This is a genomic window from Paenibacillus nicotianae (assembly GCF_042681745.1).
GTDB lineage: Bacteria > Bacillota > Bacilli > Paenibacillales > Paenibacillaceae > Saccharibacillus > Saccharibacillus nicotianae.
In genome coordinates, this window is the sequence record NZ_JBHUGF010000011.1 from 703,318 (window position 1) to 805,151 (window position 101,834).

Below are 101,834 nucleotides of genomic sequence, written 5' to 3' on the forward strand. Positions count from 1 at the left end.
CAATAATGATTATCAATCACAATATTCCAGCTTTAAATACACAACGTAACATGGGTATGAACAGCGTGGCAGCAAGCAAAAACATGGAAAAACTATCTTCAGGACTACGGATCAACCGTGCGGCTGATGATGCAGCAGGACTATCCATCTCTGAAAAAATGCGTGGACAGATTCGTGGACTTGAGCAAGCACAACGTAACGTACAAGATGGTATCTCTTATGCTCAAACGGCTGAGGGTGCAATGAACGAAGTGAGTTCAATGCTTGGACGTATGAAAGAACTGAATGTTCAGAAAGAAAACGGAACATACAGCTCTGGCGATAAATCCAATATCAACGCTGAGTTGAATCAATTGGGTAAACAAGTAGATAGTATTCTTAGTAATACTACATTTAACGGAATTAGTATTGTTGGTAGCGGCGTTAAGATCCAAGCGGATGATAAAGCTTTCAGTATTACTGTTTCTGGTATCAAAACGAGTGGTTTTAAAGGTTTGTCTGCGGGTACTAAATTATCTGCAATCAGTACAGCAATTGAAAAAGTAGCAACACAACGTGCGAACTTGGGTGCTGTGCAAAACCGTTTGGAATACACTTCTAATAACTTAGGAACAACAGTAGAAAACTTAACAGCATCTGAATCACGTATCCGTGATACAGATATGGCTAAGGAAATGGTAGCATTGTCCAAAAACAATATTTTGGTACAGGCTTCTCAATCGATGTTGTCCCAAGCAAACTCTTCACCACAGGGCGTATTGTCCTTACTGCGTTAATACGAAAAACAAGTACTCAAGACTCTGCCTTTGGCAGGGTCTTTTTACTTATTTATGTGATATACCTTAAACAATTGCTTGTAAAGACCGATATAGATAGTAACAGACTAAACAGACCACGAATAGAATAAATGACAACTTACACATAATCATATTGAATAAGGAGGTTCTGCATGGATCCAATTACATCTTCAGGAAATATGGGAAGTACTATACCAACTCAGCCTACCATAGTTAAAAAAGAAGTAAGTAATGAGCCTAAACCTAATGTGGCGATTGAACAAGCTATTATAGCTGCTTCTCAACCTACACAAGCGACCAAATTACAAAATCAGGAACAAGCTATCAAAGATTTGCAAAAAACAATTGATGCTATTCAAGGCCCACAAAAAGCATTTGAAATCTCAGTACATCAAGAAACACATGCGATTATGATCAAAGTGAAAAATAAAGAAACAGGCGATCTGATCCGGGAAGTTCCTTCCGAAAAAGTATTGGATGCTTTAGCAAAATTAATGGAAGTTACAGGGCTTATTGTCGATAAAAAGGTGTAGGAGGAAAACGATATGGTTACAAGAATTACTGGTTTGGCCAGCGGAATGGATATTGATGCAACAGTTAAAAAGTTAATGACAGCCGAAAAAGCTCCTCTTACTAAATTAACTCAACAAAAGCAATTGGTTGAATGGAAGCGCGAAGGCTATCGTGATGTTAGTACTAAACTTGTTTCTTTTTTAAATGATAAATTAAGTAATTTGAGTCTGAGTAGTTCTATTAATGCTCAGAAAGCAACAATCACAGGGAACACAACGGCTGTTTCTGCTACAGCGACTGGTGCTGCTAGTGGGGGGGTATTAAATGTATCTGTACAAGGATTAGCTACTGCTACCAATGTGAAATCAACTACTGGAGCAGGCGCTCATGCAAGTACAGATGCTTTATCCACAGTCTATAGTGGAAGTGAAACTTCGATTACGCTAAATGGTACTTCGATTTCATTTAGTCCTTCAGATTCTATTGATTCATTTATGCAAAAAATAAACTCTAACAAAGACGCTGGAGTAACAGCAGTATTCGATCCTTCAAGTGGCAAAATGTCACTGACGAATAAATCTACTGGTAATACTGATCTTAACTTTAGCGGTGGTGCACTAGCGGCATTTGGATTAGATAGTACAGCTACAGTAGCTCAAGGTGCAGATGCACAACTAACTGTAAATGGGTTGTCTGTTACACAGAAATCAAACACTTTCTCAATGAATGGTGTCACAATGACATTAAATTCAACAACACCTGCCGGACAATCTACACAAATTAGTGTCTCAGCAGATACAGATAAGCTAGTAGCAACTGTGCAATCTTTTGTAGATGCATATAATGATGTTTTATCTACTTTGAACACTAAGGTAGGCGAAGAGCGTTATCCAAAGTATGCTCCATTAACAGATGATCAGAAAAAAGATTTGAGTGATGACGAACAGACTCTTTGGAATAAAAAAGCAAAAAGCGGTATGCTTAAAAACGATGATATGTTGCAAAACACTATTTCTAGTATGCGTTCTGCAATGATTCAAGGTGTTACTTTGAGTGATGGTAATAAAGTAAGCTTTGCTCAACTAGGTATTACAACAGGAACATATGAAACACGTGGTAAACTTACACTAGATACAGATAAGTTGAAAACTGCTTTAGAAAAAGACCCTAATATTATAAATAACTTTTTTGGTTCACAAGATAGCAATGCTCTTAATACCAATAAATATACAGATCAAGATGGTATCTTGGCTAGAATGAAAAAAGTAGCTAAATCTTCTTTAGAAAGCTTGGCTAGTACTGCAGGTACATCTAAAGTAAGTAGTGATGCTAACTCTACTTTTCTCGTTAATAGTTTAATGGGAACACAGTTAACTGGTATGGACAGACGTATCTCTGATTGGAACAGTCGTCTAAATACGATTGAAACTAATTATTACAAGAAATTTACTGCAATGGAAACTGCTATCAGTAAATACAATAGTCAGTCGACAAGTCTTTCGAGTCTTTAACTAAGGAGGTGATAGAGTGATTAAATCACCCTATCAAAAATATCAACAAGCTCAGGCACAGACGGCTTCAAAACCTAAACTTCTCATTATGTTATATGATGGTGCAATTCGATTCGTTAAAGCTGGTGTTGAAGGAATTAATGAGAGAAATTATGAAAAAGCAAATAATAATTTGTGCAAAGCACAAGCTATTGTACATGAATTAATATCATCATTAAACTTTGATTTTGCAATTGCTAATGAATTAATCGTCATTTATGAATATATGCTTCACTGTCTGATTGAGGCAAATGTGAAGAAAAATGTTGATCTTGCAGAGGAAGTATTGACTCACCTTTCAGATTTACGTGAAACATGGTTAGAAGCAAGTAGACTTCCAGAAGCTGCAAATGGTGTGTGATAATGAATAGTGTACAGAATCTGAAAGAGAGTTTAAATCAGCTGGATCAATTAACACAAGATATAATTAGTCGTCTTCAATTTATTACTGAAGAAGAAATATTAGATTTTGTAGATAAGCGTGAAGCTATCGTAGAACAACTACAAAGTTATCGCGATGTTGTTACAGATCAAGATAGAGTAGACATCCAGAAGATTTTAGACTGTGATTCGTTGATTATGAACAAATTGAATTCTTTTAAAGATCAAGCTGGTAATTGGTTGGAAAAGCAAGGAAGTATTCGTAACCAGCATACTGCTTATCATCAAAGTTATGTGACAGATAGTTTTTTTATCGATCATCTTAAATAAATGTCATAAAAATCCACCTTTGTCTATGCTGACAAGGTGGATTTTTGTATGTAAATGTTCACTTCAATCTCTGTAATTCCGATATACTACATATAGAAAGTAAATACACAAGCGAATGGTGGTATGATAGTGTCTAATTTGGAACTGAATATGGAAGTGCTACATCAACGTTTTAAACACGTAGCTCAAAAGATGCTTGTGATTGAATCGGAAGATATAACAGATAAACATTTTGTTCAAGAACCTTGGGATAAAGATGAGAATTGGTTAGAAGCTGTAAAAGGTTCTGTTGGAGATTTGAATATTATTTTTGTCTATGGCTTTGGACAGGGATTAGGGATAGCAGATCTGTTGGAAATGTATCCTAATCGTTGGTTGTTTGTATATGAACCGGATGAACAAGCCTTCTTAAATACGATGAGCAACTATGACTTTCGAGATTTATTAAGTCATCCTAATTTACAATGGGTTTCTGTTGGAGAAACACAGTTAAATATGTTGTTTTATTTAGTCTGTAGCTATATGAATCAGGAAATGGCGTTTGTTGCTTTGCGACATTATTTAGATAACGATATGGATATACTACGTGAAGTTAAAGAAGAATTTAAAGAATACAATATTACGTTTAATTCCAATAAACAAACACAACAATTTTTCCAAGAAGATTGGCTTCGTAACGGTTTATATCAAATGGCAAGTATGTTTTCTACACCTTCAATCGAAGAATTGCAAGAACAAGTTAAAGGCACTACAGCAGTTATTATCTCATCCGGGCCATCTTTGCAAAAAGATATAGAGTGGGTTCAGCGCTTGAAGCCACATGCACTAATTATTGCAGCTGGATCAAGTATCCAAGCTTTGGTTAAAAATGGTATAAGACCTCATTTAACAGTCGTGATGGATGGCGGTGTTATCAATAATAAAGTTTTTGAAGATCCTAGAACTTTAGAATCTCCATTGTTGCACACTTCATCTGCTTATTATGAAATATCTGCACGCAAACCAAATCATTTAATTCATAGCATTATGAAAAATGATGTGGCTTCTCAATACTTTATGGGATTGCCTGAAGAAGAAGTTATTATTTCTTCTACCCCGACCGTAGCTGGTACTGCAATGCAAGCAGCTATACGTTTAGGCGCAAAGCGTATTATTATGATGGGGCAAGATTTATCTTTTCCTGGAAACAAATATTATGCTGATGGTGTCAGTCATATGAATAATGAAAAGATACAATCTGATGTAGACACAGCAAAAACCGAGGTTCTTAATGTAAATGGTACGTATAATACAACCAACCAAAGTTTTATGTTTATGAAAGATTCTTTAGAAGATTTGGTTACAGCTTTTGCTGATGTTGAATTTATTAATTCGACGCGAAATGGTGCATCTATTGAAGGAACGGTCTGGATGCCTATTGAAGAAGTGTATGACTTGATTAAAAACGAGCAAATAGATCAGGAATGTATTATTAAAATGAGTGATAAAGCTAATTATGTAATAGATAAACAAAAAGTCACAAATGTAACTAATAAAATTAAAGCTACTACAGACGATATGATGATGATGAAAAATGAAATTAAAGATATTCAAAAATTGCTAAGTAAAGTTCAAGAGCTTAGTCGTACTAAACCTGTTAAAGGTCAAAGAACGATGGAAAGTATAGAAATTGCTTGGGGTAAGCTGGTTCATCGCGAATGGTTTGATCCTATTTTAGAAACAGTATTGCCTACTTCTATAAAAGTATTTGATCAACAATTGCCTATTATTGTTAATGAAAAGAATTTGGTTTTGAAATCGGATCTTATTTATAAACATTTAGGAAAAGTACTGAAAGATATTATTGAGAAGATTCCAAGTCTTATCGAACTATTTACAGAATCTATTCGTCGTATTGATGAAATTAATGGACAAAGGATCGGTGCAAATGGAAAAACGGATGTATCATAATAAAAAGATTTTGGTGACAGGTGGTACTGGAACGATTGGAATTACCTTAATTAAAAAGCTATTAGAAGAAGATCCGCAAGTGATTCGGATTTTTAGTCGAGATGAATATAAGCAATATGAAATGAGTATAGCTTTACAAGAACACGCGTCTAAACTGCGTTTTTTGATCGGAGATGTTCGTGATCAACAGCGGTTAGTACGTGCTATGGAAGATATTGATTATGTATTTCATTTAGCAGCTATGAAACATGTTCCTTTCTGTGAATATAATCCATTTGAAGCTGTTCAGACAAATGTGATTGGTACACAAAATATTATCCAAGCCGCAGTAGCAAATGGTGTACAAAAAGTATTATTTACAAGTACAGATAAAGCTATCTCTCCTACAAACACGTATGGAGCGACCAAACTTACAGCAGAACGTTTAATTTCAGCAGCGGAATATCAAAAGGGTCCTAAATCAACAGTATTTTCATCTGTTCGTTTTGGTAATGTAATGGGTTCTCGTGGATCGGTTATTCCATTGTTCAAGCAACAAATCTTAGATAAACAAAAAATTACGATTACAGATCCAGATATGCTTCGGTATATGATGACACCTACTCAAGCAATTGAATTGATTATGAAAGCTAATGAAATTGCTGAAGGTGGCGAAGTATTTGTTTTGAAAATGCCTACTATTCGAATCGGAGATTTAGCAGAAGTATTAGTAGAAACGGTATCTCAAAAATATAATGTACAAGAAAGTGTTGAAATACAATCAATAGGACTTCGTCCAGGAGAAAAACGTTTTGAAGAGTTAATGACTATGGATGAGCATTTGATTGCTAGTGAAACAGAAGAAATGTTTATTATTCCGGCTGGATTTAATACGAAACCGGCTACCTTAAAAAATGAGATCACTAGCCTTGATATGACACCTATTAATAAGGAAACAATTAAAGAATGGATACTGAAAGAAGAATTAGTATAACTTGTTCTATACAATATTTTATATATAAAGGAGGAGAATTATAAATAAAGTTGTTCTATTTTAATATTTTGATTTGAGTAACACCTATTTTGATTTCAACGTAGAAAGGAACCCATTATATGAAAAATATTATTATTATCCAAGCCAGAATGGGGTCTTCACGTCTTCCAGGAAAAATATTGTTACCTTTAGGAAAAAGTACAGTTTTAGAATATGTAGTATCAAGATGTCAAAAGATTAGTGATGTCCAACATGTAATTGTTGCTACATCAACATTACAGCAGGATGATCAAATTGAAGCATGGTGTCAAGAAAAACATGTGGACTGTTATCGAGGATCAGAAACAGATGTACTATCTCGGTATTATGAATGCGCTATTCAGTATCAACCTGATTATGTTATTAGAGTCACATCAGATTGTCCTTTTGTAGATTTTGAAACGGCCGCACTCGCTATTGATGCTATGAAGAAAGAACCTTCAGACATCCTTATTAATCGACAACAATCTGAGGCGACTCGTGGATTGATTGTTGAAATGATTAGCTTTAAAGCATTGGAGAAAATTTATCATATTTCTACTGAACAGAGACATCGAGAACATGTCACTTATTATGCTTATGAGTATGCTGAAGAATTTAAACAAACTATTTTAGATTTACCTTCATTTATGTTACATCCAGAATTACGATTAACTGTAGATACAGAAGAAGATTATAACTTATGCACAACACTAACCGATCATTTTGGAGATCGTACAGATATTTCTTCGTCAGAATATATTCACTATTTATTACAGCATCCTGAGATTGCTAAGCTGAATGCACATATTGAACAAAAGCCGGTAATATAAAATGAAAAAGACAGTAATGATACGCGCGGATGCTTCTGAAATAATTGGCTCTGGTCATATTATGAGATGTCTTGTTTTGGCAGATGAATTACAGAATCATGGAGTAGAAGTTATTTTTATATGCAGAACTTTACAAGGTGATTTATCAGAATATATTACAAAACGTGGGTTTCGAGTTTTGAGCATATCAACGCAAGAGCATCTATCAATAAGTAATCAAGATATAGAGATTGATTTTATTATTGATCAAATTCAGAACTTACATCTTGATCCATCTTGGCTAATTGTAGATCATTACGAAATCGATGAATCATGGGAATTAGCATTAAGAAAATATGTTAAACGCATTCTAGTTATTGATGATCTTGCTAATCGCAAACATAATGCTGATATTTTGATGGACCAGAATTTGATTGAAAATGGTGAAGCTCGCTATCACAACCTTGTTCCTAGCACATGTGAATTGTATGTAGGACCTCAATACTTATTGTTGAGATCTTCGTTTTATAAACAACGAAAAGTAGTAAAAAAACGATCGGGAAAAGTAAAAGAAGTATTGTTATTTTTCGGCGGAAGTGATCCAACCAACGAAACGCAAAAAATTATGGATTCTATTCAAAATGATATCTTTTCTAATCTGCATTTTAATCTTATTATAGGAAATTCTTATGCTTATCAAACAAGCATAGTACAACAATGTGCTACTTTAGCACATGTTCAGTTATATATTCAAACAGAAAACATGGCTGAGATTATTGCTACATCTGATTTTTGCATAGGTGCAGGAGGAAGTGCAATGTGGGAACGTTGTTTTTTAGGATTGCCTTCTGCTGTAACCATAGTAGCTAACAATCAATATCCGTCTGTTTCTATGGCAGAACGTCTAGGTATAATATGGAATTTGGGAAATCATGAGCAAATAAATTCTTCTCATTATACCGATATCTTATTGAGAGCAATGTCTTCACCACTAGATCTTATAAATATGAGTAAGCATGCCTTAGAAGTATTAGAAAATGAAACATCATCAGAACAAAATATTATAACTAGTATTATACTGAAAAAAATGGATCAAATTTGATTAGACTGTAAAGTAATTCTAGATAGGATTCATCAATGAATAGGAGGAATAAATTATATATGGAATTTCAGATAGGATCGCATTGGATTGGTAAAAATCATAAACCTTTTATTATTGCTGAGATGTCAGGCAATCATAATCAATCCCTAGAACGTGCTTTAAGTATTGTAGAAGCTGCTGCAAAAGCAGGAGCTGATGCGTTGAAGCTACAGACATATACAGCAGATACCATGACATTGGATATTCATGATGCTGAATTTTTTATAGAGGATGAGAACAGTCTTTGGAAAGGAAATTCATTATATAAATTGTATCAAGAAGCCTATACACCTTGGGAATGGCACAAACCTATTTTTGATCGTTGTGCTGAATTGGGTATGCTAGCTTTTAGTACGCCATTTGATGAAAGTGCAGTTGATTTTTTGGAGTCTTTAAATGTACCTGCTTATAAGATTGCTTCTTTTGAGAATACTGATATTCAATTAATTCGCAAAGTAGCTGCTACAGGTAAGCCTATGATTATTTCAACAGGAATGGCATCTATTGCTGAAATTGATGAATCAGTGCGGGAAGCTAGATTAGCTGGTTGTAAAAATCTAGTCTTACTGAAATGTACAAGTACGTATCCTGCCACTCCTTCAAATACAAATATAGTAACTTTACCTCATATGGAACAGCTCTTTAATTGTTTAGTAGGTATGTCTGATCATACGATGGGTGTAGGTGTATCAGTTGCAAGTATAGCTTTAGGAGCAACAGTGATTGAAAAGCACTTTACATTACGTCGTGCAGATGGTGGTGTAGATTCTGCATTTTCATTAGAACCAGAAGAATTACAATCTCTAGTGATTGAAACAGAACGAGCATGGCAATCGCTTGGACAAATTACGTATGGAGCGACTGAACGTGAACAGCCATCACTTAAATTACGTCGTTCATTATACATTTCTCAAGATTTGCATGCTGGCGATATATTAACAAAAGATAATGTAAAAGCGATTCGTCCAGGTTTGGGACTTCCGACAAAATATATGGATCATTTATTAGGACGTACTGTTGCAAAAGATGTAGCTAAAGGAACACCACTGACTTGGGAGGTTTTTTAAATGTTGAATAAGAATATTTTATTAACTGGTGGTGCTGGATTTATAGGGCGCTGGGTAGCTAAAAAGTTGTTAGATGATGGATACCAATTATGGATTTTAGATGACTTATCTAATGGACAAGAATCTAATTTGAGTGAATTTCGAGATCACCCTAATTTAAAAGCATTTATTAAAGGTACTATTTTAGATGAAGCATTACTTAATGAGTTGTTTGAACAAAATCGTTTTGCTGTTTGTTATCATCTAGGAGCTTCTATTAATGTACAGGATTCTATTGATGATCCTCGTACTACTTTTAACAATGATACCATTGGAACGTTTTATATTTTAGAACAATGTCGTAAATACAATACAAAAGTCGTATTTATGAGCACTTGTATGGTGTATGATCGTTGCAGTGATATTAAGGGAATCGACGAACTTCATCCTACGAAGCCAGCTTCTCCCTATGCGGGTGCTAAAGTAGCTGCTGAGAATATGGTTCTTTCTTATTATTACGCTTATAAACTACCTACGGTGGTGATTCGTCCATTTAATACGTATGGTCCTTTTCAGAAAACAGGTGGTGAGGGCGGCGTAGTAGCCATTTTCCTTAAAAATGATTTGGATGGAAAAGATCTGAATATTTACGGTGATGGAACTCAGACTCGTGATCTTCTTTATGTTGAAGACTGTGCACGTTTTGTAGTAGTCGCAGGTTTTAATAGTAAAGTAGATGGAGAAATTGTGAATGCTGGCTTAGGTCGTGACATTACAGTCAATGATCTAGCTTTAACAATCACAGGTGATTCCTCAAGAATTAAACATGTTGAACATATTCATCCGCAAAGTGAAATTCCTAAACTGCTTTGTAATTCAACTAAAGCAGGAGAATTAATGGAATGGAAAGCAGAAGTGTCTTTAGAAGAAGGAATCGCTCGTACAAGAGAATGGATTAAGCAAGGCGGTTTGAATTAAACATCATCTGATCCACACTGAGGGGAGTTATGACTGGATGACATCAAATAATGATATACAACATGCTACAAGAACAACAATGCTACCTTATGGGCAACAATGGTTAGATGATGAAGATATTGCAGCTGTTGTTAAAGTATTAAAAGGTGATTTTATAACACAAGGCCCCGCTATCCAAGAGTTTGAGAACAAAATAGCAACGTATGTAGGAGCTAAATATAGTGTTGCCTTTACCAATGGTACGGCTGCTCTTCATGCAGCTTGTTTTGCTGCTGGTATTGGGCAAGGCGATGAAGTTATTACAACGCCTATTACTTTTTTGGCAAGTAGTAATTGTGTTCTCTATCAAGATGCTACTCCTGTTTTTGTAGATATTGATGCTAACACATATAATATTGATCCTAGCCAAATAGAAGAAAAGATTAACGCTGATACAAGAGCTATTATTGCTGTAGATTTTACAGGTCAACCTGTAGAAATTGAACGGATTGCAAAAATAGCAAAACAGCATAATTTGGTACTTATTCAAGATGCTGCTCATTCATTAGGAGCTGATTATGCTGGTCGTAAGATTGGTGCATGGGCTGATATGACAATGTTCAGCTTTCATCCAGTGAAGCATGTAACTACAGGAGAAGGTGGAGTGATTGTTACAGATAATGAACAATATTATCGTAAACTCATTCAATTTCGTAGTCATGGAATGACTAAAGATCCTAACGAGTTACTGAAAGATGAGGGACCCTGGTATTATGAGATGCAATCCCTTGGTTATAACTATAGAATGACAGATATGCAAGCTGCTCTTGGAGCTTCTCAAATGGATAAGCTTGATAGCTTTGTTAATAGACGCAGAGAAATTGTCGGGAAATATAATCAAGCATTTGCAGATCTACCGGGCTTAGTACTTCCGTATCAACATCCAGATGCGCATTCTAGTTGGCACCTCTACGTTACGCGGTGGCTTCCAGAATATTTTGATGGAACACGTAAAGAAATTTTCGAAGAGTTAAGAGATTTAAATATCGGTGTTCATGTTCACTATATTCCTGTCTACTTGCAACCTTATTATCAAGAGCTAGGATATGCCAAAGGATTATGTCCAATAGCAGAACAGTATTATAGTTCCGCTATTACATTACCTGTATTTCCAAAAATGACAGATGAAGATATCGATGATGTGATTACTGCTGTAAAAAGTGTATATTCTCATCGGATTAAAAAGGAAATATAAGATGAGTGAAATAGAAGTTAACTTTAGAGAAGTCATATATGAGGATATATGGCTTCTTTATAATTGGTCTAATGACCCTTTAAGCAGACAAATGTCATTTAGTTCAGAACCAATTCTTAAAGAAGAACATGAGAAATGGTTTGCACATGTTATGGAAAATCCTAATATTGTTCTTCTCATTGCAGAAGTTAATAATGAACCTATTGGTTTTGTAAGATTTAATATTTCAAATGACGAGGCTGTTATTAGTATAGCTATAAACCGTTCTCAAAGAGGTAAAGGTTTAGCAGTCCTTATGATTAATGAGAGTATTAAATACATCAAAAAAATAAAATATATTGAGCATATTTATGCTTATATAAAAGAAGAAAACGCCCCTTCTATTCGTACATTTTTGAAAGCAAATTTCTTGTTGGTAGAGAAAGAAAAAAAGGAAGATTACTTTTATTTGAAATTCAGATACTCTTAATCATTTGCATAGATAGAATACTTTTTAAATAAGTTAAAGGTTTTATAATTACACTACTGTTCGAATTGAAAAGAAACGAGATGACCTTATATGAGAACGTATCCTATTAAAAGAAACATTAAAAAACTAGCGTCATTACATCAAGCGATTAAAGCTTCTTTTCAAAATAATGATCCTGTTACATTAGATAGCAATATAAAAAATTACGAAGATATAAATTCAGATGCGAATCTGATATCTATTAAAAGTAATTATTTTTTCCAAAAAGGGGATTATGATTCAGCAGAAGCTTTGATTAAACATGGACTTAAAGTATATCCGTTTCATTTTGATCTTCACCTTAATTTAGGAATAGTCTATGAACTGAAATATCAAATGGCTGATAGTTACTACCAGTATATAAGAGCACTAAAATTTGCTTTTACAGATCAAGATCGTGAATTGATTGAAACGTATATCAATCGAATGAATTTATTATTAGAAGAAATTTATCAAGAACATCCACAAGAACTTATTGATATTTTAAAATATAGTGGTCGTATATTAGATGAAAGAGATCATCGTGAATTTCCTTTAGATTCTTATTTTGAAAGTACGATTCGTTCTCCTAAAGCTGTAGGAACAAAAGACGAATATATGACTAATATGTATAGAACAATCACAATAGCTGATGTAGGACTTCAGACTTCACAAGCGTATATAACAGAAAGTTTAAAAGGAAAAGTTTATGATTCGGAGCATCAAATTGTTTTGAGTCAAGCTTCAATCTTACCGATATCTACTTTGAGAAGTGATACTTATATTGATTTTGAATTAAATAACAAAACATATTCTTTTTCTAGTAATGATCTAAAATATAATTCTTTTCAATACTTACGATTCAATGAACCCGGAACTCTTACTATTGATATGAACAATCCTTTATTTATAGGTAAACCTATCTCGATCAAAGGGGAGTCGGATAAAAAAAGATTAGTTTTCAATATTTTTATAGATGGAGTTTCAGAAGTCTTTTTACAAGAAAATAATATGGAAACATTAATGCCATATACTCATCAATTTTTTGAGAACGGTTTGTATGCTAAAAATTGTTATGCTACCAGTGAATGGACATTGCCTAGTATCGCAAGCATATATACGGGGAAATATACAACAAACCATCATTTGTATCATCCTGAATTTAATTATGATTTTGCAGATTATAGTAAAATGATTCAGGAACATTTTGAAGAAGCTGGTTATATGACTACTCAAATTAGTGGAGATTGGCGTGTGACTCCAGCACACGGATACCATAAAGGATTTGATCGTACTTTATATCAAAATTTTACGGGTGGAATGGATTGTCGACAAGTAGTTATGGAATCTATGGAACAACTTGAAGCATTTAAAGATCAGAATAATTTTTTGAGTATTTCATTGAGCGATTTGCATCATGTTCCAGATGAGATTAATCATAATCTAGCTATTCAGACCAAAGTCGATATCAGTCAACGTTTAAATATGAACAAAAAAGGCAGTACTACTGTTTTAACACCTTATGATCAGAACAAACATAATAAATATGGACTTGAGCTTACACGTCTTGATTTCTATTTAAATATTTTATACACCTATATCAATGAGAACTTTAATAATGAGGATATTCTTGTTGTATTATATTCAGACCATGGACAATCCTTTTTGAGCGAAGATCCATTTTTACTTAACGAAAGTAGACGCAAAGTTCCATTAATGATCAAAGGTGGATCTACACCAGTCGGAACATCTAATGAATTGATGGCTACAATAGATATTTTACCAACGCTGCTTCATCTGGCTAACTTACCGGTTGCTACAGAGATTGATGGTCAATTGCCTGTCGTATTCGGTGGCGATAGTGCTAGAACATTTACTTATACAGAAGCGATTCATCCGAATCAGACCTATAAAGCAGCTTTGACCGATGATACGCATCATGTTTATTTTGAGAACGGAACTGCTATTGAAAATGATGGCTTAATTGATCTTAATCAGTACACTCTTAGACTGATTAACAAAGTGACAGGGGAAGATGAAACAGAATCACTTGCAGATCGAGCAGATTATTATGAACAGATCATATGGGAACATATTCAGAGCAATGCCAAATTTTAATGCAATCATGTTTGAGAAAACACTAACTTAAAGACAAGGATGAAATAAAGATGAAAAAAACGCAAATGCTCAAACAGATGATTACTAGCTCTGAACTTGATTTTATTATGGAAGCTCATAACGGGATATCTGCCAAAATTGTAGAAGAAGCTGGATTTAAAGGGATCTGGGGCAGTGGACTGACGATTTCAGCTTCATTAGGTGTACGGGACAATAACGAAGCTTCATGGACACAAGTACTTGATGTGATGGAATATATGAATGATGCTACTACTCTTCCTATTTTATTAGATGGAGATACGGGTTATGGTAACTTTAACAATATGCGCAGATTGGTGCGTAAGTTAGAACAACGCGGTGTAGCCGGTGTATGTATCGAAGATAAATTATTCCCTAAAACCAACTCATTTATCTCAGGAGAAACGCAACCTCTAGCTGATATTGAAGAATTTTGTGGCAAAATTCAAGCGGCAAAAGAAACACAATTGGATGATGATTTTTGTGTAGTTGCACGCTTGGAATCATTTATTGCTGGTTGGGGATTGGATGAAGCTTTACGGCGTGCGGAAGCCTATCGGTTAGCAGGAGCAGATGCTATCTTAGTGCATAGTAAAAAAGCAGATAGTTCAGACATTGAAGCCTTTATGAAAGAATGGGGCAATCGTCATCCTATCGTCATCGTGCCGACCAAATATTATTCTACACCTACAGATCAATTTAGAGATATGGGCATCAATATGGTGATCTGGGCAAACCATACGCTTCGTTCTGCTATTCAATCGATGCAACAAACCGTACAACAGATTTATCGTGATCAATCGCTGATCAATGTTGAAGGCAAAATTACGACTGTTTCTGAAGTGTTCAGTTTGCAAGGAGCAGATGAATTAAAAGAAGCAGAAAAACGATACTTGCCAACATCCGGTAAAAAAATTAATGCTGTTATTTTGGCAGCGAGTCAAGGTAGTCTGGGTGAACTGACTCAAGATACTCCTAAAACGATGCTAAAAGTGAACGGTAAGCCGATACTAAGCAGACAAATTGATGATCTTAACAAAGTAGGGATCAAAGATATTGCTGTTGTGCGTGGATTTGCAAAAGAACAAATCGCTTTGAATAATATCGCAACAATAGATAATGATCAATATGCTTCTACACAAGAGTTGAGTTCTTTATACCTTGCGAAAGACAACTTAGCGGGTAGTGCTACTCTAATTAGTTACGGAGATATTATCTACAAAAATTACATTTTAAATGATCTATTGAATGATGAAAATGATATTACGATTGTAGTCGATGCTGATCCTGAATTGTCTGGTAAGCCTCAAGATTTTATAGTGTCTGAAAAGCCTTACTCACGCAATATGTATTCAACCGCAGTAAAGCTTGTTAGCATTAGTGAATCTAACGATTATACTTCATTTAATGGAGAGTTTATCGGCTTATGGAAAGTCTCACAACAAGGTGCTGAAGCTGTAAAAGCCATATTGGAAAAATTAGCACAGCAATCAAACTTTAACCAATTAACAGTAGTGGATCTTTTTAATGAATTAGTTAAAGAGTACCCTATAGCTATTAAATTTATTAAAGGGGATTGGCTGAATATCGATAGTATTGTTGATTTACAAAAAGCAGGTGAACTGCTGTGATCGAAACAAAAGCTTTTGGTACAGAACTGAAGCGTTTGGGGTTCGACTTTTTCACAGGAGTGCCTTGTTCTTTTTTGAAAGATTTAATTAATTATGCGATTAATGAATGTGATTATGTAGGAGCTGCTAATGAAGGAGATGCTGTGGCTATTGCTAGTGGAGCTTATCTGGGAGGACGCAAAGCTGTCGTATTGATGCAGAATTCAGGCTTAACTAATGCAGTGTCGCCACTTACGTCATTAAATTATACATTTAAATTGCCTGTGCTTGGATTTGTGAGTCTGCGTGGAGAAGCAGGAGTAGCAGATGAACCTCAACATGAATTGATGGGACAGATTACAACTCAAATGCTAGATCTTATGCAAGTAAAATGGGCGTATCTTGCTGATGAATGGGAAGAAGCACAAGCTCAATTACAACAAGCAGATGAATATATTGCTCAAAACCAGACGTTCTTTTTTGTAGTTAAAAAAGGAACGTTTAATAAAGAAGCATTACAACAATCTACTCATGATTTAGCGCATCAACCGAGTACTATCAATCGCCCTACTGATACTGGCTCTTCACTGCTAACTAGATTTCAAGTATTGGATACTATTAATCGGTTAAAAGATTCCAGTTCGATTCTATTAGCGACAACTGGATTTACAGGTAGAGAGTTGTATGAAGTGGAAGATTCCGCTCAAAATTTGTATATGGTCGGTTCTATGGGTTGTATAAGTTCACTTGGATTGGGAGTATCATTAGCACAGCCTTCCAAAAAAGTGATTGCAATCGATGGAGATGGCGCTTTATTAATGAGAATGGGTAATCTAGCAACTAATGGACAATACGGGCCTTCCAATTTGCTACACATTGTATTAGATAATCAGTGTCACGATTCTACAGGTGGTCAAGATACGGTATCAGCGACTATTGATTTTGCTACAATCGCTGCTGGATGCGGATATCGTCGTATTGAAGTGGTCTATACAGCCGAACAATTAGAAGCGGCGATTACATTATGGCAACAACAGCCACAACTTACATTCATCTATATACCAACGACCAAAGGAGCGAAAGATAATTTGAGTCGTCCGAGTATTAAGCCTTATGAAGTGAAAGAAAGGCTGGTGAAGTATATCAATGGCTGATTGGAAAGAGATTTGGTCACGTACCCGACAACTTCCAGCAGAAAAACAAGATTTACAATTTTTAATTGAAGCAGATGGTTTCAACTCAGGTGCAGGCAAAATTGCTGCGCCTGATTGGTTAGCTTATAGCTCATACGTTACTCAATTAGCACAAATTTCTTCCAATGATTCTATTTATGAAATTGGTTGTGGTAGCGGAGCATTTTTGTATCCTTTTTATCAACAAGGACATGCTGTAGGTGGAATCGATTATTCTGCTAATTTGATCGAAATTGCTAATATGGTGATGCCAACGATGAATTTTGATGTTCAAGAAGCTTTACAATTGGATGTATCTGATTCTTATGATGTTGTTATCGCTAATAGCGTTTTTCAGTATTTTCCTTCTTTAACGTATGCTACAGAAGTGATTGAACGTATGTATGAAAAAGCTAATAAAAAAGTGATTTTACTGGATCTCAATGATATTGCTTTTGAAGAGGAAGCACTAGCTATTCGTAAAGGCGCTCTATCTGAAGGCGAATATGAAGAGAAGTATAAAGGTTTGGATCATTTGTTTTACGATCGGAATTTTGTAGAACAGCTTATGCAAGGCAAACAGGCTAGCGTTCAATCCAGTGATCAACAGATTCAAAATTACGGTAATAACAAATTTCGATTTAATGTGGTGATTGAGAAATGGTAAATACAGCCGTTATTGTAGCAGCAGGATTAGGTAGCCGATTAAAAGAACGTACAACTCATCAACCTAAAGGATTTGTTGAAATCGATGGGCTTGCTATAGTCGAACGTTCTATCCAACAAATAATCGCTTCAGGAATAGAGAAAATTGTTATCGGAACAGGATACCTTTCGGTATTTTATGAAGCATTGTCTGAGAAATATCCTCAAATCACTTGTGTGCATAACAAAGATTATCAGGATAGCGGTAGCATGTATACGTTATATCAGATGCGAGAGACGTTAACATCAGATTTTTTATTGTTAGAGTCTGATTTGTTATATGATCCGTCAGGATTAAACTATTTATTGGATGATTCTGCGAAAGACCTTATTCTAGCTAGTGGTACTACGCATTCCAACGATGAAGTCTATATTGAATATGATCATAACCATTTCCTTATCAATATGTCTAAACAGTTATCTGCATTAAAAAGTGCTGATGCTGAACTTGTAGGGATATGCAAAATTTCAATAGATACGTATAAGCGTATGTGTCAATGGTCAGCAAAAGTATTTGCCGAGCACTGGAAATGGGATTACGAACAAGCATTAGTGGCTGTCAGTCAGGAGAAACCATTGCTAGTTCAAAAAATAGAGCATTATGTATGGTGTGAAATTGATACAGAAGAACATCTAGTACGTGCAAAGCAAGACATTTACCCTAAATTACAACGTTCAACAGAGCCATCTTTTCCTATTCGGCGAAATATTTTACTCAATCCAGGACCAGCAACTACAACAGATACTGTAAAACTAGCTCAAGTGATCCCTGATATTTGTCCGCGTGAAACCGAATTTGGTCAGTTGATGAAATGGACAGCAGATCAATTGACTTCTTTTGTCGCACCTACAGATGAATTTACGACTGTATTATTTGGCGGATCTGGAACGGCTGCGGTAGAAGCTGTGCTGAGTTCTGTTGTAGGTGAAGGCAAACTGTTGATTATTAGTAATGGTGCTTATGGTGAACGTATGGCTGAGATTGTAGGCGCTTATGGAATCGATCATGAGGTGTTCTCTAGCTCTCCTATTATGCCGTTAGCTCTTGATGAGATTGAACAGGTTTTGCAACAACAAAAAGAATTTACCCATGTTGCTGTTGTACATCATGAGACGACCAGTGGACTGTTGAATGATATTGATCGTCTAGGTCAACTATGTGCACGTTACAATGTAGATCTTATTGTAGATGCGATGAGCTCATATGGAGCGATTCCTATAGATATGCCACAGAGTCATATCTCCTTTCTAATATCTAGTTCTAACAAAAATATTCAAGGTATGGCGGGGATTAGCTTTGTTATCGCTAACCGTGACAAGCTTCAAGCACTACAACATTATCAGCCTAAAAATTATTATCTGAATTTGTATAAGCAATATGCCTATTTTGAAAAAACAGGTCAGATGCGTTTTACTCCACCTGTGCAGACCTTTTATGCATTGAAGCAAGCTATTATCGAGACACAACAAGAAGGTATAGCAGAGCGATATCAACGGTATACACGTTCATGGGAAACGTTAATCGTAGGCTTAGATCAATTAGAACTTCAATATTTAGTGCCATTAGAGCATCATTCCAAAATTATTACTACTATTCAAGAGCCAACAATAGATGGATATGATTTTGATCAAATGCACGATTATTTATATCGCTATGGGATTACAATCTATCCGGGCAAAATTGGCAAATTGTCTTCTTTCCGTATTGCTAACATTGGCGAGATCGATCATCAAGATATCACTTATTTCCTCGAAAAGTTAAGCGATTATTTGAATACTATTCGGTAAAATAAAGGGTTTGCGCAATAGAACTATTTACGAATAATAAGCAATCATGTATATTCAAATTATAAAAATTCGTAAATAACAATCAAATCAATAAAAATGTAATATAATACCATGAAAGTATTTACTTTACCAATTGACATTTACCCACCAAATTTGGTATATTTAGAGACGTAGGCAATGTCTTACTCTACTTATTTGATAACGAAGGGAATGTTATTGCATGAATGGTAAAGTAAAATGGTTTAACGCAGAAAAAGGATATGGTTTTATTGAGACTGAAGAAGGCGGAGACGTATTTGTACACTTTTCTGCGATTCAAACTGAAGGTTTCAAAACGTTAGAAGAAGGTCAATCCGTAGAATTCGACATCGTTGAAGGCGCGCGTGGACCACAAGCAGCTAACGTTATCAAATTATAATCATCCTTTGGCATTTGCCGACCTACATAGGTATTATTGATGGTTACACATTTGAATAATCAGCTAAGGCTCCGGTACTCCGGGGCCTTTTTCTATTCTATGACAACAATATGAATATCTTACTTAGTTACTCAATCATAAGTTTCAGATATCTGTCACAGAGTAAACGATTTAACATGCAATAGATTGGTTAATGGAACACAAGGGCGGCATAATAGATGAACTATTTTCGACTATGCATTTCATAGGTAGAAGAGAGTAGTTTTGAGGATTTTGCAAGCGTTTGACAGTATTCTATTTATATTTGTAAGGCTAAAATATAAAGTCAGACGCGGGTACTCTGACGGCTAGATTTGACAATGTAATGTCACTGCTAATTTGCACCAGTATCCTTTTTACATGCCGTTAACATCTATGTTATAATTCCCTAAAGGAGGAGTGCCTTATGAACTTTGTTATACGTGGTCAACAAATCGATGTTACAGATGCTATGAAAGATTATGTGGACAAAAAGTTAGGCAGACTTGAAAGATATTTTGATTCACCTCCCGTTTCTGACGGAACGGTTACACTTAGTGTTAATCGTGGACAGCACACAGTAGAGGTTACTATTCCTCTCCCTGGACTTATTTTACGCGCAGAAGATCGCAGTGAAGATATGTATTCTTCAATCGACTCTGTAGTGGATAAGTTAGAACGTCAGATTCGCAAACATAAAACTAAATTAAATCGTAAATTCCGCCAAGAAGGTAGCTTGAAATCCTTCTTCGTAGAAGATCCTACGGCTGCTGCACTTGCTGTTGCTGAGGATGCGGATATTGAAAATGAATTAGATGAATTGGAAGTTGTACGTAACAAACGCTTCCTCCTAAAACCGATGGATGTAGAAGAAGCCATCTTGCAAATGAATATGATTGGACATACATTCTTTGTATTCTCCAACGTAGACACTCAAGAAGTAAACGTTGTTTATCGTCGTGATGATGGTAAATACGGATTGATTGAACAAGAATAAGTGGTTATTGATATACAATCAGAGCCTTATCCTTCGGGATAGGCTCTTTTTACTTGCAAAAATTGTACAATCCGCTCTACAGTGCGGTATAATAAGACTTGAATGATTTAAGAAACATTTTGTGTTCTTTTGCGTAATAAGGTAGAAGAGTTCTCAAAAAACGATGACGAACATCATATGGATATAGTCAGGCACGGGATATAGTCATCTTGTGTCCTATTGAAATTTTATCATATACCAAAAGTGTATAGGAAATGCGCTGTTTTGTTGCGGCTTTTCCCTGAAACTGGTACAATTTATTGCAACTGAGGTTATTGAATAATCCCCCATAAGCGTTACGGTAATTGCATTATTCAATAATCTATCTCTGTTTTGCGCGAAAGGGGTAAACCATGCTAGGACTTGTGAAGAAAATTTTTGGCGATACCAATGAACGTGATGTTAAACGTCTATTGAAAACCGTCGAGATCATTAATAAAATGGAACCGGAATTTGAGGCATTGTCTCATGAGGAAGTACAAGCCAAAACGGCTGAATTCCGCGAACGTCTGGAAAAAGGAGAAACACTGGATCAACTATTGCCAGAAGCATTCTGTACTGTACGTGAAGCTTCCAAACGTGTGCTAGGCATGCGTCATTTTGACGTACAATTGATCGGTGGTGTCGCTCTGCATGAAGGAAGAATCGCAGAGATGAAAACAGGTGAAGGTAAAACACTTGTAGGAACACTTCCTGTATATCTAAATGCACTTGCTGGCAAAGGTGTGCATGTCGTTACGGTTAATGATTATTTGGCTCAACGTGATAGTCTACAAATGGGTCGCATTTATAACTTCTTGGGCATGACTGTAGGGGTTAACCTGAACGGTATGCAACATGACGAGAAGCAAGCGGCTTATGCTTGTGATATCACTTATGGTACAAATAATGAATTCGGATTTGACTACTTGCGTGACAATATGGTGCTGTACAAAGAACAAATGGTACAACGTCCATTGTACTTCTGTATTATTGATGAAGTGGATTCGATCTTGATCGATGAAGCTCGTACACCATTGATTATTTCAGGGCAAGCGCAGAAATCAACTGAATTATATTTTGCAGCTGATCGCTTTGTAAAAACATTGAAAATCGAAGATGATTTCAATGTCGATATCAAAGTAAAATCGGTAGCTTTGACTGAAAAAGGTGTAGAAAAAGCTGAGAATTTCTTCGGCTTAGAAAACCTATATGACAACAAAAATGTAACGATCAATCACCATGTAGTACAAGCGCTGAAAGCCAACACGATTATGCGTCGTGATGTGGATTATGTTGTTGCTGATGGCGAAGTATTGATTGTAGATGAATTTACAGGTCGCTTAATGGCGGGTCGTCGTTATAGCGATGGTCTACACCAAGCGATTGAATCGAAAGAATCTTTGAAAGTACAAAATGAAAGTATGACACTGGCAACAATTACGTTCCAGAACTACTTCCGTATGTACAAAAAGCTTGCCGGTATGACTGGTACAGCAAAAACAGAAGAAGAAGAATTCAAAAAGATCTACGGTCTAGAAGTACTTCAAGTACCGACGAACCGTGTGAATCAACGTGAAGACTTTGCTGATGTTGTTTATAAGAGCGAAGAAAGTAAATTCCGCGCTGTTGTGGACGAAATCGTTGTACGTCATGAGAAAAACCAACCGATTCTTGTAGGTACAGTATCGATTGAGAACTCTGAACGTCTTTCTGAAATGCTAAAACGCAAAGGTATCAAGCATCAGGTTCTGAATGCGAAATACCATGCAGAAGAAGCAGAAATTATTGCACGTTCCGGTCAACCAGGTACAGTAACAATCGCTACTAACATGGCTGGACGTGGTACAGATATTTTACTTGGTGAAGGTGTACAAGAGTCAGGTGGCTTGCATATTATTGGTACAGAGCGTCATGAATCTCGCCGTATTGATAATCAGCTTCGTGGTCGTGCAGGTCGTCAAGGTGATCCAGGTTCTACACAGTTCTACCTTTCTCTAGGCGATGAACTCATGAAACGTTTTGGTGCAGACAATGTTATGAATATGATGGAAAAATTGGGCTTTGAAGAAGACCAACCGATTGAAAGTCGTATGATTACACGTGCTGTAGAATCTGCTCAAAAACGCGTTGAAGGTAGTAACTTTGATATGCGTAAAATCGTTCTACAATATGATGATGTGATGAACAAGCAACGTGAAATCATTTACAAACAACGTCGTGAAGTATTGGAATCTGAAAATATCCGCGAAGTTGTATTGCAAATGATCAAGCCTTGTATTGAGCGCATTGTAGAAGTACATTGTAATGACGATATCCCTGAGAACTGGGAACTTCAAGCGATTGCAGATTATGTGAACAACAACTTCTTGCAAGAAGGTACGGTTACAGAACAAGAACTACACGAGCAAGAAAAAGAAGAGATGGTTAATTATCTGTTCGAGCGTGTAGAACTACGTTACTTGCAACGTGAAAAAGAAATTGGCGAAGAAATGGTTCGCGAATTTGAAAAAGTCGTTGTTCTTCGTGCAGTTGACCGTAAATGGATGGATCATATTGATGCGATGGAACAATTGCGTCAAGGTATTCATCTTCGTGCTTACGGTGGTACAGATCCTTTGCGTGAGTACCAATTCGAAGGCTTCGAAATGTTTAACCAAATGATCGCTGAAATTCAAGAAGAAGTAGCTACTTATGTAATGAGAGCACAAATTGCAAGTAACCAGGAACGTGAAGCGGTCGTGGATGAAAGCAAAATGAGCACAAGTGGTGGCGAAACTGCTGAAAAACGTCCGTCTCGCGAAGAACGTCGTCGTAGACGTAAATAATACGTAAATGATTTGAAATGAATATGCAGATTTGTTGTATCCCAAGAGACACTCACCATTATCGTGGGTGTCTCTTGTTGGATCAATCATCTTGTATCGGGTCTAACGCATAGTTATATATGTGAATGGTTGAAGTTGTGAGAAAGATTTTGCCAAGCAAAGTATCTATTTATTATGAAGAGGTGAGCGTAACAATGATCGATCCTAGTATAAAACATGATTTACGCGAAATGGCTACCAAATTATCTAACCTTAGGGGGTCTCTTTGACTTAGACCTCAAGCGTGAATTGATTGCTAACTTTGAAGAAAAAATGTCTGCTCCTGGATTCTGGGATGACAATGAAGCTGCTCAAGAAGTCATTTCTGAAATGAATGCTGTCAAAGGTGCAGTAGATGATTATCTTGAACTTCAACAAGAACATGATGATGCAAGTCTTATGGCTGAGTTAGCAGATGAAGAAGACGATGATTCGCTAGCAAAAGAAGTAACCGAAAGTGTGAAAAAGCTTGTGCGCAAAATCGAAGCTTTTGAACTACAGTTATTGTTAGACGAGCCGTATGATAGTTTGAATGCTATTTTGGAACTTCACCCGGGTGCAGGCGGAACCGAGTCACAAGACTGGGGCGAGATGTTGCTTCGTATGTACAGACGTTGGGCAGAGAAAAGTGGCTTTAAAGTAGAAGTGATGGATTATCTAGCTGGTGATGAAGCAGGGATCAAAAGTGTTACGTTGTTAATCAAAGGGCATAATGCTTATGGTTACCTCAAAGCTGAAAAAGGAGTACATCGCCTTGTACGGATTTCTCCTTTTGATTCCTCAGGTCGCCGTCATACTTCGTTCGTTTCTTGTGATGTTGTACCTGAGATTACGAATGATTCTACGATTGAAATTCGTACAGAAGATTTGAAAATTGATACGTATCGTGCTAGTGGAGCCGGTGGTCAGCATATCAATACAACCGATTCTGCGGTTCGGATTACGCATTTACCTTCTGGTGTTGTTGTAACCTGTCAAAGTGAACGTTCTCAGATCAAAAACAGAGAACATGCGATGACAATGTTACGTTCCAAATTGGTAGAACGTAAAATAGAAGAAGAGCAGAAACAATTGGATGAGATTCGCGGAGAGCAATCGGATATTGCCTGGGGCAGCCAGATTCGTTCGTATGTATTCCATCCTTACAGTATGGTTAAAGATCACCGTACTTCTGTAGAAACAGGGAATATCGGTGCAGTTATGGATGGAGAATTAGATCCATTTATCGATGGCTATTTACGTAGTAAACTCAAAATCGAAGTTGAATAATAATATATCTTCTAAAGTCTGGTATGAAAGTTATCTTTCATATCAGGCTTTTTTTGTTTTGTAATTGCGATAATAGATTTACTTTTAGCCTATAACGATCGAAGTGTTACTTTATTTCATCACAAAGATTGGTGTGAAGCAAAACATCTCTGCTATACTACGGTGCTGTATGTTCTTTTCAAATAAATAGGGTTGCGTTAGAATAAGAAAGCTATGAGAATTTATGCAAAATAATGAGTACAGGAGAATCTAGAAATGATGATGCAACCTCGTACAGGGCAACGTAGACGCAAACCGCCAATGATTCCGTTAACAGGACCTCTTCGCAATAGCTGGGATATTTTGTTGATCATCGTAGGCGCTTTTATTATGGCACTGACGTTTAACCTGTTTTTATTACCTAATCATATCGCTTCAGGAGGGGTCTCCGGGATATCGATTATTGTCAATCAATTACTAGGCATTGAACCGGCGTATATTCAGTGGTTACTTAATATTCCTTTGTTTATCGCAGGTGTGATATTACTGGGTAGACAATATGGCATGCGTTCATTGGTTGGTACGATTGTATTACCTTTATTTGTTTACCTGACCAGTAGCTTTCCTGTGCCTACAACGAATGCTTTATTAGCAGCATTGTATGGAGGAATTGGAGTAGGATTAGGGCTAGGAATCGTTTTTCGCGGACGTGGTTCGACCGGTGGATTATCCATATTAGCGCAAATTATTCAAAAGTATACGGGATTCAGCATGTCATTTTGCGTGATTTTGACAGACGGTAGTGTTATTGTATTCGCAGGCTTATTACTGAAGCCAGAACAGGCATTGTATGCGTTAATCAGTCTGTATATTACCAGTAAAGTGATCGATGCTGTTGAGCTTGGATTCAGTAATTCCAAAGTTGCGTATATTATTACCAATGATATTGAAAAAATGCAGGCAGCGATTCTAAACGATCTCGATCGTGGATTAACAAAGCTTAATGGTGAAGGCGGATATACAGGTGATGAACGAACGGTATTAATGGTGGTCATCGGGCAAAATGAAGCCAGCCGTCTCAAAACGATTGTACGTTCTGTTGATCCAGATGCTTTTGTTATTATTAGTAATGCGCAAGAAGTATTAGGTAAAGGATTCAAAATGACTGGGTAATATAATAAGTTAACGTATAAAAAATCCTCTAAGCAGTATCAGCTAGAACTCATGATGTGTGAGTTGGAAGCTGAGAAGCAAGAGGATTTTTATATATTGTATTGGATGATAATACGTCTTAAATGCTCGGTTGGGTATATATCTAATCATTTTTAACGATATAAGCTAAATCTACTTTTGTTGTATGTATTAGTTGGGTTTTCTTTTCAAAAGATAAATGACGGTATAACCAATTGCTAAAATAGCTACACTGGCTAGACAAGCAAGTACAAGCGAAATAGTAATAGTTCCAATTAATAAGTAACCGATAAGCAATCCGGTGAGAAAAGCAGAAATTAAATTAATCGCTATATTCCTCATCCATCCAATCCTTTCCCTTTATCAAATATAGATCAATAGTAAAATGAAATGGTAAATAATGGTCTATAGATATCGTAGCATGAAACAGATGCAAAATAAAGAGAATAGATGAGTAAGTTAAGCCGACTGATATAATTAGCAATATCAGTAAAAAGTATAAAATAAAAGTAAAAAAGACCTTTTCTGAAATTTAATCAGATAAAGGTCTTTTATTCGTATATAATACAGCTAAAATAGATAACAGAGAGTATCGATGCATAAAAGGAATAAATTTATTCATAAAGTTGTATTTATATTAACATGGATGTATAATAATACACATCTTATTTATTCGGACTGAAATGGAAATTGTCGTCATCGAAATAGAAAATAGCTTATACATGGATACATTAGATTTATGATCTTATTTGAGTACAGGAGGAGTTCAGCTTGAATCCAACTAAACAAAGAGTAGCTATTGTAGGTTCCACCGGCTATGGCGGGGTGGAACTGATTCGTTTTTTACAGCATCATCCGCATGTCGAGATCACTTCGGTTATTTCTGCATCTAGCAGTGGAGCACCGATGTCAGATCAATTTCCTCATTTAGATAGCATTATTGATATGGAGTTAGATGGAGTCGATGCAGCGGCAACGGCTGTCAAAGCAGATATTGTATTTACGGCTACCCCTTCAGGAGTGAGTAGCACTTTAGTTCCACAATACTTAGAAGCAGGCTTAAAAGTGATTGATTTATCCGGTGACTTTCGCCTCAAAGATAGCAGTACTTATGAACAATGGTATAAACATGACGCGCCTGAAGCTGATTATTTGGCAGAAGCAGTGTACGGATTATGTGAGCAAAAGGGTAATGATGTACAAGATCAGCGTCTGATCTCGAATCCGGGTTGTTATCCTACCGCTACATTGCTCGGATTAATGCCTGGTGTCGAAGCAGGTTGGATCGATCATAGCTCAATTATTATCGATGCGAAGTCTGGTGTATCCGGTGCAGGGCGCGGAACCAGTCTAACCAGTCATTATGCAGAAATGAATGAGAATTTTAAAGCATACAAATTAAATAAGCATCAGCATATTCCAGAAATAGAACAAGTATTGTCCGGTGTAGCAGGTGAGCCTGTGATGGTGACATTCAGTACTCAATTAGTACCGATGACACGCGGGATTATGTCTACAATGTATGCAACGATAAAAGGGCAACATAGTGAGAAAGATTGGATCGATCTTTATCGTCAGTATTACAGCGATCGCCCTTTTGTACGTATTCGCAAACAAGGCAATTGGCCTTCGACCAAAGAAGTAGCAGGTTCCAATTATTGCGATATCGGATTCGCCGTAGACGAGCGCACAGGACGCATTACAATTGTGTCTGTGATTGACAATCTCGTCAAAGGCGCCGCAGGACAAGCGATTCAAAACCTAAATCGTATGATGGGTTGGGAAGAAACACTAGGTCTAAAAATGATCCCTGTTTATCCATAACGCTTGGCAGTACAAGCGTTAAACAGTTTAATTAAGAAAAAGATTTTGCAAAGCAAATTATCTATTCAATATATAGTATCTATAGTAGTCATTGTCGATCAGGAAGTGAGAGGAGATATCATGGCAGATCAGGGATTCAAAGTAGTTGAGGGAGGTTCTATTGTAACTCCTCAAGGATTTCAGGTAGGTGGATTGCATTGTGGTCTCAAAAAAACAGAGCGTAATGATCTGGGTGTAATCGTCTGTGATGTACTGGCAAATGCAGCAGCAGTCTATACAACGAATCTTTTTCAAGCAGCACCACTGCAAGTGACTCGTGAAAGTCTAGCACATGGTACATTGCGTGCCGTAGTTGCAAATAGTGGAAATGCAAATGCATGTACAGGCAAGCAAGGTGAGCAAGATGCTTATACGATGCGTGCTCAGACAGCGCAATATTTAGGTGTAAATGAACACGAAGTAGCTGTAGCCTCAACAGGTGTGATCGGCGAATTGCTCAAAATGGATCGTTTATCTGCTGGAATCACTCGCCTTCCTGCACATATCGGCAAAACAGAACAGCATGCCGAAGCATTTTGCCAATCGATTTTAACAACCGATTTGGTTAAAAAAGAAATCTGTGTGTCTGTGATTGTGGATGGGCAAGAAGTGCATATTGCAGGAGCAGCCAAAGGGTCTGGAATGATTCATCCGAATATGGCGACAATGCTTGCTTTTATGACTACCGATGCTGTGATCTCTTCCAGTGCATTGCACCAATTACTAAGTCAAACAACAGATCAGACATTTAATATGATTACGGTGGATGGAGATACAAGTACCAATGATATGTTGGTTGCTATGGCAAGTGGATTTGTACAACATAACGAATTAACACCGGAACATCCAGATTGGCATCATTTTGCTGCGGGATTCCGTAAAGTCTGTGAATATCTAGCTCAAGCGATTGCACGTGATGGTGAAGGAGCGACCAAATTAGTCGAAGTGGTCGTGACAGGAGCAATTAGTGAACTATCTGCAAGAGCTATTGCTAAAACAGTGATCGGATCAAGTCTGGTGAAATCAGCGATGTTTGGAGCCGATGCGAACTGGGGACGTGTAATAGCCGCTGTAGGGCGTGCAGGCGAGCCTTTGAATGTAGAGACCGTAGATATTCGCCTGGGCGATATCGTGGTACTGACAGGCTCTAGACCGGTCTCATTTGATGAAGAAGCCGCGCTTGCTTATTTGCAAGGAGATAAAGTCGAAATCGTTGTTGATTTGCATTACGGCGAAGGACAGGCTGTAGCATGGGGTTGTGATCTGACGTATGACTATGTACGTATTAATGCCGCTTATCGCACATAATGATAATCATTTAGCCAACATCATATATAGCTATAATTAAAGAGTATTTAAAGGATGTACTATATTCATCCTATAGGATCGAAAACAATTCTATTCTAAGTTCAAATTAAAGGCCAGGTGATACAAACAATGAGCGGATCAACGACACGTACTTTTGTAATGAAGTGCGGAGGAAGTACACTTGCAGCATTACCTGATTCTTTTTTCACCGATTTAAATGAGATTCAGTTATCTGGTATCCAACCGGTTATTGTACATGGTGGTGGGCCGGCGATCTCTGAAAATTTGAGCAAGTTAGGTATCGAAACTGAATTTGTAGGTGGATTGCGTAAAACGACAGAAGAAGTATTAGACGTTGTAGAAATGGTTCTGTCAGGCAGTATCAATAAGCAGATTGTACGACGTATCCAAAGTACAGGTGGCAAAGCGATCGGTATCTCCGGTGTAGACGGATCATTGATCCAAGCGAAGCCTGTAGCCAATTCTAGTGAAGTCGGGCTGGTGGGTGATGTAACCTATGTTGAAGCTTCGATTATTCAAGGAATTGTCGATCTAGGTTATATGCCTATTATTGCGCCGGTCGGAAGTGATGCGACAGGACAACGTTACAATATCAATGCAGATACTGCGGCAGGTGCAGTTGCTTCTTTTCTAGGTGTGCCACAAATGATTGTCGTGACTGACGTACCTGGAATTATGCGAACTATCGATGGCAACAAACAAGTATTGCCTCAAGTATCGATTCAAGATATCGAGGATATGATCACTACCGGAGAAATCTACGGCGGAATGATTCCCAAAGTCAAAGCAGCTATCGCCTGCATTCATGGTGAAGTACAAGAAGTCATCATCGTAGACGGCACCGAACCTCAAGTGCTTAGTCGTGTACTCAAAGGCGAAACGATAGGAACACGTATTGTACGTAAAAATTAAAAATACAAACCAAGCTAATAACTTAAAGGAGCGTGACCAGCATGGCTAATCCGATCAGCAGTCAATCTGTACAACCAACAAAAACCGAGCAATCTGAAAGTTCTTTATTTCCGACGTATGCGCGTTATCCTATCGCTTTTGCTAAAGGAAAAGGAAGTTACCTGTGGGATACCGATGGTAAACAATATCTCGATTTTATGTGCGGAATTGCTGTGACGAATCTAGGTCATGCACCGGACGCTGTAATAGATAAACTCAAAAACCAGTTAGATCAACTGTGGCATACATCGAATCTATTTCAAATTCCGAATCAAGAGCAAGCCGCGCAATTGATTACTGATCATAGCTGTGGGGATGCTGTATTTTTCTGTAACAGCGGAGCAGAAGCGAATGAAGGTGCAATCAAGTTAGCACGTAAATATCAACAAAAAGTAAAAGGCGAAGAACGCTACGAAATTATCACGTTCGGGCAATCATTTCACGGACGGACACTGGCTACACTGACAGCTACCGGACAAGATAAAGTAAAAGAAGGATTCCATCCATTGCCGGCAGGGTTTGTTACTGTGCCTTTACATGATCTGGATGCATTACAAGCAGCCGTTAATGAACATACAGCTGCTATTATGATCGAAATGATTCAGGCTGAAGGTGGCGTCTATCCAGTAGAACCTGAATTTATGCAGCATATTGTAGATCTGTGTCATGAGCATGGATTGTTGCTGATTATTGATGAAGTGCAGACAGGTATGGGACGTACAGGCAAAATGTTTGCTTATGAACATTATGGTATTGAACCGGATATTTTTACATTAGCTAAAGGGTTAGGAAGCGGGTTCCCGATTGGCGCATTAGTTGGTAAAGCGTTCCTTAAAGAAGCGTTTGTGGCAGGAAGTCATGGTTCTACATTTGGAGGAACACCTCTAGCTACAGCTGCTGTTATCGCTACGATCGAAACGATGCAAGAACACAATGTGGTAGAACAAGCGGCAACGATGGGAACGTATTTACAAGAACAATTACAAGCGAAGATCGGTCACCATCCATTTGTAAAAGATATTCGTGGTAAAGGATTATTGATCGGTATTGAATGTGATGGGCCTGTAGGAGAATTGGTTGTGGTTGGACAAGAAAAAGGGTTGTTATTTATAACAGCAGGGCCTAACGTGATTCGTCTATTACCTAATCTACTGGTAACCAAAGAAGAAGTTGATCAAGCAGTTAACGGAATTAAAGAAATTATTGAGGCATATGCGCCGATTGTAAATAGTCAAACGACTCTAAATGGTAAATAAATAGACGGATGGAGGTTCAACCTAATGACAGATGTAGTATCGAAAAGTAATTCGTTAGAGCTTAGTCATTTTAAAGGCAAAGATTTTGTAGAATTGAGCGATTATACGGCAGAGGAAATTCATTTTCTGATTGATCTAGCGATCGAATTGAAACGCAAGCAAAAAGCAGGAGAATCGTATCGTCCACTCGAAGGTAAAACAGTCGGATTGATTTTTGAAAAATCTTCGACACGTACGCGTGTTTCTTTTGAAGTCGGTACTTTCCAACTTGGAGGACATGCATTGTTCTTGAGTAAAAACGATATTCAAATGGGACGTGGAGAGATTATTGCAGATACAGCACGCGTTATGTCTCGTTATCTGGATGGCATTATGATCCGTACATTTGGACATGAAAATGTAACAGAACTTGCAAAATATGCAGATATTCCTGTGATCAACGGACTGAGCGATCTAGGTCATCCTTGTCAGGTGCTTGCTGATTTCCAGACGATTGTTGAGAGCAAAGGAAAGCTTAAAGGATTAAAACTTGCTTATATCGGAGACGGTAACAATATGGCACACTCGCTAATGATCGGTGGCGCGCGTGTAGGTCTGGACGTCTATGTAGCTACTCCAGAAGGATATGAGCCTGATCCAGAAGTAGTGAAACAATGCGAAGCCTTAGCAGCGGAAAGTGGAGCAACGATCAAAGTCGTACGTGACCCGAAAGAAGCGGTACAAGATGCAGATGTGATCTATACAGATGTATGGGCAAGTATGGGCTTTGAAGAAGAACAAAAAGTTCGGGAACAAGCATTCAAAGATTATCAGGTTAATGAAGAACTGGTGAGTCATGCGAAATCAGATTATATTTTCTTACATTGCCTTCCTGCTCACCGTGGTGAAGAAGTAAGCGCAGGCGTGATTGATGGGCCGAACAGTGTGATTTTTGATGAAGCTGAAAATCGTCTACATGCACAAAAAGCAATTATGGCGGCTTTGATCGGATAAAGTAAGATAGAATAAGGAATAGTTCGATATTTGGATATAAAGAAAGTGGAGGGAATACAACAACATGGCTAAAAATAAAATTGTACTTGCATACTCGGGTGGACTGGATACATCTATTATTTTGAAATGGTTAAAAGAAACATACGATGCAGAAATTATCGCATTTACCGCAGATATCGGGCAAGCTGATGAACTGGATGGTTTGGAAGAAAAAGCATTAGCTACAGGGGCTTCTAAAGTCTATATCGATGATTTACGTGCAGAATTTGCTGAAGACTTTATCTATCCAATGTTCCAAGCAGGAGCATTATACGAAGGACAATATCTGTTAGGAACAAGTATTGCTCGTCCACTTATTGCCAAGCGTATGGTGGAAATTGCGCGTGCTGAAGGTGCTATGGCTATCGCTCATGGTGCGACAGGTAAAGGAAACGATCAGGTTCGCTTTGAATTGAATGCAGCGGCACTGGCTCCTGAGATTAAAGTTATCGCTCCTTGGCGCTTAGAAACATTCCGTGATCAATTCCCGGGACGTGCAGAGATGATTGAATATGCTGAAAAACATGGCATTACCGTCACAGCTTCAGCAGCCAAGCCCTATTCAACAGACCGTAACTTGCTACATATTAGTTATGAAAGTGGTGTGCTGGAAGATCCGAACTTTGATGCAAGCGCAGAAAGCAACAAAGATATGTTTTTACTGAGCGTGTCTCCAGAAGATGCACCGGATCAACCAGAAATGTTAGATTTGGAATTTGAAAATGGAAATTGTGTCGCACTAAATGGAGAAAAATTGACTCCACTCGCAGCGATGGAAAAACTCAATGAGCTTGGTGGTAAACATGGTATCGGTCGTGTCGATATGGTGGAAAACCGCTTTGTCGGTATGAAGAGCCGCGGCGTATACGAGACACCAGGTGGAACGATTCTATTTACAGCTCATCGCAAATTAGAATCATTAACAATGGATCGTGAAGTGATGAGTCTACGTGATTCACTGATTACACGTTATAGCAATCTAGTATACAATGGCTTCTGGTTCGCACCGGAACGTCTTGCTTTGCAAGCATTGGTTACAGAAAGCCAAAAAAATGTAACAGGTACAGTACGTGTGAAATTATACAAAGGTAATATTATTGCAGCAGGTCTAAGCAGTCCGTACAGTCTGTATAATCCTGAAATTGCAACGATGGAAGCTGATCCAACGAATGCTTATGATCAAGGGGATGCAGCAGGCTTTATCCAATTGAATGCTCTTCGTCTACGTGTAGGCGCAGGTGTGCGTCAAGCAGCGCAAGCGGATAAAGGAGAGTGAGTCACAGATATGAGTAAATTATGGGGCGGACGTTTTACCAAACAAACGAATCATCTGGTTGAAGAATATACAGCTTCGATCAATTTCGATAAAGCTTTGGCAGAAGAAGATATTCAAGGCAGTCTGGCACATGTCAGTATGCTAGGCAAATGCGGAATTGTTCCTGCCGAAGATGTAGAAACCATCAAAAATGGTCTGAACAAAGTACTCGATAAAATTCGTGCAGGTGAGATTCAATTTTCAGTGTCAGATGAAGATATTCATATGAATATTGAAAAACATCTGATCGAAGAAATAGGCGCTGTTGGTGGTAAATTACACACTGGACGTAGCCGTAACGATCAGGTAGCTACAGATATGCATTTATATTTGCGCAAGCGTGTGGTGGAGTTGACGGGATTGCTTCATGCTCTGCAAGAGTCGTTAATCACTCAAGCGAAAAGCAATATGGATACGATTATCCCGGGCTATACGCATCTACAACGGGCTCAACCGATTCTTTTTCCTCATCATCTGATGGCATATGTGTCGATGTTTGAGCGTGATATTGATCGTCTGAAAGACAGTTACAAACGGATCAATGTATTGCCACTTGGTGCAGGTGCGCTCGCAGGAACAACGTTCCCGATCGATCGTCATTATGTAGCAGAGCAATTAGGATTTGATGGCGTATACGAAAATAGTCTGGATGCGGTAAGTGATCGTGACTTTATCGTGGAATTTCTAGCAGGAGCTTCACTAATTATGACGCATCTTTCTCGTCTATGTGAAGAGCTGGTATTGTGGAGCAGTACTGAATTTAGCTTTATCGAATTGGATGATGCGTTCTGTACAGGTAGTAGTATTATGCCGCAGAAAAAAAATCCAGATGTCGCTGAATTGGTACGTGGTAAAACAGGTCGTGTATACGGTAATCTGATCGGATTATTAACTGTACTCAAATCGCTACCACTTGCCTACAACAAAGATATGCAAGAAGACAAAGAAGGTATGTTCGATACGGTCGCTACATTAGAAGGTGCACTTCAATTATTTGCTCCGATGATCGCTACGATGAAAGTGAACACAGGACGTATGCGTGAAGCGGTTAATAAAGACTTTTCCAATGCGACCGATATTGCAGATTTCTTAGTAGGCAAAGGATTACCTTTCCGTCAAGCGCATGAAGTGATCGGTAAAACAGTGTTGTACTGTATTCAAGAAGGCAAATACTTGCTTGATCTAACACTGGAAGAATTTCAAAACTTCTCTCCATTGTTCGATGACAGTATCTATGCTGTGTTGCAACCAGAAGCTGTAGTGAATGCACGTAATGTGTACGGCGGTACAGCAACTGTACAAGTGGCAGCAGCTATTGAGCGTGCTGAAGATAAATTAACACATACAGTCACATGGCTAGAAGGTCATGTACAGTAGAATCGATAAGCTAGAGATACAGCAGAACAATTGCTTTATAGTGTTTGGATAGAGTAGCACTTTGGTTGAGATGATATTTTGTTTTGATCTTTGCTATTTCTATTGTTTGTATCCCTTATAATCCCAAAAAGGACAGCCATGATTATGATGGTTGTCCTTTTTTTTGCTATTTGGCTATTATGATTTGATTACCAGCCCCATGAGTCCGACAAACGAAGAAGCTTGATACGGCGAAATAATACAACCACGCAAATCTTCTATCTCAATCTGCAAGCTTGTAAATTCGCAGGTACTGAGATCAACTTCATGTAATGAAGTCCCTGACATCATAGCAGTGTCTAATTGACATTGATCGAAAAAAACAGATTTGAAGGTAGAGGAGCAATAATCTGCACCGATCAATGAGCAATGTTCAAAAGAGATATTTTTGAAATTAGAAAAGCGAAATACCGAATAATCCGCCACACAATCGGTAAAACGAACATTTTGCAAACGGCTTTGAGCAAAATCAGTGCCAATCAATTTACACTGGCGAAATTCAGTCCGATGTACAAAAGAACGAGGAAATTGAATATTGGAAAGATCGCATTGCTCAAATATCACATCGGTCAGTTCGATTTCAGATAAATAGGACTCGATAATATCTACGTGTTCAAAGATCATTTTTTCAAAAGAAACACGTTTTGCTTCCTGACCATCAATTGTAAAATGTTCTATTTTGGCATGACTGAACTCGTCTTTAGATTGCAATGTATATAAAGGCTCATGTAAATGTTCTAAATGCTGAGGAATTTGGGGGGCTTGAATTTTGATAGACATATGTAGATGTACCTCCTTGAGTGGGATCTTTATTATTGTATATCAATAACAAGCTGTGATTCTATGACTCCTTGCCTAGATTATGACTTTGCTATGATATCTGTTACAATAACAGCACTTCTTAGTTCATATAACTGTAACAATAAAAATAGCGAAATTCTATTGCGTATTCTGTAAAAAGAGATACAATAAGACTGTAAATGTTCACGTTAACAAAATGAATAAACATAGCTGAATCAACGAAAGGAAGGAATACAATGACTGCTAAATTTTTGGATCAAAACTTTATGTTACATAGTGATACAGCGATCCAACTGTATCATCAAGTAGCAAAAGATATGCCGATTATTGATTACCATTGTCATTTAAGTCCGCAAGAAATTTTGGAGAACAAAACGTTTAAAAATATTACAGAAGCCTGGTTATATGGAGATCATTACAAATGGCGCGTGATGCGTGCTAATGGTGTAGAAGAAAAATATATTACAGGCGATGCCGATGATTATGATAAATTTCTGGCGTGGTCAAGAACAGTACCGCAATTAATTGGTAATCCACTGTATCACTGGACACATCTTGAATTACAACGCTTTTTTGGAGTAGAAGAATTGTTAAGTGAAAAGACAGCTCCGCAGATCTGGCAAAAAGTAAATGAGCAATTACAAGGTGAAGGATTTGGAGCACGCGATCTGATTACCAAATCTAAAGTAACGGTAGTCTGTACGACAGATGATCCTGTTGATGATCTTGGTTATCATGCACAGATTCGTGAGCTAAAAAATTTCTCGACAGCCGTCTTGCCAAGCTTCCGCCCGGACAAAGCGTTAGAAATCAATCGGGCTACATTCCGTCCGTGGTTAGAGCAATTAGTTGCTGTCTATGGATCAGATATCCGCACCTATGATGACTTTTTGAAAGCGCTTGAGCAAAGAGTTCGCTTTTTCCATGCCGCAGGTGGACGGGTGTCCGATCATGCACTGGATACGGTTGTGTTTGCAGAGGCGACTCAAGCAGAAGTCAATCAGATTTTTGCGAAAGCGTTAGAGCAAGGGCAAGTCAGTAGTGAAGAAGAAGCGAAGCACAAATCGTATACGCTTGTATTTTTGAGTCAATTGTATGCAGAGCTAGATTGGGCGATGCAGTTCCATATTCATGCGTTACGCAACAACAGTACATCGATGTTCCGTCAATTAGGGCCGGATACCGGTTACGATTCAGTCAATGATGGACTGATTGCGAAGCCGTTGGTATCACTACTTGATGCTATGGAATCCGCAGGAGCATTACCGAAAACGATTTTGTATTCGCTCAATCCGAATGATTATCCTGTTCTGGCAAGTGCAGCAGGTAGCTTCCAGAGCGGTGGTATCGCTGGCAAAATTCAGTTCGGTACCGCATGGTGGTATAACGATCATCGTGATGGGATGCATGAGCAAATGAAATTGTTAGCCAATATGGGTGTATTAGCTCGCTTTGTAGGGATGTTAACCGATTCGCGTAGCTTTTTATCGTATACCCGTCATGAATATTTCCGTCGTCTGTTGTGTGATCTGTTAGGGACATGGGTAGAGCAAGGGGAAGTACCTGAAGATATGGAATTGTTAAGCAGTATCGTCGAAGGCATCTGTTATACCAATGCAGAGCAGTATTTTAATTTTCCTGCTGTAGTGTCTGTAAAGTAATCATGTAGAAGTATCGCTTTGACTGATATAGAACATAAATGATAGATATAGTGATGTTCTAGTAGATTCAGTCAAAGCGATCTTTATTTAAAATGATTAAGTGATAATTTTCACAATATTATAGTGTGTTGTAGCAAAGTTATTGTAAATGCCAAAAGTATAACAATGTGTGCTAGAGCATTAAAGTAGTATCCGTATTGTAAGCGGTTGATTTTATCAAATCAAGGGGTGTGTCACATGGGAGTAGCTACATTAAAAGGGGTCAAAGCAGAAGAAAATGTAATTGACGGCAAGATCAGTTTGAAAGAAAAAATTTCATACGGTATGGGGGACTTTGGGAACGGATTTATGTTTGATCTGGGGCAATTGTATCTGTTGAAGTTTTTTACAGATGTTGCCGGTATTCCCGCTATGGCAGCCGCAGGTATTTTTCTGGTCAGTAAATTATTTGCAGCGATCTGTGATCCGATTGTAGGTTCGTCGATTGATTATCGCAAAAATATCGGGAAAAACGGTAAATTTAGACCGTATCTGATCTACGGAAGTATTATTCTTGCTATCCTGACCGTATTTACGTTTATCTCACCGAATCTATCGGTAACCGGTAAATTAATTTATGCGTATGCTTCTTATATGATCTGGGGAATCGGGTACTCCTTTGTAAATATTCCTTATGGTTCACTCGGTGCATCGATTACTCAGAATACGATAGAACGGGCATCGTTATCATCATTTCGTCAAGCCGGTTCGCTAGGAGCACTATTTGTGACCAGTGTGATTGTAATGCCTTTGATTGTGCATTTCGCTAATCCATCTGTAGGATTTCCTGTTGTGATGGGGATTATGTCTATTGTCGGTGTGCTTGCTTTTATTGTCTGCTTCCGCGGAACCAAAGAACGGATTATCAGTCAAGCCGCTCCTTCTGAAAAATTATCGGTCGGCAGTGTAGTCAAAACATTTGTCAGCAACAAACCACTGCTAGTGCTCGTATTAATGACGGTTTTCACGATTTCAGCTTATAATATCAAATCAGCGATGTTGATTTATTTTGCGCAGTATAATTTGGGTAATGTGGAACTGATGGCGTATATGAACTTTATTATTATCGGATCTTCATTTATCGGCGTATTGTTTTTACCTAAATTAGTGAAAAGATTCGGTAAACGCAAAACAGCAATGATCGGGCTTGGTATCAGTGTCGTAGCAGATACGATCAATTTTATTGCGCCATCGAATGTGTATCTTTTCACAATCCTAGCCAGTATTGCATTTATCGGTATTAGTATTCCTAACGGTGTCACATGGGCATTTGTATCTGATATTATCGATTACGGAGAATGGAGTTCTGGAGAACGTAAAGAAGGAACTACGTATTCGTTGTTTAACTTTTCGCGTAAATTGGCACAATCACTATCCGGTTTCTTATCAGGAGTAGGGCTGGCTGTAATCGGCTATGTACCGAATGTAGTACAGACAGTAGGTACACAAATCGGGATCAAAGCGTTACTTTGTCTGTATCCTGCGATTGCGCTAGCGATTGCGATGCTGATTATCGGATTAATGTACAAATTAACAGATAAAAAGCATGAACAGATCGTCGAAGAATTACAATTGCGCCATCAACCATTAGAGTAACTAAAGGTGAGAATAATCGCATAGCGCCTAGTAACCATCCGTATTATGGTGAGTAGATCATAATATGTTATTCTTAGAGGAAGAGGAACAACTGTATCCTCTATGCTGTTCTATCGGACAAGCTGGAATAAAGGAAGGTATGCATATGGCAGCCACAATTAAAGATATCGCAAAGCTAGCGAATGTTTCTCATACGACTGTTTCTCGTGCACTTAATAATAGCCCTCTTATCAAAGAGGTGACCAAACGTAAAATTATGCAAATTGCGCAAGAAGTTAATTATATTCCTAACTATAATGCGAAAAGTCTGGTGTTACAGCGTTCGCATACGATCGGTTTGTTTTTTACCAGTATTTCAAACGGTACCAGTAGTAGTTTTTTTGCCGCTACAATTCGCGGGGTGAATCGTGTGATCGGGATTGAATACAATTTATTTGTACGTGGAATAGATGATTATTTAGATTACAGTTCGATTCATCATAAGCGGTTTGATGGCATTATTTTGATGAGTCAAAGCGAAGCGGATAACGACTTTATCCATCATGTACTAGAACAAGAAATTCCAATTGTTGTACTCAACCGGTTACTGCCAGATGCCAATCTAGTTAATATTGTATCCAATGATAAAGAAGGCTCGTATCATGCCGGGCATTTTCTAATTGAGCAAGGTCATACGCAGATTGCGATTATCGAAGGAATCAAAAGCTTCAAATCAACTGAACAACGCCGCTCTGGATTTGTACAAGCGATGGAAGAAAGTCAATTATCGATTCCAGCAGAATATATTGTGAGTGGAGAATACGATACAGAAAGTGGTTATCAAGCGATGCAACAATTGCTAGCCTTATCCACTCCGCCTACCGCTGTATTTTGTTCTAATGATGATATGGCGATTGGTGCGATGAATGCCGCTTTTGAACAAGGGCTGAAAGTGCCACAAGATCTGTCGATTATCGGTTTTGATGATATTAATTTCTCTATGTATACCAATCCTGCATTAACTACAGTGAAGCGTCCGATCGAAGATATCAGTGCACGCGGAGCAGAGAAAATCTTAGAACAGATTCGTGACAAAGAAACACAACAAGAATTGATCTTTGTAGAAACTGAATTGATTCAGCGTAAATCGACGGCTGTTTATTCGAAGTAAATTATTGAAGTTACCAATCGTTCAAGTCGCTAAATAACGTCATTATAGATTGAGGATTCCAGAGCTTACGACTATGCGCAGGAATTCTCTTTTTAATAAATTATAAGATTGTGATTTAGTTCACTTTGTTAACGTGTGCATAAAATTATAATGATTAGTAAGTCACAGATAGATACATTTATTATTCGTTTGTTATATATATTCCAAAAATGAACGATTAGGAGGATATGATCATGAATACACTGAATCGAACCACTTATTCGGCTACTATGTATACTGAAAAAGTACTGCAATTTGGTGAAGGGAATTTTTTGCGAGCTTTTACCGATTGGCAGATTCATCAGATGAATACTAAAGCTAACTTTGATGCAGGAGTAGTGATTGTACAACCGTTAGCTACAGGGATGGCTGAACGACTCAATGAACAAGATGGATTATATACAGTCTACCTCGAAGGGATAGAACAAGGACAACCTTCTCAGACCCATGAAGTGATCGAGTGTGTGACACGCGCAATCAATCCTTATGAACATTATGAATCTTATGAAGCATTAGCTTATCAACCAGAACTACGTTGGATTATTTCCAATACGACAGAAGCAGGTATTGCTTTTAATAGCACAGATCAGTTAGCAGATCGCCCACAGCAAAGTTATCCGGGCAAATTAACATCGTTATTATATCGCCGATTCCGTCATTTTCATGGAGACAATAGTAAAGGATTTATTATTCTTCCTTGTGAATTGATCGATCATAACGGAGATGAACTAAAAAAAATCGTGTTGCAATATGCAGACTTGTGGAACCTGGAACCTGAATTTGGTGCATGGATCCATCAAGCCAATACATTTTGTAGCAGTCTGGTCGATCGGATAGTACCCGGTTATCCCAAACAGCGTATGCCTCAGATCACAGCAGAGCTTGGATATGAAGATTCATTTGTCGTAGTAGGTGAACCATTTCACTTACTTGTAATCGAAGGGCCTTCTTGGATAGAGCAAGAATTGCCGTTTGCACAAGCAGGTCTGCATATCAAAGTGGTTGAAGATATGGCTCCTTATCGTACACGTAAAGTGCGCATTTTAAATGGTGCTCATACGGCTATGACACCTGTTGCTTATCTGTATGGTCTGAATACAGTAGCAGAAGCAGTAGAACATCCAGTTACAGGTGCTTTTGTCCGTTCTTTGATTCAGGATGAGATTATACCGACTTTAGATTTACCTGCTGATGAGCTAGAGCAATTTGCTGCGTCTGTAATAGAACGATTCCGTAACCCGTATGTAGAACATTTTCTGATGAGCATTTCACTAAATAGTATTTCCAAATTTAAAACGCGCGATCTGCCAACATTAACTACTTATATCGAACAGACAGGTAAATTACCGTCAAAACTTGTGTTTTCATTGGCTGCTTTGATTACCTTTTATAAAGGAGATCGTAGTGGAGAACCGATTGCGTTGAACGATGATATCGCTGTGTTGCGACAATTAGCCGAATTATGGAAAGTATGCGATAACAGCCAACAGGGTCTGTATCAGTTAGCTACGGCTGTTCTTGGAGAAGTGTCTTTCTGGGGAATAGACTTGAACACTTATACAGGCTTAACCGAGCAAGTGATGAACGATTTGTATCGTATTCAACATCAAGGCATAGTCGTTGCCTTGCAAGAGTTGATGGATCATTCTGTAGCTTCCACTTCTTAATGTATCAAAAGTACACATGAAGGGATAGATACATCTTACGAGGAGGCATTACTGATCATGCTTGAATATATACAGATTCATCCCGATGACAATGTAGTTGTGGCGTTACGTGATTATCAGCAGGGGGAAATGATTACACTGAATCCCTCCACAGCTTTTCAGCAACAGATTACAGTCACAGAAGATATCGCTCGCGGGCATAAGATTGCACTTCAACCGATAGAAATCCACCAACATATTATCAAATACGGCTATCCGATCGGACATGCGATTCAACCGATTACAGTCGGTAGCCATATTCATACGCATAATGCCAAAACCAATCTCACAGGCATTGAAGAATACCATTATGATCCCAAAACTTTTTTTAATCCATATTCGCTTGAGAATCGTACTTTTCAAGGATATCGACGTCTCAATGGTGATGTAGGTATTCGAAATGAATTGTGGATCGTACCTACAGTGGGCTGTGTAAATGGAATCGCCGAATTGATTTTAAGTGAATTTCAGCGTGAAGTAGGAGATATCGCTCCTTTTGAAAATACATTAGTACTCAAACATAGCTATGGTTGTTCTCAGCTAGGAGATGATCACCAATATACGCGTACGATTCTGGCAGATGCTGTCAAGCATCCGAATGTAGGCGGTGTGCTTGTGCTTGGACTGGGCTGTGAAAATAATGAAATGGAACAATTTAAATTAGCGATTGGTGAATACGATGAACATCGGGTCAAATTTCTTGTCTCGCAAATGGTATCAGACGAAGTAGAAGCAGGGGTACAACTGCTTAAAGATATATTTGCTCATGTACAGGGTGATCACCGGGAAGATATTCCATTAGCTGATCTCAAAATCGGACTCAAATGTGGTGGTTCTGATGGATTATCAGGCATTACAGCGAATCCATTATTGGGTAAATTATCAGACTATATGGCGGCGCAAGGCGGTACAACGGTTTTGACTGAAGTACCAGAAATGTTCGGCGCAGAACAGATTTTAATGGAGCGTGCCTCAGATGAACAGGTATTTGGTAAAATCGTACATCTGATCAATGACTTTAAGCAATACTTTATAGATTACAAACAGCCTGTGTATGAGAACCCTTCTCCTGGTAACAAAGCAGGTGGGATTACAACATTAGAAGATAAGTCACTCGGTTGTACGCAAAAGTCGGGCATTTCTCCTGTACAGGATGTTTTATTATATGGAGAACGATTGCAGACACGTGGGCTGAATTTGCTCAGTGCGCCGGGAAATGATCTGGTGGCTTCTTCAGCGTTAGCGGCGGCAGGATGTCAGCTTGTTATTTTTACAACCGGACGGGGAACGCCTTTTGGTTCTTTTGTACCGACGATGAAAGTATCGACCAATTCGCCTTTATTTGCGAATAAACCGCATTGGATTGATTATAATGCTGGCACACTGGTAGAAGATGTAACGATAGAAGACGAGTTAAAAGATTTTATCAATTATATTATTGAAGTGGCTAGTGGTCGCTGGGTGAATAACGAGAAAAATAAATTCCGCGAATTGGCAATCTTTAAAAGCGGAGTTACTTTGTAAATATAAATATGCGTTTGGGTCTTAAACGCAATATATGCTATACTCATTCCATTGTGACCAACGGGTCAGTAACTAATGAATTCTTCTGAGAAGGATCATGTTATGATTACGAAAAAGGAGTGAGTATATGTCAGCGTCTTTTGCTGCAAAAAGTAAAAAAGCTTCAAAAACAGGCTGGATCGTTGCAGGGTTGTTGCTCGGTATTTTTATTGCAGCGATTGATAATACGATTGTAGCTACAGCGATTGCTACGATTGTAGGTGATCTTGGAGGATTTGATCAATTTGTATGGGTAACGTCAGCCTACTTGGTCGCATCACTTGCAGGAACACCTATTTTCGGTAAATTGTCAGATATGTACGGTCGTAAACGATTTTTTATTTTCGGTGTCGTTGTCTTTATGCTTGGTTCTATTTTATGTGGTACCGCAGACTCTATCGTACAACTTAGTATTTATCGAGCGATTCAAGGGATAGGTGGCGGGGCACTTGTACCGATTGCTTTTACAATTGTGTTCGATACATTTCCACCGGAAAAACGCGGTAAAATGACAGGGTTATTAGGCGCTGTATTTGGGATGTCCAGTTTATTTGGCCCGCTGTTAGGTGCTTATATTACTCAATATATGAACTGGCGCTGGGTTTTTTATATCAATGTTCCGTTTGGAATTGTATCTTTTCTGTTGGTTATGATTTTTTATCATGAATCGATGGAACGTTCAAAGCAAAAAATAGATTGGTGGGGCGCAGCGTTATTGATCGGGGCTGTCGTGTCATTAATGTTCGCTTTAGAATTGGGCGGAGATACATATTCGTGGAATTCAGGTGTGATTTTAGGACTGTTTGCAAGCTTTGTTGTATTACTGATCGGATTTATCTTTGCAGAAAAGAAAGCCGCAGAGCCTATTATTTCATTTCCGATGTTCAAAGATCGACTGTTCAGTAGCAGTACATTAGCTGCTTTCTTCTACGGGGCTGCTTTTATTACTGTGGCGCTATATATTCCTATCTATATTCAAGGCGTAAGTGGAGGCACAGCAGTCAATTCAGGGCTTACTCTTATGCCGATGACTATCGGATCGGTTATTGCAGCGATGCTTGGCGGGATACTGGTGAACAAATTAACATTCCGCCGGATTATGATGATTTCTGGATTTTTATTTGTACTAGGAATGGCATTGTTAAGCCGGATTACACCGGATACACCTGCATTACTATTGTATCTATATCTGGCTACCGCAGGCTTCGGAATCGGATTCTCTTTCTCGGTACTGAATATTAGTGGGATTCAGAACTTTGATTTTCGTCAACGTGGAGCAGCGACTTCTACATTAACATTTGTTCGTTCACTAGGGATGGCGCTAGGTGTTACGATATTCGGATTGATTCAACGTAGCTTGTTAAGCAATCAATTGCAGTCAGGGATCGATCAAAGTGGTGGTGAAAGTGCGCTACCCGCAGGGCTTGATCTAACCCAGCTTGATCCGCGTGCTTTGCTATCCGATGATATCAAAGCTCATTTACCTGCTCAGGTTATTGAGATGATTCAAGTAGCCTTAACCAGTTCGATTGCAGGTACATTTATGTGGGCGGTTTTGCCAGCCATCGGAGCACTTATCGCTGTTTCTTGTATGGGTAAAGAACGCGCTCTGCAAACAAATAACCCTACTAAAAAGTAAGTAATCACTGCATTATCAAACAAAGTAACAGTACGATGTATCTATAACCATACAAAAAAGATTGGTAATATTCAAAAGAGTTTGAGATAGAACCACTTTTTAAGGACGTTAGCAGAAGAAAGTCTGATTTCAGCATTGTGCTGATTTCAGGCTTTTTTGATTCCTGAGTGATTTTCGAGTTATTATAGTACTCAAATGGTAACGAATTTGTTACAATAGAGATTGTTGAATCTGTCTTTCAAACATATGGTGTTTTGCTACATCCAGTACAAAGTACCTCATCGTATATTGGTTTACTTGATAAGAACCAACCTACCTATACTTAATGTTGTTTGTAAAAAAGAATAGTAATCGTATAAGAAGAAATGGTGCGTCTAATACCATGTACCACATGCAATTAACAAAACCATTCAGACATTATCTTTGATAACAAAAACGTTATCTCTGACAAGGTACATGATCTGATTATTTAGGAAGTGATAATTTGATAGAAATGCAGGATGTCTGGAAAACGTATCCGAATGGAGCTCATGCTCTGCAAGGTGTATCTGTGAAGATTGATCGCAATGAATTTGTATATGTGGTCGGTCCTTCCGGTGCGGGTAAGTCTACCTTTATGAAATTAATGTATCGTGAAGAAACACCAACAAAAGGTCAAATTTCAGTGAATGGATTTAATCTGGGCAAATTAAAGCAGCGTAAGATTCCATTATTGCGCCGTAATATCGGAGTTATTTTTCAAGATTTTCGTCTATTACCGAAATTAACAGCTTATGATAATGTTGCTTTTGCAATGGAAGTTATTGAAACGCCGAGAAAATTAATGAAAAAACGGGTGATGGAAGTACTCGATCTAGTCGGACTTCAAAGTAAAGCTGGACGTTACCCTGAACAAATGTCCGGTGGTGAGCAACAGCGGATCGCTATTGCACGCGCAATCGTCAATAATCCGGCTGTGATTATAGCGGATGAACCTACAGGAAATCTCGATCCTGAGACGTCCTATGGCATTATGCAATTGCTAGATGAAATTAATTTCCGCGGAACGACTATTATTATGGCTACTCATAATAGAGATATTGTAAATTCAATGCGTCGTCGGGTATTAGCGATCGAAGACGGTATGATCGTCAGAGATCAGATTAGAGGGGAGTACGGTTATGAATTTTAATACCTTCTTGCGACACTTGCGGGAAGGTTTTAGAAGCGTATTCCGCAACGGGTGGATGTCAGTTGCATCGATCACCTCTATTATTGTGTCTCTGTTTATTTTGGGTGTATTTATTTTGTTAGTCCTAAATGTAAATCAACTTGCCGATCAGGCAGATAGTGAAGTAGAAATCAACGTCTTTTTGGAACTCAATGTTGATCAATCGTTAAGACAAGAGTTACAACAAGAGATCAGCGCGATGACAGAAGTAAGCACAGTTACTTTTATTCCCAAAGCGCAAGGATTACAAGAATTACGCGATCGTCTAGGTGAAGGTGGAGAATCATTCTTGCAAGGATATGCGCAGGATAACAATCCATTGCCTGATGCTTTACGTATCCAGGTTATAGAGCCGACTACCGTTCCTTTTGTCGCTCAGAAGATAGAAGCTTTAAATAAAGAACATCCTGAAAAACCTATCCTTAAAGTCCGGTATGGTGGAGATACAGTACAGACGTTGTTCAAAGTCACAGCATTGATTCGCAATATTGGTCTGATTCTGGTTGCTGCTCTTGGTCTGATGGCAATGTTCTTGATAGCAAATACGATTCGAGTGACGATACTAGCACGTCGTCGTGAAATTAGTATTATGAAGCTAGTTGGAGCGACCAATCAGTTTATACGCTGGCCTTTCTTTATTGAAGGGGCATTGTTAGGCGGTATTGGTTCACTGGTAACGATCGGCATTTTATTTATCGGATATCAGCAATTGGTAGCCGCTTCTGTTCGATCATTTGGAATAGCGTCTGTGATCACTTTAATTCCGTTACAGCAAATCTGGCCGTTACTAGGCAGTCTACTGCTAGGACTTGGAGTATTGATCGGAATATGGGGAAGTACACTCTCAATTCGTCGCTTTCTTAAAGTATAAAATAATTTTTTTCGTAAATATGCAAAAAAAGCTAAGATATCTGCAAAACATTGCCGATAATCATACTTGATGCAAGTGCTGAACGCCGGAAAACGACTGTTTCAAAAACCTACAAACGGTAAAAGGATGGGGAGAAAAAGTTGAAAAAAGTCGCATCAGTTATGGCTGTTATTTTATTGGCAGTCTCAGTGATACAACCACAACACGTACACGCCGCCAAATCGGTTAGTGATATCCAGAGTCAATTAAATGCTGTGGAGAAAAAAGCACAGGAAGCAGCCCAACAGAAGAAAAAAGCTGCTGCTCAAAAGAAAAAATCGCAAATGCTAAAAGCTAGAACACAAAAAGATCTAGGTAAAGTATTGCAAGCGATCAATGAAGTGAGCAGTCAGTTGGCTCGCGTTTCTAGTGATATTTCACAAACTGAATCAGGTCTTCGTCAGGCGAAAAAAGATTTGGCTGAAACCAAAGAACGGATTCATGCTCGTGAAGGTATGATTGATACTCGTGTACGAATGATGTATACCGATGGATTAATCTCCTATATGGATGTGTTAATGGCATCAACCAACTTTTCTGATTTTGTAGAACGTGCTGATTCTTTGCGTATGATTGTAGACCAAGATCAGGATATTTTGGCTCAACATGAAAAAGACAAGCAATTCGTAATCGTGACGCAAAAAAAATTAACCGCTTCGTATGCGAAAGCGAAAAGTCTATACGCTGAAAAAGCAGAGCGTAAAGGTGAACTCGATGCTAAAGAAAATGAAAAACAAGTACTCATTTTTAAATACAATACACAGATTGAAAATGCAGATGATATCACATCCGAGCAAGAACAAGCGTTGTGGGATCTAGCGGATCAACGTTCGTCTCTATATCAGGAGAAAACAGCACTAGAAGCACAAGAAAGAGCAGCCGCGGCGGCTCGTGCAGCAGCAGAGGCTCAAGCTAGAGCAGCGGCAGCAGCCAATGATTCTTCAGATGATGGCGGAGACGGAGGTTATACTCCACCAACTACAGGCGGATATCAAGGTAGTGGCAATGGAAGTATGGGTCTACCTGTAAATGGCGCGCGTATTTCTTCTCCATTCGGTTATCGTAATCACCCGATTCAAGGAGTATACAAAATGCATACAGGAGTCGATTTTGCAGCTCCTCAAGGAACCGATATTCATGCCGCTCAAGGTGGAACAGTCGTAGTGGCTCAATGGCAAAATGGATACGGTAATACTGTAATTATCGATCATGGAAATGGAATCAAAACATTATACGGACATATTCGTGATGGTGGTATCGCAGTTACTGTTGGTCAGACTGTTAGTCAAGGACAGAAGATTGCAGAAGTAGGTTCTACAGGTAACTCTACAGGCCCTCACTGTCACTTTGAAGTACGTGTGAATAATACGCCTGTCGATCCGATGGGTTATCTGTAATAGCGTTAAGCTCAGAGAGGCGGTAACACATGATGAGAAAACGCACCGTAGCACTGCTTGTGATTGCCATGATGGTGCTAAGTAGCGTGCTTACACTGGCTTTTACCAGTCTGCCAGGAATTGCTCGCAATGCTGCAAATGGACAAGGGTTGCTAGCTGCCCTTAGTGGTGGAGGTCTAAGCGACCAACAACAGAGCAAGCTAAGTACAGCAGCCAAATTGATTGAAAGTAATTATTATCAAGACGTAGATAGTAACAAGCTTGTAGATGGTGCAATCAATGGGATGATGGAAGCGTTAGGAGATCCTTATTCCAGTTATATGGCTCCTGAGACAGCAACTCAATTTTCTGAATCGATTGCAGGGTCATTTACAGGAATCGGTGCAGAAGTATCACAAGAAGACGGCAATGTCGTGATCGTTTCTCCGATCAAAGGGTCACCTGCGGAAAAAGCAGGCTTACGCCCGAAAGACATTATTGTATCGATCAATGGCGAATCACTAGCTGGTGTTGATTTAAATGATGCTGTTAATAAGATTCGTGGTAAAAAAGGCACAACCGCTACGATTGAAATTAAACGTTCAGGCAGTTCAAATAATTTAACATTCAAAATTGTTCGTGATGATATTGATGTTGAGACTGTTACTTCAAGAATGACAGATGACAAAATCGGCGTGATTACTGTCACTCAGTTCTCAATGAATACAGCCGAACGCTTTGATGCTGAAGTGAAAAAGCTTGAAGGTCAAGGTATGAAAGGGCTTGTGATTGATGTTCGTAACAATCCAGGTGGCGTTCTGTCTGTTGTAATCAATATGGCTGAACAATTTGTTCCGAATGGCAAATTGATTGTACAAGTAGAGGACAAAGCAGGCAAACGTGATGAGACCAAGTCTACAGGCAAAGGCGTTAAATATCCGATTGCGGTTGTAACGAATGGCGGTAGCGCAAGTGCTTCCGAGATTTTAGCAGGTGCTTTGAAGCAATCTGCGGGGGCTACATTATACGGGGAGACGACGTATGGTAAAGGTACTGTGCAGACCAGTATGGACAATATCTTTAACGATGGAAGTCTAATCAAAATTACAATTGCCAAATGGTTAACGCCAAATGGAGATTGGATTCATAAAAAAGGAATCAAACCGGATGTGAATATCGCTCCGCCCGATTACTTTACAGTGACTCCAATCAACAAAGAAAAAACACTCAAATATGATATGAATAATAGTGATATCAAGAGTGCTCAAATTATGTTAGATGGTCTTGGTTACAGTGTAGATCGTAAAGACGGTTATTTTGATCGTGAGACCGAGAATGCAGTGAAATCATTCCAGACCAAGCAAAAGCTGACGGTGACAGGTGCGATTGATGAGAAAACAGCAACTGCCCTTGAGATCGCATTGGTCGAGCATATTCAAGACCCGCAATACGATGTTCAAATGAACAAAGCGATTGCAGGCGTTGAAAAGCAGATTTCTACAGCGAATACCAAATAATTGAAAGCTAATACTCCTATATTCATATGAATTTCTAAAAAGAAGGCTGTTATAGCCTTCTTTTTTTATGTAGAATAGAGAGAGTTGAGTCCAAGTAGGATTTGATGATACGATTTCTATAAAGCAAGATAGATAGCAAAGGAGAGTGGCAACCGTTGAACGTGTTAGGTGAGGCACTCCGTATGATAGGCGGGGCTTTAGGGGCGTTGTTAACACAGCCTTTTTATTATATATTTTTGATCGGTGTTTTGTTGCATTACAGACGTCAAGGTATCCTTGAACGTAAACTATTTAATATTCGTATTTATGTGTATGCAGGTCGTGTATTACGCACTGTAATCACAGGGATTATTGTAGGATTACTTGTATCGATTGTAATGGTTTTTATAGGTATACATATACAGACAGAAGTGATCTGGTGTATAGGGACGATTTTGATTCTATTATCTCTATTCCGTCTACGCTATGCTCATATCACGATGGCTTTGGCTGTACTGACAATCATTTATATGGTGCTCCTTTCTTTACCATCATGGCAACCGACAGGTCTGTTCGGGCAAGTGATAGCGAGTATCCGTAATATCGATTTGCCTGGATTATTAGCAATCTCGGTATTGTTACAATTGATTGAAGCCATATTATTTCGTATACAAGCGACTCGCTTTGCTTCACCGGTTGTGATCGAAGGCAAGCGTGGTAAGCCTGTAGGAGCATATGCAATAGAAGCATTCTGGCCTATTCCTTTATGGTTATTTATCCCTTCCACAGGTGGGCTAGTGCTGCCCTGGACACCGCTTCATGAAGCAGAATCTTGGATCAATGGTGTATCGTTAACAGCATTACCGGTTATGATCGGTTGTAGTATATTAACACAGACACATTTGCCACAAGCCAAAGTGAATGTGATCGCTAAACGATTAGTGCAAAGTAGCTTGATAATGATTGTACTGGCGGCTTTGGCACTCTGGTGGGCGCCTATTGCGATCCCTGCATTGGTAATCGCTGTGATTTTGCGTGAATGGATTATGTATGTGAGTCGACGGGAAGAAACAGAGCACAGCCCCTTATTTATTCGCGGATTACGAGGTCTCAAAATAGTAGATGTGATTCCTGCTAGCCCTGCGGCAGAATTAGGTATTACAGCAGGGGAAAGTGTATATAAAGTGAATGGACAGCTTATTCAAGATCCTCAATCACTGCATGCGGCATTGCGAATCAATCCTGCTTTTTGCAAATTGGAAATCTTAAATATTCAGGGCGAAAGTAAATTTCTACAACGAGCGATCTATGCAGGAGATCATCATCAGCTAGGGATGATTTTTGCACCGGACGATCAAGCTGTTATTTCTCCCGATATTCAGCGCTTATCCGTCTGGAATCTACTTACCAAACCGCGTGTACACAAGTTGAACAACGGTTATCAGGAGACTACTCAGATATTAGCGTTACCAGAAAGTGATGTCGCGGCTGAGCAAGAACCGCCGGAGGAACCTATTGAATTGACTCCAGAGTATATTGAAAAGCACGGATTGCCCAAACGACCTCGTCGTAAGTAAGTACTACAGTATGATAATGAGTCATTGTTTTACAAAATAAGTACTGGTTGATCGTAGAACGTAATATCAGAACTACAATAAATGATAAGTGATAAGAAATCAAAAGCACCCAAGTGTATTTACTCATCTACGGATAGAGAGTACACTCGGGTGCTTTTTTACATGTAGGTAAGTCTTATATTCAAGCTTACATTTTACACGATATTCAAAATATAAATACAATAACTTTGTGACTTCTATTACTCTTGCAATTGACGTAAAACAATGATTTCGACACGTCGATTTTTTTGACGACCTGTTGCTGTAGAATTATCCGCACTTGGACGGGTATCTCCATATCCTGCATACTGGAACTTGGATTTATCTAACCCTTTGGTATCAATAAAATAACGCAGTACAGATAAGGCACGAGCACCGGACAACTCCCAGTTATCTTGATAACGTGAAGCATTTACAATAGGTAGATTATCGGTATGCCCTTCAATACTTACGGTCGTATCAATCGATTGGAACAAGCTGGACAATTGAGCAAGAGTGGCTAGTGAACGAGATTTGAGATTAGCTTGACCTTCATCAAACAAAAATTGATCACTAAGTGTAATAGAGATACCTTGCGGTTTGTCAGCTACCACTACTTGATTGCCTAGATTATTGGTTTTGACATACTTTTCGATCACACTCATTAGATTCGCTAATTCACTTTCCTGCTTGCGAAAAGCTTCTTCGCGATTGGTCAGTGTAGTCGCTCCACTTTGTGTATCTTTGCCACCTTCGTTGCCTGCTTGATTACTGGTAGATGTAGAACCACCATTACTGGTATTTTTGCCGGCTGTTCCTGTAATACCTTTACCACCATCTAAAATCGAATTATCGCTTTGAAAAGTAAGCTGTAACGAATCAGTTAACACTTGATATTTGGCGGTATCTACATGACTTACTGAATACATCACTACAAAGAAAATGAGCAACAATGTAATTAAATCCGCATACGTGATCAGCCAACGATCTTGCTGATTATGCCCGTTACCTTTTTTGCTACGCCGAGAATAACGTGCCATCGTTATTCCTCCCCTGTTCTAGCTTCGCGGATCAAATTCCCGTTATTTTCAGGTAGAAACGTTTCTAGCTTTTTACGTACCAATTGAGGATTTTCTCCGTTTTGAATCGATAATACACCTTCTAATAACATTTCCATCGTTTGAATATCAAGCTCGCTACGCGAACGGATTTTGGAAGCGATTGGTAAAAAGATAAGATTGGCACTAGCGACACCATACAAAGTCGCTGTAAAAGCAACCGCAATCGATCCACCCAATCCTGTAGGTTCACTAAGACTGCCTAACACCTGAATAAGACCCATAACAGTACCGATAATTCCCATCGTAGGCGCATATCCACCAGCGGAATCGAACACTTTGGCGTATTGTTCATGTTCTAATTCTGTTTTGGTCATTTCCAGTTCAAGAATCTGTTGAATAACTTCACGATCTGTACCATCCACAACTTGCTGAATACCTTCTCGTAGAAAAGGATTATCGTAAGAAGAAGCTTGAGGCTCCAGAGCCAGTACTCCTGCCCGGCGTGCATGGGTAGACATATTCACAATATCTTCAATCAATTGCTCATTATCTGTACCACCTGATGAAAAAGTGAAAGCAATCGCACGCGGAATTTTTTTTAATCGTGCTAATGGAAAACTGATGACGACAGCCGCAGCCGTTCCTCCAAATACGATCAATGCCGCAGCGCCTTGAATCAGCCCGCTGGCATCGCCGCCTTCCCATAAAAAGCCCCCAATCAATGCAGCAAGCCCTGCAATAATCCCGATAATCGTTGTTAAATCCATTCATTCATCTCCTGTTCTGGGTATGGGGAATAACCGTAAATATAACGATTTACATGAAAAAAGTTAAAATTTCAGTCTTGTTTCAATTGCATAAACGCAGTAGGAGGAGTATAATATAAGAACAAACATTCCTATAGCGGTATATTTTTGCTGTGCTATAGAGCTGATAATCTACAGACAACTTATTATAGAATAATTAACCAAAAATGAGATTCGTCAATTCATGGTGTGCCACCATCGTACATGTTGGGTAAAGTATAATGTATTCGGCACTTTGATTAACGGTCTCTTTTGTTATTATCGGGCATGTGTAATATATATTTTAGACGATAGGGTGATGCAGGGCAATGAATGATATTGTTGTCAGCTCCAAGAAATTTGAAATACAGTCGGAATTCTCTCCTCAAGGCGATCAGCCTCAAGCGATAGATGAATTAGTCAAAGGTATAGAACGGGGAGAAAAGTATCAGACTCTTCTCGGGGCAACCGGAACAGGTAAAACATTTACAATGGCACAGGTGATTGCCAAGTTGCAACGACCTACACTGGTTATTGCACATAACAAAACACTAGCGGCTCAATTAGCAGGGGAATTTAGAGACTTTTTCCCGAACAATTCAGTCGATTATTTTGTAAGTTATTATGATTATTATCAACCGGAAGCGTATATTCCGTCTTCAGATACGTATATTGAGAAAGATTCTAGTGTCAATGAAGAGATCGATAAATTACGTCACTCGGCGACCAGTTCATTATTCGAACGTCGTGATGTGATTATCGTGGCCAGTGTATCTTGTATTTATGGTCTGGGTTCACCGCAGGATTACGGCGGTTTGTTATTATCGTTACGTGTAGGTATGGAGAAGTCACGTAATGAAATATTATCTCGTCTAGTCGATATTCAGTATCAGCGTAATGATATTAACTTTGTACGTGGTACTTTCCGCGTACGTGGTGATGTAATTGAGATATTCCCTGCTTCACGTGGAGAACAAGCGGTACGTGTTGAATTGTTCGGTGATGAGATTGAACGAATCACTGAGATCGATGTACTCACAGGCGAATTAGTCGGTGAACGTGAACATATTGCTATTTTCCCGGCATCTCACTTTGTTACCAAAGAAGAGACACTCAAAGTAGCGCTTAAAAATATCGAACGTGAACTAGAAGAGCGCTTGAAAGTATTAAACGAACAAGGGAAGTTGCTAGAAGCACAACGTTTAGAGCAACGGACGAATTACGATCTTGAAATGATGAGAGAAGTAGGATTCTGCTCCGGGATTGAGAACTATTCCGGGCCTCTTACTTTCCGTGAACGTGGAGATACACCATATACGTTAATGGATTATTTTCCAGACGATATGTTGATCGTTGTCGATGAATCGCATGTAACATTGCCACAGATTAGAGCAATGTACAATGGTGACCAAGCACGTAAAAATGTACTGGTCGATCATGGATTCCGTTTGCCATCTGCACTTGATAACCGTCCATTGAAATTCGAAGAATTTGAAGACAAAATTAATCAGATTGTGTTTGTTTCTGCGACACCGGGTCCTTATGAACTGGAACATTGTCAAGAAATGACACAACAGATTATTCGTCCAACCGGACTACTTGATCCTATTATTGAAGTGCGTCCAACCAAAGGACAGATCGATGATATTATTGGAGAAATTCGGTTGCGTATTGAGCGTGATGAACGGGTACTGTTAACGACACTGACGAAGAAAATGTCAGAAGACTTAACCGATTATCTTAAAGAAATAGGAATTAAAGTCAGGTATCTACATTCTGATATCAAAACACTAGAACGGATGTCGATTTTACGTGATCTACGTCTGGGCACATTCCATGTGCTTGTCGGCATCAACTTGCTGCGGGAAGGGCTGGATTTACCTGAAGTTTCTTTGGTAGCGATTCTTGATGCAGATAAGGAAGGATTCCTACGTTCTGAACGTTCATTGATCCAGACGATCGGTCGTGCTGCACGTAACTCGGATGGTCGAGTCATTATGTATGGTGATCGTATAACCGATTCGATGCAAAAAGCGATCTTCGAAACAGAGCGTCGTCGTAGTATCCAGGTTGCTTACAATGAAGAACATGGTATTACGCCGCAAACGATCCGTAAAAAAATACGTGACGTTATCGAAGCGACCAAAGTGGCTGAAGGTAAAGCAAGTTATATGGAAGAGATCGGTAAAACGAAACTTTCCAAACGTGATCGTCAAGCATTAATCAGTCGTCTTGAATTGGAAATGAAAGAAGCAGCGAAAAATCTACAGTTTGAACGTGCTGCTGAGCTTCGAGATGCTGTGCTTGAACTGAAAGCTGAATAAAAGTAATTTGTTCAATTATAGATGTAGACATTTACTATCATCAATCATTTAATAGATAAATAATGAAGGTTGTTAAATATCCTGTGCTGTATACAGTGATGTTTGGCAACCTTTATCATAGCTTATAGATAAATTTCGATACATGTTCAGCTAGAGATGTTTAGATACAGAAGTGTAGCAATTACTCCGGAAGCACCGGACTTGGAGGTTGGATTATTTGGCAAACAAATTTATCGAGGTGAAAGGCGCACGAGCGCACAATCTCAAAAATATTGATATCAGTATCCCTCGCGACAGCTTTGTTGTATTGACAGGGTTAAGTGGATCAGGGAAATCTTCACTTGCATTTGATACGATTTATGCAGAAGGTCAACGTCGTTATGTCGAATCATTATCTGCATATGCTCGTCAGTTTTTGGGACAAATGGAAAAACCGGATGTTGATTCGATTGAAGGATTATCACCGGCTATATCGATTGATCAGAAAACAACCAGTCGTAACCCGCGTTCGACAGTAGGTACAGTTACTGAAATTTATGATTACTTGCGTCTTTTGTTTGCGCGTGTAGGTCATCCTCATTGTCCTGTGCATGGAGTTGAGATCACTTCACAAACGGTAGAGCAAATGGTCGATCGTATTATGGAATATCCTGAACGTACCCGTTTACAGATTTTGGCGCCTGTTATTTCTGGACGTAAAGGTGAACACAAAAGCATTTTCTCCGAAATCTCCAAGCAGGGTTTTGTACGTGCTCGTGTAAATGGTGAGATTAGAGATGTATCCGAAGATATTCAATTGGAAAAAAATAAAAAACATACGATCGAAGTCGTAGTTGACCGTATCGTAGTTAAAGAAGATGTAGCTGCTCGTTTGGCAGATTCTATTGAAATGGCTTTGAAAATGTCTGGCGGTCAATTGTTAGTAGATATTATCGATAAAGAAGAACTTCGTTTTAGTTCGAATTTTGCTTGTCCGATCTGCGGATTCAGTATGGAAGAACTATCTCCTCGTATGTTTTCGTTTAACAGCCCGTTTGGAGCTTGTACCGAATGTGATGGTCTAGGAATACGTATGGTAGTCGATCCAGATTTGCTGATTCCAGATAAAAGTAAAACGATTGATCAAGGTGCTTTTCAAGCATGGAGTGGTGGATTGTCGAACTATTATCCGCAATTCCTCAAATCAGTTTGTGAGCATTATAAGATTCCAATCGATGTACCGGTATCTGAATTAACAGAAGAGCAGATCAATATTATTTTAAAAGGTTCAGATGGACAAAAGATTCGGTTCCGTTATGAAAGTGATTTTGGACAGAAAAAAGAAGCTCAAGTGTTATTTGAAGGTATTATTCACAATTTGGAGCGTCGTTACAAAGATACATCTTCAGATAGTATGCGCGAATATATCGAAGGTTTTATGAGTGCTAAGCCTTGTCCGGTATGTAAAGGTAATCGTCTCAAAAAAGAAATTCTTGCCGTTACCGTCAATAAAGTGAATATTTCAGAAGTGACAGCAATGCCGATCGGCGAAGCAACCACATTTTTTGAAAATCTCGTATTGAGTGAAAAAGAGCAAAGTATTGCTCGCTTAATCTTGAAAGAAATCGGCAGTCGTCTAGGATTCCTTGTCAATGTAGGATTAGAATATTTGACGATGGCACGCGCAGCAGGAACGTTATCCGGTGGTGAAGCACAGCGTATTCGCCTAGCGACTCAGATCGGTTCAAGTCTGACCGGTGTACTTTATATTCTGGATGAGCCAAGTATCGGTCTACATCAACGGGATAATGATCGTCTGATTCATACGCTAGAGCATATGCGTGATCTAGGAAATACATTGATCGTTGTTGAGCATGACGAAGATACCATGATGGCAGCAGATCATATTATTGATATTGGGCCAGGCGCAGGTATTCATGGAGGACATGTTATTGCAGAAGGAACACCTGCTGAGATTATGGCACATCCTGATTCGTTGACAGGTCAATATTTAAGTGGTCGCAAATTTATTCCTGTACCTGCCAAGCGTCGTGAAGCAAGTGATCGCTGGTTAGAGATCCGCGGAGCCAAAGAAAACAACCTCAAAAATGTAAATGTGAAGTTTCCTATAGGATTGTTTACAGCAGTAACAGGTGTATCCGGTTCTGGTAAATCGACACTGGTCAATGAGATTCTATACAAAACGTTAGCTCGTGATCTCAACAAAGCCAGAGTTCGCCCGGGTGAATATCGTGAGATTCGCGGACTGGAGCATGTCGATAAAGTAGTAGACATCGATCAATCGCCAATCGGTCGTACACCGCGTTCTAATCCAGCGACGTATACAGGTGTATTTGATGATATTCGTGATCTGTTCGCTCAGACCAATGAAGCCAAAGTACGTGGTTACAAAAAAGGTCGCTTTAGCTTTAATGTTAAAGGTGGACGTTGTGAAGCTTGTCGCGGAGACGGTATTATCAAAATCGAAATGCACTTTTTGCCAGATGTGTATGTCCCTTGTGAAATCTGTAAAGGCAAACGTTACAACCGCGAGACACTTGAAGTGAAATACAAAAACAAAAGTATCTCTGATGTGCTTGAAATGACGGTAGAAGACGGTGTAGACTTTTTCCAAAACATCCCTCGTATTCAGCGCAAAATGCAGACGTTGTTTGATGTGGGTCTAGGTTATGTGAAGCTGGGTCAACCGGCAACCACATTGTCCGGTGGTGAAGCTCAACGTGTGAAATTGGCTTCTGAACTTCATCGTCGTAGCACAGGTAAAACGATCTACATTTTAGATGAACCGACAACAGGATTGCACGTAGATGATATTGATCGCTTGCTAACAGTACTTCATCGTCTGGTGGATTCAGGTGATTCTGTACTTGTGATTGAGCATAATCTGGATGTAATCAAAACTGCTGACTATTTGATCGATCTTGGTCCAGAAGGCGGTAGTGGTGGCGGTACGATTCTAGCATCCGGTAGCCCGGAACAACTGGTGAAAGTGAAGAACTCGTATACAGGTCATTATCTCAAACCTATTTTGGAACGAGATACACAGCGTAGTCGTGAGTTAGAAAGCAGTCAAGTGTAACCCAATTTGCTAGCAATAATAGCCAGTACATGTTGAATAGTTCTATGTATTCAGATGTATTGGCTTCTTTTTTGCCTAAATATCCTTATATTTACCAATGAATATGCAAAGATAGTTCTTCATGGCAATTGTGTCATACCTGTGCATATGCTACATTGGAATCAGACTATTTTTCCTACAAAATGACAATTTTACAGGAACGTATACGCAACTATAGAAAGGCTGGATGAATTTGAAATTATCCCGATCCAAATTACCTGCACTTGTATTATTAACTTCTGTGTTGATGTTACCGACACAACAATCGGTATGGGCATCGGATACAAGCGACGCTTCAAGTTATACATATTCCTCTCCCAAGTTGGCAGCTTCTACAACAAGTAACATTTCTAAAATTATTGCTCGTATCTCTCCTTCTGTAGTAGGGATTGTAGGCACAGCTAGCGCAGAAGCTATCGCTGCTGAAGGTGGCTCCGAAGGCGAAGAGCCAGGCGGAACAGGCATTGCTTTCGGTTCTGGTGTGATTATTTCATCAGACGGTTGGATTGTTACCAATGCCCATGTAATCGACAGTATGGAACCTGGAGCTAAAGTTATTACATCAGAAGCTAAAGGCAACAGTAAAACATATCTGGTCAAAGAAATCTACAGCGATACAGTCAGTGATCTAGCGATTATCAAAATCAATGCCACTTCATTGAAAGTAGCATCATTTGTATCAAGTAAAGAACAACCGGTAGTAGGCGAACAAGTAGTGGCTATTGGAACACCGTTATCATTATCACTACGTAATTCAGCAACATCCGGTATTATTAGCGGGGTTAATCGTGCTGTCGATGCTTCGTACAAATTGCTTCAAACCGATGCAGCAATTAATCCAGGGAACAGCGGCGGCCCATTAGTTAATATGGATGGCAAAGTGATCGGAATCAATACAATGAAATATGAAGCGCTGGGCGTAGATAATCTTGGATTTACTATTCCAGCAGATACCGTTCAATATATTATTGGACAGCTATTCAAATACGGAGAAGTTCATCGTGCTTCCTTAGGGTTGGATTTTGAAGAAAGTGAAGATGCTTTGAGCGGTATGCCTACAGATGATGCGTTAACAGTAGGAAAAGTAAACTCTACAATTGCAACCAAAGCAGGAATAAAAAAAGGCGATATTTTGTATAGTGTAAATGGCAAAAAAGTACACACTGTTGTTGACCTTAACGAAATCCTCAAATCATATGCGCCAGGACAAACTGTCAAACTGGTAATGCAATCTAATGGTGATATCGTTAATCGTCAAATCAAATTAAGTAAAGAATAGTCTATATGATGGGATAGCAAAGTCATGATTACACGTATATGTTCTAAAGGTAAGTATCACATCAATCGCTGTTGGAATTTCCAACAAGCTTGTATACAGAAATGAGGAGCTTGAATGAGTAAGTGGTTGCGGATTACCGCTTCAAGTCTACTGGCTATTATGCTTGTGTTGACAACCGTCTATGCAACAACAGGAACAGCATCGGCAGCAGCACTATTGGAATTGAAGATCAAAAAAGGCAGTACATCTGCAACGATCAATGGTCAAAAGCAAAGCATCGTTAAACCTTACGAAAGTAATGGAATCACGATGGTACAATTGGGTCTTTTTACGCGTGCATTCAAAGCACAGGTGAAGTTGCAGGAAAATGATTCGATCCAATTGCTGTACGGTAAACGTACTCTTTCGATGACCATTGGTAGTAAAAAAGCATATTTAAATGGTTCTACATTTACATTGGATGCAGCTCCTGTCATGAAATCAGGAATTTTAATGGTTCCTGTTCGTTCAGTCGCTAAAAGTATCGGAGCGAAGTTCAAAGTCGTATCCGGTCAAATGATTATTACAGCGGCACCAGCAACAACCGATTCTAGTAAAGACAAATCTAATCATGCAGGCAAAACAAAAGTAGGAAATAGCAAATATCAGTGGTCTATCAATTATCCAAACGATTTGATGTATTTGGGTTCTCAAAGCAGTGAAAGTGCCACATTTATGGATAGTGAAGGTAAATATTATTTACAAATCTCTGTCGATCCAGAAATTGCTTCACCAGACGAAGCTACTGAAAGTGATCCACAAGATTTGTTAGACGATTTGGTATTGTATGCTCAAGATGCTGGCGAAATGGTAGTTGATCAAAAAGCCGTTTCCAGTAGTAAAGGTAATTACGCATATATCATTTCCAAAAATTCAGATGGAATTTTGTCAGAAACACGTATTTATACAGGCAATGGACATACGTATTATATTTTTTATGCGGATTCCGAAGCTACTAGCTACAAAGATTTTGCTAATAAAAAAGTCACTTCTTTATTAAATTCTTTCCAAACTTCATTTAATAGTGGAGATAAAACGATCGAAGATCTGGCAAGCAAAGCAGACAGCGCAGGTACAGAAAATACATTAGAAGACAGCGAGTATGGCATCTATATGGAACTTCCGTCTGATTTCACAGCAAGTGATAGTACGAACGATGCTTCTGCCAAAGATGGTTCTTATGTGTCTGTCAATGTCTACAGCGCGCCAGCAGGAAGTACGCTAGACGATTGGTTACAGAAGATTCAAGGCTGGTTTGCAGATAATTTCAACAGCGATGCCTATCACAACTTGGGTAGCGAGCAAAAAGAAATTGCAGGCCAAACCGCAACAATCAACAAGTTGGAATATAACTTTGGTGATGCTTGGACAACAGAATATGAAGTACTATTGCAAAAAAATGGATATCGTTATTATGTAGAATATAGTACTCCATCGGATAAAGCTTCCAAAGATGCAGATTTCAAAGTGATCACAGATTCGTTGGAACTTGATTTTGCTACACTGGAAGAGAACTTTGGTTCATTTGCAGTCGATTATTATTCGCAAGACCGTAGCAAAGTAACAACGCATACTTCCAAAGTCAATCATTACAGTGTACAAGTTCCTCGTCATTGGACAAGTACTGATAATGATTATGAATCTTCTTATGTATATTTCTCTCATACAGGTGGATCATTCAATATTTCTACAAAGACAACCAGTTCTTTGGAAAAAGCGATCACTCAATGGAAAGCTACATTCGAAGGTTCTGGAGATAATAATGTGTACGGTGTAGAACTATCTGAAGGCACACCAACGACTTTTGCAGGTGTTCCTGCTTATACATTTACAGCCAATTATCCAGATGCGACTCATCCGTATACAGGTACGTATACAATATTCACTAAAGGAAAATTGACGTATATTTTAAGCGATGAAGTTAACAATGCCAACAACACACCTGTTCATCAAGCAGAATTAGCCAAAGTATTAGCTTCTTTTCAATTGACCTCTTAAAATACATCAGTAAGAATAGAGCTACCTTAGCGGGTAGCTTTTTCTTATGAATAAATATGAAAAAAGATCATGATTTTCATTGAAAATTCAAGCAATAAGGTAGATAGACGCTCTTCGGTCTGTTACACTGGAATTAGAATAAATTTAAATCATCGTATCTGTTGATATACAGGATAGCATGATCAATATTAAAAAGTGTTGCCACTGTTACGGCAATCTAGGAGGATATAAACTTTACATGAGTGATACAGGGTTACGAAGAGAAGACGTGGAGCTTTTAGCACCTGCGGGTGACTGGGACTGCATGCGGGCGGCGGTAGCCAATGGGGCAGACGCAGTCTTTTTTGGCGTGGAGAAGTTCAATGCGCGGGCTCGTGCAAACAATTTCCGTATGGATGAACTGCCTGAGATTATGTCGTTTTTGCATAGTTATGGAGTCAAAGGGTTTTTAACCTTTAATATACTGGTATTTGAAAATGAATTGTCCGATGCTCGCGAATTGATCGATGCTTGTGTTGTTGCAGGTGTCGATGCAGTTATCGTACAGGATTTGGGATTAGTTAAAATGATTCGTGAGATTTCACCAGACTTCCCGATTCATGGTTCGACGCAGATGACGATCACATCGCCAGAAGCAGTTGAATTTACCAAGCCATTTGATATCGAACGTGTTGTACTTGGACGTGAAAATAACCTCAAACAAATCAAAAAGATCGGTGAGCAAGCACGCCTACCGATGGAAGTATTTGTTCATGGAGCGTTATGTGTATCCTATTCCGGTCAGTGTCTAACTTCTGAAATGTGGGGTGGACGTTCTGCAAACCGCGGAGAATGTGCGCAAGCTTGTCGTTTGCCATATGATCTAATGGTCGATGGAACGCAGAAGATTATGGGAGATGTAACGTATTTGCTTTCTCCTAAAGACTTGGCGGCGATCGATATTATGCCTGAATTAATCGAAGCAGGTGTGACTTCTTTCAAAATTGAAGGTCGTCTCAAAACACCTGAATATGTAGCCAACGTTGTAAGCAAATATCGTAAAGCGATCGATCGTTATTTTGAAGGAGATCGTGATTCAATTACACGCGAAGATATTCGTGAATTGGAACAAAGCTTTTCTCGTGGATTTACACATGGTTTCTTAGATGGAACAAACAATAAGAAATTAGTAGACGGTACATTCCCGAAAAGCCGTGGGGTGTATATGGGACGTGTCGAGCAAGTATTACGTGATGGGGTAGTCTGCCGCTTAGAAGCTCCGCTTAAACGTGGCGATGGTATCGTATTCGATGCTGGAGATCCTACGCAAAAAGAGCAAGGCGGACGTGTCTATGATCTACGTCGTAAAGGCGTGAAGATTGAAGGCGAAGCAGACGAAACATGGATGGTGGATATTATTCCAGGTCGTAATAATGTGAATCTGCATCGTGTACATGTTGGTGATAAAGTCTGGAAAACCAATGATCCTGCACTCGATAAACGGATGAGACAAAGTTTTGACACTGAGAAGCCTTATCGTGTATTCCCTGTTCATGTCAAAGCTGTCGGTCATGTAGGACAGCCTTTAGTAACATGGTGGACTGATGTACAAAAAGGAGTCACTGTACGTGTCGACTCTGAAATGGAACTAGAAATCGCTGCTAAACGTCCAATGACTTCTGAATTATTGGAAGAACAATTTGGTCGTCTGGGAGGAACGGTGTTCCAACTGGATCAATTAGAAGTGCAATTGCATGGTGATATTATTATCCCAATGCGTGAATTAAATAATATTCGTCGTCAAGCAGTAGAACAACTGGCTGGAGAGCGTCCGAAGCCACCTGTATATATTCAACGTGATATCGAAGTCTATGGCGATTCTGTAGCTGCATCTGCGCCTGTTCAAGGCACAGCAGCGACATTGACAGCACTATGCCGTAGCGTAGAGCAAGTAGAAGCTGCACTACAAGCAGGGATTGAAATGATCTATGCTGACTTTGAATTTATTAAGCAATTTCCTGCTGCTGTTGCTGCTGTACGTGCAGCCGGTAAAAAAATCGCTTTAGCGACACCACGTATTCATATGCCGGGTGAAAATGGGTATCATGCGAATATTCTACGTCTACAACCGGATGCGGTATTAGTGCGTAACACAGGCGCATTGTATTACTATTTGAGTCGTCGTCAGACACATCCAGAAGAAAATCATCCAGAACTGATCGGTGATTTCTCTTTGAATGTAGCGAATCACAAAACAGTTGATTTATTCCTTGAAGCTGGTGTAGATCGTATTACGCCTTCTTATGATTTGAATATTCAACAAATGGTGGATTTGCTCAGTCGTACACAGACTTCTCAATTAGAAGTCGTTATTCATCAGCATATGCCAATGTTCCATACCGAACATTGCGTATATTGTACTTTCCTTAGCGAAGGCACAGACTATACCAACTGTGGTCGTCCTTGTGAAGAAAAACGTGTGTCGCTACAAGACCGTATCGGTATGTCTCATCCTGTACGTGTTGATGAAGGATGCCGGAATACGGTTTATAATGCGATCGAACAATCAGGTGCTGAATATTTGAGCGACTTCTTGCAATTAGGAGTGCCTAGTTACCGTATTGAGTTCTTGGAAGAAACGCCAGAGCAAGTAACAGAAGTCATCGAATTATACACCAAAGCGTTACGCGGTGAGATCAACGGTACTCAAGTATGGCGTACGTTGAAAGCAACTAACCAGTTAGGTGTAACTCGCGGACAATTGGTGAAGTAACAAGTAAAATCAAATAAGATCAGATTAAACTCAAAGAGAATGCTTCATAGCATTCTCTTTTTTGATTCTACTTTCTATATTTCTTTGATTTCAAACCTACTTTTCAAATCTATTTTTGAATTGATTTCGCTCATTGATCTGCATTCATCTTAGTATTGTCGATGGATAAAGTAGATATAATACCATTCTTTTTAACTTATCTTTTTTTCTTTATATCTAGCAGATGTAAGGGTTCTCACAAAAGTCATAACACTTCTTATTTGAGTCGTAGATGAAAATTAAGGGTAATTTGGATAAGCAGTGACTTTGCTGTCGGCGAAGTCCATCCAAATATTTAGTTTTATCTTATGGCAATTTACACATAATGAAGTTCAACCAATCACATACTAATTTGACTATTGTTTAGGAGAGGGGATTCAATGAGTAAAATTATTTTTGTATCCAACCGTTTACCTGTAACTGTAAAAAAAGGTGAAACAGAGATTGAATATAGTAAAAGTATAGGTGGACTAGCTACCGGTCTGAAAAGCTACCATGAACAATCAGATAGTCTTTGGGCAGGATGGCCTGGTGTAGCACAAGATGATCTTAACGAAGAAGAAACACAAACGATCAATAGTGAGTTGCAAGAATCCTATAATTGTTTGCCTATCTTTTTGTCTGAACAAGAAATTGAGCAATATTATCATGGATTCTGTAACGAAACAATATGGCCTTTATTCCATTATTTTAATGACAAAGCAGAGTACAATACAGAGACATGGGATGCTTATAAAAACGTCAATCAGAAGTTTTTTGATGCTTTAGAGCCTGTGATCGAACCAAATGACACGATCTGGATTCATGATTATCAGTTAATGTTGCTTCCACAGATGATCAGAGAAAAATATCCCGATACTCGGATTGGGTTTTTTCTGCATATTCCATTCCCTTCATTCGAAATCTATCGCCTGTTAATCTGGCGTGAAGAGATTTTGCAAGGGTTATTGGGAGCGAATCTGATCGGATTCCATACTTATGATTATGTACGCCACTTTTTGAGTAGTGTACGTCGCATTTTAGGTAAAGAACATAATTTATACAAAATCAATGGAGAAACACATACGATTCAAGTCGATGCTTTTCCAATGGGAATTGATTACGACTACTTTGCAGCACCGCATCAATCTCAGAATCTATCTTCAGAAGCACAAGAATTTATCGAAAGCACAAAAAGTGTACAAAATATTATCTCGGTCGATCGCTTAGATTACACGAAAGGGATTCCAGACCGCATTAAAGCGTTCAAACAATTTCTGGCGCAATACCCGGAATACCATGAGAAAGTACGCTTAAACCTTATCGTAGCGCCTTCTCGCGTCGGTGTAGAAGCATATGACTCACTAAAACGTGAAATTGAAGAGTTGGTTAGTGAAGTAAATGGTAAATACGGTACACTTAGCTGGATGCCAGTCTGGTTCTTTTTCCGTACATTTACGCAAGACGATCTTATCGCTTTCTACCGCAATAGTGATGTATTGTTAGTGACTCCACTACGGGATGGTATGAATCTGGTAGCCAAAGAATATATCGCTTCTCGTACCGATTACAAAGGTATGATTGTACTTAGTGAAACAGCGGGAGCAGCGAGTGAATTAGGCGAAGGTGTAATTGTGAATCCGAACGATTATGGTGAAATCGCAGCAGGTATCAAAACAGCACTTGATATGCCGGATCATGAAAAAATCGAACGTAACAAAATGCTACATGTTCGTCTTTCCCGTTACAATGTGAAATTCTGGGCAGACGAATTCCTGGTAGCTCTAAAAAATACAACAGAAGAGCAGACACCTACGCGTCCGCTTCTTAATCTTAAATCTGGATACTCAGATATGGAAAAAGTGTATAGCGATTCGGAAAAACGTCTATTATTCTTAGATTATGACGGTACACTGGTAGGATTTAAGCCTACACCAGAACAAGCGAAGCCTGATGAAGAGTTGAAGAAATTGCTTGCTGATCTATGCGCAGATCCTCGTAATACAGTCGTTATTATTACAGGACGAGATCGTTTTGTAATGGAAAAATGGTTAGGCGATCTGGATCTTCATATTATCGCTTCTCATGGTCTATGGTTCCGTAAGCCAGGAGCAGACGAAGAGTGGATGATGACCGTCAATGTAGATAACGATTGGAAAGATACAATTCGTCATATTTTAGAAAAATATACTGATCGTACTCCAGGATCGTTGATAGAAGAAAAAGAATACTCTTTAGCATGGCATTACAGACAGTGCGAACCTGATATGATCGGACTCAAACGTGATGAACTGAAAGAAGCGTTGTTGTCGATTACGAATTCGATGAGTATCGGTGTGCTAGAAGGTAATAAAGTGCTAGAAGTGAAAGATAACCGTATTAACAAAGGGCATGGAGCTCATTTGTTATTACGTGATCAAGAATATGACTTTATTTTGGGTGTAGGCGATGATACAACAGATGAAGATTTGTTCTCTGCGCTTCCTAAAGACTCGTATTCTGTCAAAATTGGAACAGGCAATACTCATGCCAATTACCGTCTCAAATCGGTAAAAGATATGCGTTTATTGCTTAAACGATTAGTGACACAAAACAAACAAGAAGTATAATAATAGATAATCTATAGATGCAATCAAGCATAGAAAAAGGAGTTTGAATCATGAAAATTCGTAAAGCGATTATTCCAGCAGCAGGACTAGGAACACGTTTCTTACCTGCAACCAAAGCAATGCCTAAAGAAATGTTACCGATTGTAGATAAACCAACGATTCAATATATTATCGAAGAAGCTGTAGCTTCCGGTATTGAAGATATTATTATCGTTACCGGTAAAGGCAAACGCGCAATCGAAGATCATTTCGATTACTCGTTTGAATTGGAACAGAATTTGGAAGAAAAAGAAAAATGGAAACTGCTAGATGCTGTACGTGAATCTTCGGAAATGGCAGATATTCATTATATTCGTCAGAAAGAACCGAAAGGGCTAGGACATGCGATCTGGTGTGCTCGTAAATTTATCGGAGATGAGCCATTTGCAGTGCTTCTCGGCGATGATATTGTAGAATCTGATGTCCCTTGTCTGAAGCAGATGATGGATGTCTACGAGAAGCACGAGTCTTCTGTAGTCGGTGTTAAAGAAGTACCGTGGGAACACGTATCTCGTTACGGACTTGTGGATGCTGAACCGACAACAGAATCAGATCGTTTGTATAAAACAAATGGTCTAGTAGAGAAACCACCACGGGAAGAAGCACCTTCTAACTTGGCGATCATGGGTCGTTACATTTTGACTCCTGAAATTTTCGATATTTTAGGGAATCAAGATGCAGGAGCAGGTGGCGAAATCCAGTTAACCGATGCGATTTCCAAATTAGGTGAAAAGCAAGATATCTTTGCTTACCAATTCGAAGGTCTACGTCATGATGTAGGTGAGAAAAGTGGATTCGTGCAAACAACGATTCACTATGCATTACAACATCCTGAATTGCGTGAATCAACATTAGAATATATACGCGAAGTTATGGCAAAAGAAGAAAATAAATAAAATAAAAGAGGCTTTCTCGTTATTAGAGAAAGTCTCTTTATTTTATAAGTTGGTTTACCTATAAAGAATGAAGTATATTATATCTATTATTAGATATAGAGGAGAATGAAATTGAAAATCCGCAAAGCGATTATTCCAGCAGCAGGACTAGGAACACGTTTCTTGCCTGCAACCAAAGCGATGCCCAAAGAAATGTTACCGATTGTAGATAAACCAACGATTCAATATATTATTGAAGAAGCTGTAGCTTCCGGGATTGAAGATATTATTATCGTTACAGGTAAAGGCAAACGCGCAATCGAAGACCATTTTGATTCCTCATTTGAACTGGAACACAATCTCGCTGAAAAAGAGAAATGGGATTTACTTGATGCCGTACGCAAGCCTTCGGAATTGGCAGATATTCACTATATTCGTCAGAAAGAACCGAAAGGACTAGGACATGCGATCTGGTGTGCTCGTAAATTTATCGGAGATGAGCCATTTGCTGTTTTGCTAGGTGATGATATTGTAGAATCTGATGTCCCTTGTCTGAAGCAGATGATGGATGTCTATGAAAAACATGAATCTTCTGTAGTCGGTGTCAAAGAAGTATCGTGGGAACATGTATCTCGCTATGGATTGGTCGATGCTGAACCGACAACAGAATCAGATCGTTTATACAAAACGAACGGTCTAGTAGAAAAACCACCACGGGAAGAAGCACCTTCGAACTTAGCGATCATGGGTCGTTACATTTTGACTCCTGAAATTTTTGATATTTTAGGGAATCAAGATGCAGGAGCAGGTGGCGAAATTCAATTAACCGATGCGATTTCAAAATTAGGCGAAAAGCAAGATATCTTTGCTTACCAATTCGAAGGTCTACGTCATGATGTGGGCGAGAAAAGTGGATTCGTGCAAACAACGATTCATTATGCTTTGAAGCATCCCGAGTTGCGGGAAGAAACATTGAACTATTTACGTGCAGTCTTATTACAAGAAGAACAAAAAAAGGCTCTCTCTAATTAAAGAGAAAGCCTTTTTTGTTGTAGATCAGAGTAAATATTATTTACTGCTATAATTCATTTTTGCAATTGCATCGATTTGCTCTTTTTCTTTCGCATCTATTTTAATTAACTTATCATAGATGGCTTGATCATTTTGTTTGTCCTTTTTCAAAGCAGCTAGATAATAACGAGCAACTTCGCGATTTGTCTGATCATTCAGATCATCAGCCAATCCTAATTTGAATGTTGCTGCTGCATCAGCCGTATTACCTTGCATCAATTGAATTTTACCAATATTCAGAGCAATTGTAGGTGTGACAGCAAAAGCACGACCTTGTAACTGACCAGTAGGCAATGTTTTGAGATATTCTACACCGTTTTGTACTTCTTTATAAGCATTTAGACCAGCGTTGAAATATTTCTCTTCAGATGCTGTATCTTTTTTCTCATAAGCTTGATTACCCAGTGCATAAGCTTGAGTGATTACACCTTCATACCATTCAATATCCCATTTGTATTTCGGAATACTGTTTACAAGTAGATCAAAGGCTACATCCGACTTACCACCTAACTGGTAAGCAGTTACTAATTGTTTCACAATATTTTTATTAAATGGTTCTTTTTCTTGTGTTTTAGTAAGAAGTGCAATATCTTCATTGTAATATTGTTCATCTTTAGTCTGTTGCAATACTTGAGTCAATAAGGAACCCATAAATACAACAGCATCAGGGAACGTACTACGTATAGCGAGTGCTTTATCAAGCGGAGCACGAATACCTTCATAACTTGGGCTTGCGACTTGAGAAGCTTTCTGAGCATCCACAACATCTTGAGAAGCGACCGAGAAACGAAGAGAAGTAAAGGCAACAATAATCGCAACAACCCCGATTAAAGATACATAGATACCTCTTATTGTTCCAGCCGGAGCTTTCAAACGTTTCAATGGCGTTACATCCATTGCAGAAGCCATACCACCTAGACCTAGAAAGACTAGAATACTCATATAAGCATAACTTAAGTTAAAATCGAGCAAACTATGCATCAAGATCGATACTACGATAATAAAGTAAATAAAGTGAGATTCTTTACCTTCGCGATTAGCTTTGTAATAACCACGAATATATTTGTAGAAAATAAAGCCAACAAACAGAATAAAGATAATAAAACCAATCACGCCAACTTCAACTAAATACTGAATAAAGAAGTTATGCGCCTGACGGCTGACATACGGGTTATTCTGGTAAGCTTCATAAGAAGCACCCCAAGCACCACCACCTGCACCAAACAGTGGATAATCTCGTAATAATTTCATCGCATCACGATAAAAAGTAAAACGTTCCAATACACTACTTTGCTGGAAGTTAATATTTTCAAAACGTACACGAATATTAGCAGGCAACAGATTACGTAGATTAGTAGCAATCAATAACACAAGCATAAGTATACCGAGTAAAGCAGAACCGATAGGAATCCAAAGGCTGGCACCACGACGTGCTGTCCATCCTTCTACACCATGTTCAAGCTTAGGTGCAATATAACGTCCAACAAGCATAATCAATACGCCTGCAATTAAAGAAGCGATTAATAGATAAGCCCAACCTTTTGCCGCAACAGCACCGTCATACTTCGCAATCACTTGTAGTCCAATATCAGTGACTGGATTCAAAATAACAGCTGTTGCAATACCCGCGATTACCAGATTAATAAACCACAAAATCTGTTGAGCAGGACGAAGTAAAAGAAGCAGAATCAATAATACAAATGGTAAAACAACCAAACCACCACGAGAAAGTGTAAGGATCAGAGCTAGAATAACAGGAACTAGCATAAATCCGTGAATCAATTGGTCATACCATGTTCTAAGACGACTGGCATTAAACAGACCTGCAAACATAATAGCCATTAAGAAAGCTGCATATGTATTCGCATACTGGAATACAGAAGTTAAACGCCAACCATTGGAATCTTGCATCACTGCATCAATGTAGACACCATTACCGACTCCATTGGAGAACCACGATACTAAGTGTCCACCTAGATAACCCTGGCCGAACCAACTGATATATCCGAAGAATACAATCAGATAAGCAGAACCCATTAACGTAATCTGAATAATCTTATTGGAGACACGATCACGTAACAGATAGATACCAATAACAAAAATAAATGCGTACATCCATTGAATTAACACCATATTTACGGCATAATGCCAAGAGGCAGCCGAAAACATAGAGATCATATACGAGATAGGGAGTAAAATGATTAATAATGCAACCATATCACGCTGATCATCCAATTGTACTTTTTTGTTGAACTGAATGAGTCCTAAGATCATTAGGATACATACTAACATGACTGCCCAAAAGAGAGGCTTTTCAAAACTAATACCTAGACCATTAAATAATGCAATTTGAAACGGGGCCCATAATAAAAATAAAATCATACAGATATTAAGGACCCAAAACATACTTCCACGTTTTTCGTCCTCGGTGGACGCTTTAAAATGTTTGCCGTATACTGGATTAGCCAATGTTTTAAACTCCTTTTTTTTTTGCTTTTATTATTTTATCATATTCAGTTTGATGCTTCTACCAAAGAAAATATAGGGTATACTCATTATTAAGACAGGAGTGTTAGTTTAAATGAAATCTCAATATTATTATTTATTAAAACAATTAGTGAAAAGGGATATTGCGTCAAGATATAAAGGATCTTTTTTAGGTATTATGTGGTCTTTTATTATTCCTGTATTGATGCTGGTTGTATATACATTTGTGTTCAGTGTCGTATTTAAAGGTCGTTGGAGTGCACAATCTGATAATCATTTAGAGTTTGCTATGATTATATTTTCAGGTATAACAGTTTTTAACTTTTTTTCAGAAGTTATTAACCGATCTCCTTCTTTAATTATTGGAAATAGTAATTATGTAAAAAAAATTGTTTTTCCATTAGAGTTGCTTTCTGTCTCTGCAATATTAACTGCAATGGTACATGCAGCGATTAGTTTTGCGATATTGCTTGTGGGTTTGATTTTCTTTGGTCAAGGTATACATTATACAATAATCTATTTACCAATAGTTCTATTACCAATTGTGCTTATTACGTTAGGAGCAAGCTGGTTTTTATCATCACTAGGTGTATATATACGAGATATTAATCATATTATTGGCGTGATGACAAGTGCATTAATGTTTTTAAGTCCTATCTTTTATTCTGTAGATTCTGTGCCTGAACAATTAAAGGGTCTTTATGACCTTAATCCTTTAAGTCATACGGTAGAAGATATGCGAGACATTATTATTTGGGGAAATGCTCCTGACTTTTCTTGGATAATAATAGGCACTCTCATCGGAATAATTACTTCGATCTTAGGATACTATTGGTTTAAAAAGACAAGAGGTGGATTCGCTGATGTATTATAATAATAGTTCAATTTCAGTACAAAATATTTCAAAAGTTTATAAAATGTATAACAGTCCTCAAGATAGATTAAAACAATTTATTTTTAAAAATCGTCCTTATCATAAAGAATTCTCAGCTTTGAAAAATGTATCTTTTGAAGTGAAAAATGGAAAAACAGTAGGTATCATCGGTAAAAACGGTTCTGGCAAAAGCACACTTTTACAAATCATAACAGGTACATTAAAACCTTCTTCTGGAATTTTAAATATAAAAGGCCGAATAGCTGCACTTTTAGAATTAGGTAGTGGTTTTAACCCGGAGTTCACTGGTAGAGAAAATGTATATTTGAACGGTAGTATTATGGGTCTCACTAGAAAAGAAATGAATGAACGGATGCAGACCATAGAAGATTTTGCTGAAATAGGAGACTTTATTGATCAACCTGTAAAATTATATTCTTCAGGTATGTATGTAAGGTTAGCATTCGCATGTGCAGTTAATGTAGACCCTGATATTCTTATCGTAGATGAAGCATTGGCAGTTGGAGATATGCAATTTCAATTGAAGTGTATGGATAAAATGAGGAAATTTAAAGAAAGTGGTAAAACTATTTTATTTGTTAGCCATGATACGTATTCAGTAAAAAACTTTTGCGATGAAGTGGTTTGGCTAAAAGATGGTGAAGTATATCGTCAAGGTGATGTACTAGCAATCACGAATGAATACGAAGACTTTATGAAATCTAAAATCATTGAAGACACCCCTCAAGAAGAACAAAAAGTGAAGAATAATACCTTAACAATTGACAATATTACCGTTAAAAATAGTAAGGGTATTTCCAGTAAAGACATTTATTTTGGAGAAGATCTTACGATTGAGATTGATTATACAGTTCATAAAAAAATTGATCACCTTATTGGAGGTATCGCAATTATAGATCAAAGGGAAACCTATATATGTGGTCTGAATACAAAACTCGATCAGATATCTATAAACTCTAATGTAGGCAAACACCAATTGGTATGTAAGTATGAAAAAATAAATTTGTTGCCAGGAACTTATCATATTGATACAGGTTTTTTTGAAAAATCAGGCTTGGCAAGATACGATTATAAGACTAAAGGTTCTTCATTTTCTATTCACTCGGATCAATATATTGCTGAAGGGATTTCCTATTTAAAACATACATGGGAAGTGAGGTCGTTGGGAAATGAAATATGATTTACAATTAGACATTAATGTAAATACTTCGCATGCTCTTATGCTCCAGCGTATAACAGAAGGTTCTAAAGTATTAGAATTTGGGTCAGCTTCTGGATATATGACAAAATACTTAAAAGAAAAGCTTAATTGTGAAATTACTTGTGTTGAAATTGACCGTGAAGCAGCACAAAAAGCTCAAGTCTTTTCAAAAAAAATGATAGTAGCAGACCTTGAACAAATAGATAAGTGGACTGTTCAACTAAATGAGAAATATGATTATATCCTTTTTGCAGATGTGTTAGAACATTTAAGAGATCCAGCAACTGTTTTAAAAAAAGCTGTAAATTTTTTGGCGAAAAATGGAACAGTGATGACTTCTGTTCCTAATATTTCTCATAATGCTATTATTATGGAACTATTAGAAGGGAAATTCGACTATCAACCAACAGGTCTTCTTGATGATACACATGTTCATTTTTTTACAAGAAAAAGTGTATTTGAAATTCTAGAGCATTGTGGCTTGCAACCAGTAGAATGGTTATCAACTATGCGTAAACCAGACAGCACAGAATTTCATCAATCCTACTCCAATTTCCCAATACCAGTAGCTAATTTTTTGGAAGAAAGAAAAGATGGAGATATATATCAGTATGTAACCATTTCTAAAAGAATTGAAGAAGCTACAAATTTTCCAACTATAAATCCTGAGCAAGAAAACGGTGATAATCATCTTGATTTAGATCAGTGTCAGTTATATTTTGAAAAAAATGGAGAGTATGCTGAAGAAGACTCTTTATTACAACCGATTAAATATGATAATGAAGTTAGAAAGTGCCAATTTTTAATACCAAAATCATCTAAAGGCAACATTCGAATTGATCCATGTAGTACACAATCTATTGTAAATATAAATTATATTAAAATATATAATGTTAGTGATCAAAAAGTTTTGCTTGAATCTAACAGTGAAAATCAATTTAGTGGTATAAAAAAAATCAATCAACTATATCAAGTGAATTTTGAAAAAAAATCAGAATTTATCAGCCTAACACAAGATCCTAATTTCATTTTAGATACATCTAATTTAAAATTTGAAGAGCAAGCAATGCTTGAAATAGAAATGAGTCTTAATAAAAACAAAGAAGATATTTTTAATTTAATGGTAAATCGAATCGATACATTAATAGATGAGAAATCTCAAATTATTCAAAGTAAAGATACAGAGATTGGTACATTGCAAACTAGCATTCAAAACTTAGAAAATCAAGTTGTGGAGAATAAAAATGTTATTCAAAATTTACAAAATCAATTGAGTACGCTAGAAATTAAATATGAAGAAAAAGAAAAAGTATTGAGTGATTTATTAAATTCTAAATCTTGGAAATATACAGAGCTTCTGCGTAAAATTTCTAATAAATTTAAATAAAAAATAAGGAGCATTAAATACCTAATGGTACAAGAAAAAATGTGCGATATAATTATTCCTGTATACAATGCACCAGATGAATTGCAAGACTGTGTTACTTCTTTACTGGAATATACCAATTTGGAAAAAAATAGAATAATCATTATTAATGATAAAAGTCCAGATCCTAAAATCAATGAGTATTTAAATACGATAAAAGACAATAATATAATCATCTTACAAAATCCTGAAAATCTTGGATTTGTAGGTACTGTTAATATTGGTATGAAGTATTCGGAAAATGATGTTGTACTTCTAAACAGTGATACAGTGGTTACTGAGAGATGGTTAGAAAAAATGATGGACGTAGCTTACTCTGATCAATCTATAGCTACAGTTACTCCGTTAACAAATAATGGGAGTATTTGTTCTGTACCTAACTTTTTAGAAGATAACTCCATTCCTGAGGGATACACAATAAATTCTTTTGCAAACTTTATAGAAAGAATATCTTTAAAACTGTATCCAGAGATTCCTACTGCGGTAGGATTTTGTATGTATATTAAAAATTTTGTTATAAAAGAAGTGGGTTTGTTTGATCAGGAGACTTTCGGAAAAGGATATGCAGAAGAAAATGATTTTTGTTGTAGAGTTGTAGAACATGGATATCGCAACGTACTTGATGACCATACTTTTATATACCATAAAGGGTCTATGTCTTTTCAAGGAAATAAATTAGCGCTTTTAAATAAAAACTTGAAAACATTAAATGAAAGATATCCTTATTATGATAAAACGATTCATGATTTTATTGTAGCAAACCCTTTGCAGCCAATACATGCTAATGTAAGATTGCGTATGCCTCATTACACTTACGACTACAAAACTAAAGGGAATATTTTGTATGTCTTGCATAATTTTTTTGATGAGAATTATAATCAGCCTATTGGTGGAACTGAATATCATGTTAAAGATATAATAACCGAATTAAAAGATTATTATGCATTTGTTCTTGTAACAAATGGTTATGAGATTGTTGTCAAACAGTATTTGGATGGAGAATTTATAGCTAAATATCATTTTCCATTCCGGGACCCGATTTCAATCCAACATTTCCACCACCAGGAATATAGCGAAATTGTCGAACAAATTATGAGTACATTTAATATTACATTAGTACACATCCATCATTTGATTAGACATTCTTTTGATATTCCTCATGTAGCAGCTAAAAATAATATTCCAGTTATATTTACTCTTCACGATTATTATTTATTTACACCTGGAATTAATCTGCTTGATGATAATAATGAATACTTGTATAAAAAAGGAAATACAGAAGAAGAGGCTAACGAAAAAATTAATGCTTCTTTAAGAAAAAAATATGGATTTCATACTTCTTTTATTGATAAATGGCATGAGAAAGTTAATGAATTAATAGAAAAGGTAGACTGTTTTGTTACACCTTGTCATTTTACAAAAGAATTGTTTGAATTGCATTATCCTTCATTACAAGGAAAAGTTCAGGCTATCCCACATGGAGTTACAATCAAAAAAAATAGCAGAGGCTCTGAAATTATTGATGTTAAGACTAAAACAAATGAAACTAAAAATTTAAACATCGGATTTTTAGGTGGATTAGCACCTAATAAAGGTAGCAATTTAATATATGAATTGATTACTAAGTACCCTAAAAGTAATATTAATTGGTACTTAATTGGAGGGCTTGGTGATCAAAATCTAAGTCTATTAAATAATAAAAATGTATTTAAACATGGCGAGTATAAAAGAGATGAACTAAGCGGTATATTAGAAAATGCGAACCTTGATTTAGTATGTTTATTGTCTCCTTGGCCAGAAACATTTTCTTATACACTTTCAGAAGCATGGTTACATGATATTCCTGTTTTAGTTACTCCTATGGGAGCATTGAAGGAAAGAGTATTAGAAGTTCAAGGAGGATGGATTGCTGATTCAGCTGAAATTCAAGATATCATTAGTAAATTGGATGAAGTTATAGATATGGATAAATCTAAAATACAAGAAGTTAAAAATAATATTAAAAATTATAAATTCCGTACTAAAAATGAAATGATTATTGATTATATAGAATTATATAGTAAATATGCATTGAACTTAAAGCTCACTGCTTATACTAAAAAATTAGAAGGTAAAGAAGTTTTAAAATCACTTAGTTATTATATGCCTATGGATACTTCAATTTCTTCGGAACAATATAATAATCAAATTTATACTTTGCAAGAAGAATTGCAAGCAATGCGTAATTCTGTAGGATGGAAAGTATTAGATCGAATGAGATTGCAAAATAGTTGGATTTTGAATATTGGTAAAAATACGATCTATATGCTACTGAAGTTAAAAAGAAAGTTTAGACCTCGTCATTAGTAAAAAAATCAAAATGGTCTTATAAGGAGAGAAGCGTAATTGAATTTTTTTAATGACATAAAAGTAGAAGCATCTAACTTTTTACAGTATTTAAAAGAATCTAAATTATTAATTTTAATACTTTCTTTGTTTATTTTTTTCGCATATGGATTTCCTCTTACTCAATTTACTTTATCAATAGATGAAGAAAATGCAATGTTTTCAGAAGATGACTATGCTATTAGTGTTTGGTCTGAGCAAGGAAGATATGGAATATCTTTAATCAAGTATATATTTAATACTATACATGGAAATTCATTAACTAATACATTTTTGGCTTTAGTTTTTCTTTTAGTGACTGCATTAATATGGGCATACAATTTTAATATTGTGCGAAATGTAAAGCAAAAGTGGGATACAGGAGCTTTAATTTTTACACTTGTTTTTTTAACTTTTCCTGCTTATGCTGAAAATATTGGATTCTCTATGATGAGCTTTGAGCTTGGATTCGGTTGGATAGCAATAGCTTTATCAGGCCTATTTTTAACAAGATGGGTACTTTTCCAAAAAAGCATTTATTATGCAGTTGGAGCAATAGTATTAAATATTTTCGCAATCTCTATATATCAATCTTTTATTGGTGTTCTTATAAGTTCTATAGTAATGGTGACTTTACTTCATGTAATTTCAAGAGACACCGAAGATGAACGTTTCTCATTATCTGAGTTGTTTAAAGTAATGGTGAAATATGCTGTTGTTTTTGCACTGAGCGTTATTGTTTACAAAATAATAGAATACATATTTCTATTATTTCTTCCTCCTTCTGCCTATATTACAAGTTTTTATCACTGGGGATATTATAGTCCAGCTATCATTATTAAAGATTTGCTAAATTATTTTGGAAGAGTATTATCTGGAAAAATGATATACGGAAGTTGGGTTATTATTCCAACAATGTTTGTTTTGTTAATTGCACTAATACTTAATATGTATAAAGCAATTAAACAAAAAAATAAAAAAAGACCGTTTTCCTCTATTGCAATATTAATTATATTGTTAGCTATTAGTCCTTTTGCAATGCCTATTCTGTTGGGCACACCTCTCTTAATAAGAGTAAATTTAGCAATATCTATATTTGTAGCCTGTACTTGGTTATACGTATATGAAATGTTAAAAAATAAAAAAACAGTTTATAGAGCAGGATTGGTTATTTTTATTCTGTATGTAGGATTTAGTCAATCTTGGGCTATATCTAGACTGTTTTATGGTGACTACAATAGATATCAGGAAGACGTAGCAATGGCACAACAAGTTAATTTTAGAATACAAGAGTTGAGAAAAGATGAAACTTCGCAAGAGCCTGTTGTATTCTTAGGTAATTATAAACAAGTCGATCGAGTCAATATTATTAAGCAAGAAGTGATCGGTTATTCATTTTTTGAATGGGATAATATAAATTATAATAGAATGATTAACTTTATGCATTCTTTGGGATATAAATACGTAATACCTACTCAACAACAAAGAGAACTAGCAATACGAAATTCTACTAACATGCCAGTTTGGCCGTTAAAAGGATCAGTTGCTTTAAAAGACGGATTAATTATGGTTAATCTTTCCGAAGATGCTCAAAAGTATAATGTAACTTTGCATAAAGAAAATGATCTTAAAAATAAGAAAAAGATTGTAGCATCAACAATTAAGTTGAAAGAAGGACAAGTTGATTATTCTTCAAGTATATATTTAAAAGAAAATGGTTCTTCACTTGTATTAAAATCTTCAGATGGAGATCCAGCGTTCTCATTTACTTTGAAAAAAGAGATTAAAAAAAGTGATTTTAATTATGTTTTATTCGAAATAACATCTGATGTTGAAGATGATATTCAAATCTTTTTCCCGGCAGATAACGGACAATACTCTGAGCAGATGAGTTCCTTTATTTCAGTCAAAAAAGGGAAAAATCAAATCTATGCTGAACTTCCTTTAGTGGATACAGTTCTTAAAGGGTTTAGAATAGATCCTCCTGCTAGTTCAAAAATCACTATAGAAAAAGTTGAGTTGATAAAGTCAGAATAAGTAGAGTTCTGCACTAAATAGAATTATCTTCTTGATGAATACTTGGAAAGTCTCATCTATTAATTTGATAGTAAACTCAAATAAGGCTCTGTGTTTTTTCTATACAGAGTCTGTTTTTACATTTGAGCTCTTAAAAGTAAAGGACTGAAAATAATAGATTCGTTAGGAATTTTAAAAATATAAGGGAGGATCACAACTTGAAAAAGTTAGGAACTACATTGTCTCGTTCTGAAACAACAAAAATCTTTGCTGTTTTAGGAGTTCTATGCCTATTTATGTACTGGAATTTTTTGAGTTTAAATAAACTTTATGTGTACGTTGATTCTGGAGCGGACACTATAAATAGTTATTGGCCAATGCTGAGTCATTTAATGTATACATTAAAATCAGGTGAACTTCCTTTTTGGTCTTTTAATATGGGAATGGGAATGGATATGTATACCTCTAATATATTTATTGGCGATGTTCTAAATTATTTACTTATATTTGTGCCTAATGAAGATATTGCTTATGCATTTGGATACATAGCAGTACTTAAAATAATGATTTCTTCGTTTATATTTTATAAATTAATTTTGAGATTTAATATCAGTTTTTTCTCTGTTTTGATAGGAACTATATTATTTGGTCTTAATGGATACATGGTCTTATGGGGCCAACATTATCAATTTGCAAATGTAATGATTTATTTTCCCTTGTTAATTCTCTCATTTGAGAGACTCATCATCAATAAACAGCAAAAACTATTTATATTTGCAGTGTTTTTAATAGCTATTTATTCATATTATTTTTTATTTATAATGACAATCTTTTTATTTATTTATGCAAGTTTAAGATATTTAACATTCGTGGATAGAAATTGGAAAGGTTATATATCGCTAGTTTTTAGAGCAGTTGGAAATTACATTATAGGAATTATGATTGCTGGCTTTATATTAATTCCTACAGTTGTTTACGTGTTGTCTAGTCCTAGAATTAATGGAAGTGTCTCGCCGACATTTTTTGATTCAATTAATTATTATGTAACTTCTTATTTTAGACTGTTTTCTAACAACACAGTAGGTATAGGAAGTGATTTTTTAGGTGTGATTTTTTATTATGATGCACCTATTTTCTATTCTAGTATTTTGTGTTTATTATTGATTCCTCAATTTTTTGTAACTTATTCTAAAAAATATACAATTCCAGTTATAATTTTATATGTGGTTCTTATTATTTTTGCGATTTTTCCTTTCTTTTCTATAATGTTAAATGCTTTTAGTAAGTTATATTATAGATGGACATTTGTAATCGTATTTTTCAATATTCTTTTTTCTGTTTTTGCCCTTGATCAAATAATAAAAAATAAAGTATTAAATCTGAAATTATTATTATTAACTAGTGGTACTTTTATCGTATTAGGCATTTTAGCATATAATTTATCAATACGAACATTGAATTGGTCGATGGAAGGTATACCTAATCATTTTATAGTATTAAGTTTAGTTTTTTTAATTATATATACTTTATTGCTTGGATTTATGACACGAATAGATAATTCATTTTATTTCAAGTCAGGAATCCTCATTGTGTTATGTTTTGAATTGTTTTTAAATAATTCGCCATCTATAAATGATAGACCTACTGTAGATGCTGATTATATACAAAATAAACAAGGTTATTTTGATGATACAACATCAGCAATAGAAAACATTAAAAAAAATGATTCTTCTTTTTACAGGATCAATAAAAATTATGACTCTGTTCACTTAAATGATGCACTTATACAAAAATATAATGGTTTTGATAGTTATAATTCTTTAAATTCACCTTCTTATATTACATTCTTAGAATATATGAATATTAGTATGGGAATGGGAAATTTATTGATAAGTGGATTAGATAATCGAATCTATTTAGAAACTTTGATGAGTCAAAAATATTTGCTTGCCAAAGATGATAAGTCTATTCCATATGGATATGTATTTAAAACTAATGTGAACAATATAAACGTTTACGAAAATAAATATTGGTTACCGTTAGGGATCACTTACGATAAATTTATACCAAAAGAGCAATTTCTTCAGTTTAATAATGAGCAAAAAGATGTGGCCATGTTACAAGGTGCTGTGATTGATGAATCAACAGAGAAAAATATAAAATTAGAACCAATGTCTTTAAATCAAATGAATGAAGAAAGCATAAGTGTAAAAGGAGGCTTGAAACAGAGTAGTAATCTAAGTGTGAGTGAGAATAAATTTCCTTCATTTTTGAAAATTACAGCGACAAATAGCGATCCCAATCTAGTTATAAAATTGGAAAAAAAATATTCGGGATTTTTCACACTACATTTTAAGGCTTCATCAAATGATAAATCGGAAGGACAAATATTTTGGAGTGGAGATAATTCTTTTAATGAAGCAGATTCTCAAAAAATAAGTATACAAGAAGGAACAAATGAATACGAAGTTAACTTAGGTTATATTTCAGATATATCTAGCCTTCGATTAGATATTGCTAATATTCCAGGAATATACACTGTACAAGACTTTAAACTGCAATACAAAACGATGGATTCTAAATATAGTAAATATATTAATGACCTCAAAAAAGAATCAATGACATTAGAAAAAGTATCTAATAATTACTTGAGTGGAAATATTATTGTAGATCACACTAAATTACTTTTTTTATCAATACCATATGATAAAGGATGGAAGATAAAAATAGACGGTAAAGAAGCTGAATTAATAAATGTGAATTTAGGATTTATGGGAGTTGAGTTGCAAGCAGGTAATCATGAAATAGAATTAAAATATACCCCTCCAGGCTTATGGCTAGGCTTAGCTATATCTTGTTTGGGATTGTTATTCTGTATAATTAAATTTGGATATAAGTTTTATAAAAGACGATACAACTCATAATTAAATTTCTCCTCTTGTAACAAATTCATGAATTGTTCAGACATTATTTGATATTATTGAATTTCATAAACACATTTATAGTTGTAGAGGGTATAATAAAATTTATTTGAAGAAATGTATAAACACTAAATTAATTTTAGAAAATCTACTTAGCGACTGCCAATAGTAGATTGGAGGAAATAATGGACAAAAATTTATTTTTGCAAAATGAAAGCTCAATATTTAATATAAAAGAACTGGGAGATGAGAGAGGCGCTTTAACAGTAATTGAGTCTATGAACAATATCCCATTTGATATTAAACGTGTATTTTACATCTATGGAACTGCTAGTGGTATACGTAGAGGTTTTCATGCGCATCATAAAACAAGACAAGTATTAATAAGCGTAGCTGGAAAGTGCAAAGTTCATTTAGATAATACTAAAAGAAAAAAAGAAGTAGAATTAGATTCTCCAACCAAAGCATTGATTCTTGAACCAAACGATTGGCACGAAATGTATGATTTTTCGCCAGATTGTGTATTACTAGTACTTGCATCAGAACTTTATCAAGCAGAAGATTATATTCGTAATTACGATAAATTTTTAGAGGTATATAGTGTATGAAAAACTACTTTGTTCATTCACATGCGATCGTAGATACTGATAATATTGGAGAAGATACAAGAATATGGGCTTTTACACACATTTTATCTGGTGCAGTGATAGGTAAAAATTGTAATATTAACGATCATACTTTTATCGAAAACGATGTTATTTTAGGCGATAATGTAACTGTTAAATCGGGTGTATATATTTGGGATGGTATTACGATTGCTGATAATGTTTTTTTAGGTCCTAATGTTACGTTCACTAATGATCTAAAGCCAAGATCAAAACAATATCCATCAGCTTTTCTCAAAACTAAAATTGAAGAATGGGCTTCTATAGGAGCTAATTCTACGATTATTGCAGGGCATACGATTGGCAAATATGCTATGATTGGTGCTGGATCAGTTGTAACTAAAGATATACCTAACAATACGCTATGGTTTGGAAATCCTGCACAATTTAAATCTTATATCTGTAATTGTGGTGAATCTCTTAATAAAGAATTAAATTGTACAAACTGTCACAAAAGTTATAATTTGGAAGATGGTACAATTGTAGAAAACAATATTTTATAAAAGAAACAGGTGTAAAGATGATTCCATTTTTGGATTTGAAAAAAATTAATATGCGCCATGAAAAGGCAATTCAAGAAGGCGTAAGTCAAGTATTACATTCTGGTTGGTATATACTTGGTGAACAGGTGAAATTGTTTGAAAAAGAATTTGCAACATATTGTGGTACTGATTATTGTCTTGGAGTAGCTAACGGGTTGGATGCATTAGAACTTATTATACGAGCATATGATATTGGCGCAGGAGATGAAGTTATTGTTCCCTCCAATACTTATATTGCTTCAATACTTGCTATTTCAGCTAATGGAGCTACACCTATATTGGTAGAACCGGAAAGAGCAACGTATAATATAGATCCTGCCAAAATAGAAGAAAAGATTACAGATAATACGAAGGCTATTATGGTTGTTCATTTATATGGACAAGCTTGTGATATGAATCCAATAAATGCACTTGCTAAAAAATACAATCTTAAAGTAATTGAAGATTGTGCTCAATCTCATGGAGCTATTTATGATGGGAAAAGAGCAGGTAATTTAGGTGATGCAGCTGCTTTTAGTTTTTATCCAGGTAAAAATTTAGGAGCGCTTGGTGATGCAGGTGCAATTACAACCAATGATGAAGAACTCTATAATAAGTTACATGCATTAAGAAATTATGGTTCTCACAAAAAATATCAAAATTTGTTTAAAGGCTATAATAGTCGTTTAGATGAATTGCAAGCTCCTATTTTAAAAGAAAAACTAAAATATCTAGATGAAGATAATAATTATCGGAGAAAAATTGCTGATTATTATTTGAATTCTATTGATAATCAACATATTATATTACCTTCTACTAAAGAAGAACCAGAATCTCATGTATGGCATGTTTTTGTTATTCAAGTGAATGATCGCGAACATTTTATGCAATATATGACAGATCATGAAATTCAGACAATTATTCATTATCCTATTCCTCCGCATAAGCAGGAAGCCTATATTGAATGGAAAGAACATAGTTATCCCATTTCTGAAGAAATTCATGAGCGCATTGTGAGTCTTCCTATTAGTCCAGTGATGCCTGAAGAACATGTGAAAAAAGTAGTGGAGGTCATTAATGGATATCAACCGCACTAAGTTTTCGATTGTGGTACCTATTTATTTTAATGAATTAAACATTCCACATACTGTGCCCAGACTACAAAATCTACAATCTGTTTTACCTGATTGTGATTTAGAATTTGTGTTTGTTGATGATGGTTCTCAAGATAGGTCTTTAGAGTTACTTGTAGAAGCGCAACAATTAGATTCACGTATTAAGGTTGTAAAATTAAGTCGTAATTTTGGTTCGATGTCAGCTATTCAAGCAGGACTTAGTTATGCTACCGGTGATTGTATTGGTATTATTGCTGCGGATCTTCAAGATCCACCAGAGTTATTTGAAGATATGATCGGTGCTTGGAGAACAGGGAAGAAGGTTATCATGGCTACTCGATCTGATCGAGAAGAATCTTTTTCTCAAAAGTTATTTTCAAATACGTATTACTATCTATTAGAGAAATTTGCGCTTAAAGATTATCCTAAAGGCGGATTTGATTTTCTTTTAATCGATAAACAAGTTGCTCAAGAAGTTATCCATATTGATGAGAAAAATACAAATGTAATGAGTCTTATTTACTGGTTAGGTCATGACCGTGAATCGTTTCCGTATGTCCGTCAAGAACGAAAATTAGGCAAATCACGTTGGACTTTATCTAAAAAAATAAAACTCTTTGTAGATTCATTTGTTGGCTTCTCCTATATTCCTATTCGATTTATGTCTACTATTGGAGTGCTGACAGCTTTACTAAGCTTTATATACGGAGTTATTGTTATATTTGGAGCCATATTCGGTAATATTGAACTTCGAGGCTGGACGACTATTGTGACGTTAATCACTTTTCTTTTAGGAATCATTATGGTGATGTTAGGAATTATTGGTGAGTACATTTGGAGGATTTTAGATGAAAGTAGAAACCGACCGTCCTACGTTGTGGATGAGGTTTACGAACAAAGAGTTTCTTAAGTATCTTTTTAGTGGTGGAATTAATACATTAGCCACATACGTGCTGTATTTGCTCTTGTTAAACATTTGGTCGTATAATTTAGCGTATTCTATTTCATATATTTCTGGAATATTTATTTCATACGCTTTGAATTCTTTATTTGTTTTTAAAGAGAAAATCTCTTTTCGTACATTTATTAAATATCCTATAGTATATGTAGTGCAATATTTAATTAGTCTCATATTGCTTAATGTTTTAATAGAATATATGGGCTTATCTAATAAAATTGTTCCAATCATCACTATAGTGATAACTATTCCAATAACCTTTTTATTAACTAAATTGATAATTAAAGGTAAATGAGCGGAGGCTAATTATGAAAGGTATTATTTTAGCAGGAGGTACTGGTTCACGCCTTTACCCGTTAACGAAAGTAACAAACAAACATCTTTTACCGGTTGGTAAATATCCAATGATTTTTCATTCCGTATACAAATTAAAACAAGCTGATATTACAGATATCTTAATCGTTACAGGTAAAGACCATATGGGCGATGTAGTTAACTTACTTGGTAGCGGTAGTGATATGGGTGTTACATTTACATACAAAGTGCAGGATGAAGCTGGCGGTATTGCACAAGCTCTAGATCTAGCAGAACACTTTGTAGCGGATGATCAAATGGTTGTTATTCTAGGCGATAATGTATTTGCTGATGATATTGCTCCATTTGTACAAAATTTCCGTGAGCAAAAACAAGGTGCTAAATTGCTACTTCAACAGGTACATGATCCACAGCGTTATGGTGTTGCTGAAATGGATGGCGAACGTATTATTTCGATTGAAGAAAAACCAAAAGCACCTAAAAGTGATTTTGCTGTAACAGGTATTTATATGTTCGATAACAATGTATTCGATATTGTTAAAACATTAAAACCATCTGATCGCGGTGAATTAGAAATTACAGATGTGAACAATGCGTATATTGAACGTGGTGAGCTAACCTTTGATATCCTTACAGGTTGGTGGACAGATGCCGGTACACACGCATCACTTGCAAAAGCAAATGAATTAGCACAAGAAATCGTATTTGGTGAAGAATTCGGTAAGCTCAAACTGTAAGGAGGATCATCATGAAAGTAACATCTTTAAAATTAGAAGGCGCTAAGCTTATTGAGCCTATCGTGCATGGTGATTATCGTGGATTTTTTATGGAGAGTTATAATGAAAAATTAATGCATGAAAATGGAATAAAACAAAACTTCATTCAAGATAATCATTCTCTTTCTATTGAACCTGATGTATTAAGAGGAATGCATTACCAATTGAATCCCAAAGCACAGACTAAATTGATTCGTGTCATCTCCGGTTCAATTTACGATGTCATTTTGGATATTCGTAAAGATTCACCGACATTCGGTCAATGGCAAGGATTTATTTTAAGCGATGCGAACAAACGCCAATTGTTAGTTCCGCAAGGGTTTGCACATGGATTCTGTACATTAGCGGCGAATACACAAGTTATCTACAAAGTAGATGAATATTATTCACCGGAGCATGACCGCGGTATTGCTTGGAATGATCCATCTCTAAATATCGATTGGCCTGTATCGAACCCAGTATTATCTGATAAAGATACACGCCATCCTTTATTAAAAGATGCAGAACTTAACTTTTAATACTTCACTGTGTATTAGGTGAGCACAATAAATAAAATAGGTAGAATCTAAATATGATTCTTACAGGAGGCAAATTATGAAATTGCTTGTTACTGGCGGAGCCGGTTTTATTGGCAGTAATTTTGTTCTATATATGTTACGTGAACATCCTGAATACCAGATTATCAATGTAGATGCTCTTACGTATGCAGGTAATCTAGAAAACTTAAAATCGATTGAAGGTAATCCAAACCATACATTTGTGAAAGCCGATATTGCAGATACAGCAACAATGGATCGCTTAGTTGCAGATGGCGTTGATGTAATTGTTAACTTTGCAGCAGAATCACATGTGGATCGCAGTATTTTGGAGCCTGAAATTTTTGTGAAAACAAATGTGGTTGGTACTCAAGTACTTTTGGATATTGCTAAAAAGTATAATATTACTAAATTCGTACAAGTATCTACTGACGAAGTATATGGTTCTTTAGGTGAAACAGGGCTCTTTACGGAAGAGACCCCAATCACACCAAACAGTCCTTATTCTGCAAGTAAAGCAGGCGGAGATTTATTAGTACGTGCTTACCACGAGACATTTGGTTTGCCTGTTAATATTACGCGTTGTTCTAACAATTATGGTCCATTCCAATTTCCAGAGAAATTGATTCCGTTAATTATCTCTCGTTCTTTGGCAGATGAAGCTTTACCTGTATACGGTGATGGACTCAATATCCGTGATTGGTTGTATGTAGAAGACCATTGCAGCGCAATCGACCTTGTTATTCATGAAGGTAAAAACGGAGAAGTTTATAATATTGGTGGTAACAATGAACGTACCAATATCCATATCGTCAAAACGATTTTGGAACAACTGGGTAAACCAGAATCTTTGATCAAATATGTTGAAGATCGCTTAGGGCATGATCGTCGTTATGGTATTGACCCTACGAAAATTATGAATGAACTTGGATGGAAGCCTAAGCATAATTTTGAAACAGGCATCAAAGAAACGATTCAGTGGTATTTGGATAATAAAGATTGGTGGACTCGCATTGCGTCTGGTGCATATCAAGAATATTACCAAAAGCAATACGGTGATCGTCTAGGAGCTAATCAATGAAAGTGTTAGTAACAGGTGCTTCTGGTCAGCTTGGAGTGGATACTGTAAAAGTCATCCAAGCGAAAGGACACGAAGTATTAGGTTGTGATCGCCAGACATTAGATATTACAAATCTAGAACAGTGTCAGCAAGTTATCGCTTCTTTTCATCCTGAAGTGATTATTCATTGTGCAGCTTATACAGCGGTTGATGCGGCTGAAACAGATATTGATGGTGCTTATCTGGTGAATGCTGTAGGAACACGTAATATTGCTGTAGCGGCAGAATCTGTACAAGCGAAAGTGATTTATATTAGCACAGATTATGTATTTGATGGACAAGGTGTACAACCTTACCACGAGTATGATAATACAGATCCTCAAAGTATCTATGGCAAATCCAAACGTGCTGGTGAAGTATTGATCCAATCTTTATCTTCCCGATATTTTATTGTGCGTACCTCTTGGGTATATGGACTTCATGGTAACAACTTTGTGAAAACGATGCTGAAGTTAGGTCAAGAAAAGCCACAACTTAAAGTGGTACATGATCAAAAAGGTTCGCCAACTTATACAGTGGACTTAGCAGCGTTTTTGACAGAATTAATGGTAACCGAGAAATATGGTATTTATCATGCTTCTAATAGTGAATCATGCACATGGTATGAATTTACACAAGAAATATTCAGACAGGCTGTAGATATTTTAGGTGTAGATATACAAGCTGTATTGGAACCATGTGTAACCAGTGAGTTTCCAAGACCTGCTCCAAGACCTGCTAATTCTGTGATGGAGCATTTGTCTATACGAACTAATGGATTTACAGATATACGTTCTTGGCAAGAAGGATTAACTGATTTTTTACAAGAATTTAAAAATGATAAGTAACTCAAACTAAATTAAGTATGTAAAAAGCTGAATTTGATCTTTTATAGGATCAGTATTCAGCTTTTTATATACTGTTTAATAGACGTAAAGCGATATGTATTTTAAAGAGCTTAGCATCTAAATTTGTGATGTGTTGTAGAATAGATTATTATCATTCAGTGAAATTTGCTATATTGGAAATAAGATTAATTATATTTATAAATAAATGAGGTAAAATAATGAGTAAACAAGGTTTATTGCAAGTATTAATGTCTACATACAATGGAGAGAAGTATATTTCAGAACAATTGAATAGTATACTATCTCAACCCTATCAATCCATTAAAATTTTAATTCGCGATGATGGCTCTCATGATGGAACTATTGAAATTATAAATCAATATCAACAAGATTATCCTGAACGTATTGTTCTGATAAAAGGAGAAAATATAGGTGTGGTTCCTAGCTTTTGGAATCTTATGGAACATGCAGACTTAACAGCTGATTATTTTAGCTTTTGTGATCAAGATGATGTATGGATGCCTCACAAAGCTCAACGTGCAGTGCAATTATTATCTGAAATGGAAAAAGAGGATCACTTATCATCTAACTTTGAAATTAACTTCAAAAATCAGGCTAAAAATGTAAAAAGGACTATTCCATCTATGATCTGTACAGATACTCAGCTCACAGATGGTGATTTAAATCCAACAGCAATATGGCCAGGAATGCCACATTTAAAACCTTCTTTTTACAATGCTCTAATTCAAAATATTGCTGTTGGAGCAACTGTAACTTTTAATCGTGCTACTTTACAATTACTAATAGACAAGAAAAGAGATATAAATACAGACGATATTCAAATGCATGATTGGTGGGCATATCTAGTTGTATCTTGCTTCGGTAAATTTCATTTTGAACATACGCCCTCTATTTATTATCGACAGCATGGAGGTAATGCTGTTGGCGGTGAATGGACTATTTTGCAAAAGTTGAAAAAGAAATGGAATAGCTTTTTAAAACATAAAGGAAATAAAAATCTATTAGTGCAACAAGCTAAGGAATTCAAACGTCTTTATAGTAGTGAAATTGCTGATCCAGAAATGCGTATTCAATTAGATTTATTTATCGAACCTCGAAAAAATATAATCAGTAGAATAGAATATTTGAAAAAATCTAAATTATATAGACAATCATTAATGGAACAATTATTATTTCGCTTTTTAATTATAATTGGCTATATTTAAGACGAGTAATAGAATCAGCGTAGATTTATCTTTTTGATATATAGATATGCTATAATGCCAGTAGATTTATAATTTAGTCAGGAGCGTTACCATGGACGTTAGCATTTTAATTTTAAATTATAATACTTGCCAGCTTACACTTGATTGTATTAAGTCTGTGTATCAATCACGCACTCAATATACTTACGAGATTATTGCAGTGGACAATGCTTCTAGTGACGGTTCAGATACAGTGATTCCATCGACTTATCCAGACATTACTTTTATTGCGAATAAAGATAATGTAGGATTTGCCAAAGGCAACAATCAGGGAATGAAGATTGCGCAAGGACGATATATACTACTTCTTAATTCCGACACCATCGTTCAGTCAGATACTTTAGAAACGATGGTGTCTTTTATGGATGCTCACCCTCAAGCAGGAGCTTCTGGTTGTAAAATTGTTCTACCGGATGGATCACTTGATAAAGCATGCAAGCGTGGATTCCCTACACCATCTGCATCGTTTTATTATGCTTTTGGGTTTTCCAAATGGTTTCCAGACAATCCGCGCTTTAACGGTTACCAGTTAGGTTATTTGAATCCAAATGAGTCTTATCCGATTGATTCATTAGTAGGTGCTTTTATGTTAGTTCGGCGTGAAGTTATTGAGCAGATTGGCGGACTGGATGAAGAGTTCTTTATGTACGGAGAAGATATTGACTGGTGCTACCGGATCAAAGAGGCAGGTTGGGAAATCCATTATCGTGGAAATACACAAATTGTTCATTACAAAGGTGCTAGTAGTCGGCGTAAACCATTCAAAATCGTTTATGAGTTTCATCGAGCGATGTGGTTATTTCATCGCAAGCATTATCGGCAAAAGTATTCATTTGTTACAAATAGTATTGTATTTACCGGAATTGGAGTCAAATTAATGTTATCTCTTATTAAAAATAAATTATTACCTGCCAAATCTGTTACAGCAGAAAGGAGAGCCCAAACATGATTCGTAAAAATCAACGCTTTTTAACACGTCTTTATATTTTAGCTGATTTTATGATCATTCAACTCTCTTTTTTACTTGCCTGGTTTGTGAAATTTGAAAGTGGCTGGTTTGCTTACGATACACCGATCGAATTTGGAGCACTACCGATTGAGACCTATGGGCTATGGAGTTTAGTATACGGTGGTATAGCGATTTTAATCGGCGGTATGAGCACACTGTATTCACCAAAGCGCAAAAAACGGTTTGCAGATGAATTGCTGAAAATTTTCCAAACGCATCTTGTTAGTATTTTTGTTCTGTTAGGTGCTTTATTTTTTGTGAAAGAAGTAAATATCTCTCGTTCGTATTTGTTTATTTATGTGGTTCTTACATTGATGCTGATTATGGCTTATCGGTATGTAATCAAAAAAGGCTTGAAACGTGCCAGACAACGTGGATTTAACAAACAATTTGTTTTGATTTTAGGTGCAGGTTCACTTGGCAAACGTTTTTGCAATAATTTAGACCAGTATCCTGAGATGGGTTATGAAATAGTTGGCTTTCTAGATGACTATTTAGAAGACAATGAAGAAGAGCCTAATAAATACAAACCTATTTTAGGAAAAATTGATAAGCTTGGCGATATTCTGCATACGATGATGATTGATGAAGTCATTTTGGCATTACCGCTAGATGCACATCATAAATACCCAAGTATTATTGCAGAATGTGAAAAAGCCGGTGTACGGACTTTAATCATTCCAGATTTCTTTGATTATTTACCTGCCCGTCCGTATTTTGATAACTTTGCGGGTATGCCGATGATTAATGTACGCGATATTCCACTCGATATTGCAGCGAATCGTATGTTCAAACGCTTATTTGATATTGTATTTGCACTGATAGCGATTGTGATTACATCTCCTATTATGATTATTGTAGCGATTGGCGTACGAATGACATCTCCAGGGTCTGTGATCTTTAAGCAGGAGCGTGTAGGACTGAATCGTCGTAACTTTACGATGTACAAATTCCGTTCGATGCGAATTATCCCTGAAGGGCAGATCGATACAGGTTGGACGACAGCAGATGATCCACGTAAAACCAAGTTTGGAGCTTTTATACGTAAGACCAGTTTAGATGAGCTACCTCAATTTTTTAATGTGTTATTTGGAGATATGAGTGTAGTCGGACCCCGTCCAGAACGTCCTTATTTTGTAGAACAATTTCGTGATGAAATTCCGAAGTATATGATTAAGCATCATGTACGTCCTGGAATTACAGGTTGGGCACAAAGCAACGGTTTGCGTGGAGACACTTCTATCGAAGACCGTATCAATCACGATATTTTTTATATCGAAAATTGGTCGCTATTGTTCGATATCAAAATTATTTTCAAAACGATCCATAATGGATTTGTAAATAAAAATGCTTATTAAAAGTTAGGCAAATTTAAATGATTCGCCATTAGAGATCATTAAAAAGTATTCTATTCCTAAATTATAGGAGCAGAATACTTTTTTTATTTTTGATCATTATCAATGGTAAAATAAATTTGTTCCCCTAAAATACGAACAAAAAATTGACACTGTGCATCCCCTATCATAGACTTAATTTGAAGGTTGTCCGAAGACGGAGGAATGAAGGTTGAGAGAACAAATCAAAACATGGCAACATGTATTTAAACTGGACCCGGATCGAACGATTTCGGACGATGTATTGGCAAAAGTATGTAAGTCTGGGACAGATGCGATTATGGTAGGTGGATCATCAGGAGTAACTTACAACAACACAGTTGATCTGATCAAACGTATTAGTCTACATGATATTCCTTGTGTACTTGAAGTATCCGATCTAGAAATGGTTGTCCCTGGATTCGATCTGTATATGATCCCTTTGGTATTGAATACAAATGATAGCCAGTGGATGATTGGACAGCATGTGTCTGCTATTGAACAATACAGTCATTTCATACCCTGGGATAAACTTGTACCTGAAGGTTACATTGTATTAAACGCTGATTCTACAGTTGCTCGGCGTACTGAAGCATTAACAGAAATCGATCTGGATCGGGCAGTGGCTTATGCTCAAGCAGGTGACCGTTTGTTTCACCTCCCTATTATTTATATAGAATATAGTGGACGTTTTGGAGATATGGAACTAACAGGTGAGATTCGCCGATCAACTCATCAAGCTCAATTATTTTATGGCGGTGGAATTAGAGATGTTCATTCTGCTCGTCAAGCCAAGCAAGTATGTGATACCATTGTCGTCGGCAATATAATTTATGAAAATCTGCAAGCCGCATTAGATACTGTACAAGTTATCTCCAGATAACGAGAAGTATCCTAACTTGATCATAGATGATTTTCAACTATCATTTTTCTATTAAGAAAGGAGCATGACTTCCCTATGAATACTGTAAATATACAGGAAGCAATCAATCGATTGAATCCTCGACAAAAAGAAGCCGCGCTCGCAACAGATGGACCGCTATTGATTATGGCAGGAGCAGGCAGTGGTAAAACGCGCGTACTGACACATCGTATCGCGCATATTATTGATGCACGCAAATCCGCACCGTGGGGTATTCTGGCGATTACATTTACCAATAAAGCTGCACGTGAAATGCAAGAACGTGTTTCTCGTCTGGTTGGTCCAGCAGGTCGTGAGATTTGGGTATCGACCTTTCACTCGATGTGTGTACGTATACTGCGCAAAGATATCGAACGTATTGGTTTTACGTCTAACTTCTCTATCTTAGATTCATCTGACCAACTTTCTGTCATTCGTTCTTGTATGAAAGACCTAAATATTGATACCAAAAAGTTCGAACCCAAAGCGGTGCAAGGAATGATGGGTACTGCTAAAAATGAATTGGTTTCCCCGGCTCAATACGAGCAAAAGATCGGTGATTATTTCGAAGGTATTGTAGCCAAAGTCTATACCAAATACCAACAACGTTTACGTGCGAATAACTCATTAGACTTTGATGATCTGATTATGAAGACGATTCAATTGTTTAATGAAGTTCCTGAAGTTTTAGAATTTTATCAAAAGAAATTCCGCTATATTCATGTCGATGAGTATCAAGATACCAATAAAGCCCAATATATGCTTTGCAAAATGTTAGCAGAAGCTCATCATAATATCTGTGTTGTTGGAGATAGCGATCAATCGATCTATCGCTGGCGTGGAGCAGATATCAGCAACATTTTGAATTTTGAAGAAGATTATCCAGAAGCCAAAACGATATTGCTAGAACAAAATTATCGTTCGACTTCAAATATACTGAGTGCAGCGAATGAAGTAATTGGCAACAATACAGGCCGCAAACCGAAAAAGCTATGGACAGACAAAGAAGGCGGAGCCAAAATCAAAGTGTATCGTGCTGATTCAGAGCATGATGAAGGATACTTTGTTACTTCTGAGATTCATAAAAGTGTAAAAACAGGGCAGCCTTATCGCAATCATGCGATATTGTATCGTACTAATGCTCAGTCCCGGGTAATAGAGGAAATTTTGATCAAATCAGATATTCCTTATCAAATCGTCGGCGGTATCAAGTTCTATGATCGTAAAGAGATTAAAGACTTGCTCGGGTATTTACGTTTGCTTTCGAATCCAGATGATGATATTAGTCTGACTCGAATTATCAATGTGCCTAAGCGTGGTATTGGTGATACAACGGTAGCCAAACTAGCAGTAGCAGCGGCAGAAAAAGGCGTTTCTATTTTCAAAGTATTAGAAATAGTAGACGATCTAGGCTTTGCTGGTCGTACTCGTAATATGTTGGTTGAATTTTACGATATGATCGCTTCACTTCATCAAATGGTCGAGTATTTATCGGTCACCGAATTAACAGAGAAAATTTTGGAACTATCTGAATATCGCGTCGAATTACAACGTGAGAATACACTTGAATCCAAAGCGCGTTTAGAAAATATAGAAGAGTTTTTATCTGTAACGATGGAATTTGAGAAAAATAATGAAGATCGCTCATTGATTTCATTTTTGACCGATCTAGCATTAATCGCAGATATAGATACAGTCGGCGATGAGCCAGAAGAGGATGACGATGCTGTCGTATTGATGACCATGCATAGTGCCAAAGGGTTGGAATTCCCAACCGTATTTATTATCGGTATGGAAGAAGGGGTATTCCCACATAGTCGAGCTTTTCAAGACAATGAAGAATTGGAAGAAGAGCGTCGCCTAGCCTATGTAGGAATTACGCGTGCAGAGAAAAATCTATTTTTATCTTGCGCACAGATGCGTACTTTATTTGGACGAACAACAGCCAATCCACCTTCACGCTTTTTAGAAGAAATTCCAGAAGAGTTCAAAGAAGACACAGCAGTAGCTCCTAACTATCGTCGTGGTGGAGCAAGTCGCGGTACTAGCAGTTATGGATCAGGTAATCGTAGCTTTGGAGGAAGTACAAGTAGCTTTGGTGGTAAACGTGAAAATACGGCTGCTTTTGGTAGTGGATCTTCTGCGCGTGCAGTACCAGGTGCTACCAATGCAAGAGTAACAGTAACAACAGGAGCCACGCCTAAGCCTGTAGCTTCTGGCGGAGGATCAGGGTTCCAAGCAGGAGATAAAGTTTCTCATGGCAAATGGGGTATTGGAACAATTGTAGCAGTGAAAGGTACAGGCAATGATATGGAGCTACAAATTGCTTTTCCTGCACCTACAGGACTCAAGCGCTTGTTAGCAGGATTTGCTCCTATTACTAAAGTAGAATAAACAAGCTGAGCGTGTAAACAAGTGATTTCTTATGATCACTGGATCAGTAAAAGTTGTATTTTCAAAACAGAACCGAATTACTTACTGTTCGGTTCTGTTTTTTAATTTAAAATTATGATCAAATGCGATAACACAACAAGGATAAGTAGCTTTACATTGTCTATCAAAGCATCAAAGCAATATTTTATCTTAATTGAATCCGGGAGGGTATACTACACATGGATCCGATGCATGAAATGGAACAATTAATTACAGAGCTTAATAAGTACAGCTACCATTACTATACGTTAGATGAACCGTTAGTCGATGATAAAGAATATGATGTTCTGTATGATCGATTAATCCAATTGGAAGAAGTCAGTGGAATCGTACTGCCTGATTCTCCTACTCAGCGTGTAGGTGGAGAATTGTTGAAAGGATTTTTACCACATCGCCATCTTTCTCCATTATGGAGTCTAGACAAAGCTCAAAATTTAGAAAAGCTAGCAAGCTGGCATACACGCGCCCGCAAATTAATTGCAGATTATAATACTAAAAATCCAGAAACACCTTTGCCTGAACCCTCTTATGCTATTGAACTCAAATTTGATGGATTAACACTTAATCTAACCTACGAAAATGGCAAATTAATTCAAGCTGCGACCCGAGGTAATGGAGTCACCGGAGAAGGTATTTTAGAACAGGTCAAAACCATTCGCTCGATTCCTTTATCGATTCCTTTCAAAGACGGCAAAATTGAAGTACAAGGCGAAGGCATTATGAACCTATCTGTACTAGCAGCTTATAACGAAAATGCTACAGATAAAGACAAATTAAAAAATGCACGTAACGCTGCTGCAGGAGCACTTCGTAATTTAAATCCTAAAGTAACAGCTACTCGCCGTTTAAGTGCTTTTTTCTATAACATAGGGTATATGGACGGTATTACATTTGAAAGCCATCAAGAAATGATGCAATTTCTCAAAGATAATCATTTCAAAGTCAATCCGTATATTTTTTACTTTGAAAATTTTGATGATGTGATTGCTCAACTGGAAGATATTCAAGCACAACGTAACGGATTAGATTACTTAATCGATGGTGCTGTAGTCAAAATTACCGATATGCGCACTCGCGAGGTACTGGGGTATACCGATAAATTTCCACGCTGGGCAATTGCGTACAAATTTGAAGCAGAAGAAACCAGTACAATTCTAGAATCAGTCTCCTGGAATGTAGGTCGTACAGGTAAAATCACACCACTAGCACGCGTAGAAGCTGTTGAACTTGCAGGTGTAACCGTACAGAATTGCACGCTGAACAATATCGGAGACATCGAACGCAAAAATTTAAAATATGCAATCGGAACACGTGTCTTTATTCGTCGTTCGAATGAAGTTATACCGGAGATTCTTGGTAAAGTCACCGAAGAAAGCGATGGAGAAGAAATCATTTTTCCAGAAAAATGTCCTGCGTGTGGATTTCCATTAGAACAACGCGGAGCTCATCTATTCTGTAACAATACATTAGAATGTACACCACAGATTATCGCTAAGATTACCCATTTTGCTTCCAGAGATGCTATGGATATTGAGACATTTAGTATCATGACTGCTCAACAATTGCATAGTGAGCTAGAAGTCAAAGAACCAGCAGACCTGTATGCTTTAGAATTTGAAAAATTAGTAGAGTTAGAACGTTTTGGAGAGCGCAAAGCGAACAATCTATTGCAGGCTATCGAAGAAAGTAAAACAAGAGATTTAGCATCATTCCTATATGCTTTAGGTATTCCGAATACAGGTAAATCGACTACTCGTATGTTGGCAGAACATTATCGTGATTTGAACAAAGTAATGAATGCAACCGTAGAAGAGTTAGTAGAATTACCGGACATCGGAAATATTGTAGCTGAAAGTATTGTTGCTTTTTTTGCAGATCCTTTTATGCAGGCTAGTATTCAGAAAATGTTAGATCGAGGAGTACAACCGCAATCTCCTGCTGAACCTGTGGTGATCAATACAGATTCTTATTTTGCAGGTAAAACAGTTGTACTTACAGGGACATTACAGACAATGACTCGTGATGATGCCGCAGCTCGCTTAGAATCGTTAGGAGCCAAAGTCACAGGTAGTGTATCTAAAAAGACAGATATCGTTATCGCCGGTGAAAAAGCAGGTAGCAAACTCACCAAAGCTCAAGAACTTGGTATCGAGGTTATTGAAGACGAAGAACAGTTAAAACGATTATTGGAACTATAAAAGAAGTTAGCGTTACTTGCAGTACTATTATTGGCGGTAAACTGTCTATAACCAACATTACTGAATGGATCGTTGATTATACAAAGTTCTAATATGTATCTTGAATATGTACATGAATTAGAATAGATATCTTATATATGAGAACCAAAGAAAAACATTAGATTTTGTTCAGTTTTCTGTTGTTCTTGAGTGTATCTTTGACGCAATAAGACTTTGATATTCACTTTTCTTATGAGTATCTATGCTATTGTTGGACTTGAAGTATTGTTTTCAAATCTTTGTATTAAACATGATTGTAAGCATATGCAAAACAGACCCTTTATAAGATTAATTTCTATCAAATGTTCCGCACAAAGTAAAAAAGCAGTGTTTTGCTCTTCAGATAAGAGTAAACACACTGCTTTTTTATTTAGAATAACAATACACCAGCAATTTAAGCTTTAGGCAACCAAGCATCTTTATCATAACCACGCTGTTCCCAATAACCCACATGATCTTCAGCAATCAATTCTATCCGGTTCAGCCATTTCACAGACTTATAAGCATACATTTGTGGAATAACCAATCGTACTGGCCCACCTAGATCAGCAGGGATAATATTGCCATCATGCAGTACTGCTACAATAATATCTTTCATTTGCGCTTGATCCAGTGTAAGGGAGTCAGTATATACATTATCACCGGAATAAAATTTAACCGTCGTTGCAGAAGATTGGACACCTGCCACTTTTAAAAAGTCACTTAAAGGAATACCTTCCCATGTATTCTTATATACAGACCATCCAGTAACACAATGAAAATCACTAACCTGCACATCTCGTTTCAGCTTTAAAAATTGTTCCCAGTTCCAAGTTTGAGGTTTATCTACCAACCCATCTATTTTAAAATCCCAGTTACTGTTATCAAAAGTAGGAATAGGCGTTACCGTATATACTCGAAATTCACCTTGTGCTCCACCACCGATAGGTGGGGAAGACGATTTTAGTGGAGTAGGATTAGGCACCATCTTATTTCCATTGCTAGCAGCAACTTCTTCCCATGTACCACCACCGCCACTCGTTAACGAACTACCAAGCCATTTGAGAAAAGTAGGCCCGATCGATACAGCCAGTCCAACACCGATCGCCGAGCGTAAAAAATTACGTCTAGTATAGAATGGAGAAGGAGTAGTTGGCGAAGAAGATGTTGCTACAACAGTACCGCTTTTATCCGTAATCGTTTTGTCTAAAGTCACAGGTTGCTTGATTGTGCGTTTTTTGGGATCTTTCAACCATGCTGTACGTGTTAAAGAATGATAAATAATATATGGAAGTCCAACCCACGTCAGTAGATCATGTACAAATAAGGCGGAGTTAGCTACAGCCGGTCCTACTTGTCGAAGTAACCATAATAAAATACCGGATATGATCCATCCTACCAATAACACCATCACTATAATTACATTCAACTTTTGCCCGGGTTTATCAGAGAGTCGTTTCCAGTGTTTAGCAGCAAGAAATAAGTAATAAACAACCGGCACCAATAACGCCAGTCCACCAATAATATGAAGCCATCGTACCCATACTCTAACCTCACCTAATATTTCTCGCCAAAATCCACCTACAAGTACTAACCCGGTAACAGCTAAAAGAGCAACTAACCAGGCATTCCAAGCATGTAACCGAATAAGCTTTTTACCAAAACCTTTTTGAATAGAAGCAATCCAGCGATTCATCCGTACACCCCTTTATTCATAGTTGTAGTCAACGCACGATCAGTCTATAAAATATACGGTAAAAAAGTGACGATGGATTTCAAATCAAACGAATATTCAAACAGAGGATAATACCAAAAGTTTAAATACACTATATAAAAGCAATTATAATAGAATAAAGGAGCAATAATCTATTTTGTTAAAAATAAATTCCATCTAAAGATCAAATAAAATATATCTTAAATAATGCTTGCCAACTAATTAATTATGTGTTAAATTATTAAAGTCGTCTTAAAGCAATCCAACATAATTTGAAAAAATGATGTTGAAAAAAAGAGTTGACAAACAAACTTAGAAAATGATATGATCTAAGAGTTCTAAAAAACACAAACGCAGCGAAACATCATACTGCAAGTTCTTTGAAAACTGAACAACGAGTGAGTAAATGAAGGTCTTAGCCGACCTTTACAAATAGAGAACTTCGGTTCTCGCCAGTTTCAATTGAGCAAGTCAAACACTTTATGGAGAGT

General features: G+C 37.1%; 76 protein-coding genes. 70 read left to right on the top strand and 6 right to left on the bottom strand.

Annotated features, from left to right (window positions below):
- Positions 1-5 precede the first annotated feature (5 nt).
- From ACFSGI_RS21890 to ACFSGI_RS22000, 23 genes are all read left to right on the top strand, one after another.
- Positions 6-776, top strand: a complete 771-nt coding sequence (locus ACFSGI_RS21890; protein WP_204827167.1) for a flagellin N-terminal helical domain-containing protein — start codon at positions 6-8, stop codon at positions 774-776.
- 173 nt (positions 777-949) lie between these two features.
- Positions 950-1,330 carry a flagellar protein FlaG gene (locus ACFSGI_RS21895; RefSeq protein WP_204827168.1) on the top strand — a complete coding sequence of 127 codons (381 nt, stop codon included), beginning with the start codon at positions 950-952 and terminating at the stop codon, positions 1,328-1,330.
- Between the two features lie 12 nt (positions 1,331-1,342).
- Positions 1,343-2,821: a flagellar filament capping protein FliD gene (gene fliD, locus ACFSGI_RS21900; RefSeq protein ID WP_204827169.1), complete on the top strand. Its 1,479-nt coding sequence runs from the start codon at positions 1,343-1,345 to the stop codon at positions 2,819-2,821.
- Between the two features lie 16 nt (positions 2,822-2,837).
- Complete coding sequence (fliS, locus tag ACFSGI_RS21905; protein WP_204827170.1) at positions 2,838-3,221, top strand: flagellar export chaperone FliS; 384 nt, start codon at positions 2,838-2,840, stop codon at positions 3,219-3,221.
- Positions 3,222-3,223: 2 nt separating this feature from the next.
- Positions 3,224-3,571, top strand: a complete 348-nt coding sequence (gene fliT / locus ACFSGI_RS21910; RefSeq protein WP_204827171.1) for a flagellar protein FliT — start codon at positions 3,224-3,226, stop codon at positions 3,569-3,571.
- Positions 3,572-3,694: 123 nt separating this feature from the next.
- The gene (locus ACFSGI_RS21915; RefSeq protein WP_204827172.1) at positions 3,695-5,521 is read left to right on the top strand and encodes a motility associated factor glycosyltransferase family protein; all 1,827 of its coding nucleotides are present in this window, start codon (positions 3,695-3,697) and stop codon (positions 5,519-5,521) included.
- Positions 5,478-6,494: an SDR family NAD(P)-dependent oxidoreductase gene (locus ACFSGI_RS21920; RefSeq protein ID WP_379284389.1), complete on the top strand. Its 1,017-nt coding sequence runs from the start codon at positions 5,478-5,480 to the stop codon at positions 6,492-6,494. Before ACFSGI_RS21915 ends, ACFSGI_RS21920 begins: the two co-directional genes overlap by 44 nt.
- A 119-nt stretch (positions 6,495-6,613) precedes the next feature.
- The gene (locus ACFSGI_RS21925) at positions 6,614-7,345 is read left to right on the top strand and encodes a cytidylyltransferase domain-containing protein (protein WP_204827174.1); all 732 of its coding nucleotides are present in this window, start codon (positions 6,614-6,616) and stop codon (positions 7,343-7,345) included.
- A gap of 1 nt (position 7,346) precedes the next feature.
- Positions 7,347-8,426 carry a UDP-2,4-diacetamido-2,4,6-trideoxy-beta-L-altropyranose hydrolase gene (gene pseG / locus ACFSGI_RS21930; protein ID WP_204827175.1) on the top strand — a complete coding sequence of 360 codons (1,080 nt, stop codon included), beginning with the start codon at positions 7,347-7,349 and terminating at the stop codon, positions 8,424-8,426.
- Between the two features lie 59 nt (positions 8,427-8,485).
- Complete coding sequence (pseI, locus tag ACFSGI_RS21935) at positions 8,486-9,532, top strand: pseudaminic acid synthase (RefSeq protein WP_204827176.1); 1,047 nt, start codon at positions 8,486-8,488, stop codon at positions 9,530-9,532.
- Positions 9,533-10,489, top strand: coding sequence for a dTDP-glucose 4,6-dehydratase (locus tag ACFSGI_RS21940; protein ID WP_204827177.1), 957 nt, complete (start codon positions 9,533-9,535; stop codon positions 10,487-10,489).
- Positions 10,490-10,526: 37 nt separating this feature from the next.
- The gene (gene pseC, locus ACFSGI_RS21945; RefSeq protein ID WP_204827178.1) at positions 10,527-11,723 is read left to right on the top strand and encodes a UDP-4-amino-4,6-dideoxy-N-acetyl-beta-L-altrosamine transaminase; all 1,197 of its coding nucleotides are present in this window, start codon (positions 10,527-10,529) and stop codon (positions 11,721-11,723) included.
- Between the two features lies 1 nt (position 11,724).
- A complete protein-coding gene (locus tag ACFSGI_RS21950) occupies positions 11,725-12,192 on the top strand; it encodes a GNAT family N-acetyltransferase (protein ID WP_204827179.1) in 468 nt (155 codons plus the stop codon).
- 90 nt (positions 12,193-12,282) lie between these two features.
- Positions 12,283-14,328: a sulfatase-like hydrolase/transferase gene (locus ACFSGI_RS21955; RefSeq protein ID WP_204827180.1), complete on the top strand. Its 2,046-nt coding sequence runs from the start codon at positions 12,283-12,285 to the stop codon at positions 14,326-14,328.
- 50 nt (positions 14,329-14,378) lie between these two features.
- A complete protein-coding gene (gene aepX / locus ACFSGI_RS21960; RefSeq protein WP_204827181.1) occupies positions 14,379-15,977 on the top strand; it encodes a phosphoenolpyruvate mutase in 1,599 nt (532 codons plus the stop codon).
- A complete protein-coding gene (gene aepY, locus ACFSGI_RS21965) occupies positions 15,974-17,110 on the top strand; it encodes a phosphonopyruvate decarboxylase (protein ID WP_379284396.1) in 1,137 nt (378 codons plus the stop codon). The genes aepX and aepY overlap by 4 nt, the downstream gene beginning before the upstream one ends.
- On the top strand, positions 17,103-17,795 hold the full coding sequence (locus tag ACFSGI_RS21970) for a class I SAM-dependent methyltransferase (RefSeq protein ID WP_204827182.1): 693 nt from the start codon (positions 17,103-17,105) through the stop codon (positions 17,793-17,795). The genes aepY and ACFSGI_RS21970 overlap by 8 nt, the downstream gene beginning before the upstream one ends.
- On the top strand, positions 17,789-19,621 hold the full coding sequence (locus ACFSGI_RS21975; RefSeq protein ID WP_204827183.1) for a 2-aminoethylphosphonate aminotransferase: 1,833 nt from the start codon (positions 17,789-17,791) through the stop codon (positions 19,619-19,621). The genes ACFSGI_RS21970 and ACFSGI_RS21975 overlap by 7 nt, the downstream gene beginning before the upstream one ends.
- Before the next feature lie 220 nt (positions 19,622-19,841).
- Entirely contained in the window at positions 19,842-20,039 is a 198-nt protein-coding gene (locus ACFSGI_RS21980) for a cold shock domain-containing protein (RefSeq protein WP_204827184.1), read from the top strand.
- A 445-nt stretch (positions 20,040-20,484) separates the two neighbouring features.
- A complete protein-coding gene (gene hpf, locus ACFSGI_RS21985) occupies positions 20,485-21,054 on the top strand; it encodes a ribosome hibernation-promoting factor, HPF/YfiA family (RefSeq protein ID WP_204827185.1) in 570 nt (189 codons plus the stop codon).
- 392 nt (positions 21,055-21,446) lie between these two features.
- Positions 21,447-23,900, top strand: coding sequence for a preprotein translocase subunit SecA (gene secA / locus ACFSGI_RS21990; protein ID WP_204827186.1), 2,454 nt, complete (start codon positions 21,447-21,449; stop codon positions 23,898-23,900).
- A 194-nt stretch (positions 23,901-24,094) separates the two neighbouring features.
- Positions 24,095-25,208, top strand: a protein-coding gene (gene prfB / locus ACFSGI_RS21995) for a peptide chain release factor 2 (protein ID WP_204827187.1) whose coding sequence is annotated in 2 segments (ribosomal slippage) — positions 24,095-24,166 and positions 24,168-25,208 — 1,113 coding nt in all. Because the reading frame shifts where the segments join, the coding sequence is not laid out codon by codon here.
- A 255-nt stretch (positions 25,209-25,463) separates the two neighbouring features.
- Positions 25,464-26,360 carry a YitT family protein gene (locus ACFSGI_RS22000; protein ID WP_204827188.1) on the top strand — a complete coding sequence of 299 codons (897 nt, stop codon included), beginning with the start codon at positions 25,464-25,466 and terminating at the stop codon, positions 26,358-26,360.
- Between the two features lie 189 nt (positions 26,361-26,549).
- Here ACFSGI_RS22000 and ACFSGI_RS22005 read toward each other — a convergent pair whose 3' ends face one another.
- A complete protein-coding gene (locus ACFSGI_RS22005) occupies positions 26,550-26,720 on the bottom strand; it encodes a hypothetical protein (RefSeq protein WP_204827189.1) in 171 nt (56 codons plus the stop codon).
- Between the two features lie 429 nt (positions 26,721-27,149).
- On the opposite strand from ACFSGI_RS22005, the gene argC reads away from it, so the two are divergent.
- The 7 genes from argC to argH all read left to right on the top strand — a co-directional run bounded on the left by argC (position 27,150) and on the right by argH (position 35,501).
- Positions 27,150-28,202, top strand: coding sequence for an N-acetyl-gamma-glutamyl-phosphate reductase (gene argC, locus ACFSGI_RS22010; protein ID WP_204827190.1), 1,053 nt, complete (start codon positions 27,150-27,152; stop codon positions 28,200-28,202).
- Between the two features lie 120 nt (positions 28,203-28,322).
- Positions 28,323-29,549 (top strand): bifunctional glutamate N-acetyltransferase/amino-acid acetyltransferase ArgJ, encoded by a 1,227-nt coding sequence (gene argJ / locus ACFSGI_RS22015; RefSeq protein ID WP_204827191.1) that lies wholly within the window; start codon positions 28,323-28,325, stop codon positions 29,547-29,549.
- Positions 29,550-29,678: 129 nt separating this feature from the next.
- Complete coding sequence (argB, locus tag ACFSGI_RS22020) at positions 29,679-30,482, top strand: acetylglutamate kinase (protein ID WP_204827192.1); 804 nt, start codon at positions 29,679-29,681, stop codon at positions 30,480-30,482.
- 41 nt (positions 30,483-30,523) lie between these two features.
- On the top strand, positions 30,524-31,777 hold the full coding sequence (locus ACFSGI_RS22025; protein WP_204827193.1) for an acetylornithine transaminase: 1,254 nt from the start codon (positions 30,524-30,526) through the stop codon (positions 31,775-31,777).
- Positions 31,778-31,801: 24 nt separating this feature from the next.
- Positions 31,802-32,770, top strand: coding sequence for an ornithine carbamoyltransferase (argF, locus tag ACFSGI_RS22030; RefSeq protein WP_204827194.1), 969 nt, complete (start codon positions 31,802-31,804; stop codon positions 32,768-32,770).
- Between the two features lie 64 nt (positions 32,771-32,834).
- Positions 32,835-34,085, top strand: coding sequence for an argininosuccinate synthase (locus ACFSGI_RS22035; RefSeq protein WP_069328524.1), 1,251 nt, complete (start codon positions 32,835-32,837; stop codon positions 34,083-34,085).
- A 9-nt stretch (positions 34,086-34,094) separates the two neighbouring features.
- Entirely contained in the window at positions 34,095-35,501 is a 1,407-nt protein-coding gene (argH, locus tag ACFSGI_RS22040; protein ID WP_204827195.1) for an argininosuccinate lyase, read from the top strand.
- A gap of 177 nt (positions 35,502-35,678) precedes the next feature.
- Here the strand turns inward: argH and ACFSGI_RS22045 are convergent, their stop codons facing one another.
- A complete protein-coding gene (locus ACFSGI_RS22045; RefSeq protein WP_204827196.1) occupies positions 35,679-36,320 on the bottom strand; it encodes a pentapeptide repeat-containing protein in 642 nt (213 codons plus the stop codon).
- Between the two features lie 257 nt (positions 36,321-36,577).
- Here ACFSGI_RS22045 and uxaC point away from each other — a divergent pair, with 257 nt between their 5' ends.
- From uxaC to ACFSGI_RS22100, 11 genes are all read left to right on the top strand, one after another.
- On the top strand, positions 36,578-38,002 hold the full coding sequence (uxaC, locus tag ACFSGI_RS22050; protein ID WP_204827197.1) for a glucuronate isomerase: 1,425 nt from the start codon (positions 36,578-36,580) through the stop codon (positions 38,000-38,002).
- 237 nt (positions 38,003-38,239) lie between these two features.
- Entirely contained in the window at positions 38,240-39,637 is a 1,398-nt protein-coding gene (locus tag ACFSGI_RS22055) for an MFS transporter (RefSeq protein ID WP_204827198.1), read from the top strand.
- Positions 39,638-39,782: 145 nt separating this feature from the next.
- The gene (locus tag ACFSGI_RS22060) at positions 39,783-40,787 is read left to right on the top strand and encodes a LacI family DNA-binding transcriptional regulator (protein WP_204827199.1); all 1,005 of its coding nucleotides are present in this window, start codon (positions 39,783-39,785) and stop codon (positions 40,785-40,787) included.
- A 233-nt stretch (positions 40,788-41,020) separates the two neighbouring features.
- Positions 41,021-42,493 (top strand): tagaturonate reductase, encoded by a 1,473-nt coding sequence (locus ACFSGI_RS22065; protein ID WP_204827200.1) that lies wholly within the window; start codon positions 41,021-41,023, stop codon positions 42,491-42,493.
- Positions 42,494-42,550: 57 nt separating this feature from the next.
- Positions 42,551-44,056: a UxaA family hydrolase gene (locus tag ACFSGI_RS22070; protein WP_204827201.1), complete on the top strand. Its 1,506-nt coding sequence runs from the start codon at positions 42,551-42,553 to the stop codon at positions 44,054-44,056.
- Between the two features lie 127 nt (positions 44,057-44,183).
- Positions 44,184-45,734 carry an MDR family MFS transporter gene (locus ACFSGI_RS22075; RefSeq protein WP_204827202.1) on the top strand — a complete coding sequence of 517 codons (1,551 nt, stop codon included), beginning with the start codon at positions 44,184-44,186 and terminating at the stop codon, positions 45,732-45,734.
- A gap of 484 nt (positions 45,735-46,218) precedes the next feature.
- On the top strand, positions 46,219-46,905 hold the full coding sequence (gene ftsE / locus ACFSGI_RS22080) for a cell division ATP-binding protein FtsE (protein ID WP_204827203.1): 687 nt from the start codon (positions 46,219-46,221) through the stop codon (positions 46,903-46,905).
- On the top strand, positions 46,895-47,815 hold the full coding sequence (gene ftsX / locus ACFSGI_RS22085) for a permease-like cell division protein FtsX (RefSeq protein ID WP_204827204.1): 921 nt from the start codon (positions 46,895-46,897) through the stop codon (positions 47,813-47,815). Before ftsE ends, ftsX begins: the two co-directional genes overlap by 11 nt.
- 140 nt (positions 47,816-47,955) lie before the next feature.
- Positions 47,956-49,251 carry a murein hydrolase activator EnvC family protein gene (locus tag ACFSGI_RS22090; RefSeq protein ID WP_204827205.1) on the top strand — a complete coding sequence of 432 codons (1,296 nt, stop codon included), beginning with the start codon at positions 47,956-47,958 and terminating at the stop codon, positions 49,249-49,251.
- Between the two features lie 29 nt (positions 49,252-49,280).
- A complete protein-coding gene (locus ACFSGI_RS22095; RefSeq protein ID WP_204827206.1) occupies positions 49,281-50,747 on the top strand; it encodes a S41 family peptidase in 1,467 nt (488 codons plus the stop codon).
- Positions 50,748-50,908: 161 nt separating this feature from the next.
- Entirely contained in the window at positions 50,909-52,303 is a 1,395-nt protein-coding gene (locus tag ACFSGI_RS22100; protein WP_379284446.1) for a PDZ domain-containing protein, read from the top strand.
- A gap of 239 nt (positions 52,304-52,542) precedes the next feature.
- Here the strand turns inward: ACFSGI_RS22100 and ACFSGI_RS22105 are convergent, their stop codons facing one another.
- Together ACFSGI_RS22105 and ACFSGI_RS22110 are read right to left on the bottom strand one after the other, a co-directional pair.
- Entirely contained in the window at positions 52,543-53,361 is an 819-nt protein-coding gene (locus tag ACFSGI_RS22105; RefSeq protein WP_204827208.1) for a flagellar motor protein MotB, read from the bottom strand.
- A 2-nt stretch (positions 53,362-53,363) separates the two neighbouring features.
- The gene (locus tag ACFSGI_RS22110; RefSeq protein WP_204827209.1) at positions 53,364-54,149 is read right to left on the bottom strand and encodes a flagellar motor protein; all 786 of its coding nucleotides are present in this window, start codon (positions 54,147-54,149) and stop codon (positions 53,364-53,366) included.
- Between the two features lie 347 nt (positions 54,150-54,496).
- Here ACFSGI_RS22110 and uvrB point away from each other — a divergent pair, with 347 nt between their 5' ends.
- The 8 genes from uvrB (at position 54,497) to galU (ACFSGI_RS22150) (ending at position 70,250) form a co-directional block, all read left to right on the top strand.
- Positions 54,497-56,491, top strand: coding sequence for an excinuclease ABC subunit UvrB (uvrB, locus tag ACFSGI_RS22115; protein ID WP_204827210.1), 1,995 nt, complete (start codon positions 54,497-54,499; stop codon positions 56,489-56,491).
- A gap of 217 nt (positions 56,492-56,708) precedes the next feature.
- The gene (gene uvrA, locus ACFSGI_RS22120; RefSeq protein ID WP_204827211.1) at positions 56,709-59,570 is read left to right on the top strand and encodes an excinuclease ABC subunit UvrA; all 2,862 of its coding nucleotides are present in this window, start codon (positions 56,709-56,711) and stop codon (positions 59,568-59,570) included.
- Positions 59,571-59,796: 226 nt separating this feature from the next.
- The gene (locus ACFSGI_RS22125) at positions 59,797-60,888 is read left to right on the top strand and encodes a S1C family serine protease (protein ID WP_379284410.1); all 1,092 of its coding nucleotides are present in this window, start codon (positions 59,797-59,799) and stop codon (positions 60,886-60,888) included.
- A gap of 114 nt (positions 60,889-61,002) precedes the next feature.
- On the top strand, positions 61,003-62,925 hold the full coding sequence (locus ACFSGI_RS22130; RefSeq protein ID WP_204827212.1) for a stalk domain-containing protein: 1,923 nt from the start codon (positions 61,003-61,005) through the stop codon (positions 62,923-62,925).
- A gap of 238 nt (positions 62,926-63,163) precedes the next feature.
- Positions 63,164-65,677, top strand: a complete 2,514-nt coding sequence (locus ACFSGI_RS22135; protein ID WP_204827213.1) for a U32 family peptidase — start codon at positions 63,164-63,166, stop codon at positions 65,675-65,677.
- Between the two features lie 419 nt (positions 65,678-66,096).
- A complete protein-coding gene (locus ACFSGI_RS22140; RefSeq protein ID WP_204827214.1) occupies positions 66,097-68,304 on the top strand; it encodes a bifunctional alpha,alpha-trehalose-phosphate synthase (UDP-forming)/trehalose-phosphatase in 2,208 nt (735 codons plus the stop codon).
- Between the two features lie 50 nt (positions 68,305-68,354).
- A complete protein-coding gene (galU, locus tag ACFSGI_RS22145; protein WP_204827215.1) occupies positions 68,355-69,239 on the top strand; it encodes a UTP--glucose-1-phosphate uridylyltransferase GalU in 885 nt (294 codons plus the stop codon).
- A 111-nt stretch (positions 69,240-69,350) separates the two neighbouring features.
- Positions 69,351-70,250, top strand: a complete 900-nt coding sequence (galU, locus tag ACFSGI_RS22150) for a UTP--glucose-1-phosphate uridylyltransferase GalU (protein ID WP_379284448.1) — start codon at positions 69,351-69,353, stop codon at positions 70,248-70,250.
- Positions 70,251-70,286: 36 nt separating this feature from the next.
- Here the strand turns inward: galU (ACFSGI_RS22150) and ACFSGI_RS22155 are convergent, their stop codons facing one another.
- A complete protein-coding gene (locus ACFSGI_RS22155; protein ID WP_204827217.1) occupies positions 70,287-72,758 on the bottom strand; it encodes an O-antigen ligase family protein in 2,472 nt (823 codons plus the stop codon).
- A 112-nt stretch (positions 72,759-72,870) separates the two neighbouring features.
- On the opposite strand from ACFSGI_RS22155, the gene ACFSGI_RS22160 reads away from it, so the two are divergent.
- The 21 genes from ACFSGI_RS22160 to ligA all read left to right on the top strand — a co-directional run bounded on the left by ACFSGI_RS22160 (position 72,871) and on the right by ligA (position 99,611).
- Positions 72,871-73,650 (top strand): ABC transporter permease, encoded by a 780-nt coding sequence (locus ACFSGI_RS22160; protein ID WP_204827218.1) that lies wholly within the window; start codon positions 72,871-72,873, stop codon positions 73,648-73,650.
- The gene (locus ACFSGI_RS22165) at positions 73,640-74,851 is read left to right on the top strand and encodes an ABC transporter ATP-binding protein (protein ID WP_204827219.1); all 1,212 of its coding nucleotides are present in this window, start codon (positions 73,640-73,642) and stop codon (positions 74,849-74,851) included. Before ACFSGI_RS22160 ends, ACFSGI_RS22165 begins: the two co-directional genes overlap by 11 nt.
- Complete coding sequence (locus tag ACFSGI_RS22170) at positions 74,841-76,259, top strand: class I SAM-dependent methyltransferase (RefSeq protein WP_204827220.1); 1,419 nt, start codon at positions 74,841-74,843, stop codon at positions 76,257-76,259. The genes ACFSGI_RS22165 and ACFSGI_RS22170 overlap by 11 nt, the downstream gene beginning before the upstream one ends.
- Positions 76,260-76,283: 24 nt before the next feature.
- Positions 76,284-78,644, top strand: coding sequence for a glycosyltransferase (locus ACFSGI_RS22175; RefSeq protein WP_204827221.1), 2,361 nt, complete (start codon positions 76,284-76,286; stop codon positions 78,642-78,644).
- A 39-nt stretch (positions 78,645-78,683) separates the two neighbouring features.
- The gene (locus ACFSGI_RS22180) at positions 78,684-80,699 is read left to right on the top strand and encodes a glucosyltransferase domain-containing protein (protein ID WP_204827222.1); all 2,016 of its coding nucleotides are present in this window, start codon (positions 78,684-78,686) and stop codon (positions 80,697-80,699) included.
- Between the two features lie 197 nt (positions 80,700-80,896).
- Positions 80,897-83,602 (top strand): YfhO family protein, encoded by a 2,706-nt coding sequence (locus ACFSGI_RS22185; protein WP_204827223.1) that lies wholly within the window; start codon positions 80,897-80,899, stop codon positions 83,600-83,602.
- A gap of 182 nt (positions 83,603-83,784) precedes the next feature.
- Positions 83,785-84,207 (top strand): sugar 3,4-ketoisomerase, encoded by a 423-nt coding sequence (locus tag ACFSGI_RS22190; protein WP_204827224.1) that lies wholly within the window; start codon positions 83,785-83,787, stop codon positions 84,205-84,207.
- Positions 84,204-84,767, top strand: a complete 564-nt coding sequence (locus ACFSGI_RS22195; protein ID WP_204827225.1) for an acyltransferase — start codon at positions 84,204-84,206, stop codon at positions 84,765-84,767. Before ACFSGI_RS22190 ends, ACFSGI_RS22195 begins: the two co-directional genes overlap by 4 nt.
- 17 nt (positions 84,768-84,784) lie before the next feature.
- Complete coding sequence (locus ACFSGI_RS22200; RefSeq protein ID WP_204827226.1) at positions 84,785-85,882, top strand: DegT/DnrJ/EryC1/StrS family aminotransferase; 1,098 nt, start codon at positions 84,785-84,787, stop codon at positions 85,880-85,882.
- A complete protein-coding gene (locus tag ACFSGI_RS22205) occupies positions 85,863-86,810 on the top strand; it encodes a glycosyltransferase family 2 protein (RefSeq protein WP_204827227.1) in 948 nt (315 codons plus the stop codon). Before ACFSGI_RS22200 ends, ACFSGI_RS22205 begins: the two co-directional genes overlap by 20 nt.
- The gene (locus ACFSGI_RS22210; RefSeq protein WP_204827242.1) at positions 86,782-87,153 is read left to right on the top strand and encodes a GtrA family protein; all 372 of its coding nucleotides are present in this window, start codon (positions 86,782-86,784) and stop codon (positions 87,151-87,153) included. Before ACFSGI_RS22205 ends, ACFSGI_RS22210 begins: the two co-directional genes overlap by 29 nt.
- A 13-nt stretch (positions 87,154-87,166) precedes the next feature.
- A complete protein-coding gene (locus ACFSGI_RS22215) occupies positions 87,167-87,910 on the top strand; it encodes a sugar phosphate nucleotidyltransferase (RefSeq protein WP_204827228.1) in 744 nt (247 codons plus the stop codon).
- An 11-nt stretch (positions 87,911-87,921) separates the two neighbouring features.
- Positions 87,922-88,467, top strand: a complete 546-nt coding sequence (gene rfbC / locus ACFSGI_RS22220) for a dTDP-4-dehydrorhamnose 3,5-epimerase (RefSeq protein WP_204827229.1) — start codon at positions 87,922-87,924, stop codon at positions 88,465-88,467.
- A 76-nt stretch (positions 88,468-88,543) separates the two neighbouring features.
- On the top strand, positions 88,544-89,566 hold the full coding sequence (gene rfbB, locus ACFSGI_RS22225; RefSeq protein WP_204827230.1) for a dTDP-glucose 4,6-dehydratase: 1,023 nt from the start codon (positions 88,544-88,546) through the stop codon (positions 89,564-89,566).
- The gene (gene rfbD, locus ACFSGI_RS22230) at positions 89,563-90,432 is read left to right on the top strand and encodes a dTDP-4-dehydrorhamnose reductase (protein ID WP_204827231.1); all 870 of its coding nucleotides are present in this window, start codon (positions 89,563-89,565) and stop codon (positions 90,430-90,432) included. The genes rfbB and rfbD overlap by 4 nt, the downstream gene beginning before the upstream one ends.
- 218 nt (positions 90,433-90,650) lie before the next feature.
- Positions 90,651-91,658 carry a glycosyltransferase family 2 protein gene (locus ACFSGI_RS22235; RefSeq protein ID WP_204827232.1) on the top strand — a complete coding sequence of 336 codons (1,008 nt, stop codon included), beginning with the start codon at positions 90,651-90,653 and terminating at the stop codon, positions 91,656-91,658.
- Between the two features lie 91 nt (positions 91,659-91,749).
- Entirely contained in the window at positions 91,750-92,646 is an 897-nt protein-coding gene (locus tag ACFSGI_RS22240) for a glycosyltransferase family 2 protein (protein WP_204827233.1), read from the top strand.
- Positions 92,643-94,064, top strand: a complete 1,422-nt coding sequence (locus tag ACFSGI_RS22245; protein ID WP_204827234.1) for an undecaprenyl-phosphate glucose phosphotransferase — start codon at positions 92,643-92,645, stop codon at positions 94,062-94,064. Before ACFSGI_RS22240 ends, ACFSGI_RS22245 begins: the two co-directional genes overlap by 4 nt.
- A gap of 208 nt (positions 94,065-94,272) precedes the next feature.
- Positions 94,273-94,962 carry a heptaprenylglyceryl phosphate synthase gene (gene pcrB / locus ACFSGI_RS22250; protein ID WP_204827235.1) on the top strand — a complete coding sequence of 230 codons (690 nt, stop codon included), beginning with the start codon at positions 94,273-94,275 and terminating at the stop codon, positions 94,960-94,962.
- A gap of 75 nt (positions 94,963-95,037) precedes the next feature.
- The gene (pcrA, locus tag ACFSGI_RS22255; protein WP_204827236.1) at positions 95,038-97,374 is read left to right on the top strand and encodes a DNA helicase PcrA; all 2,337 of its coding nucleotides are present in this window, start codon (positions 95,038-95,040) and stop codon (positions 97,372-97,374) included.
- 218 nt (positions 97,375-97,592) lie between these two features.
- The gene (gene ligA / locus ACFSGI_RS22260) at positions 97,593-99,611 is read left to right on the top strand and encodes an NAD-dependent DNA ligase LigA (protein ID WP_204827237.1); all 2,019 of its coding nucleotides are present in this window, start codon (positions 97,593-97,595) and stop codon (positions 99,609-99,611) included.
- Between the two features lie 433 nt (positions 99,612-100,044).
- Here the strand turns inward: ligA and ACFSGI_RS22265 are convergent, their stop codons facing one another.
- The gene (locus ACFSGI_RS22265; protein ID WP_204827238.1) at positions 100,045-101,325 is read right to left on the bottom strand and encodes a molybdopterin-dependent oxidoreductase; all 1,281 of its coding nucleotides are present in this window, start codon (positions 101,323-101,325) and stop codon (positions 100,045-100,047) included.
- Between the last annotated feature and the right edge of the window lie 509 nt (positions 101,326-101,834).

Excerpts from the sequence above, each read along its gene's own strand:
- ACFSGI_RS21890 (WP_204827167.1), top strand. The coding sequence starts at position 6 with ATGATTATCAATCACAATATTCCAGCTTTAAATACACAACGTAACATG.
- ACFSGI_RS21895 (WP_204827168.1), top strand. The coding sequence starts at position 950 with ATGGATCCAATTACATCTTCAGGAAATATGGGAAGTACTATACCAACT.
- fliD (WP_204827169.1), top strand. The coding sequence starts at position 1,343 with ATGGTTACAAGAATTACTGGTTTGGCCAGCGGAATGGATATTGATGCA.
- fliT (WP_204827171.1), top strand. The coding sequence starts at position 3,224 with ATGAATAGTGTACAGAATCTGAAAGAGAGTTTAAATCAGCTGGATCAA.
- ACFSGI_RS21915 (WP_204827172.1), top strand. The coding sequence starts at position 3,695 with ATGATAGTGTCTAATTTGGAACTGAATATGGAAGTGCTACATCAACGT.
- ACFSGI_RS21920 (WP_379284389.1), top strand. The coding sequence starts at position 5,478 with ATGGACAAAGGATCGGTGCAAATGGAAAAACGGATGTATCATAATAAA.
- ACFSGI_RS21925 (WP_204827174.1), top strand. The coding sequence starts at position 6,614 with ATGAAAAATATTATTATTATCCAAGCCAGAATGGGGTCTTCACGTCTT.
- pseG (WP_204827175.1), top strand. The coding sequence starts at position 7,347 with ATGAAAAAGACAGTAATGATACGCGCGGATGCTTCTGAAATAATTGGC.
- pseI (WP_204827176.1), top strand. The coding sequence starts at position 8,486 with ATGGAATTTCAGATAGGATCGCATTGGATTGGTAAAAATCATAAACCT.
- ACFSGI_RS21940 (WP_204827177.1), top strand. The coding sequence starts at position 9,533 with ATGTTGAATAAGAATATTTTATTAACTGGTGGTGCTGGATTTATAGGG.
- pseC (WP_204827178.1), top strand. The coding sequence starts at position 10,527 with ATGACATCAAATAATGATATACAACATGCTACAAGAACAACAATGCTA.
- ACFSGI_RS21950 (WP_204827179.1), top strand. The coding sequence starts at position 11,725 with ATGAGTGAAATAGAAGTTAACTTTAGAGAAGTCATATATGAGGATATA.
- ACFSGI_RS21955 (WP_204827180.1), top strand. The coding sequence starts at position 12,283 with ATGAGAACGTATCCTATTAAAAGAAACATTAAAAAACTAGCGTCATTA.
- aepX (WP_204827181.1), top strand. The coding sequence starts at position 14,379 with ATGAAAAAAACGCAAATGCTCAAACAGATGATTACTAGCTCTGAACTT.
- ACFSGI_RS21970 (WP_204827182.1), top strand. The coding sequence starts at position 17,103 with ATGGCTGATTGGAAAGAGATTTGGTCACGTACCCGACAACTTCCAGCA.
- ACFSGI_RS21975 (WP_204827183.1), top strand. The coding sequence starts at position 17,789 with ATGGTAAATACAGCCGTTATTGTAGCAGCAGGATTAGGTAGCCGATTA.
- ACFSGI_RS21980 (WP_204827184.1), top strand. The coding sequence starts at position 19,842 with ATGAATGGTAAAGTAAAATGGTTTAACGCAGAAAAAGGATATGGTTTT.
- hpf (WP_204827185.1), top strand. The coding sequence starts at position 20,485 with ATGAACTTTGTTATACGTGGTCAACAAATCGATGTTACAGATGCTATG.
- secA (WP_204827186.1), top strand. The coding sequence starts at position 21,447 with ATGCTAGGACTTGTGAAGAAAATTTTTGGCGATACCAATGAACGTGAT.
- ACFSGI_RS22000 (WP_204827188.1), top strand. The coding sequence starts at position 25,464 with ATGATGATGCAACCTCGTACAGGGCAACGTAGACGCAAACCGCCAATG.
- ACFSGI_RS22005 (WP_204827189.1), bottom strand. The coding sequence starts at position 26,720 with ATGAGGAATATAGCGATTAATTTAATTTCTGCTTTTCTCACCGGATTG.
- argJ (WP_204827191.1), top strand. The coding sequence starts at position 28,323 with ATGGCAGATCAGGGATTCAAAGTAGTTGAGGGAGGTTCTATTGTAACT.
- argB (WP_204827192.1), top strand. The coding sequence starts at position 29,679 with ATGAGCGGATCAACGACACGTACTTTTGTAATGAAGTGCGGAGGAAGT.
- ACFSGI_RS22025 (WP_204827193.1), top strand. The coding sequence starts at position 30,524 with ATGGCTAATCCGATCAGCAGTCAATCTGTACAACCAACAAAAACCGAG.
- argF (WP_204827194.1), top strand. The coding sequence starts at position 31,802 with ATGACAGATGTAGTATCGAAAAGTAATTCGTTAGAGCTTAGTCATTTT.
- ACFSGI_RS22035 (WP_069328524.1), top strand. The coding sequence starts at position 32,835 with ATGGCTAAAAATAAAATTGTACTTGCATACTCGGGTGGACTGGATACA.
- argH (WP_204827195.1), top strand. The coding sequence starts at position 34,095 with ATGAGTAAATTATGGGGCGGACGTTTTACCAAACAAACGAATCATCTG.
- ACFSGI_RS22045 (WP_204827196.1), bottom strand. The coding sequence starts at position 36,320 with ATGTCTATCAAAATTCAAGCCCCCCAAATTCCTCAGCATTTAGAACAT.
- uxaC (WP_204827197.1), top strand. The coding sequence starts at position 36,578 with ATGACTGCTAAATTTTTGGATCAAAACTTTATGTTACATAGTGATACA.
- ACFSGI_RS22055 (WP_204827198.1), top strand. The coding sequence starts at position 38,240 with ATGGGAGTAGCTACATTAAAAGGGGTCAAAGCAGAAGAAAATGTAATT.
- ACFSGI_RS22060 (WP_204827199.1), top strand. The coding sequence starts at position 39,783 with ATGGCAGCCACAATTAAAGATATCGCAAAGCTAGCGAATGTTTCTCAT.
- ACFSGI_RS22065 (WP_204827200.1), top strand. The coding sequence starts at position 41,021 with ATGAATACACTGAATCGAACCACTTATTCGGCTACTATGTATACTGAA.
- ACFSGI_RS22070 (WP_204827201.1), top strand. The coding sequence starts at position 42,551 with ATGCTTGAATATATACAGATTCATCCCGATGACAATGTAGTTGTGGCG.
- ACFSGI_RS22075 (WP_204827202.1), top strand. The coding sequence starts at position 44,184 with ATGTCAGCGTCTTTTGCTGCAAAAAGTAAAAAAGCTTCAAAAACAGGC.
- ftsX (WP_204827204.1), top strand. The coding sequence starts at position 46,895 with ATGAATTTTAATACCTTCTTGCGACACTTGCGGGAAGGTTTTAGAAGC.
- ACFSGI_RS22095 (WP_204827206.1), top strand. The coding sequence starts at position 49,281 with ATGATGAGAAAACGCACCGTAGCACTGCTTGTGATTGCCATGATGGTG.
- ACFSGI_RS22105 (WP_204827208.1), bottom strand. The coding sequence starts at position 53,361 with ATGGCACGTTATTCTCGGCGTAGCAAAAAAGGTAACGGGCATAATCAG.
- ACFSGI_RS22110 (WP_204827209.1), bottom strand. The coding sequence starts at position 54,149 with ATGGATTTAACAACGATTATCGGGATTATTGCAGGGCTTGCTGCATTG.
- uvrB (WP_204827210.1), top strand. The coding sequence starts at position 54,497 with ATGAATGATATTGTTGTCAGCTCCAAGAAATTTGAAATACAGTCGGAA.
- ACFSGI_RS22125 (WP_379284410.1), top strand. The coding sequence starts at position 59,797 with ATGAATTTGAAATTATCCCGATCCAAATTACCTGCACTTGTATTATTA.
- ACFSGI_RS22130 (WP_204827212.1), top strand. The coding sequence starts at position 61,003 with ATGAGTAAGTGGTTGCGGATTACCGCTTCAAGTCTACTGGCTATTATG.
- ACFSGI_RS22135 (WP_204827213.1), top strand. The coding sequence starts at position 63,164 with ATGAGTGATACAGGGTTACGAAGAGAAGACGTGGAGCTTTTAGCACCT.
- ACFSGI_RS22140 (WP_204827214.1), top strand. The coding sequence starts at position 66,097 with ATGAGTAAAATTATTTTTGTATCCAACCGTTTACCTGTAACTGTAAAA.
- galU (WP_204827215.1), top strand. The coding sequence starts at position 68,355 with ATGAAAATTCGTAAAGCGATTATTCCAGCAGCAGGACTAGGAACACGT.
- ACFSGI_RS22160 (WP_204827218.1), top strand. The coding sequence starts at position 72,871 with ATGAAATCTCAATATTATTATTTATTAAAACAATTAGTGAAAAGGGAT.
- ACFSGI_RS22165 (WP_204827219.1), top strand. The coding sequence starts at position 73,640 with ATGTATTATAATAATAGTTCAATTTCAGTACAAAATATTTCAAAAGTT.
- ACFSGI_RS22170 (WP_204827220.1), top strand. The coding sequence starts at position 74,841 with ATGAAATATGATTTACAATTAGACATTAATGTAAATACTTCGCATGCT.
- ACFSGI_RS22175 (WP_204827221.1), top strand. The coding sequence starts at position 76,284 with ATGGTACAAGAAAAAATGTGCGATATAATTATTCCTGTATACAATGCA.
- ACFSGI_RS22190 (WP_204827224.1), top strand. The coding sequence starts at position 83,785 with ATGGACAAAAATTTATTTTTGCAAAATGAAAGCTCAATATTTAATATA.
- ACFSGI_RS22195 (WP_204827225.1), top strand. The coding sequence starts at position 84,204 with ATGAAAAACTACTTTGTTCATTCACATGCGATCGTAGATACTGATAAT.
- ACFSGI_RS22200 (WP_204827226.1), top strand. The coding sequence starts at position 84,785 with ATGATTCCATTTTTGGATTTGAAAAAAATTAATATGCGCCATGAAAAG.
- ACFSGI_RS22205 (WP_204827227.1), top strand. The coding sequence starts at position 85,863 with ATGGATATCAACCGCACTAAGTTTTCGATTGTGGTACCTATTTATTTT.
- ACFSGI_RS22210 (WP_204827242.1), top strand. The coding sequence starts at position 86,782 with ATGAGGTTTACGAACAAAGAGTTTCTTAAGTATCTTTTTAGTGGTGGA.
- ACFSGI_RS22215 (WP_204827228.1), top strand. The coding sequence starts at position 87,167 with ATGAAAGGTATTATTTTAGCAGGAGGTACTGGTTCACGCCTTTACCCG.
- rfbC (WP_204827229.1), top strand. The coding sequence starts at position 87,922 with ATGAAAGTAACATCTTTAAAATTAGAAGGCGCTAAGCTTATTGAGCCT.
- rfbB (WP_204827230.1), top strand. The coding sequence starts at position 88,544 with ATGAAATTGCTTGTTACTGGCGGAGCCGGTTTTATTGGCAGTAATTTT.
- rfbD (WP_204827231.1), top strand. The coding sequence starts at position 89,563 with ATGAAAGTGTTAGTAACAGGTGCTTCTGGTCAGCTTGGAGTGGATACT.
- ACFSGI_RS22235 (WP_204827232.1), top strand. The coding sequence starts at position 90,651 with ATGAGTAAACAAGGTTTATTGCAAGTATTAATGTCTACATACAATGGA.
- ACFSGI_RS22240 (WP_204827233.1), top strand. The coding sequence starts at position 91,750 with ATGGACGTTAGCATTTTAATTTTAAATTATAATACTTGCCAGCTTACA.
- ACFSGI_RS22245 (WP_204827234.1), top strand. The coding sequence starts at position 92,643 with ATGATTCGTAAAAATCAACGCTTTTTAACACGTCTTTATATTTTAGCT.
- pcrA (WP_204827236.1), top strand. The coding sequence starts at position 95,038 with ATGAATACTGTAAATATACAGGAAGCAATCAATCGATTGAATCCTCGA.
- ligA (WP_204827237.1), top strand. The coding sequence starts at position 97,593 with ATGGATCCGATGCATGAAATGGAACAATTAATTACAGAGCTTAATAAG.
- ACFSGI_RS22265 (WP_204827238.1), bottom strand. The coding sequence starts at position 101,325 with ATGAATCGCTGGATTGCTTCTATTCAAAAAGGTTTTGGTAAAAAGCTT.